100 protein-coding genes and 1 pseudogene (2 of these 101 running past the window's edge) are annotated in these 113614 nt (G+C 67.1%); 53 read left to right on the top strand and 48 right to left on the bottom strand.

Annotated elements, in window-relative coordinates; all coding sequences use genetic code 11:
* Together J3R73_RS13870 and J3R73_RS13865 are read left to right on the top strand one after the other, a co-directional pair.
* Window positions 1–620, top strand: the 3' portion of a protein-coding gene (locus J3R73_RS13870) for a protein-L-isoaspartate(D-aspartate) O-methyltransferase (protein WP_307427722.1). The gene continues 55 nt to the left of window position 1, outside the view; the window shows 620 of its 675 coding nt (coding positions 56–675); its start codon lies off the left edge, out of view; it ends in the stop codon at window positions 618–620.
* Window positions 621–1205: 585 nt separating this feature from the next.
* Window positions 1206–2885: a peptidoglycan DD-metalloendopeptidase family protein gene (locus J3R73_RS13865; protein WP_307427720.1), complete on the top strand. Its 1680-nt coding sequence runs from the start codon at window positions 1206–1208 to the stop codon at window positions 2883–2885.
* A 103-nt stretch (window positions 2886–2988) separates the two neighbouring features.
* Here the strand turns inward: J3R73_RS13865 and J3R73_RS13860 are convergent, their stop codons facing one another.
* Window positions 2989–3852 (bottom strand): ATP-binding protein, encoded by an 864-nt coding sequence (locus tag J3R73_RS13860; protein ID WP_307427718.1) that lies wholly within the window; start codon window positions 3850–3852, stop codon window positions 2989–2991.
* A 122-nt stretch (window positions 3853–3974) separates the two neighbouring features.
* On the opposite strand from J3R73_RS13860, the gene gloA2 reads away from it, so the two are divergent.
* From gloA2 to J3R73_RS13830, 6 genes are all read left to right on the top strand, one after another.
* The gene (gloA2, locus tag J3R73_RS13855) at window positions 3975–4379 is read left to right on the top strand and encodes an SMU1112c/YaeR family gloxylase I-like metalloprotein (protein WP_307427716.1); all 405 of its coding nucleotides are present in this window, start codon (window positions 3975–3977) and stop codon (window positions 4377–4379) included.
* 283 nt (window positions 4380–4662) lie between these two features.
* Window positions 4663–5010: a preprotein translocase subunit YajC gene (gene yajC, locus J3R73_RS13850; RefSeq protein ID WP_307427714.1), complete on the top strand. Its 348-nt coding sequence runs from the start codon at window positions 4663–4665 to the stop codon at window positions 5008–5010.
* Between the two features lie 121 nt (window positions 5011–5131).
* On the top strand, window positions 5132–6730 hold the full coding sequence (secD, locus tag J3R73_RS13845; protein WP_307427712.1) for a protein translocase subunit SecD: 1599 nt from the start codon (window positions 5132–5134) through the stop codon (window positions 6728–6730).
* A 21-nt stretch (window positions 6731–6751) separates the two neighbouring features.
* Window positions 6752–7681 (top strand): protein translocase subunit SecF, encoded by a 930-nt coding sequence (secF, locus tag J3R73_RS13840; protein WP_307427709.1) that lies wholly within the window; start codon window positions 6752–6754, stop codon window positions 7679–7681.
* Window positions 7682–7686: 5 nt separating this feature from the next.
* Entirely contained in the window at window positions 7687–8082 is a 396-nt protein-coding gene (locus J3R73_RS13835) for an Mth938-like domain-containing protein (RefSeq protein WP_307427707.1), read from the top strand.
* Window positions 8079–8957 (top strand): phytoene/squalene synthase family protein, encoded by an 879-nt coding sequence (locus tag J3R73_RS13830; RefSeq protein ID WP_307427705.1) that lies wholly within the window; start codon window positions 8079–8081, stop codon window positions 8955–8957. Before J3R73_RS13835 ends, J3R73_RS13830 begins: the two co-directional genes overlap by 4 nt.
* Here J3R73_RS13830 and trmFO read toward each other — a convergent pair.
* Window positions 8943–10355: a methylenetetrahydrofolate--tRNA-(uracil(54)-C(5))-methyltransferase (FADH(2)-oxidizing) TrmFO gene (gene trmFO / locus J3R73_RS13825; RefSeq protein ID WP_307427704.1), complete on the bottom strand. Its 1413-nt coding sequence runs from the start codon at window positions 10353–10355 to the stop codon at window positions 8943–8945. The genes J3R73_RS13830 and trmFO overlap by 15 nt on opposite strands.
* 152 nt (window positions 10356–10507) lie before the next feature.
* Window positions 10508–10663: a DUF1127 domain-containing protein gene (locus J3R73_RS13820; RefSeq protein ID WP_307427702.1), complete on the bottom strand. Its 156-nt coding sequence runs from the start codon at window positions 10661–10663 to the stop codon at window positions 10508–10510.
* A gap of 325 nt (window positions 10664–10988) precedes the next feature.
* On the opposite strand from J3R73_RS13820, the gene J3R73_RS13815 reads away from it, so the two are divergent.
* Window positions 10989–11513 (top strand): cupin domain-containing protein, encoded by a 525-nt coding sequence (locus J3R73_RS13815; protein WP_307427700.1) that lies wholly within the window; start codon window positions 10989–10991, stop codon window positions 11511–11513.
* Between the two features lie 89 nt (window positions 11514–11602).
* Here the strand turns inward: J3R73_RS13815 and J3R73_RS13810 are convergent, their stop codons facing one another.
* Together J3R73_RS13810 and uvrA are read right to left on the bottom strand one after the other, a co-directional pair.
* The gene (locus J3R73_RS13810; RefSeq protein WP_307427698.1) at window positions 11603–11758 is read right to left on the bottom strand and encodes a YjiS-like domain-containing protein; all 156 of its coding nucleotides are present in this window, start codon (window positions 11756–11758) and stop codon (window positions 11603–11605) included.
* Window positions 11759–11964: 206 nt separating this feature from the next.
* The gene (uvrA, locus tag J3R73_RS13805) at window positions 11965–14892 is read right to left on the bottom strand and encodes an excinuclease ABC subunit UvrA (RefSeq protein WP_370879915.1); all 2928 of its coding nucleotides are present in this window, start codon (window positions 14890–14892) and stop codon (window positions 11965–11967) included.
* A 140-nt stretch (window positions 14893–15032) separates the two neighbouring features.
* On the opposite strand from uvrA, the gene arfB reads away from it, so the two are divergent.
* Window positions 15033–15458: an alternative ribosome rescue aminoacyl-tRNA hydrolase ArfB gene (arfB, locus tag J3R73_RS13800; protein WP_307437334.1), complete on the top strand. Its 426-nt coding sequence runs from the start codon at window positions 15033–15035 to the stop codon at window positions 15456–15458.
* Between the two features lie 19 nt (window positions 15459–15477).
* Here the strand turns inward: arfB and J3R73_RS13795 are convergent, their stop codons facing one another.
* Window positions 15478–16134, bottom strand: coding sequence for an HAD family hydrolase (locus J3R73_RS13795; RefSeq protein ID WP_307427697.1), 657 nt, complete (start codon window positions 16132–16134; stop codon window positions 15478–15480).
* Between the two features lie 85 nt (window positions 16135–16219).
* A complete protein-coding gene (locus J3R73_RS13790) occupies window positions 16220–16702 on the bottom strand; it encodes a cupin domain-containing protein (protein ID WP_307427695.1) in 483 nt (160 codons plus the stop codon).
* Window positions 16703–16823: 121 nt separating this feature from the next.
* Between J3R73_RS13790 and J3R73_RS13785 the strand changes: the two genes are divergently transcribed.
* Window positions 16824–17381: a regulatory protein RecX gene (locus J3R73_RS13785; protein ID WP_307427694.1), complete on the top strand. Its 558-nt coding sequence runs from the start codon at window positions 16824–16826 to the stop codon at window positions 17379–17381.
* A 57-nt stretch (window positions 17382–17438) separates the two neighbouring features.
* Window positions 17439–17918, top strand: coding sequence for a DUF2938 domain-containing protein (locus J3R73_RS13780; protein ID WP_307427691.1), 480 nt, complete (start codon window positions 17439–17441; stop codon window positions 17916–17918).
* A gap of 27 nt (window positions 17919–17945) precedes the next feature.
* Here J3R73_RS13780 and J3R73_RS13775 read toward each other — a convergent pair whose 3' ends face one another.
* The 4 genes from J3R73_RS13775 to panS form a co-directional block, all read right to left on the bottom strand.
* A complete protein-coding gene (locus tag J3R73_RS13775; protein WP_307427689.1) occupies window positions 17946–18434 on the bottom strand; it encodes an MEKHLA domain-containing protein in 489 nt (162 codons plus the stop codon).
* A 40-nt stretch (window positions 18435–18474) separates the two neighbouring features.
* Entirely contained in the window at window positions 18475–18948 is a 474-nt protein-coding gene (locus tag J3R73_RS13770) for an SRPBCC family protein (RefSeq protein ID WP_307427688.1), read from the bottom strand.
* A gap of 3 nt (window positions 18949–18951) precedes the next feature.
* Window positions 18952–19299, bottom strand: coding sequence for an ArsR/SmtB family transcription factor (locus J3R73_RS13765; protein ID WP_307427687.1), 348 nt, complete (start codon window positions 19297–19299; stop codon window positions 18952–18954).
* Between the two features lie 81 nt (window positions 19300–19380).
* Window positions 19381–20109 (bottom strand): ketopantoate/pantoate/pantothenate transporter PanS, encoded by a 729-nt coding sequence (panS, locus tag J3R73_RS13760; RefSeq protein ID WP_307427685.1) that lies wholly within the window; start codon window positions 20107–20109, stop codon window positions 19381–19383.
* A 1035-nt stretch (window positions 20110–21144) separates the two neighbouring features.
* On the opposite strand from panS, the gene J3R73_RS31520 reads away from it, so the two are divergent.
* On the top strand, window positions 21145–21459 hold the full coding sequence (locus J3R73_RS31520; protein ID WP_370879914.1) for a con-10 family general stress protein: 315 nt from the start codon (window positions 21145–21147) through the stop codon (window positions 21457–21459).
* Between the two features lie 424 nt (window positions 21460–21883).
* A complete protein-coding gene (locus J3R73_RS13745) occupies window positions 21884–22372 on the top strand; it encodes a molybdopterin dinucleotide binding domain-containing protein (RefSeq protein ID WP_307437328.1) in 489 nt (162 codons plus the stop codon).
* 14 nt (window positions 22373–22386) lie between these two features.
* On the opposite strand, the gene J3R73_RS13740 is transcribed toward J3R73_RS13745, so the two are convergent.
* The 3 genes from J3R73_RS13740 to treZ all read right to left on the bottom strand — a co-directional run bounded on the left by J3R73_RS13740 (window position 22387) and on the right by treZ (window position 28294).
* Window positions 22387–23376, bottom strand: coding sequence for a magnesium transporter CorA family protein (locus J3R73_RS13740; protein WP_307427683.1), 990 nt, complete (start codon window positions 23374–23376; stop codon window positions 22387–22389).
* 228 nt (window positions 23377–23604) lie between these two features.
* Window positions 23605–26280 (bottom strand): malto-oligosyltrehalose synthase, encoded by a 2676-nt coding sequence (gene treY / locus J3R73_RS13735; RefSeq protein ID WP_307437325.1) that lies wholly within the window; start codon window positions 26278–26280, stop codon window positions 23605–23607.
* A gap of 184 nt (window positions 26281–26464) precedes the next feature.
* Window positions 26465–28294, bottom strand: a complete 1830-nt coding sequence (gene treZ / locus J3R73_RS13730; protein WP_307427681.1) for a malto-oligosyltrehalose trehalohydrolase — start codon at window positions 28292–28294, stop codon at window positions 26465–26467.
* A gap of 383 nt (window positions 28295–28677) precedes the next feature.
* Between treZ and glgX the strand changes: the two genes are divergently transcribed.
* The 3 genes from glgX (at window position 28678) to J3R73_RS13715 (ending at window position 33273) form a co-directional block, all read left to right on the top strand.
* The gene (glgX, locus tag J3R73_RS13725) at window positions 28678–30765 is read left to right on the top strand and encodes a glycogen debranching protein GlgX (RefSeq protein ID WP_307427679.1); all 2088 of its coding nucleotides are present in this window, start codon (window positions 28678–28680) and stop codon (window positions 30763–30765) included.
* Window positions 30766–30832: 67 nt separating this feature from the next.
* Window positions 30833–31897 (top strand): zinc-binding metallopeptidase family protein, encoded by a 1065-nt coding sequence (locus J3R73_RS13720; protein WP_307427677.1) that lies wholly within the window; start codon window positions 30833–30835, stop codon window positions 31895–31897.
* Between the two features lie 221 nt (window positions 31898–32118).
* Window positions 32119–33273 (top strand): glycosyltransferase family 2 protein, encoded by a 1155-nt coding sequence (locus tag J3R73_RS13715; protein ID WP_307427676.1) that lies wholly within the window; start codon window positions 32119–32121, stop codon window positions 33271–33273.
* Here J3R73_RS13715 and J3R73_RS13710 read toward each other — a convergent pair.
* From J3R73_RS13710 to J3R73_RS13695, 4 genes are read right to left on the bottom strand one after another with little or no spacing between them, the layout of a single operon-like run.
* Window positions 33206–33787 (bottom strand): class I SAM-dependent DNA methyltransferase, encoded by a 582-nt coding sequence (locus tag J3R73_RS13710; RefSeq protein WP_307427674.1) that lies wholly within the window; start codon window positions 33785–33787, stop codon window positions 33206–33208. The two genes, J3R73_RS13715 and J3R73_RS13710, sit on opposite strands and share 68 nt — an antisense overlap.
* Window positions 33784–34524 (bottom strand): PIG-L deacetylase family protein, encoded by a 741-nt coding sequence (locus J3R73_RS13705; protein ID WP_307427672.1) that lies wholly within the window; start codon window positions 34522–34524, stop codon window positions 33784–33786. Before J3R73_RS13705 ends, J3R73_RS13710 begins: the two co-directional genes overlap by 4 nt.
* Window positions 34521–35693: an acyl-CoA dehydrogenase family protein gene (locus J3R73_RS13700; protein ID WP_307427670.1), complete on the bottom strand. Its 1173-nt coding sequence runs from the start codon at window positions 35691–35693 to the stop codon at window positions 34521–34523. The genes J3R73_RS13705 and J3R73_RS13700 overlap by 4 nt, the downstream gene beginning before the upstream one ends.
* A gap of 43 nt (window positions 35694–35736) precedes the next feature.
* Window positions 35737–36054, bottom strand: a complete 318-nt coding sequence (locus J3R73_RS13695) for a DUF3175 domain-containing protein (RefSeq protein ID WP_307427669.1) — start codon at window positions 36052–36054, stop codon at window positions 35737–35739.
* Between the two features lie 477 nt (window positions 36055–36531).
* Between J3R73_RS13695 and J3R73_RS13690 the strand changes: the two genes are divergently transcribed.
* The 14 genes from J3R73_RS13690 (at window position 36532) to J3R73_RS13625 (ending at window position 53440) form a co-directional block, all read left to right on the top strand.
* Window positions 36532–37095 carry a (2Fe-2S)-binding protein gene (locus tag J3R73_RS13690; protein WP_307427667.1) on the top strand — a complete coding sequence of 188 codons (564 nt, stop codon included), beginning with the start codon at window positions 36532–36534 and terminating at the stop codon, window positions 37093–37095.
* A gap of 3 nt (window positions 37096–37098) precedes the next feature.
* Window positions 37099–38124, top strand: a complete 1026-nt coding sequence (locus J3R73_RS13685; RefSeq protein ID WP_307427665.1) for an FAD binding domain-containing protein — start codon at window positions 37099–37101, stop codon at window positions 38122–38124.
* A 1-nt stretch (window position 38125) separates the two neighbouring features.
* A complete protein-coding gene (locus tag J3R73_RS13680) occupies window positions 38126–40405 on the top strand; it encodes a xanthine dehydrogenase family protein molybdopterin-binding subunit (protein ID WP_307427663.1) in 2280 nt (759 codons plus the stop codon).
* A 111-nt stretch (window positions 40406–40516) separates the two neighbouring features.
* Window positions 40517–41020: a YciE/YciF ferroxidase family protein gene (locus tag J3R73_RS13675; RefSeq protein ID WP_307427661.1), complete on the top strand. Its 504-nt coding sequence runs from the start codon at window positions 40517–40519 to the stop codon at window positions 41018–41020.
* A gap of 53 nt (window positions 41021–41073) precedes the next feature.
* Entirely contained in the window at window positions 41074–41769 is a 696-nt protein-coding gene (locus tag J3R73_RS13670) for an MgtC/SapB family protein (RefSeq protein ID WP_307427660.1), read from the top strand.
* Window positions 41770–42115: 346 nt separating this feature from the next.
* Entirely contained in the window at window positions 42116–43741 is a 1626-nt protein-coding gene (locus J3R73_RS13665; protein ID WP_307427658.1) for an ABC transporter substrate-binding protein, read from the top strand.
* A gap of 7 nt (window positions 43742–43748) precedes the next feature.
* On the top strand, window positions 43749–44699 hold the full coding sequence (locus J3R73_RS13660; protein WP_307427656.1) for an ABC transporter permease: 951 nt from the start codon (window positions 43749–43751) through the stop codon (window positions 44697–44699).
* Window positions 44696–45553 carry an ABC transporter permease gene (locus J3R73_RS13655; protein ID WP_307427654.1) on the top strand — a complete coding sequence of 286 codons (858 nt, stop codon included), beginning with the start codon at window positions 44696–44698 and terminating at the stop codon, window positions 45551–45553. Before J3R73_RS13660 ends, J3R73_RS13655 begins: the two co-directional genes overlap by 4 nt.
* A complete protein-coding gene (locus tag J3R73_RS13650) occupies window positions 45550–47634 on the top strand; it encodes a dipeptide ABC transporter ATP-binding protein (protein WP_307427652.1) in 2085 nt (694 codons plus the stop codon). The genes J3R73_RS13655 and J3R73_RS13650 overlap by 4 nt, the downstream gene beginning before the upstream one ends.
* Window positions 47631–48563: a polysaccharide deacetylase family protein gene (locus tag J3R73_RS13645; RefSeq protein ID WP_307427650.1), complete on the top strand. Its 933-nt coding sequence runs from the start codon at window positions 47631–47633 to the stop codon at window positions 48561–48563. Before J3R73_RS13650 ends, J3R73_RS13645 begins: the two co-directional genes overlap by 4 nt.
* On the top strand, window positions 48560–49369 hold the full coding sequence (locus J3R73_RS13640; RefSeq protein WP_307427648.1) for a GntR family transcriptional regulator: 810 nt from the start codon (window positions 48560–48562) through the stop codon (window positions 49367–49369). The genes J3R73_RS13645 and J3R73_RS13640 overlap by 4 nt, the downstream gene beginning before the upstream one ends.
* Window positions 49369–50778 (top strand): dihydropyrimidinase, encoded by a 1410-nt coding sequence (gene hydA / locus J3R73_RS13635; RefSeq protein ID WP_307427646.1) that lies wholly within the window; start codon window positions 49369–49371, stop codon window positions 50776–50778. Before J3R73_RS13640 ends, hydA begins: the two co-directional genes overlap by 1 nt.
* A complete protein-coding gene (locus tag J3R73_RS13630) occupies window positions 50775–51803 on the top strand; it encodes an NAD-dependent epimerase/dehydratase family protein (protein WP_307427644.1) in 1029 nt (342 codons plus the stop codon). The genes hydA and J3R73_RS13630 overlap by 4 nt, the downstream gene beginning before the upstream one ends.
* Window positions 51800–53440, top strand: coding sequence for a thiamine pyrophosphate-requiring protein (locus J3R73_RS13625; RefSeq protein WP_307427642.1), 1641 nt, complete (start codon window positions 51800–51802; stop codon window positions 53438–53440). The genes J3R73_RS13630 and J3R73_RS13625 overlap by 4 nt, the downstream gene beginning before the upstream one ends.
* Window positions 53441–53468: 28 nt before the next feature.
* Here the strand turns inward: J3R73_RS13625 and dapB are convergent, their stop codons facing one another.
* The 7 genes from dapB to J3R73_RS13590 form a co-directional block, all read right to left on the bottom strand.
* Window positions 53469–54299, bottom strand: coding sequence for a 4-hydroxy-tetrahydrodipicolinate reductase (gene dapB, locus J3R73_RS13620; RefSeq protein ID WP_307427640.1), 831 nt, complete (start codon window positions 54297–54299; stop codon window positions 53469–53471).
* Window positions 54300–54379: 80 nt separating this feature from the next.
* Entirely contained in the window at window positions 54380–55180 is an 801-nt protein-coding gene (locus J3R73_RS13615; protein WP_307427638.1) for an MBL fold metallo-hydrolase, read from the bottom strand.
* A 4-nt stretch (window positions 55181–55184) separates the two neighbouring features.
* Window positions 55185–55985: a TatD family hydrolase gene (locus J3R73_RS13610; protein WP_307427637.1), complete on the bottom strand. Its 801-nt coding sequence runs from the start codon at window positions 55983–55985 to the stop codon at window positions 55185–55187.
* A 2-nt stretch (window positions 55986–55987) separates the two neighbouring features.
* On the bottom strand, window positions 55988–57547 hold the full coding sequence (gene metG, locus J3R73_RS13605) for a methionine--tRNA ligase (RefSeq protein ID WP_307427635.1): 1560 nt from the start codon (window positions 57545–57547) through the stop codon (window positions 55988–55990).
* Between the two features lie 109 nt (window positions 57548–57656).
* Complete coding sequence (locus tag J3R73_RS13600; RefSeq protein ID WP_307427633.1) at window positions 57657–58697, bottom strand: DNA polymerase III subunit delta'; 1041 nt, start codon at window positions 58695–58697, stop codon at window positions 57657–57659.
* Window positions 58694–59359 carry a dTMP kinase gene (gene tmk, locus J3R73_RS13595; protein WP_307427632.1) on the bottom strand — a complete coding sequence of 222 codons (666 nt, stop codon included), beginning with the start codon at window positions 59357–59359 and terminating at the stop codon, window positions 58694–58696. Before tmk ends, J3R73_RS13600 begins: the two co-directional genes overlap by 4 nt.
* On the bottom strand, window positions 59356–60510 hold the full coding sequence (locus tag J3R73_RS13590) for a D-alanyl-D-alanine carboxypeptidase family protein (RefSeq protein ID WP_307427631.1): 1155 nt from the start codon (window positions 60508–60510) through the stop codon (window positions 59356–59358). Before J3R73_RS13590 ends, tmk begins: the two co-directional genes overlap by 4 nt.
* 131 nt (window positions 60511–60641) lie before the next feature.
* Here J3R73_RS13590 and J3R73_RS13585 point away from each other — a divergent pair, with 131 nt between their 5' ends.
* The 3 genes from J3R73_RS13585 (at window position 60642) to hspQ (ending at window position 63244) form a co-directional block, all read left to right on the top strand.
* Complete coding sequence (locus J3R73_RS13585; protein WP_307427629.1) at window positions 60642–61826, top strand: UbiH/UbiF family hydroxylase; 1185 nt, start codon at window positions 60642–60644, stop codon at window positions 61824–61826.
* Window positions 61827–61883: 57 nt separating this feature from the next.
* Window positions 61884–62783, top strand: a complete 900-nt coding sequence (locus J3R73_RS13580) for a lysophospholipid acyltransferase family protein (RefSeq protein ID WP_307427627.1) — start codon at window positions 61884–61886, stop codon at window positions 62781–62783.
* 128 nt (window positions 62784–62911) lie between these two features.
* The gene (gene hspQ, locus J3R73_RS13575) at window positions 62912–63244 is read left to right on the top strand and encodes a heat shock protein HspQ (RefSeq protein WP_307427624.1); all 333 of its coding nucleotides are present in this window, start codon (window positions 62912–62914) and stop codon (window positions 63242–63244) included.
* 89 nt (window positions 63245–63333) lie between these two features.
* Here hspQ and J3R73_RS13570 read toward each other — a convergent pair whose 3' ends face one another.
* Together J3R73_RS13570 and J3R73_RS13565 are read right to left on the bottom strand one after the other, a co-directional pair.
* Window positions 63334–64002 (bottom strand): invasion associated locus B family protein, encoded by a 669-nt coding sequence (locus J3R73_RS13570; RefSeq protein WP_307427621.1) that lies wholly within the window; start codon window positions 64000–64002, stop codon window positions 63334–63336.
* A gap of 27 nt (window positions 64003–64029) precedes the next feature.
* Window positions 64030–64788, bottom strand: coding sequence for an invasion associated locus B family protein (locus tag J3R73_RS13565; RefSeq protein ID WP_307427618.1), 759 nt, complete (start codon window positions 64786–64788; stop codon window positions 64030–64032).
* Between the two features lie 278 nt (window positions 64789–65066).
* Here J3R73_RS13565 and J3R73_RS13560 point away from each other — a divergent pair, with 278 nt between their 5' ends.
* Together J3R73_RS13560 and J3R73_RS13555 are read left to right on the top strand one after the other, a co-directional pair.
* The gene (locus tag J3R73_RS13560) at window positions 65067–66866 is read left to right on the top strand and encodes an extracellular solute-binding protein (protein WP_307427616.1); all 1800 of its coding nucleotides are present in this window, start codon (window positions 65067–65069) and stop codon (window positions 66864–66866) included.
* A gap of 8 nt (window positions 66867–66874) precedes the next feature.
* On the top strand, window positions 66875–68272 hold the full coding sequence (locus J3R73_RS13555; protein ID WP_307427613.1) for an AMP-binding protein: 1398 nt from the start codon (window positions 66875–66877) through the stop codon (window positions 68270–68272).
* Between the two features lie 12 nt (window positions 68273–68284).
* Here J3R73_RS13555 and J3R73_RS13550 read toward each other — a convergent pair whose 3' ends face one another.
* From J3R73_RS13550 to J3R73_RS13540, 3 genes are read right to left on the bottom strand one after another with little or no spacing between them, the layout of a single operon-like run.
* Entirely contained in the window at window positions 68285–69352 is a 1068-nt protein-coding gene (locus J3R73_RS13550) for a D-TA family PLP-dependent enzyme (protein ID WP_307427611.1), read from the bottom strand.
* Between the two features lie 60 nt (window positions 69353–69412).
* Window positions 69413–72922 carry a transcription-repair coupling factor gene (gene mfd, locus J3R73_RS13545; RefSeq protein ID WP_307427609.1) on the bottom strand — a complete coding sequence of 1170 codons (3510 nt, stop codon included), beginning with the start codon at window positions 72920–72922 and terminating at the stop codon, window positions 69413–69415.
* Window positions 72919–73530 (bottom strand): FAD assembly factor SdhE, encoded by a 612-nt coding sequence (locus tag J3R73_RS13540; protein ID WP_307427606.1) that lies wholly within the window; start codon window positions 73528–73530, stop codon window positions 72919–72921. The genes mfd and J3R73_RS13540 overlap by 4 nt, the downstream gene beginning before the upstream one ends.
* On the opposite strand from J3R73_RS13540, the gene recG reads away from it, so the two are divergent.
* Together recG and J3R73_RS13530 are read left to right on the top strand one after the other, a co-directional pair.
* A complete protein-coding gene (gene recG, locus J3R73_RS13535; RefSeq protein ID WP_307427604.1) occupies window positions 73444–75486 on the top strand; it encodes an ATP-dependent DNA helicase RecG in 2043 nt (680 codons plus the stop codon). The genes J3R73_RS13540 and recG overlap by 87 nt on opposite strands.
* Window positions 75487–75729: 243 nt before the next feature.
* Window positions 75730–75966: pseudogene (locus J3R73_RS13530) on the top strand (type II toxin-antitoxin system VapC family toxin); the annotation flags it as partial.
* 285 nt (window positions 75967–76251) lie between these two features.
* Here J3R73_RS13530 and J3R73_RS13525 read toward each other — a convergent pair.
* The 5 genes from J3R73_RS13525 to J3R73_RS13505 all read right to left on the bottom strand — a co-directional run bounded on the left by J3R73_RS13525 (window position 76252) and on the right by J3R73_RS13505 (window position 80871).
* Window positions 76252–76968 carry a DUF502 domain-containing protein gene (locus tag J3R73_RS13525; RefSeq protein ID WP_370879905.1) on the bottom strand — a complete coding sequence of 239 codons (717 nt, stop codon included), beginning with the start codon at window positions 76966–76968 and terminating at the stop codon, window positions 76252–76254.
* Between the two features lie 238 nt (window positions 76969–77206).
* The gene (locus tag J3R73_RS13520) at window positions 77207–77707 is read right to left on the bottom strand and encodes a RidA family protein (RefSeq protein WP_307427602.1); all 501 of its coding nucleotides are present in this window, start codon (window positions 77705–77707) and stop codon (window positions 77207–77209) included.
* A 109-nt stretch (window positions 77708–77816) separates the two neighbouring features.
* A complete protein-coding gene (locus J3R73_RS13515) occupies window positions 77817–78692 on the bottom strand; it encodes a carbohydrate ABC transporter permease (RefSeq protein ID WP_307427599.1) in 876 nt (291 codons plus the stop codon).
* Window positions 78689–79618: a carbohydrate ABC transporter permease gene (locus J3R73_RS13510; protein ID WP_307427596.1), complete on the bottom strand. Its 930-nt coding sequence runs from the start codon at window positions 79616–79618 to the stop codon at window positions 78689–78691. Before J3R73_RS13510 ends, J3R73_RS13515 begins: the two co-directional genes overlap by 4 nt.
* Window positions 79619–79620: 2 nt before the next feature.
* On the bottom strand, window positions 79621–80871 hold the full coding sequence (locus tag J3R73_RS13505) for an extracellular solute-binding protein (protein WP_307427594.1): 1251 nt from the start codon (window positions 80869–80871) through the stop codon (window positions 79621–79623).
* 150 nt (window positions 80872–81021) lie between these two features.
* On the opposite strand from J3R73_RS13505, the gene J3R73_RS13500 reads away from it, so the two are divergent.
* Window positions 81022–81954 (top strand): BadF/BadG/BcrA/BcrD ATPase family protein, encoded by a 933-nt coding sequence (locus tag J3R73_RS13500; protein ID WP_307427592.1) that lies wholly within the window; start codon window positions 81022–81024, stop codon window positions 81952–81954.
* Window positions 81955–81982: 28 nt separating this feature from the next.
* The gene (locus J3R73_RS13495) at window positions 81983–83005 is read left to right on the top strand and encodes an SIS domain-containing protein (RefSeq protein ID WP_307427590.1); all 1023 of its coding nucleotides are present in this window, start codon (window positions 81983–81985) and stop codon (window positions 83003–83005) included.
* Window positions 83006–83011: 6 nt separating this feature from the next.
* Here the strand turns inward: J3R73_RS13495 and J3R73_RS13490 are convergent, their stop codons facing one another.
* The 8 genes from J3R73_RS13490 to J3R73_RS13455 all read right to left on the bottom strand — a co-directional run bounded on the left by J3R73_RS13490 (window position 83012) and on the right by J3R73_RS13455 (window position 92870).
* Window positions 83012–84220: an ROK family transcriptional regulator gene (locus J3R73_RS13490; protein ID WP_307427588.1), complete on the bottom strand. Its 1209-nt coding sequence runs from the start codon at window positions 84218–84220 to the stop codon at window positions 83012–83014.
* Between the two features lie 302 nt (window positions 84221–84522).
* A complete protein-coding gene (locus J3R73_RS13485) occupies window positions 84523–85968 on the bottom strand; it encodes an amidase (RefSeq protein ID WP_307427585.1) in 1446 nt (481 codons plus the stop codon).
* Window positions 85969–86004: 36 nt separating this feature from the next.
* Window positions 86005–86847: a BtpA/SgcQ family protein gene (locus J3R73_RS13480; protein ID WP_307427583.1), complete on the bottom strand. Its 843-nt coding sequence runs from the start codon at window positions 86845–86847 to the stop codon at window positions 86005–86007.
* A gap of 32 nt (window positions 86848–86879) precedes the next feature.
* The gene (locus tag J3R73_RS13475; RefSeq protein WP_307427581.1) at window positions 86880–87806 is read right to left on the bottom strand and encodes a carbohydrate kinase family protein; all 927 of its coding nucleotides are present in this window, start codon (window positions 87804–87806) and stop codon (window positions 86880–86882) included.
* The gene (locus J3R73_RS13470) at window positions 87803–89020 is read right to left on the bottom strand and encodes a hypothetical protein (RefSeq protein ID WP_307427579.1); all 1218 of its coding nucleotides are present in this window, start codon (window positions 89018–89020) and stop codon (window positions 87803–87805) included. Before J3R73_RS13470 ends, J3R73_RS13475 begins: the two co-directional genes overlap by 4 nt.
* A gap of 2 nt (window positions 89021–89022) precedes the next feature.
* Window positions 89023–89982, bottom strand: coding sequence for an ABC transporter permease (locus J3R73_RS13465; protein WP_307427577.1), 960 nt, complete (start codon window positions 89980–89982; stop codon window positions 89023–89025).
* 23 nt (window positions 89983–90005) lie between these two features.
* Entirely contained in the window at window positions 90006–91502 is a 1497-nt protein-coding gene (locus tag J3R73_RS13460; protein ID WP_307427575.1) for a sugar ABC transporter ATP-binding protein, read from the bottom strand.
* 264 nt (window positions 91503–91766) lie between these two features.
* On the bottom strand, window positions 91767–92870 hold the full coding sequence (locus J3R73_RS13455; protein WP_307427573.1) for a substrate-binding domain-containing protein: 1104 nt from the start codon (window positions 92868–92870) through the stop codon (window positions 91767–91769).
* Between the two features lie 481 nt (window positions 92871–93351).
* Here J3R73_RS13455 and J3R73_RS13450 point away from each other — a divergent pair, with 481 nt between their 5' ends.
* Together J3R73_RS13450 and J3R73_RS13445 are read left to right on the top strand one after the other, a co-directional pair.
* Window positions 93352–94104, top strand: coding sequence for a GntR family transcriptional regulator (locus J3R73_RS13450; protein ID WP_307427571.1), 753 nt, complete (start codon window positions 93352–93354; stop codon window positions 94102–94104).
* Between the two features lie 136 nt (window positions 94105–94240).
* A complete protein-coding gene (locus J3R73_RS13445) occupies window positions 94241–95158 on the top strand; it encodes a MurR/RpiR family transcriptional regulator (protein ID WP_307427569.1) in 918 nt (305 codons plus the stop codon).
* Between the two features lie 41 nt (window positions 95159–95199).
* Here the strand turns inward: J3R73_RS13445 and J3R73_RS13440 are convergent, their stop codons facing one another.
* Window positions 95200–95403 carry a hypothetical protein gene (locus J3R73_RS13440; RefSeq protein ID WP_307427567.1) on the bottom strand — a complete coding sequence of 68 codons (204 nt, stop codon included), beginning with the start codon at window positions 95401–95403 and terminating at the stop codon, window positions 95200–95202.
* Window positions 95404–95459: 56 nt separating this feature from the next.
* Here J3R73_RS13440 and J3R73_RS13435 point away from each other — a divergent pair, with 56 nt between their 5' ends.
* The 8 genes from J3R73_RS13435 to J3R73_RS13400 all read left to right on the top strand — a co-directional run bounded on the left by J3R73_RS13435 (window position 95460) and on the right by J3R73_RS13400 (window position 105889).
* Complete coding sequence (locus J3R73_RS13435) at window positions 95460–96764, top strand: ABC transporter substrate-binding protein (protein ID WP_307427565.1); 1305 nt, start codon at window positions 95460–95462, stop codon at window positions 96762–96764.
* Between the two features lie 123 nt (window positions 96765–96887).
* Window positions 96888–98804, top strand: coding sequence for an ABC transporter permease (locus J3R73_RS13430; protein ID WP_307427563.1), 1917 nt, complete (start codon window positions 96888–96890; stop codon window positions 98802–98804).
* A 21-nt stretch (window positions 98805–98825) separates the two neighbouring features.
* Window positions 98826–99842, top strand: a complete 1017-nt coding sequence (locus J3R73_RS13425; RefSeq protein ID WP_307427561.1) for an ABC transporter ATP-binding protein — start codon at window positions 98826–98828, stop codon at window positions 99840–99842.
* Between the two features lie 64 nt (window positions 99843–99906).
* Complete coding sequence (locus J3R73_RS13420; RefSeq protein WP_307427559.1) at window positions 99907–101043, top strand: amidohydrolase/deacetylase family metallohydrolase; 1137 nt, start codon at window positions 99907–99909, stop codon at window positions 101041–101043.
* A 30-nt stretch (window positions 101044–101073) separates the two neighbouring features.
* Window positions 101074–102537 (top strand): aldehyde dehydrogenase family protein, encoded by a 1464-nt coding sequence (locus J3R73_RS13415; protein ID WP_307427557.1) that lies wholly within the window; start codon window positions 101074–101076, stop codon window positions 102535–102537.
* Between the two features lie 37 nt (window positions 102538–102574).
* Window positions 102575–103141 (top strand): hypothetical protein, encoded by a 567-nt coding sequence (locus J3R73_RS13410; RefSeq protein ID WP_307427555.1) that lies wholly within the window; start codon window positions 102575–102577, stop codon window positions 103139–103141.
* The gene (locus J3R73_RS13405) at window positions 103138–104763 is read left to right on the top strand and encodes a GMC family oxidoreductase (protein WP_307427553.1); all 1626 of its coding nucleotides are present in this window, start codon (window positions 103138–103140) and stop codon (window positions 104761–104763) included. The genes J3R73_RS13410 and J3R73_RS13405 overlap by 4 nt, the downstream gene beginning before the upstream one ends.
* Window positions 104764–104782: 19 nt before the next feature.
* A complete protein-coding gene (locus J3R73_RS13400) occupies window positions 104783–105889 on the top strand; it encodes a DSD1 family PLP-dependent enzyme (RefSeq protein ID WP_307427551.1) in 1107 nt (368 codons plus the stop codon).
* A gap of 127 nt (window positions 105890–106016) precedes the next feature.
* Here J3R73_RS13400 and J3R73_RS13395 read toward each other — a convergent pair whose 3' ends face one another.
* Entirely contained in the window at window positions 106017–107558 is a 1542-nt protein-coding gene (locus J3R73_RS13395) for an acid phosphatase (protein WP_307427549.1), read from the bottom strand.
* Between the two features lie 178 nt (window positions 107559–107736).
* Between J3R73_RS13395 and J3R73_RS13390 the strand changes: the two genes are divergently transcribed.
* Together J3R73_RS13390 and J3R73_RS13385 are read left to right on the top strand one after the other, a co-directional pair.
* The gene (locus tag J3R73_RS13390; protein ID WP_307427547.1) at window positions 107737–109029 is read left to right on the top strand and encodes a cytochrome-c peroxidase; all 1293 of its coding nucleotides are present in this window, start codon (window positions 107737–107739) and stop codon (window positions 109027–109029) included.
* A gap of 143 nt (window positions 109030–109172) precedes the next feature.
* On the top strand, window positions 109173–110003 hold the full coding sequence (locus J3R73_RS13385) for an SDR family NAD(P)-dependent oxidoreductase (protein ID WP_307427545.1): 831 nt from the start codon (window positions 109173–109175) through the stop codon (window positions 110001–110003).
* 96 nt (window positions 110004–110099) lie between these two features.
* On the opposite strand, the gene galE is transcribed toward J3R73_RS13385, so the two are convergent.
* The gene (gene galE / locus J3R73_RS13380; protein WP_307427543.1) at window positions 110100–111113 is read right to left on the bottom strand and encodes a UDP-glucose 4-epimerase GalE; all 1014 of its coding nucleotides are present in this window, start codon (window positions 111111–111113) and stop codon (window positions 110100–110102) included.
* A 408-nt stretch (window positions 111114–111521) separates the two neighbouring features.
* Between galE and J3R73_RS13375 the strand changes: the two genes are divergently transcribed.
* Complete coding sequence (locus tag J3R73_RS13375) at window positions 111522–112370, top strand: oxidoreductase (RefSeq protein WP_307427541.1); 849 nt, start codon at window positions 111522–111524, stop codon at window positions 112368–112370.
* Window positions 112371–112389: 19 nt separating this feature from the next.
* Here the strand turns inward: J3R73_RS13375 and J3R73_RS13370 are convergent, their stop codons facing one another.
* Window positions 112390–113094: a glutathione S-transferase family protein gene (locus J3R73_RS13370; protein WP_307427539.1), complete on the bottom strand. Its 705-nt coding sequence runs from the start codon at window positions 113092–113094 to the stop codon at window positions 112390–112392.
* An 88-nt stretch (window positions 113095–113182) separates the two neighbouring features.
* Window positions 113183–113614, bottom strand: partial view of an aldolase gene (locus J3R73_RS13365; RefSeq protein ID WP_307427537.1) — the 3' portion only. Its footprint extends 333 nt past the window's final position; 432 of the gene's 765 nt are visible here — the last part of the coding sequence; the start codon falls outside the window, past its right edge; its stop codon occupies window positions 113183–113185.

Genomic DNA, 113614 nt, shown 5'->3' with positions numbered 1-113614 from the left:
TGGCGTTCATCCTGCGCCTGCGTCTGCGCGGCCTGACCGACCAGAAGGTGCTGAATGCGGTGTCGACGCTGCCGCGTCCGCTTTTCGTGCTGCCCGAATTCGCCGAGTTCGCCTGGCGTGATCTCAGCCTGCCCATTCAATGCGGGCAAACCATCACGCCTCCCGTGCTGGCCGCGACCATCGCCGAGCGGCTGGACGTGGAGCCGCTGCATCGCGTCCTCGAGATCGGAACCGGTTCCGGCTATCTGACCGCCGTCCTCGGCCGGCTCGCCAAGCGCGTCCTCACCCTGGATCGCTGGCGTACCCTGATCACCGAGGCCGAAGAGAGGCTGCGGGCGGTGACGATCCTCAACGTCACCATGATGGTGGCCGACGGGAGCCGCGGCTGGCGCCAGCAGGCGCCCTTCGACAGGATCGTCGCCACGGCCGCCGTGCCCGAAGTGCCGACCGAGCTGCTCGATCAGCTGGCCCTCGGCGGGCGCATGATCGTGCCGATCGGGGAGGCGGGGCAGGAGCAGAGGCTGACCCTGATCACGCGCGACGCCGACGGTTTTTCCCATACGAATCTGATGGAAGTTCGTGCCACCGCCATGATCCCGGATGTCGCGGACCGCCTCTGATCGATAGATCGAGAATCATAAGGCCGGTGGACGGGCCGATGATTCTCGTGCCTACTGCGAATCACTTTCATTCCCTTAGGGAACGCTGTGAGCCCCGCATTGATCGCCGTCGCCGGGCACGGGGGGCGAGGCGGAACACCGATGGCCGCAGGTCGATGCCGAGCCGACCCCCCTATCGTCCAATTCGCCAGCGAAACCAGCGCTTTGACGCGAGGAATAGCCTCGGTCGAGCCGTCAGGGACCGTCCCTGAGGTGAAAGCCGAGGTCCGGCGATCGTAAAACTCGGGCGGAATTGCACCGGGGTCTTAAGTCGTTGTTTACCCCAATACGCGCTTAATCATGGCGTCCCTTTCGTAGCGTGGGTGTGAGCGTCCTATGCGTTTTCCGAGCAAGCCGATCCGTTCGCGCCACTTGTCGCGCGTCGCAGTCATCGCCCTTATGGCCGGCCTCACCGCAGGTTGCGGTGACAGCACATCGCGATTTTCGTCAAATCCGTTTTCGAACCCCTTCAATCCTTCCGATACCGGATCAGGCCAGGTCGCGTATAACGACGCGCCCCGGCCGGCTTACAACAATGGCGCGCGGATGCGGCCCAACCCGGGCTACAACAACGGCGCGCGGATGCAGCCCGACCCCGGCTACGCCGTCGGCACCGTGCCGGCGTCGCGGCCGGTTGCCGCACAGCCGCTGCCTCCGGTGGGATCGGTGTCCGAGCGCAGCGTTCCGCAGACCGAGTATCGCGTCAATCGCGGCGAGCAGCCCCTGGTCACCGGCGCCATCGCAACTCCCGAACCGCAGATCGGCGGCTTCAAGGCCGGTGGCTGGAGCGCCGATGGCGGCGCGACCGTCACGGCGCGGGCCGGCGAGGACATCAATACCCTGTCGAACCGCTATGGCGTGCCGTCCGATGCGATCATGAAGGTAAACGGGCTGCGCGGCCGCGCTCTCTCGCCCGGCCAGCAGGTCATCATCCCCGTCTACAACGCCACGGCCAAGGCAGCGCCAGCCTCGGCTCCGGCCCCCGAGACCGCAGCCAGGCCGCGCCGGGTCAGCGAAGAGCAGCCCTATCCAGATGATCCCGCCGTGGAGACGGCGCGCGCGAGCGTCGGGGAAGCCAAGATCCGGCCGGTTGCGACGACGCCGGCCGGCACGCGGCCACGCGTGGCGACCGAGCCCCGTGGCATCCATGTCGTGAAGCCGGGCGAGACGCTGACCTCGATCGCCAAGGCCTATGGCACCACCCGTCCCCGCCTCGCCAAGGAAAACGGCATCGACGAGTGGATGAGCGTCAAGATCGGGCAGCAGTTGAAGGTTCCGGGCGCCGCCGTCCGGGCGGCAGCGGCCGAGGTTCCTCAGCAGGCTCCGCGCGGCCATGCCGAGCAGGCGTTCGACAACCGGCCGCCGCGGGACGTTCCCGTCGCTGCCGCCACGGAAATGGCGCCGCGGCCGGCCGTGCCGGCGCGGCCCGCCAAGCCTGTCAAGATCGAGGCCGTCCGCACCGCCGCCACGCAGGGCCATATCGCCGCCAAGCCGGTGCCGGTCCGGTCCGCGCAGATCAAGCCGGTGGCCAAGCCGGCGACGGTGCGGCCTGTGGCGACCGCCGTCGTCAAGCCGGTCCATGTCGCTGAAGCGACGCCGCTCGCTAAGGTGAAGACCAAGCCTGCCCATCTGGCCGCCGCCGCCCCCTCCGAGGCGGAAAAGAGTGCCAAACTCAAGGCCGAAAAGCTCGCTTTGGCCAAATCCAAGCCGATATCCAAGCCGGTCGCGGTCAAGACCGCACGGGTGGAAGCCGCGCCGCAGCCTGCTCCCGCCGTCACGGCGAGCATTCCGCACGAGCCCGGCGACCAGCAGGCGGCCTCCCAGACGGTGGCCGTCGATGCGGCGGCTGCCAAGCCCGCCAATCCTGAATTCCGCTGGCCGGTCAAGGGACGCGTCATCCAGGATTTCGGCCGCAACAGCGACGGCATCAATATCTCGGTTCCCGAGGGCACCGAGGTCAAGGCTGCCGAGGACGGCGTGGTCGCCTATGCCGGCAACGAGCTGAAGGGCTACGGCAACCTCATCCTCATCCGCCATGCCAACGGCTATGTCACCGCCTACGGCCATGCCAAGGATCTGGAGGTCAAGAAGGGCGATGCCGTCAGGCGGGGCCAGGTCATCGCCACGGCGGGGCAGACCGGAAACGTCACCTCGCCTCAGCTCCTCTTCGAGGTGCGCAAGGGCGCCGCTCCGGTCAACCCCCGGCAATATCTGGCAGGCAACTGATCAAAGGAATCCGTTCGTCGCGAGACCCCGAATGGATGGACCTCCCCGAGGGTGGAAGCACCCCCGGGGAGGTTCTCGTTTATGGGCCGGGCGTCCTATGCGCTCAATGGAGCGAGCGGCCGAGCCGGCCGGCGAGGTCCTGCACATATTGCCAGGCCGTGCGGCCGGAGCGGGCGCCGCGCGTCGTCGCCCATTCGAGCGCCTCGGCCTTCATCCTGCCGCGGTCGAGCTCCAGGCCGAAATGGTCCGCATAGCCGAAGACCATGTCGAGGTAATCGTCCTGGCTGCAGCGATGGAAGCCGAGCCACAGGCCGAAGCGATCGGAGAGGGAGACCTTCTCCTCCACGGCCTCGCCGGGATTGATCGCCGTCGACCGCTCGTTGTCGATCATGTCCCTCGGCATCAGGTGGCGCCGATTGGAGGTCGCATAGAAGATCAGGTTTTCCGGCCTGCCCTCGACCCCGCCTTCGAGCGCCGCCTTGAGGGATTTATAGGTGGTGTCGTCGCTGTCGAAGGAAAGATCGTCGCAGAAGACGATGAAGCGATAGGGGGCGGGGCGCGTGAGGTTCATCAGTTCGGGCAGGCTGTCGATATCCTCGCGATGGATCTCGATCAGCTTGAGGCCGCCGACCTTGGCGTCGATCTCCGCGTGGGCCGCCTTGACCAGGGAGGATTTGCCCATGCCGCGTGCGCCCCAGAGCAGGGCATTGTTGGCCGGAAGGCCGCGTGCGAAGCGCTCGGTGTTCTCGACCAGCAGGTCGCGCACGAGATCGATGCCCTTGAGGAGCGGCATCGCCACCCTGTTCACCTTGGCGACGGGCTGCAGATATTTCTCGCCGGCCTGCCAGACGAAGGCATCGGAGGCGTCGAAATCGGTCCGGTGCCGGGGAGGGGGCGCAAGCCGCTCGAGCGCCTCCGCGATCCGGACGAGCAATTGGGACAATTCGGAAGAGGAAATATCGGACATGGCAACCAGCGTATCCATCGAGGCGGGGCATCCATGTAGCGCGGGAGCACCGGCGAGGAAAGCCGCGGCATCGCCGGCGGAGGAGGCTTGAAGCGTTCCGCCGGCCGTGCCAGACCCTCGCCATGCTGCATGCCATCCACCACATCGCCGTCATCTGCTCGGACTATGCGCGCTCGCGCCGCTTCTATGCCGAGATCCTGGGCCTGCCCGTTCTCCGGGAGGTGTGGCGGGCGGAGCGGGGATCGTGGAAATGCGATCTGGGCGTCGGACCGGCGCAGATCGAGCTGTTTTCCTTTCCCTCCCCTCCGCCGCGCCCGACCACACCCGAAGCCTGCGGCCTGCGCCATCTCGCTTTCGCGGTGCCGGCGCTCGAGCCGGTGATCGCCCGTCTTACGGCCCACGATGTCGCGGTCGAGGCGGTCCGGATCGATGAGCATACCGGCCGCCGCTTCACCTTCTTCAGGGACCCCGACGGCCTGCCGCTCGAACTCTATGAGGAGCCGCCTGCCGGCCTCCCTCCTTCCTGATTCGGCGCCGCGCCGCCGCGTCTCCATCCAGGGTGCGGCGTTGCGCATGAAATTTTTGTCATCTGAGGTGCCGAAGGCGTGCGCCGGGAACGGAAGAGGGCTATTTTCGGGGTGAATAAGGGCCGGGAATCCAGGCTGTCACCACGGCTTGGCAGAAGACCGGCAAAAACGCGCTCCGGCCCGGAAAAGCCGGCCATCCGTTTGCTTTCGGTGGCCGGATCACTATAGTCCGCCCCGAATTTGCGGCGGACGGGTTCGTCCGCTTTCCCGAGAGGCCATTGTGATGTTCACGACACCTGCCTTTGCACAGGCAGCCCTAGGCGGCGATTTTCTTTCCGGTACGTTCGGCACGCTGTTGCTGCCGATCGCCATGTTCGTGATCTTCTATTTCCTCCTCATCCGTCCCCAGCAGCGGCGTGCCAAGGAACAGCAGGCCATGCTCAAGGCCGTGCGCCGCGGCGACATGATCGTACTGACCGGCGGGCTGATCGCCAAGGTGGTCAAGGCCGTCGAGGGCGATGCGGAGATCGAGGCCGAGATCGCGGACGGCGTGCGCGTGAAGGTGGTGCGCGACATGATCGCCAGCGTCCGCTCCAAGACCGAGCCGGTCAAGAAGGCCGAGACGGTCTGACGCCGGCCGCGACGCTTGCGACGCCGCCCCGACGAAACAAGACCTGGAGAAGGGCTGCGTTTGAGGTAGAACGCCGCCACGCTCCGGGAGAAGCCTGCCAAGGCTTGGAAACGTCCCCGCCATGCTGCATTTTTCCCCCGCCAAAACGGCCTCGATTCTCATAGCGCTGCTCATCGGTCTATGGCTGGCCGCCCCCAACGTCATGCCCGAGAGCTGGCGCAATGCGATGCCGTCCTGGCTCCCGCATCAGACGCTGACGCTCGGTCTCGACCTGCAGGGCGGCTCCTATTTCCTGCTGGAAATCGACCAGAACGCCGTCATCAAGGACCAGGTCACCAATCTGCGCAGCCAGGCGCGCCAGACGCTGATCGACAACAAGATCCGCAGCCAGGCGGCGCTGCAGGGCAGGGGCGTCCTCGTGACGCTGCCCAATCCGGCGGATACGGCGCGGGCACTCGAATTGCTGCAGCCCCTGGGCAATGCCGCCGACGGCAATCTGTTCGGCGTCGGAAGCCGCAGCGCCGACATCACCTCGTCCTCGCCCGGGCAGATCTCCATCGTTCTCACCGATGCGGGACTGCGTGAGCGCATGCAGCGGATCGTCGAGCGATCGATCGAGATCGTCCGCCGCCGCGTCGACGCCACGGGCGTGACCGAGCCGCTGATCCAGCGCCAGGGCGATGACCGTATCGTCGTGCAGATGCCGGGCCTGCGGGATCCGGAGCGCTTCAAGGGCCTCCTGAAGCAGACCGCCAAGCTCGAATTCCGCCTGGTCGATTTCAGCATGTCGGCCGAGCAGGCGCTGCAGACGCGCCCGCCGATCGAGTCCGAGATCCTCTATTCCCAGGATGGTCGCGTTCCCTATCTCGTGCAGGACCAGGTGATGGTGGCGGGCGAGGACCTCGTCGACGCCCAGGCGACCTTCGACCAGCAGACGCGTGAGCCGGTGGTTTCCTTCCGCTTCAACACCAACGGCGCCCGGCAGTTCGGCCGGGTGACCGAGGAGAACGTCAACAAGCCCTTCGCCATCGTCCTCGACAACAAGGTGCTGTCGGCACCGGTCATCCGCGAGCCGATCACGGGGGGCTCCGGGCAGATCTCCGGCGATTTCACCACCCAGCAGGCGCAGGATCTGGCTCTTCTTCTCCGCTCCGGCGCCTTGCCCGCCCCGATGACCGTCGTCGAGGAACGCACGGTCGGCCCCGGTCTCGGCCAGGCCGCGATCCATTCCGGCGAGATGGCCGCCCTCGTCGGATCGCTCCTCGTCGTCGCCTTCATGATCGCGAGCTACGGCCTGTTCGGCATCATCGCCTCGGTGGCGGTCGCGCTCAATGTCGGCCTCATCTTCGGCCTTCTGTCGCTGCTGGGCGCGACGCTCACCCTGCCGGGTATCGCCGGCGTGGTGCTGACCGTCGGCATCGCCGTCGACTCCAACGTGCTGATCTATGAGCGCATCCGCGAAGAGGTCCGGGCCGGCCGCACGGTGCTGATGTCGCTCGACGCCGGCTTCGCCCGCGCCCTGGCGACCATCCTGGATTCCAACATCACGACCTTCATCGCGGCAGCCGTGCTGTTCTTCGTCGGCACGGGCGCCGTCAAGGGCTTCGCCGTGACTCTCGGCATCGGCATCATCACCACGGTCTTCACCGCCTTCACGGTGACGCGTCTGCTGGTTTCCTGGTGGTATCGCGGGGTGAAGCCTCGCTCCATCCCAATTTGATAGATTGATGGAGTGAGCACGGTGCGCCATCTTCGCATTGTCCCCGACAACACCCATTTCAGCTTCATCCGCTTCCGGCGTTTCAGCTTCCCGGCCTCGGCTGTGCTTTCCATCCTGGCCCTGGTGTTCTTCTTCACCCATGGCCTGAATTACGGCATCGACTTCAAGGGCGGCATCTCGATGGAGGTCTCCGCGACCTCCGGCAAGGCGGATATCGTCGGCGCGCGCGCCAAGCTCGAACCGCTGCAGCTGGGCGAGATCCAGATGCAGGAATTCGGCAGCAACGGGCAGATGCTGATCCGCATCGCCCAGCAGCCGGGCGGCGATGCGGCCCAGCAGGTCGCGGCCGAGAAGGTCAAGGCGGCGCTGAAAGGCGACTACACCTTCGACAGCGTGCAGGTCATCGGGCCGAGCGTGTCGCAGGAGTTGGTGACCGTCGGCACCGTCGGCATCTTCGTCGCCATCGCCTGCATCCTGGTCTATCTGTGGTTCCGCTTCGACTGGGAGTTCGCCGTCGGCGCCATGATCGCCAATGTCCACGACATCGCGCTCACCATCGGCTTCCTGTCGGTCACGCAGATCGAGTTCGACCTGACGAGCGTCGCGGCCCTCCTCACCATCCTCGGCTATTCCCTCAACGATACCGTCGTGATCTATGACCGTATTCGCGAGCTGCTGCGCAAGTTCAAGAAGAAGCCGCTTCCCGAACTGCTCGACGAATCGATCAACGCCACGCTCTCGCGCTCCGTGATCACCCATGTTACGGTGGCGCTGGCCCTGCTGGCGCTGCTTCTGTTCGGCGGCCAGGCCATCCACAGCTTCACGGCCACCATGCTCTTCGGCGTCGTCCTGGTCGGCACCTACACGTCGATCTTCATCGCCTCGCCGATCCTGATCTATCTCGGCCTTCGGCCGGGCAGCCGGAGCGAGGCCGAGGACAAGCCGGAGTAGGACGGATGACGGAGCCGGAAGCGGCGGCGGGCGAGCGGCGTTTCCTGCCGCAGGTCGTTCCCATCGAAGCCTACGGTGAAGGTGGCTTCCGCTTCGGCGGCATGTCCCATCGCGGCTCGATCCTCTGCCTGCCCTCGGGCATGCATGCCTGGGCGCTGGCCGGCCCGGCCGAATTCTCGCTCGAGACGTTCCAGCCCGTCTTCGCCGAAGCGGCCGGGATCGAGATTCTGCTCGTCGGCACGGGCGGGGACGTCGCCTTCTTTCCCGAGGCGCTCCGCTGGCGATTCCGCGACCACAGGATCGGCCTCGAAGTGATGCCGACCGGCGCGGCGGCGCGCACCTGGAACGTGCTTCTGGCGGAGGACCGGCGCGTCGCCGCCGCGCTGATCGCGGTGCCATGACGGTCGAGGACAGCCCCGTCGCTCCCGCCGACCTGGCCTATTGCGAAGACCTGCTGCGCGAGCTCGACCGGGACGCCTGGCTCGCCTGCCTGTTCGCGCCCGCCGAGCATCGCGCCGGCCTGTTCGCCCTTCACGCCTTCAATTGCGAGATCGTCCGCGTCCGCGACGCCGTGTCCGCGCCCTTGCCCGGCGAGGTCAGGCTGCAATGGTGGCGGGATCTCCTGGACGATGCCGCCCGGGGAGGCGCGTCGGGCAATCCCGTCGCGGCGGCCCTGATCGCCACGATCGGACGCTACGCACTGCCGCGCGCGGCGCTGACGGCGCTCGTCGATGCCCATGTCCACGATCTCTACGACGATCTGCTTCCGACCGTGACCGATCTGGAAGGCTATTGCGGCGAGACCGCTTCGGCCCTGTTCCGGCTGGCGAGCCTCATCCTGGCGGATGGCGGCGATGCCGGCCCGGCGGATCTCGCCGGGCATGCCGGCGTCGCCCAGGGTATCGCCGGGCTCCTGAAGAACGCGGCGCGCCACGCCGCACGCGGGCAGATCTTTGTGCCGGCCGATATCGTCGCCAGGCATCAGGGCGCGCAGGACGACATCCTCAACGGCCGCGACAGCGCCGCGGCGAGGGCGGCCTTCGCGGACGTCACGGCGCTCGGCCGCAAGCATCTCGCCGCCGCGCTGGCCCTGCTTCCGAGCGCACCGGCTGCGGTCGCGCCCGCCTTCCTGCCGCTCGCCCTCATCGAACCCGTGCTGCGGCGGGTGGCAAGGCCCGGCTTCAATCTCTTCCGCGACCGGGCCGAGCCGCCGCAATGGCGCCGGCAATGGCATTTGTGGCGCTTCGGACGCCGCCTGCGCTCACTGAAGCAGTGAGGGCCGGCCGCCCGACTCGGCGATCCATGCAGCGAGATCCTGAAGGGCGCGCGCGCTCATCGCCCGTTTCTTCGCCTGCGCCTTGTCCGTGCCGCGCAGCCGCTTTCCGTCCTCGCCCTTCGGGCTGACGTCGAGCGGCGGGAACAGGCCGAAATTGACGTTCATCGGCTGGAACGAACGCGGCCCGCTTTCCTCGACGACGAGATGGCCGCCGGTGATGTGCCCGAGCAGGGCGCCGATGGCGGTGGTGGGAGGCGGGGTGAGCGGCGGGACGCCGAGCCGTTCGGCGGCGGCGAAGCGCCCGGCGAGCAGGCCGATGCTGGCGCTTTCGACATAGCCCTCGCAGCCGGTGATCTGGCCGGCGAAACGCAGCCGCGGCATCGATTTCAGCCGCAGGGAGCCGTCGAGCAGCAGGGGGGAATTGATGTAGGTGTTGCGGTGGAGCCCGCCGAGCCGCGCGAATTCGGCGCTCTCCAGGCCGGGGATCATGCGAAAGATCCGCGTCTGCTCGGCATATTTCAGCTTGGTCTGGAAGCCGACCATATTGTACAGCGTGGCGAGCGCGTTGTCCTGTCGCAGCTGCACGATGGCGTAAGGCTTGACGGTGGGATCCCTGGGGTTCGTCAGCCCGACCGGCTTCATCGGGCCGAAGCGAAGGGTTTCGCGGCCGCGCTCGGCCATCACCTCGATCGGCAGGCAGCCGTCGAAATAGGGCGTGCCCTCGAAGTCCTTGAAGCTCGTCTTGTCGCCGGCAATGACGGCGTCGAGGAACGCCTCATATTGCTCCCTGGTCATCGGACAGTTGATGTAGTCCGCGCCGCTGCCGCCGGGGCCGGGCTTGTCGTAGCGCGACTGGAACCAGGCGATGTCCATATTGATGGTATCGCGGTGAACGATCGGGGCGATCGCGTCGAAGAAGGCGAGGGACGCTTCGCCGGTCAGGCCGGCGACGACCTCGGCAAGGGCGGGCGAGGTGAGGGGGCCCGTCGCAATGATGGCATTGTCCCATTCCGGCGGCAGGGAATCGACCTGTTCGCGCCGGACCTCGACGAGGGGATGGGCCGAGAGCCTGGCCGTCACCGCCGCGGAAAACCCGTCGCGGTCGACCGCCAGCGCACCGCCGGCCGGGACCTGATGCGCGTCGCCGCATGCCATGATCAGCGAATCCAGCCGCCGCATTTCCTCATGCAGGAGGCCGACGGCATTGGTCTGCGCATCGTCGGAGCGGAAGGAGTTCGAACAGACGAGTTCGGCAAAATCGGTGGTCTTGTGCACCTGGGTGGGCTGGACCGGCCGCATCTCGTGCAGGATGACGGGGATTCCAGCCTGGGCGAGCTGCCAGGCGGCTTCGGAGCCGGCGAGACCGGCGCCGACGATATGAACGGGGGAGGATGTCATGCCCCGCTTCTAGAGCATGAGGGCCGCCGGTTGAAGCATTCATGCGCCGGCGGCGGCAAAAACCCACCCTGCCGGCTGCGCTTGCGGCGGCACTTCGGTCTCGCGGGCCCGGCGGTGAAAGCCGCAGGCGGGCCCGGACCGAAGCCTTGCCTTCAGGAGCGGGCGGCCTGGCGCGCAATCGCCCGCACGTCGGCCGGATTGATGCCGATGTCGAACAAATCGCGTTCGTTCAAGCGCCGGAGCTCAGCCAGCGTCTCGCGCTCGCGGCGCCAGATGCGGACACGCTCGATCAGAGCAGCGAACAACATGATCGGGTTCCTTCTCGTCGAACCTGTTTCGGAGCACATTCTCCGTCATGGCTGATGGACTGGAGAATGCCCCATGTTGCGCTGCGCTGGTAGATGCTGCAGCGCACAACAACCATGCATAAATGCATCGCTCTGTCATAAAAACGTGCGATTTAGACATTTTCGCCAAGTTGCATGCGAAATTGACATAGCTCATGGTTTTCGCTGGCCGCTCGATCCTTGGCATGCGGTCGAGTCGGCAGGCTGTCTCGATTCCGGAATGCCCTTGCGGTACTCTCATGAGAACGGAACGTCCCGAGGGACGCCCGGCGTCAGGGAGAAGCATGTGGGTGGCAAGATCCTGAATCTCGACGATCTCGATTTCATGGAATTCGGGCACGGCGTGGCCTATCCGGGCGCCGGGGACGCCGACGAATCGTATCAGGCGCGCATCGGCATGATCGGCACCCGCGTGGGCGCACGTCAGCTCGGCTGCAATCTCACGGTGGTACCGGCCGGAAGGCGAGCCTTCCCCTTCCACAGCCACCGCGCGAACGAGGAGATGTTCTTCGTTCTCGAAGGCCGGGGAGAGGTCACCATCGGCGACGAGAGCTTTCCGATTCGGCAGGGGGACGTCATCTCATGCCCTGCCGGTGGACCGGAAACGGCGCATCAGATCGTCAACACCTCGGACGCGGACCTCAAATATCTCGCCGTCAGCACCAAGATCTCGCCGGAAGTCTGCGACTATCCGCGGACCGGCCGCTTCGGCGTCTCGGTCGAACAGCCGCCGGGAGCGAAGGGGGAGCCCAACGCGTTCCGCTTCATGGGCCGGGCCCGCGACAGCCTTCCCTATTGGGAGGGCGAATAGGCCGGGGCCGGCGGCCACAAACAAAAAGCCGCCACCGGCGGCTTGTGTCTCGGCCCCCTATTCGGGGTCCTCAGTCTGGTCGGTAGCGATCAGGCCCGGGCGGCCTGGCGAGCGACTGCGCGAAGCTCGTCAGCATTGACGCCGATATCGGCCAGATCGCGTTCGTTCAGACGCTTGAGTGCGGTCAACGTCACGCGCTCGCGGCGCCAAGCGTAGACACGTTCAATCAAAGCAGCAAACAACATGATCCTATTCCTTCGTCCGAACGCGCTTCGAAGCCCTTGCTCCGTCGCCGTTCACCCCTGTCTTATGACGTATGCGCCAAGCGTGAGGTAGGGGTTTGATGGCGCCTCAGGCATGCATAAATGCATGTCTTCTTGAGAAAATCGTTCATAAAGGAGGAATAAGGCCGCATCTCAGATGGTGACCACCCAGACATGCATGGCTCAAGCTATTCAGCCGCCTCCGTCCGCTGCCTGCGCTGCGGACGCCGCTCCATGACATCGCGCAGGAAACGGCCGGTGTGGGAACGCGGCTCGCGGATGATCGCCTCGGGCGTGCCCTGCGCGACGACCTCGCCGCCGCCGTCTCCCCCTTCCGGTCCCATGTCGATGACCCAGTCGGCCGTCTTGATGACTTCGAGATTGTGCTCGATCACCACCACCGTATTGCCCTGTTCCACCAATTCGTGCAGCACTTCGAGCAGCTTCGCCACGTCGTGGAAATGCAGCCCGGTGGTCGGCTCGTCGAGGATGTAGAGCGTGCGCCCCGTCGAACGCCGCGCCAGTTCCTTGGAGAGCTTCACGCGCTGGGCCTCGCCGCCGGAGAGGGTGGTCGCCTGCTGGCCGACCTTGACATAGCCGAGGCCGACCCGCGCCAGCGTTTCCATGGTGTTGCGGATGGTCGGCACCGCCTTGAAGAAATCGGCTGCCTCGTCGACGGTCATGTCGAGAACATCGGCGATCGATTTGTTCTTGAAGCGGACCTCCAGCGTCTCGCGATCATAGCGCTTGCCCTTGCACACGTCGCAGGTGACGTAGACGTCGGGCAGGAAGTGCATCTCGATCTTGATCACGCCGTCGCCCTGGCACGCCTCGCAGCGGCCGCCCTTGACGTTGAACGAGAAGCGGCCCGGCTGATAGCCGCGCGCCTTGGCCTCCGGCAGGCCGGCGAACCATTCGCGGATGGGCGTGAAGGCGCCGGTATAGGTCGCGGGATTGGACCGCGGCGTGCGGCCGATCGGCGACTGGTCGATATCGATGACCTTGTCGATGAGTTCCAGGCCGTCGAGCCGGTCGAACGGGGCGGGGTGTTCCACCGCACCGTTGAGACGTCGCGCCACCGCCTTGTAGATGGTATCGATGAGCAGGGTGGACTTGCCGCCGCCCGAGACGCCGGTAACGCAGGTGAAGACGCCGAGCGGCAGCTCGACGGAGACATCCTTCAAATTGTTCCCCCGGGCGCCCGAGAGCTTCAGCGCCTTGCCCTTCTGCCGACGCCGGCGCTGCGCGGGGAGGGGGACGCCCATCTCGCCCGTCAGATATTTGCCCGTGAGGGAATTCGGATCCGCCATGATCTCGGCGGGCGTGCCCTGCGCGACGATCCGGCCGCCATGGACGCCGGCGCCGGGACCGACGTCGACGACATAGTCGGCCTGCAGGATGGCGTCCTCGTCATGCTCCACCACGATGACGGTGTTGCCGAGCTCGCGCAGCCGGCGCAGGGTTTCGAGCAGCCGCTCATTGTCGCGCTGGTGCAGGCCGATCGACGGCTCGTCCAGCACGTAGAGCACGCCGCTCAGGCCCGAGCCGATCTGCGAGGCCAGCCTGATGCGCTGGCTCTCGCCCCCCGACAGCGTGCCAGAATTGCGGGCGAGCGTCAGGTAGTCGAGGCCGACATCGACGAGGAAGCGCAGCCGCTCGCTGATCTCCTTGAGGATGCGCATCGCGATCTCGTTGCGCTTGTCGTCGAGCCGGGCGGGCAGGTCCTCGAACCACGTCCTGGCCTGGCGCACCGACAGGCCCGCGACATGCCCGATATGGCTGCCGTCGATCTTCACCGCGAGGGCTTCGGGCTTCAGGCGGAATCCGCCGCAGGCCTTGCAGGGCGTGTTCGCCATGAAGCGGGAGATCTCCTCGCGGGCCTGATCGGAATCGGTCTCCTTCCAGCGCCGCTCAAGGTTGGTGACGATGCCTTCGAAGGATTTGCGCGTCTCGTAGGACCGCAGGCCGTCGTCGAAGGAGAACAGGATCTGCTCCTCGCCCGAACCGTAGAGGAAGACCTGCTTCACGGTATCGGGCAGGTCCTTCCAGGGCGTCGTCACGCCGAACTTGAAGTGCTTGGCCAGGGCGTCCACGGTCTGGCTGTAATAGGGGCTGGTCGATTTGGCCCAGGGCGCCAGGGCGCCCCGGCGCAGCGACAGGGTGTCGTCGGGCACGATCAGCACGGGATCGACCGTCATCTCCGTGCCGAGCCCGTCGCAGGACGGGCAGGCGCCGAAGGGATTGTTGAAGGAAAACAGCCTCGGCTCGATTTCCGGAATGGTGAAGCCGGAAACCGGGCAAGCGAATTTCTGGCTGAACATCACGCGCCGCGGCGTGCCGTCCGCCTCCTTCTCGTCCGCCAGTTCGACGACGGCGATGCCGTCGGCCAGCTCCAGCGCCGTCTCGAAGGAATCGGCCAGCCGCGCGCTGATGTCGGCTCGCACGACGATGCGGTCGACGACGACGTCGATGTCGTGCTTGAATTTCTTGTCGAGCGCCGGCGCTTCGGCGATTTCGTGATAGGCGCCGTCGATCTTCACGCGCTGGAAGCCGCGCTTGAGGAAATCGGCGAGTTCCTTGCGGTATTCGCCCTTGCGGCCGCGCACGGCGGGGGCGAGCAGGAAGAGACGCGTGCCCTCCGGCATCGCCATCACCCTGTCGACCATCTGGCTCACGGTCTGGCTTTCGATCGGCAGGCCGGTCGCCGGCGAGTAGGGAATGCCGATGCGCGCCCAGAGCAGGCGCATATAGTCGTAGATCTCCGTGACGGTTGCGACCGTGGAGCGGGGATTGCGCGACGTCGTCTTCTGTTCGATCGAAATCGCCGGCGAAAGCCCGTCGATCTGGTCGACATCGGGCTTCTGCATCATTTCGAGGAACTGGCGGGCATAGGCCGACAGGCTTTCGACATAGCGCCTCTGGCCCTCGGCATAGATCGTGTCGAAAGCTAGGGACGACTTGCCGGAACCGGAGAGCCCGGTGAAGACCACGAGCTTGTCGCGCGGGATTTCGAGGTCGACATTCTTCAGATTATGCTCGCGGGCACCGCGCACCGTGATGAAGCGGCGGTCGGCAGGCGAAGGCATTGCACTGCCGGAGGTCGGGCGGCCAGACATTCGGACGATCCTGTGAGATTTCACCGGAAGATAGGTGTTCGTACCGCAAGATTGAAGCGGGGGACTGGAAAACACAAGAACAATCCATGAACCGTTCCCAGATATTTGCGGCGGCGCAGCATTCCGCGTTATGGACGGCCATGATCGAGATCACGCCCCATATCTCCATCGACGAGCGCGAGATCGAGGAAGAATTCGTGCGCGCTTCGGGACCGGGAGGCCAGAACGTCAACAAGCTGTCGACGGCGGTGCATCTGCGTTTCAATATCCGCACCTCGCCGTCGCTTCCCAACGACGTCGCCATACGCGCGCAGAAGCTGGCCGGCCGCAAGCTGACGCAGGACGGCGTCGTCGTCATCCTCGCCCAGCGCTTCCGCACGCAGGAGCGCAATCGACAGGACGCGCTCGACAGGCTGGTGGCCCTGCTGCGGGAAGCAGCGATACCGCCGCCGCCCCCTCGCAAGGCCACCCGCCCGTCGAGGGCGGCGAAGGCCCGGCGTCTCGACTCGAAGGCACGCCGCTCCAGCGTGAAGTCGATGCGGGGAGGGCGGATTTCAGACGACTGACCGGCCTGCCATGCGAGGCTCACGCGCCGATCAGGTTCCGCACTTCGGCCATCGTGTAGGCGATGTCGTCGGCGCCGGCTGCGGTGAGGGCGCTCTCGCTCGGCGGCATGTGATGGAGGCCGCCGACGAAGCCGATGGCCCGCATGCCCGCCGCCTTCGCCGCCCTGATGCCGACCACGCTGTCCTCGACGACGACGGCATCGGATGAAGCCACCCCCATCGTCTTGGCGGCGTAGAGGAAGAGGTCGGGCGCAGGCTTGCCGCGGGCGACCAGCTTCGAGCAGAAGATGTTGGGATAGAGCAATTCGTAGAGATTGGTGACGCTGAGCCCGAGCCCGAGCTTGGCCGGCGGGCTGTTGGACGCGACGCAGAAGGGAATTTCGAGGCCCTCGAGCACTTCCCGGATCCCCGGAATGGGATTGAGACGGCTGAGATAGGCCTTGCGGAGCATCTGGCTGGTCACCCAGGCATGGTCCTCCGGCAGCTTGATACCGTAATCCTTCTCGACGCGCTTTTCCATGTCGGCCTGGGTGAGGCCGAGGAACAGGCGCATCACGTCCTGTGGCGTCACCTCGGCGCCGAGGGCCTGCAGCGCTTCGGCCTCCACTTCGGCCGACAGGATTTCGCTGTCGACCAGGACGCCGTCGCAATCGAAGATGACAAGGGAAGGGGACATGCAAACCGCCTGGCTGGAAGAGCCGTGTCAGGTGCCCGGCCCGGGCATGCCTTGTCAAGCCGCTCCTCGCTGCCGGACACCGGCATCACGTCCGGTGAATCGGATCGATCCAGCGCACGGCCTCGGGCTTTTCGACCGGCTCGATGTCGAGATTGACCGCGACGGCCTCGCCGTCGCTGCGGACCAGGACACATTCGAGCACCTCGTCCGGGCTGGCATTGATCTCCTGATGCGGCACATAGGGCGGAACGTAGATGAAGTCCCCCGGCCCGGCCTCGGCGGCGAATTCGAGATGCTCGCCCCACCGCATGCGGGCGCGGCCCTTGACGACATAGATCACGCTTTCGAGGTGCCCGTGATGATGCGCGCCGGTCTTGGCGTTCGGGTGGATGGTCACGGTGCCCGCCCAGATCTTCTGGGCGCCCACACGGGCGAAATTGATCGCTGCCTTGCGGTCCATGCCCGGCGTCTGCGCGGTGTTGGGATCGAGTTCGCCGCCGGGAATGACGCGCACGCCGTCATGCTTCCACGGGTGCGCCTGCGTAGAATGTCCATCCGTGTCGGTCATTGCGGGAACCCTCTGAAAAATGAAAGGAGACGATGGCGCCGCCGGGCAATATGCGGCAAGTTTCCTTTCAAAAGGAAGGCGAATCGTACCGCGGCGTCTCGCGGTCCGGGCAGGAAGCGAGATGGCGGGCGACACATCCCTCAGCCGGGACGAGATCTGGATGCGGAAGTCGGCCATGCACTATCTCGGCCAGCGCGCCAGCAATATCGCCAGTCTCCGGCGAGTGCTGGCGCGGAGGGCGCAGCGCCGGCTCGCACCCGATGCAGACGCCGCCGCCATGATCGAGCGCACCATCGACTATTGCTCGCGCAACGGCTTCGTCGACGACGCGGCCTTCGTCGAGATGAAGATCCGCTCGGGACGCAGCCGCGGCCTTTCGGTGCGTCGGATCGAAGCCGCCCTCGGCGCCAAAGGGGTGGATCGTACGCTGGTCGCCGAGGCCCTGGACGCGGATGAGCGGCGACGACATGAAGAGGTCGCCGCCGCACGGCTGGCCCGCCGGCGCAGGATCGGCCCGTGGCGGCGCCCCGACAGGGAATTCGACCCGCACAAGGAGGTCGCCGTCATGGTGCGCGGCGGATTTTCCGCCTCCCTGGCGAGGAGGATCGTCACGGCGGCGCCCGAGGAAGCCGAATCCCTGGCCGCCGACGACGGCCGAGTTCATGAAATAACGAAGTGAAACCCTGTTTCCCTTTGATATGCCTCGTCTTTGTTTCAACCTCTGGGGGACAGCGATATGTTTGACATTTTATGGCGCGCCGTGGCGATCGGCATCGGGGCCACCGTCCTCTTGGACATCTGGGCGATCCTCCTCAACAAGGTCTTCGGGTTCGCCTTGCCGAACTGGGGCATGGTCGGCCGATGGTTCTGGCACTTGCGCCATGGCCAGGTTTTCCACGACGACATCGCCCGGTCGCCCGCCTATGCGCATGAACTCGCTCTAGGCTGGATCGGGCATTATGCCGTCGGCATCCTCTACGGCATCATCCTCGTCGCGGTGATGGGGAGCGGGTGGCTGGCCGAGCCGAGCTTCATCCCGGCCTGGATCCTGGGGATCGTGACGGTCGGGGCCGGGTGGTTTCTTCTCCAGCCGGGCCTCGGCATCGGCTGGGCCGCCTCCAAACTGCCGAATGCCATGCAGGTCCGCGCTCTGAACCTCATCGGCCACACCGTCTTCGCCATCGGACTCTACGGAACGGCGCTCATCGTCCGGTAGGACCCCGCTCCCCGCCCGTCGCGCTTCTCAGAGATCCCGCCACGAGCGGAACATGGCGGCCTGGCCGTGCCGCAGGCCGTCGGCGTCCCGCAATTCCCAGACCGTCGCCCCCTCGATCCGGAAGCGCCGTCCGGACCTGGCGACGCGTATGCCCTGATAATCGCTGATATAGCCCTGCCGAAGCACCATCTCGAGCAGGCGCTGGCGTTCGGCGCGGTCCGGCTGCTCGGCGGAAAGACGCGACGGCAGCCGGGTCAACTCCTCCCATCCATATTCAAAACATCGCTGCACAGCCATGTTTCCATAGATGAATTTTGGATCGTCGCCGGTGTCGTGAGCGAGCAGGCAGAAGGGGGCTTCGCGATAAAGCCAGGCGGCGGCCTGGGCCTCGGGGAGCGAGGCGGGAACAAGCAAGCCGCCGACGATGCGGGCGAAACTGCCGCAGAGAAGACGGCAGAAGGCCGCATCGACGGAAAGATCGGCCGATGCGGTGCCGGAAGGTGCTGTGGTGGTCATCGGGAGCCGGGGCAGGAGGGGCGCATATGCTTCCAGCCTATCACGCGGCGGGTGCATCGGCTTGGAGGGATTTCCCGAGCTTGTCGAGCAGCCAGCCCGTCCCGTGCTCCCGGCCGGCCGGATCGTCGTAGCCGTCCAGGAAAGCGCCGTGTTCGGTGAGCACCAGCCGGGTGCCCGCGCCGTCCGCCCTGATCTCGATGATGGCCAGCGATACCGATATCCTGACGCCGTCGAGGGCCATGTCATAGGTATAGATGATGCGCTCGTTCGGCACGATGTCCTGGTAGAGGCAGTTGAACGCATGCATCTGGCCGCCGACAGGGCCACCCGAACTGGTCTCGCGTCCGCCGACGCGGAAATCGAAGGTCCTCTCGCCCTTCACCCATTCATCAGGCCCGCCGAACCAGAGGGCCTTGGCCTGCGGATCGGCGAAGGCGTTGAACACGCGTGCAGGCGAGGCGGGATAGAGACGTTCCAGGGCGAAGGTCGCGTGGGTGACGGAACGCTGGGACATGGATCATTCCTTCCGGCTGGGTTCATCGGGAAGCGCAGCGAGATAATCGCCGAGCCGATCGAGACGCTGTTCCCAACGCTGCCGCCGCTCGTTCACCCATCGCTCGACGGCCTGAAGCGCTGTCGGTTCGACGCGGCAGGTACGGACGCGGCCGACCTTCTCCGAACGCACGAGGCCGCTGCTCTCCAGGATCTGCAGATGTTGCATCACCGAAGGCAGCGACATTGCAACCGGCTGCGCCAGTTCGCTCACCGATGCCGGGCCGAGGCTCAGCCTTTCGACGATGGCACGGCGCGTCGGATCGGAGAGGGCGTGAAAGACGAGATCGAGCGGCGTTTGTTGGTTAGGCATATGACTAACTATCTCGATCCCGATCGGGATGCAAGAAATAGTTTTGTATTTGCCTAACTATTTTGGCCGGAGATCGGGTGCTCAGGATAGCCGCGACGCCGCGTCGGACGCCGAAGGCCCGCGCACGGGCGGACGGGACGACCACCATCCGGCCAGCAGCGACCCCGAGAGATTGTGCCAGACCGAAAACAGGGCGCCGGGCAAAGCCGCCAGTGGCGAGAAATAAACCCGGCCCAGGGTCGCGGCCAGTCCCGAGTTCTGCATGCCGACTTCGAGGGCGAGCGTGCGGCAGACCGACTCGTCGAAGCCCAGCAGCCGGCCGCCCCAATAGCCGCCGAGCAGGCCGAGGCCGTTGTGCAGGACGACGCCGACCAGGACCACCGGGCCGACCGTGGCGATGCTGCCCTGGGCGCCTGCCACCACCGTGCCGATGATCGCGAGGATCGCCGCCATCGAGATCAGGGGCAAGGCCGGCTCGACCCGCTTGACCGCGCGATGCAGCAGGTGGTTGACGACGACGCCGAGCACGACCGGGATGGCGACGATCTGCAGGATGCTCCACAGTAGGCCGCCGATGTCGACGGCGATCTCCGCGGAGACGTAGAGCCGCGTCAGCAGGGGCGTCGCCACCACGCCGACGAAGGTCGACAGCGCGCTGATGGTCACAGACAGCGCCACGTCGCCGCCGGACAGATAAACCATGACGGTCGAGGCCGTGCCGCTGGCGACGCTGCCCACCAGGATCATCCCGGCCGACAGCTCCGGCGGCATCTGCAGCGCCTTGGCGATCAGCCACGCCGCGAGCGGCATGATCAGGTAGTGCAGGCAAGAGGCCGGCGATCACCGGCGCCGGGCGCGACAGTATCCGCCGGAAGTCCGCGAGCTGGAGCGTGACGCCCATGGCGAACATGATCAGGGCGAGCAGCCATGTCACCGCTGGCGCAATCGGCAGGAACGCCGCGGGCACGGCATAGGCGGCGATGGAAACCAGCACGGCCCACAGGGGGAAAAGACGGGTCAGCATGACGCTCTCGACATAGGCGATGAAACCGAAGCGACGGGCGATAGCGCCATGCCGCACATGCGGCAAGCCGAAAGGAGGCGAGAGCGGCGAACGCGGCGGCTGAGGCCTCGGAATCGTGCCGGAAGGGTCAAGGCTTTATTCGCATAAGATATATTATGGAATATTTTAGGCTTGCCATTGCGTGGGGCTGGAACGATCCGGGATCGGTGCCGGGCGTGTGGTCTCGAAGTGAAGTCTCCGGAAACTGTGGCTTGGCACCGCACCCTGTTGGGCCGGCGCAGCGGCATGTCCGGCTTCGACGCGCATAAGCTCCGATGTCCCGTCCTGCATCGAGCCGATGGAGAATTCGGAAACATCGACGGAGGTTTTGATTAAAAAATAGTCCGAACAATAGGTTATGCAAAAATCGCAATGCGTCGAAGCCGAATTTCTCTCGCAGGCCTCTGGGACGGCGGGTGCCGGCCCGCACGCGATTGCGGGGGTTATCCAAGCCCTCGCGCGCACCCAACCGGCCCCGCCATCGTCAAGCGTCGGTTGGCGCAAATACGGAATGGCTTACGTGCTTGAAATAATACCGAAAATCAAAAAGAGTTACTGGGTGAATATTTCATAAATACATAATGTATTTTGGTTGAAATAGCCTTATATTTCGTATATATCAAACGTATATCTCTCAAAATAACTGGATATGACTGAATTTCAGCGAAGCGTCGGCTCGGCATTTCTTGTGGTGGCCCATTTCTTACGGAACCCGGAAAGTCTCAGGTCGTTTGTCGCTCGTGCCTCGGCACATCGAGGTGAGGCGATGAAGGGAGATTGTCATGAGCACATCCAATCGCGGATTTGCGTCCATGGATGACGAAAAGCAGCGCGGTATCGCAAGCAAGGGCGGACAGAGCGTTCCGGCCGAAAAGCGCAGCTTCTCCCGGGATCCGGGCCTGGCTGCCGAAGCGGGGCGCAAGGGCGGCGAGAACGTGCCGAATGAGAGCCGGAGCTTTTCCCGCAATCCGGGGCTGGCATCCGAGGCCGGCCGCAAGGGCGGACAGGCGTCCGGCGGCAATTTCGCCAATGACCGCACCCGGGCCTCCGAAGCCGGCCGCAAGGGCGGCGAAGCGTCCCACGGCGGCAATCGCTGACGGCGGTTCGCCCGTCCTCCGCGATCCGTTCGCCGCTCCCCGAGGGCGTCCGGATCTCGGCAGCAGGGGCGGCCCTTCGGCCGCCCCTCGTCGATCAGGCGTGCCTCGATGGCCGTCATGCCCCCTCTCCCGCCCATCGGTTCGCCCTTGCCGGCTTTCAGACGGTCGCCATCCAGGCCTGAAATGTGAGGTTTGGCAAACAGTTGTCGAGCAATATGAAACCAGTGAAATGAGGCTGTAAGGCACCGCCGAGCCCCATGATGCCCCGCCCCGGGCGAAAGCCTGCAGCCGATACCCCCCTTCGCGGTCTTGCCCAGATTATAGATAGAAACGACCGCCCGGCGAGCCATCAACGGAATGAAACCGGTGTCGGAATTGTCGCCGGTAAGACATTGTTTAGTCGAGGAAATGCTATTTGGTATGGATGCGATGCCGATGGCTTTCAATCGTAGAACGATATTTCGGCGCGCGGGCAGCCGCGCGCGCCATCGTCGCCACCGGATTCGACGACGGCTGCATCCGGCCGGACTCGCTTCGCCTCATCACCCTGCGCAGCAACGACCAGTTCAATACCACCGTCTATGGCTATGACGATCGCTTCCGCGGCATCCGCGGCACGCGCGACATCTGCCTGATGAATCCTGCCGACATGGACGTATTCGGCCTTGCCGACGCCGACACGGTTTCGCGCGTCTCCGGCGCCCAGGATGGCGTCGAGCGCATCGTCCGGGGCCTGCGCGTCGTGCCCTATGCCATCCCGCGCGGATGCGTCGCGGGCTATTATCCCGAGCTCAACGCCTTGGTGCCACTCTGGCACCATGCCGAAGGCAGCAAGGTGCCGGCGTCGAAATCGGTGCCCGTTCTCGTGGTGAAGGCGTCACAGGAAACGAGCGGCCAGACGAGCGGCGCGTAAGGGCCAGGCTTGCCTCAGAGCCAGTTCTTCCAGCGGAACAGGAAATAGGGCGCGACCGCGACGATCACCATCATGCCGAGCGCCATGGGATAGCCATACTCCCATTTCAGTTCGGGCATATGTTCGAAATTCATGCCGTAGACGGACGCGACCAGCGTCGGGGGCATGAAGATCACCGCCATCACGGAGAACAGCTTGATGATGTTGTTCTGCTCGAGATTGACGAGCCCCAGTGTCGCGTCGAGCAGGAACTGGATCTTGTTGGACTGAAAGCTCGCATGCTCCTCCAGGGACTGGAGGTCGCGCAGCGTCGTCCCGATCGCTTCGCGCAGTTCCGGGGCGACGTGGTCCGCGTCGAAATTCGCCGACAGGAACAGCAGCATGCGCTCCAGCGATACGAAGCTTTCGCGCGCCTTGGAGACGAAGTCGCCATGGCGTCCCAGCAGGCGCAATGTCCGCTGCAACGAGGCGTTGCGGTCACCCGGCCTCACCGTTTCCCTGAACACCGCCTCCGAGACGGCATCGATCTGGGAGCCTGCCTCCTGCAGCATGTCGGCGGCGCGGTTGATGATGGCCTCGACCAGGCCGGCGAGGAGGGCTTCGGCCGTCCTCCCGCAGCCGCCCGGCTTGGTGGCCCGATTGAGGAACATGTCGAAGGATTTCGGCTCGCTGTATCGGACGGTGACCAGCGTATTGTCCGTCAGGATGAACGTGACCGCCGCCATCTCGGGCTCGCCGGCATCCGGCTTCACCAGCAACCGGGCGATCATGTAGCGGGCTCGATTTTCAGTCCATAGCAGCTCGGAAGGCTCCAGCCCGACCATGTCGTCGCGCGTCGGCACCGCGATGCCGAGGAGTTCCTCGACATGCCGGTCCTCTTCCCGCGTCGGCTCGAGAAGATCGATCCAGCGGGCATCGGCCGGCAATTGCTCGCCGGGCTCTATCAAATGGCGTTCGAGCTTGTCGCCGCTGCCGGCGGAGACGAGGCGTTGCACGATCATCATGGGCGTTCAGGCTCCATCGCGGTGAAGGCCGGCGTTCGCGGATCGGCCGGCCCGGATCCGGTGACGACGAGGCGACCTTGCCCCGAGGGCCGACCTCTCCACCGCCCTTCCGGATACCCGCCAGGATCTGTCCTGCGTTTTCGCGGCCGATGGGATCGAAGAGAAGATCCTGCACAACATCCTCGAAGCGCGCCCGCTTGTCGATCGCTTCATCGGCGCCGCGTTTCGTCAGGATGGCTCCGAAGGGATGGCGCCGCTCCCCATCGTCGTGAGCAGCGCCACCGGACCGGCCTGCAGCACGGCGGCGACGGAAAGGCGGGAGGCCGGATCGAAACGCCGTCCCGTCAGGACGTCGGTCAGCATGCGCTCCCGGCCCAACGCGCCAAGATCGATCACGGCTTCAGTCCATGGCGGCGTCTCTCCCCTCCCCGCGAAGCCGAAGGCGAGCCGCGGCGCGACGGATATCGCCGCTTCCTCGCCGAGGACGCGGGCAAACGCCACGACATGGCCGCTGCCGGGGCCGGTGACCTCGAGCGGAACGTAGCTGCCCGCTTCGAAGAGGGTCGGATGGGCACGGCGCAATTCCAGGCATCGCGCGATCAGATGCTGCTTGAAGCCGAGCCAAGGCTCGCCGGCGGCATGGGAAGCGTCGTCGTCGAGCCCGCGGGACAGCTCGCGGACGTCGACCGGCCGTCGGTTGTCGGGATCGACGAGGCTCAGATCCTGCATCTCGGCTCCCTGATAGATGTCGGGAATGCCGGGCGCCGTCATCTTGACCAGCGTCTGGGTGAGGCTGTTGAGCGTCCCTGCCTTTATGAAGGGGGCGAGGGCCGCCGCGAAATCCACGAGGAAAGCACGGTTCTCGTCCGAGACCAGCCGTCCGGCATAGGATTTGACCGCGTCCTCATAGACTTCGTCGACGTCCTCCCAATTCGTGCGGCGCTTGGCCTCCCGCAGCGATTTTTCGACATAGCCGATGAAACGCGCGGAGAGATCTTGTAGGGCTGCTCTGCCAGCGCTTTCGGCTCCTTCCGGCCAGACACCGGCGAGCGCCTGGTAGAGAAGCCATTCGGTCTCCGGCTCGGGCGCCGGTCCGCCCGCAAGCGCACGCACCAGCCCGGCATGCATGCCGCGCCAGCGTGCGACGGCGCCGCCCCAGGCATCCGGCGCCTCGCTGAGCGCATAGAGCCGGGCCCGTGCATCCTCGCCGCGCTTGGTGTCATGCGTCGCCGTGGTGGACATGCCCAGGGGCTGCAGGCGCGCGCGGCGGACCATCGCCTCGTGGAAGCGCTGGAGCGAGCCATAGGCTACCGCCGGATCGCATCCGACCTCATTGGCCGCGATGAAGCGGTTGCAACGGTAGAACAGCGTATCCTCGACCGCCTTTGCCGTGACCGGGCCGGTCAGCTGCTGGAAGCGGAGCCGGAACTCCGCCGCGCGGCCGGCGTCTTTGCCGGACGCCTCCCCCTTCAGAAGGCCAAGCACGAAACGCAACGCCTCGCCATCGTTCCCCTCCCCGATCGGGACGCGCCGGGCGACCTCATCGAGGAGATAGCGATCAGGCTCCGGCATGCCCGCCTCGGTGCCGTAGGTGCGGTAGACCGGAAAGGCGGCGATCAAGCCGGCGATCGCCCGAGACAGGCTGTCCGCTCCCAGCGAAATGACGTCATTCGCTGCCGCGGCGGCGGCGAGGCGGACGAGCTTCGTCATTTCGGTCTCGAAATTGCGCCCGGTCATCAGGCGTTTGGCCTGCAGCCTCTCGGCTTCCAGATCGGGCACCGCGCCGACGGCCAAGGCGTAACTTTCGTCCAGGGCCGCCTTGCGGCCGCCGTCCACGAGCAGGTCGGCCAGCGCCGCGATGAATTCATAGCCGGTCGTGCCCGCGATCGGCCATTCCGAGGGAAGGTCTTCCCCCTCCCCGAGGATCTTTTCGACGGTGAGGTAGACATCCGGCCCGATTTCCCGCCTCAGGCGCTCGAGATAGCCGGTGGGATCGGCCAGGCCGTCGACATGATCGACCCGCAGGCCATCCACGCGGCCGGAGCGCACGAGGTCGAGGATGAAACGGTGCACATCGTCGAACACCTGCGCGTCCTCGACCCGCACGCCGACGAGCCCGGTGATCTCGAAGAAGCGCCGGTAGCTCAGATGCCGGCGGGCGTCCTTCCAGAACAGGAGCCGCCAGGATTGCGCGGCATGGACGCCGTCGAGGAAGCCGGGCTCCTTCGACAGCGCCGCGAGGGCCTGTTCGAGCCGGGCCGCGGCCGGCTCGTCCGCCAGCAGCGCCCTTATGTCCCGGTGCATCCGGTGCTCGGACGCGGGCTCTGCCTGCCGGGCGCATGCCGCGATCATGGCGCCGAGCGGCTCGCCGGTCAGACGCAGGATGTCGTCATAGCTCGCGGGATCGAGCGGCAAAGCGTGGTCGAAATAGGCGAAGACAAGCCTTCCCGTGCCGCCATCCGGCCGCACGGCGAACTCGCCCCTGGCGAGGGCGTCGGCAAAGGAGGAGCCGAGGATCGGAAGGGTGAGCTTCTCGTCGCGGTCGATATCGAAATGGAAGCGATAGGGGCTTCTGCCGCCCCATTCGACGACGCTCCGCCACCAGTCGTTTTCCAGCGACGCGGCCATGTGGTTGGGTACGATATCGAGGACGAGCCCGAGGCCGGCGCGCTTGAGGGCCTCGCTCAGCCGATCGAATCCTGCCTGGCCGCCGAGAGCCGGATCGAATTCGAGATGGCTGCAGACGTCGTAGCCATGCGTGGAGCCCTGCGTCGCGGTAAAAATGGGAGAGGCATAGAGATGGCTCACCCCGAGCCGCTTCAGATAGGGCACCAGTTCGACGGCGCGGTCGAATGTCATCCCGTTGCGGAATTGGAGGCGATAGGTGGCGAGCGGCAGCGTCATGTCGGTTTCCAGCATTATCGAGATCCGGCGGCGGGGCCGGGAGGCCGCGCACCGAGCGGCGCGGCCCGCCACGCGGTGCCGGCCCGGCGAAATTACGGTTCTCTCGAACCGCAACTTTGCTCTGACTTTTTGTCTTCGAGCGATTTATCGGCTGAGATAACCCGTCACCCCTTCAGGCAACGCTCTACTCGATGGCAAGCAAGACAGAATGAGCGGGCAGCCGGTCGCGTCTGCCGAATGTGTCGCGGGCGCTTTCCGAACCCGCGAAGACGACTTCTCCGCTGGTTGGCGGCACTTCCCTCTCCTCGTCGCGCAGGTTGGCGCGCAGCTGGACGAGGGCTTCGCCCAGGGTCCAGTCCACGGCGATCACGCCGTCCGCGGCGCGCAGGAGGGTGCCGGCATGTCCCGTGCCGGCGCCCAGCAACGGCACGATGCGCCGCCTGCGCAGATCGAGAAGGGCCGTCACATAGGACAGCCACGCCTTGCCCGTCGCGCTGTTCGCGCATTCCCAATCGATCTTCGAGGCCAGGAAAGTTTCGACGGCGTTGGGGTCCGGGATGGTATCGCGCTTGCCGGCATCGGCGAACACCGCGAATTTCGTGAACTCCGCGCGACGGCCCTCCCGCACCTTCTCGGCGAGCTCGCCATGGAAATCGGTGAAGAAGCAGAACGGGCGCGTCTCGCCCCATTCGTCGCCCATGAAGATCAGGGGGACGTGCGGCGACAGGAGCAGGATCGCATACAGTCCGCTGAGAAGCTCGGGGGACGCCAGGGAAAACAGACGCTCCCCGAAGGCACGGTTGCCGATCTGGTCGTGATTCTGGAGGAAGTCGATGAAGGCGAGCGGCGGCAAATGCGCACTGGCCTTCCCGCGCGGGCTGCCGCCGGCATGGGGTGAACGCTCTCCCTGGTAGACGAAGCCTTCGGCCAGCGCCCGGCCGAGTTTTCCCCAGGGATCCTCCGCGAAGTCTTCGTAATAGCCGTCCACCTCGCCGCTGGCGACGACATGGGCGGCATTGTGGAAATCGTCGTTCCACTCGGCCGTGAAGTGCACGACCTTTTTGCCGTCGCCCCGCTCGTGCAGGGCGGTGATGTTGCGGCTGTCCTCGGTCGTCAGATGAATGTGACGGCCGGGAAATTCCGAACGGATGCGTCGGGCGATCTCGATCAGGATTTCGGTCTCCGATTCGGTATCCCGGATCTGGTCGATGGCATCGAACCGCAGCCCGTCGAGGTGGAATTCCTCAAGCCAGTAGAGCGCATTCTCGATGAAGAAATGCCGCACGGGCTGCTTTTCATAGGCGATCGCGGCACCCCACGGGGTGCTGCGTTCCGGATGGAAGAACGCGGGGGCAAGGGCCGGCAGATAGTTCCCGTCCGGTCCGAAATGATTGTAGACGACATCGAGCAGCACCATCAGGCCATGGCCATGGGCGGCATCGATGAAGGCCTTCATGTCGTCGGGCGTGCCATAGGCGCGATGCGGCGCATAGAGAAGCACGCCGTCATAGCCCCAGCCCCGCTCGCCGGAGAACTGGGCGACCGGCATGATCTCGACGGCCGTGACGCCGAGTTCGACCAGATGGGCAAGGTGTTCGATCGCCGCGCGGAATGTGCCGTCGGGGGTGAATGTCCCGATATGAAGCTCATAGATGACGGCGTCTTCCCAGGGCCGCCCCCGCCAGTCCACGTCCTGCCAGAGATAGCGCGTCGGGTCGACGACGAGGGATTGGCCGTGCACGTCGCCCGCCTGCGCCCGGGAGGCGGGATCGGGCACCGCCAGTCCGTCGGGGAGAACGAAGGCATAGGGCGCGTCGGGTTCCACGCCCGTGGCGAGAAGCTCGAACCAGCCCTCCCCCGCTTCGGACATCGGAGTATCGACGCCGCCGAGCCGGAGCGAAAGACTGTCGGTTCCGGGCGCCCATACGCGGAAACGCACCTCGCCTTCGCGAAGAAATTCAGCGCCCCAGGACTTCGGAAAGGTGCGGCGCTCTCCGGCAAAGTGCATGTTCATACGCAGGGTTCCATCGAAAGCGAGATACGATCCGCGCTCGGCTCCCGAACGAGGCTCGGCCATGGGGGAACCGAGAGGAGAAGGCCGGTGACATGATACCTTCGGCCGAAGGGTCTGAAAAGTTCCGTAGGGATCGTCACCAGCAACTCCGAATGCAGGTTCGCGGATATCCGTACACGTCTCCCGCGGGGTTCGACGACGGACCCGACAGGCGCAAGGCGCCCTGTCAACGAAGATGCCGCGCGAATGTTCCGCCTTCGCCGAGGTCGGCTCTCAATCCCGTCCCGGCACAAGTGAACATTTTGTCAGAAACGCCTGCAACAATTGTGTTCCTGCCTCGTTTTCGTTGCGGCCTTTCGAAAAAATACTCTCCAGGAATAATGATGGCGTATGAAAAATGTACTTCCCGGACGGTCGAATCCGGGTCTTCGATCAGGCTTGGGGCCAATTGGGATGGTGAAGGAACGAATTTCGCGATTTTCTCCGCACATGCCGACAGCGTCGAGCTTTGCCTGTTCGACCCGCGCAGCGGGAAGGAAACCGAGCGCATCACGCTGCCTGAATATACCGACGAGATCTGGCACGGCTATCTTCCCGGCGTTGGCCCGGGCACGCTCTACGGCTACCGCGTGCATGGCGCCTTCGAGCCCGAGAACGGCCATCGCTTCAACCCCAACAAGCTGCTGATCGATCCCTACGCCCGGGCCCTCCACGGCGAACTCGAATGGTCGTCCGCCCAGTTCGGCTATCTTTTCGATGCGGAGGAAAAGGATCTCTCCTTCAACGAGGAGGACAGTGCCGGGGGCATGCCCAAATGCATCGTCGTCGACCCCGGCGAATATGACTGGAAGGGCGATGCCAAACCCCGCATTCCCTGGACCAGGACGATCTTCTACGAGACCCATGTCCGCGGCTTCACCAAGCTTCACCCCGCCATTCCCGAGGCGCTCAGGGGGACGTTCGAGGGCATGGGCGACAAGGCGGTCGTCGACTACATCCGCAGCCTCGGCATCACATCGGTCGAGCTGATGCCCATCCACGCCTTCCCGGACGACCAGCATTTGATGGACAGGGGCCTGTCGAATTTCTGGGGCTACAACACCATGGCCTTCTTCGCCCCGGAGCAGCGCTATCTCGGCCCCAGGGGGCTCGCCGGCTTCCGCGACATGGTGCGCGCCTTCCACGAGGCCGGCATCGAGGTGATCCTCGACGTCGTCTACAACCATACGGCCGAGGGCAACGAACTGGGGCCGACCCTTTCCTTCAAGGGCATCGACAATTTCAGCTATTACCGCACCATGCCGGGCGAGCCCCGCTACTACATCAACGACACCGGTACCGGCAACACGGTCAACACCTCCCATCCGCGCGTGCTCCAGATGGTCCTGGATTCGCTGCGCTACTGGGCGACGGACATGCATGTCGACGGCTTCCGCTTCGATCTCGGCACCATCCTCGGGCGCGAGCCGGCGGGCTTCGATCAGAGGAGCGGCTTCTTCGACGCGGTCGGGCAGGACCCCGTCCTGTCCGGCGTCAAGCTGGTCGGCGAGCCCTGGGACATCGGGCCGGGCGGCTATCAGGTCGGCGGCTTTCCCCCGGGCTGGGCCGAATGGAACGACAAATATCGCGACACCGTGAAGGAATACATGAAGGGAACGCCGGGCCAGCTCAGCGAGCTGGCCGCCCGGGTCACGGGCTCCGGCGACGTCTACGACATTCGCGGCCGGCGCCCTTGGGCGAGCGTGAATTTCGTCACCGCCCATGACGGCTTCACGCTCAACGACGTCGTCTCCTACAACGACAAGCATAACGAGGCCAACGGCGAGGACAACCGGGACGGCCACAGCGACAACCGCAGCTACAATTACGGCGCCGAAGGACCGACGGACGACGAGGCCATTCGCGCCACGCGCGAGCGCCAGAAGCGGAATTTCCTGACGACCTTGCTGTTTTCGCACGGAACCCCCATGATCCTGGCCGGAGACGAATTCGGCCGGACGCAGCACGGCAACAACAACGCCTATTGCCAGGACAACGAGATCTCCTGGGTCGACTGGTCGGGCATCACGCAGGACGGCAGGGCGCTTACCGATTTCGTGCGCCGCATCGTGTCGCTGCGGCAATCCCAGCCCCTGCTCCGGCGCGCCAATTTCCGCGACGGCATGATCGTCCGCTGGCTCAATCCCGGCGGAGAGGACCAGACGCCGGAACAGTGGGAGGATCCTGCCGCCCGCTCGATCGCCGTCTATCTCTCCAACCACCCCTGGCACGAGGGCACCGAGGAATGGCAGGAGGCCATCATCGCCTTCAATGCCCATGACGGACCGGTGGTCTTCACCCTCCCCGAGCGCGAGCGGGGGCCGTGGAAGGCGGTCGTCGACACCAACCTGCCCGAGGATGCCGATCCGCGGGCGGGGGAAGACGGCAATTCGGTCGAACTCGCGGGTCGCTCGATCGTGCTGTTCGTGTGACCGCCCATTCGGCGGTGTTCATATGCCCGGCCCCTCTCGGGCCGGGCCTGTTTTTGGATTTTCGACCATGAAGCTCTTCCAATGTCAGCACTGCGGCCTCGCCGTGCATTTCGACAACACGTTCTGCGTGAACTGCCATCATCGCATCGGCTACCTGCAGGATCGCTTCGAGATGACCGCGCTGGAACCCGACGGAGACGCGTGGCGGGCGCTCGCCGACCCGGAGAAGCGCTATTTCTTCTGCGAGAACGAGAAATATGACGTGTGCAACTGGCTCGTGCCGGAGGGAGGCGAGACCTTCTGTGAATCCTGCCGCCACAACCGCACGATTCCGGATCTCTCCTTTCCCGAGAACCACCTGAAATGGCAGAAGATCGAGTTGGCGAAGCGCTATCTCTTCCGCTCGCTCATGCGCTGGCACCTGCCGACCCGCAGCCGCGCGGAGGACCCCGATTCCGGGCTCGTCTTCGATTTCGTCGCCGACGTGGTCCGCCCCGACGGAACCGTCGAACGGGTGATGACCGGCCATGACGAGGGTGTCATCACCCTCAACATCGCGGAGGCCGACGATGTCGAACGCGAAAGCCGCCGGCGGTCGATGGGCGAAAGCTACCGCACCCTGCTCGGCCATTTCCGCCACGAGGTCGGGCATTATTATTGGGACAGGCTGGTGCGGGATGGCCAGGAATTCGAATCGTTCCGGGCGGTCTTCGGAGACGAAAGGGACGATTACGGCGCTGCCCTGCAGCGATATTACGAAAGCGGTCCGCCGGCGGACTGGCAGGACTCCTTCATCAGCGCCTATGCGACCGCCCATCCGTGGGAGGACTTCGCCGAAAGCTGGGCCCACTACATCCACATGGTCGACGCCATCGAGACCGCCCTCGCCTATGGGATCGACGTGAAATCGCGCTTTGGCCCCGCGAACACGCGGAAGATCGATGCCCGCTTCGAGCCTTACGCCGCCGGGAGCGTCGACGAACTGATCAATGCCTGGGTGCCGCTCACCATCGCCATCAACGGCGTCAACCGCAGCATGGGCCAGCCGGACCTCTATCCCTTCGTGCTCTCGCATCCCGTGACGGTGAAGCTTCAATATATCCACGATCTTATTCATGGCGCAGAGCATTGATACTTTGCCGGGGCCTTCCGGTCCTGGAACTATTGGGCCTTTCCGAAAGTTGATCAGGCATCAACAGGAAAATCCCTGCAATGTCACAGATGTCGCCGCCCCCCGGGAGCAGCCCCGCCCGCATGCTGCGAGCGGGCGAGGACGGGCCCATTCCGACGCATGCCCGGCATCGCGGGCCTCCACGCCGCCTGCTGGATCGCAAGCGGCGCCGGGCGGCCGTCGTGGCGATTCCCGCATGCGACGAAGCCGAGCGCATCGAAGCCTGCCTCGCCGCGCTCGCCGGCCAGCGGGATCGATGCGGCGCGCCCCTGGCGGAGACGCTGTTCGAGATCCTCGTCTTCGCCAACAATTGCAGCGACGGAACGGCGGAACGGGTCGCCGTCCTCGCCGAAGGCATGCCCCAGACGGTGAGCGTGGTCACCGAAACCCTGTCGCCCGACCATTCGAACGCCGGCTGGGCTCGCAAGCGGGCGATGGATCTCGCCGCGGCACGCCTGATCGAACGGCGCTGCTTCGACGGCGTGATCCTGACCACCGACGCCGATAGCTGCGTCGCGCCGACCTGGGTCGCCGCATCGCTGCGAGCCGTCGGGGACGGCGCCGATTGCGTGGCGGGCTATGTCGACGGCCATCCCTCGGAGCTGCTTCGCCTGGGACCGGCCTTTCTCCGCCGCGGCCGCCTGGAAGATCGCTACCTCGCGGCGGTGGCCGAGATCTATGCGCGCTGCGATCCAAGACCCCATGACCCCTGGCCGAACCATCGCGTTTCCTCGGGCGCGAGCCTTGCCGTCACGCTTTGCGCCTACCAAGCGATCGGCGGGCTTCCGCCCGTGCCGGTCGGCGAGGACGGCGCGCTGGCTCATGCGCTGGAATGCGCCGGCTTCAAGGTCCGGCACGCGATGGATGTCACCGTGACGACGTCATGCCGTCTCGACGGGCGCGCAAAGGGCGGGGCGGCAGATACGATGAGCTTGAGGCACATCGCTCCCGACGCACCCTGCGACGAGGACATCGAGCCGGCCTTCCACGTCGCGCGGCGCGCCTTGTACAAGGGATATCTGCGCCGGCTCTTCGAGGGCACGCAACTCGCGCACGGACAATGGGCCGGGCGGCTCGGGCTGACGGACCCGCAGGCTGCGGCCCTGGCCGAGCTCTGCAATCGGCGCGGCTTCGAGGAATTCTGGCGGGAACTCGCCAAGGCCAGTCCGGTGCTTGGCGAGAGGATCGCGTTGCGCCCCTCCGATCTCCCGCGGCAGATCGAGCGCGCCGGCATGCTGCTCCGCCACCTGCGGCGCGTGCCGGCGGACGTCAGCCGGACAGCTGCTCCAGACGATATGTTCCCTCTCTCAGGATGGTTCGAGCCGGAAGCCGCATGAGCATGGTGCGGGCGAAGCGATCGCTCGCTTCGCGGCCCGGCAGGGGGTAGTCCGTCTCGCCGAGCCAATGGCAGAGCACGATTTCGCCGCCGGGCGACAGCGCGTCGGCGCATTGGGCCGCGAGCCGGTCGAGGTCGCTCTCCTGCAGGTAGTAGAGGACCTCCGAGAGCACGATCAGCTCGAAGCGCCCATCGGGGAAGCCGGCCGGAACCATTCTCGCCTCGAAGGTGACGTTGGCCCAATCCCGACAAGCTTCCCGGGCAACTCCGAGCGCGCGTTCCGAGCCGTCGATGGCGAGAAGCCTTTCGCAGCGCGGGGCCAGCATGCCGGTCAGCACGCCGATCGAGCACCCCACCTCGAGAGCGCGCCCATATCGTTTCCGGGACAGCGCCGCCAGGGTGGCCTGATATTTTTCCTTTTCATAGGGGCTCGAGCGGAAACCCCAGGGGTCCGCGTTCTCCCGATACAGCCGGTCGAAATAATCGGCCGGCAGCGTGGCAGCGGCCCTGGTCATGCGGGCACCTCGAAATAATACTCGTTCGGCTGGAGGAACGGCGCAAGGGTCCGCTCGTCGAACCGAAAGCCCCCGGGGTCGTCGTCGATGAGGTCGGTCATCTGCGATCGATGGGCCCCGATCGCCGCATGCTTGGCCGACAGCCAGGGCGAGATGTCGATCCTGTATCCCCTGGGCGGCGAAGCGGCGAGCGGCGCCTCGGGATCGAGATGCCATCCCCAGATCGGATAGAACCACAAGCGGAGGCCGGGCCGCCGGCGGCGGAGGGCGCGGGCCATCGCCGCGGCGGCCTCGTGGTCGCAATGGGGATCGCGCTCCCATGTCACGAAGACATGTCCCGCTCCGGCCCGGTCGGCGAGTTGCAGGATGCGGTCGACCGCCTGCTCGAACAGCGGCCCCGCGGACGGCGCCTGCGTGTCGGGAAGGTCGAGATGGGTGACGCGTCCGGCGGGAAGGCCGAGCTCGGCCGCCGCCCTTTCCGTCTCGGCTTTTCGCAGGGCGACCAGCCGGTCATGCGGAAAGCACCGCGAGGCGGGATGCGACCCCGCCCCGTCCGTCAGCACGACGATCTCCGCGTGCTGCCCCCTGGCGGTAGCCGATGCGATCAGCCCGCCCATGCCGAGCGATTCGTCGTCCGGATGCGGCGAGAGGACGATGAAGGGCAGGCCTCCGGTCATCGCCTCGCCGGAGCTCTCCGGCAGGGCCCGTATGGCGCCAAGATAGGACCGGACGTTCATCCGACGGGCTCCCACAGCGCACTGGTCGGCTGTTCGGACGCCAGCACGCTTCGTGCGGCATCGGCCATCGCCAGGTCAGGCACCGGCTGGCGCAGATAGGTCGCCAGGTCCCGGCTGATCCGTTCGATGGGGCTGGGCCGCATGAACGAACCCAGGCCGACGCCCCGATGGACCGCCTCCATCACGTCGAGCGCGGCCCGCTCCGTCACCATGCGCGTGAGATTGGCGAAGGCGACAATGCGGTCCGCATCGCCCTGCGGGCTGGCGAGGCCGCAGGCTGCCGCCTCGACCCAGAAACGAGCCGTCGTCACCGCCGCGACGCACTGCGCCACGCGCTGCATCTGATAGGGATCGCCCTCCCGCCTGCGGAACGTCAGGTGGTCGCGAAACAGGTCGGCGAGGCGCTCCATGGCCCCGACATGCACGGCGCAGAAGCGCCATGCCCCGCCCGAAAAATGCGGTTGCCGGGTGAAGTCCCCGGGCGAACCGATGATGCGGCCGGCGGGCAGGACGAGGCCTGAGAAATCGACCGTTCCGGTCGCGCTGGAGCGCATGCCCTGGGCCGTCCAACCCGCCGTATCCGAACGCTCGCCCGGCGACAAGTCCACCAGGCAGAGGATCTGCCCCGCCTCGCTCGTCGCAGTGACGAGAGGCTGCGTCACGAAGCCGGCACCGGAGGCGAGGATCTTGCGGCCTTCGAGGCGCCATTGGCCGCTGTCGCCGTCCTCGACCGCGCGCAAGCCCTTCGCGTCGTCGGCCCCCCATACCCCCGAAAGCGCTCCGCTCTCGACCTTCCGTGCGAGGACGCTGACCTGAGGCGCCGTTCCGTAGCGGCACACCAGGGCGACCGCGTTGACATGGCCCTCGAACAGGCGGGCGACGGAGAGGTCCGCCGCACCGATCGCGCGCAGCGTCGCGCAGAGCTGGCCGTGCCGTTCGGGTTCGTTCAGGCCTTCCCCGCCATACATCGGTGGAAAGGGTGCCATGGCGAGGCCTTGGTCATGAAGCGCCGCCATGACGTCCGGAGAGAGGAAGCCGTCGGCATCCGCCTGCTCGGCCTTCCCGGCGGCGAGCGCGGCGAAGTCCCGCACCCGTTCCGCCAGGGGCGCATGCTGCCCCTCGCCCCCCGGCTCAGACCGAGGCCGGGGGAACTCGACGATTTTCAACATCTGGACTCCGGGCAGCGCCCTGTTGTTAGCCTGTGGCGGGCAATTACTGATGCTTCAGCCGCCGCTTGGCCGCCGGCTTGCGGCCGAAGAGCTGGCGGAGCCGATCCTTCGCAGCCATCAGCGTGCGGCGGTGGCCGGCTGTGAGGTTCTTGCCCGCCCGGTTCATGTAGAAGGTCAACATCGACAGAGCGGAGCGGAAAGGGTCGGCCTTGCGGCGGTGGCTTTGCTCAGCCGAACGCTTGAGTGATTTCGCGATCGCATCGGGGCTGTCCGATTTGAAGACGCCCTTCTGAAGATCGAGCGCATCGCTGTGTTCGGTGACGTCCGCGGACCATCGTCGGGTCTTGCGCTTGGGTTGCATGGCATTCTCCTGGAATGAGACGGCGGAGGCCTCGCCATGACCTGCATGGCGGAGCCGCCCGCCGCAACCGCCGGCATCAGGAAGCGAGCGGTGACTTGCCTTCCCAACGTCTGAGATCGCCGAAAGTTCTCGCCGGCCGCGCGAAAGCCGTTCGTCCCCGGTCCCGGATCTCACCACGCACCGGCATCCCCTCGCCTTTGCCGGTCACGCTGGAGGCCGGAACAAAGGCAGGCGGATGCTGTTCTCGATAGGCAAATCCGCGCGAGAGACGCCTGCGTGCCTCTTGTCCCCATCGACGAGAGAGGTCCGCGAGGATCCCGGCACAGTCGGTCCGGTACCACGAGCTACGGATATCGGCCTGCGCGCGTCGATCCCCTGCCGTGTCCATTCGAAAGGCAAGCGATGATCAGGGACCCATCCAGCGGCTTGGCCGCTCCACCTGCCGGCGTGAGCCGGCGTCATTTCCTGGAGGCCGCGATGTCCGGCGCCGCGTTACCGCTCGCAGGCACTGTTCCTGCCGTCCCGGCGCAGGCGAAGGCTGCCTCGGCCCTACCCGACGCCTTCGGGCCGCAGAGCATGGACCTGCGCGTCAATGGGCAGCACCACCGCTTCGCGCTCGACAGTCGGACGACGCTCCTCGACGCGCTGCGCGAGCATGTCGGTCTCACCGGTACCAAGAAGGGCTGCGATCACGGCCAGTGTGGCGCCTGCACGGTCCATGTCGGCGGGCGGCGGGTGCTCTCCTGCCTCACCCTCGCCACCATGGTCGGCGACCGGCCTGTCACAACCATCGAGGGGCTGGCGAAAGGCATGGAAGGCCTCCATCCCATGCAGCAGGCCTTCATCGACAAGGATGCGCTTCAATGCGGCTATTACACGCCGGGGCAGATCATGTCCGCCGTGGCCTGCGTGCATGAGGGGCATGCCGACAATCCCGCCGACATCCGGGAATATATGAGCGGCAATCTCTGCCGCTGCGCCGCCTATCCCAACATCGTCGCCGCCATCGAACAGGCGCGGCACGCCATGAAGGGAGCGTGAGCCATGCGTCCTTTCCTCTACCATCACGCCGGCACGATGCAGGATGCGATCGCCGCTGCGGCCGCGTCGGAGACCCGGCGGAACATGCCGCCGACCGCCGCGGGCGGTCAGTTCATCGCTGGCGGAACGACGATGCTCGACCTGATGAAGCTCGATGTGATGCGTCCGCGCGATCTCGTCGACATCAACGCCGTCCCCGGCCTCGACAGCATCCGCGCGACGGAGGCCGGGCTGCATCTCGGTGCCCTGACGCGGATGGCGGAGGCCGCCTCGCACACGCTCGTCGTCAGGAACTACCCCGTCCTCGCGCAGAGCCTCACGCTGGCCGCCAGCGCGCAGTTGCGCAACATGGCCAGCCTCGGCGGCAATGTGCTGCAACGCACGCGCTGCCCCTATTTCAGGGATACGAGCTGGGATGCCTGCAACAAGCGCAATCCCGGTTCGGGCTGTGCGGCTCTGGAAGCCTTCAACCGCATGCACGCCGTGCTCGGCACCAGCGGCAGCTGCATCGCCACCTATCCCGGCGACTTCGCCAATGCGCTGGTCGCCCTCGAGGCGGAAATCGAGATCAGCGGCCGCGGCGGCAGCCGGACGCTCGCCTTCGAACGGCTCCATCGCCGCCCCGGCGATCGGCCGGACATCGAGACGGAACTGGCGCCGGACGAGATCATCACCGGCTTCCGCGTGCCGTCGGCGCCGTGGTTCCGGCGTTCGCGATACCTCAAGATACGCGACCGGGAATCCTACGAGTTCGCGCTCGCCTCGGCGGGCGTCGCGCTCGACCTCGGACCGGACGGCCGGGTGCGGGATGCCCGCATCGCCCTCGGCGGCGTCGCGACGGTGCCCTGGCGTTCACGGCCGGCCGAGGCCGTCCTGGCCGGCAGGCGGTTCGACGAAGCCTTGGCCGAAGAGGCGGCCGAGGCGGCTTTCGCAGAAGCCCGGCCGGCCGGGGACAATGCGTTCAAGGTGACGCTCGGCAAGCGCACGCTCGTGCGGGCGCTGATCGAGACGGCCGCGATGGAGATCTGACATGGACGGAGCTGTTCCCGAACGCAAAGCCAATATGGGCGATCCGATACCGCGCGTCGATGCGCGCCTGAAGGTGACCGGTGCCGCTCGCTACCCCTCCGACGTTCCTGTCGCCGATCCGGCCTATGCCTTCCTGGTGACGAGCGCGATCGCACGGGGCCGCATCCGTTCCCTCGATCTGGGAGCGGCCAAGGCGGTTCCCGGCGTCCTCGACATCCTGACCCATGAGAACGCGGGCGAGATCAGGCCGCTCAAGACGTTCTCCTCGGGCGGGCAGGCCGGCAGTTCGATCGTGCCCCTCGACTCGGCGAGGATCTGGCATGACGGCCAGATCCTCGCCATGGTCGTCGCCGAGACCTATGAAGCGGCGCGCGAAGCGGGCCACAGGATCGCCATCGCCTATGACGCTGAGAAGCCCAGCGCGACGTTCGGCTCGGCCGGCGTCGAGACCAAGCCGGTGGCGAAGGTCAGCAAGGCGCACAAGGATCCCACCTTCGGCGATGCGCCGCAGGCCTTCGCGGCATCCGCGGTGAAGGTCGAGGCCGACTATTCGACACCCGCCCAGCACCACAATCCGATGGAGCTGTTCACCACGACCTGCCTGTGGACCGATGGCCGGCTCACCGTGCACGAGCCCAGCCAGTTCGTCTACGGCATGAAGGCCGGGGTGGCGACGCAGCTCGGCATCGACCCGGCGGATGTGCATGTCGTCAGCCCCTTCGTCGGCGGCGCGTTCGGTTCGAAGGGATCGCTGACGGCGCGCACTGCGATCGTGGCCTTGGCCGCGCGGCGCCTGAGGCGGCCGGTCAAGCTGGTGGCGACCCGCGACCAGGGGTTCACCATCGCCACCTATCGCGCGGAGACCAGGCACAGCGTCAAGCTCGGCGCCGGCCGGGACGGCCGGATCGCGGCCTATCTGCACGAGGCCTGGGAATTGTCCTCCCGGCCCGACGACTACAACGTCTCGGGCACGACGAGCACGGCCGTGATGTATGACTACGGCTCCATCGCGACGCGGGTGAACGTCGTCAACGCGGACCGCAATACGCCGGGCTTCATGCGCTCGCCGCCCGAGGTCCCCTATATGTATGCGCTGGAAAGCGCCATGGACGAACTGGCGGCGGCGCTGAAGATGGACCCGGTCGCGCTGCGCCGCGTGAACGACACCATGAAGGATCCCGCTACCGGCCGGCCCTATACCAGCCGCTCGCTGATGCAATGCTACGATGCGGCGGCGCAGGCCTTCGGCTGGTCGAAACGTTCACCCGAGCCGGGCTCGATGCGCGACGGCGACTGGCTGATCGGCTGGGGCTGCGCCACCGCGACCTATCCGACCCAGATCGGACCGGCGGCGGCGCGCATCGCCCTGGCGTCCGACGGCACGGTGCGCGTGCAGATCGCGGCCCATGACGTCGGCACCGGTGCTTATACGGTGATCGGCCAGGCGGCCGCGAACCGCCTCGGCGTCGCGCCCGACCGCGTCACCGTCGAGCTCGGCGACAGCGCGTTGCCGCCTGCGCCCGTGGCCGGCGGCTCGAACACCACGGCGAGCGCGACCTCTGTGGTCCTCAAGGCGTGCGATGCCGTCCGGGCAAGGCTCTTTCGTTCCGCCATCACCTCCAATGGCGGGCCGTTCGCCGGCAAGCCGTTCGAGGCTCTCGACATTCGGGACGGCCACCTCGTCGCCGGCGACGTCTCGCAGCGCCTCGACGATGCTTTCCGGCAGCTGGGCGAGAGCGCGATCGAGGAATATGCCGAATCCTTCCCGCCCTCGCTCGGCCCCGACGCGGTCAGCAACCTCTACAAGGGCCGCATGTCGATGGTCGGCGGCCCGAAGGGCGAGAAGCTGATGTTCGCCTTCGGTGCCGAATTCGTCGAAGTGCGCATCAATGCCCGCACCCGGGAGGTGCGCGTGCCGCGCGCCGTCGGCGCCTTTGCGGCGGGCCATATCATGAATCCGCGCACGGCGCACAGCCAGCTCATGGGCGGCATGATCTGGGGCCTGAGTTCTGCCCTGCACGAGGCGACGGAGATCGACGAGAGGACGGCCCGCTACGTCAACGACAACCTGGCCGATTATCTCCTGCCGGTGAACGCCGACGTGCAGTCCATCGACGTCATCCTCGTTCCCGAAGAGGACAGCGAGGTCAACCCGATGGGCGTGAAGGGCCTCGGCGAACTCGGCAATGTCGGCACCAACGCGGCCGTCGCCAATGCCGTCTACCACGCGACCGGCCGGCGCATCCGCGATCTGCCGATCCGCATCGAGAAGCTGCTCTGACGTTGGTTCCCGCCGCTGCGCTGCAGGGGGGCGGGAACCTTGCCGGCTGCGGCGCCATTAATCCCGCGATATCTCGCGGTTCATGCCGCCGTCCAGCCGGGAAACAAGGCCATGAGTATTTTTTCCAAGGGCATCGAAACGCTCGACGATCTCTTCGTGCATCAGCTCCAGGACATCTATTATGCCGAGAAGCAGATCGCCAAGAGCCTGGCCGCCATGGTGGAGAAGGTCGGCAATCCCCAGCTCAAGCAGGATCTCGCGGGCCATCTGCAGCAGACGAAGATCCATATCGAGCGGCTCGAAAAAGTGTTCGAGATGCATGACACCCAGGTCAAGGCGGTGGATTGCCCCGCCATCGACGGGATCCTGAGGGAGGCCGACGAGGTTGCCGGCGACACTGCGGATTTCGCCGTGCTCGACGCCGCCCTCGCCGCCGCCGCCCAGGCCGTGGAGCATTATGAGATCGCGCGTTACGGGACGCTGGTCGCGTGGGCGCGGCAACTCGGCCGAAACGACTGCGCCGCGATCCTGCGCCAGACCCTGGAAGACGAGAAGGCGATGGACAGGAGGCTTACGGAGGTGGCGGAGACGCAGCTCAATTATCACGCGGCCTGACGGCCCGCTGGCGCCTTGCTGCCACGGAGGGCCCGTAGAAGGCGAAATCCCTCATGCCTCTTGTTCTCGACTGGTCCGACATCGCCCTGCGTCTCGGCCTCACCTTCCTGGCCGGGGCGCTGTTCGGGCTCGACCGTGGCGTACACGGCCATATTGCCGGACTGCGGACGACGATCCTGGTGGCGCTCGCCGCCGCGCTGGCGATGATCCAAGCGAACCTTCTCCTGGCGACGGCCGGCAAGGACCCCTCCTCCTTCATCACGCTCGACGTCATGCGACTGCCGCTCGGCATCCTCTCGGGCATGGGCTTCATCGGGGGCGGCGCGATCCTGCGGCGCGACAACATCGTGGTCGGCGTCACCACGGCGGCGACGCTTTGGTTCGTCACGGTGATCGGGCTGTGCTTCGGCGGCGGCCAGCTCGGATTGGGTCTGTGCGGCCTCAGCCTCGGGCTGATCGTGCTGCGCCTCTTCAAGCTGCTCGAATACCGCCTCGTGCAGGAACAGCTGGCCGAATTGACCGTCACCTGGACAGGAACGACGCTTTCGGCTTCCTCGATGCGAGCGAGGCTGCGGGAAGCGGGCATGCATGTCGCCAAATCGCGGATCGTCCATGATGTCGGAGCGGACGAGCAGACGGTGACCTTCCAGCTGATGCGCCACGCCAAGCCGGGGGAGCATCAGTCCCCGCCGCTGGTCGCCGATCTCGCCGCCACCCAAGGGGTGCGCAAGATCGACTGGCAATCCTGAACGGCCCGCCGTTCGGAACCGCGACAGCCGTTTCGGATTGCCTCGGCTCGGATCGCCTCGTGCAGGCGCCCGATCGCCCCGGTTGGACGTCGGCATGACATCGATCGAATGCCGTTCCGATGCCGTATATTTGAGCAGCCGCCTCCACAATCATCCTTTCTCATGCGGCATGCCGCCCTCCCCGGCAGGGCGTAGCCCGCACCGGCGGGGGGGCGTCCGCCATCCATGGGTCCTTGGATCCAAGAATCCACAATTGGCACGCCGCTTGCTCTTGCCAAGCCGCAGCCCATGCGCGTAATTTTGGATCCAAGGATACAGCGGCTGCTTTCCTCGTGGAGATGATGCCATGCTTTTGAAAGGCCCCGTCCACTCGTCGAGTCGGCCGCCCCTGTTCAGCCGGCGGACCTTCCTGCATGGCAGCGCCGGCATCGGTGCCGGCGTGCTCGCCATGATGTGCGGCTTTGCCCCCACGCTGCGTCCCGCGCGGGCCTGGGGCGCCGCAATGCCCAAGCGCGGCGGCACCATCCGCTATGCCAACACCGATACGCTCAAGCCACTGGTCGACCCGGCGACGGTCGACGCGCTCGGCCCCTCGGATGCGGTGCGCGGCTGCGCCGAGTTCCTGACCGAGGTCGACGAGCACAACCTGCCCCATCCTCACCTCCTGGAAACGCTGACCTCCTCGGAGGATCTCAAGACCTGGACGCTGGTGGTCCGGAAGGGACCCGTCTTCAACACGCCGACGCCGCGGGCGCTCGACGCCGACGACGTCGTGTTCAACTTCAAGCGCTGGCTCGATCCCAAGCTCGGCTCGTCGATGAATGGACTGCTCAGTCCATATCTGGATGCCAGCGGCGTCGAGAAGATCGACGACCACACGGTCCGCCTGCACCTGAAGGCGCCCAGCAGCACCCTCGCCTATGACCTCTATCATTATGCCGGTGCCGTCGTGCCCCGCGAATTCGAGGGCGATTTCCTCAAGCAGCCCTGGGGAACGGGGCCGTTCGAACTGGTCGAATATGTTCCGAACCAGTCCTTCACGCTCAAGGCCCGCAAGGATTACTGGCGCGACGGGGCCGACGGCCAGAAGCTGCCCTATCTCGACCAGGTGGTCTGCATCGACGTGCGCAGCCAGGCTTCCGCGCAGGTGGCGGGCCTGACGAGCGGCCAGTTCGACCTCGCGCTGGGCATCGACTATGCCGCCTACAAGGCACTCGCCGCCGAGCCTGATCTCGTCATGAGCCGCATCAAGAGCGCCGGCACCGTGCTGTTCCGCGCCCGCGTCGATCAGAAGCCGTTCGACGATCCGCGCGTGCGCCTCGCGCTCCGCCTGGTCCAGGACCGCAACCAGATCACCCAGCTCTCGCTCGGCGACACAGGCTTCGTCGGCAATGACGATCTGGTCGCGCCGGATGTCGATCCGGCCTATGCGCCGCTGGACACGCCGAAGCGGGATGTCGAGCGGGCCAAGGCGCTTCTCGCCGAGGCCGGGCTCGGGCAGGGCTTCCGTACGGAATTCCGCTATCCCACCTCCCCCGACTTCATCGCCACGGCGGCGCAGGTCTACGCCCAGCAATGCCGGGACATCGGCGTCCAGCTCGATCTCGTGCCGATGCCGCCCGACTCCTACTGGGCCAAATGGACGGACTGGACCTTCGCGGCGCCGCAATGGAGCCACCGCCCGCTCGCCACGATGACGATGGGACTGTGCCTGCGCCCCGGCGCCGCCTGGAACGAGACGCGCTACGCCGATCCGACCTTCGAATCCCTGCTCGACGAGGTCAATGGCATCGTCGAGGTCGAGGCGCGCCGCAAGGTCTATGCGAAGATACAGGCCCGCCTGCGCGAGGACGGCCCCTTCGCCGATCCGCTCTTCATGTACGCGCTGGCGGCGCAGAGCCCCAAGGTGAAAGGTTTCGTGCCGACGGCCTTCCGCTACGGGACGTTCAGCGACACCTGGCTCGACGCCTGATCCGTCGATGCTGCGCCTCGCCCTCCTTCGCCTTCCGTTCTTCGCGCTGACCATCGTGGTGAGTTCCGTGCTGATCTTCCTCGCGAGCGAGGTCCTGCCGATCAATGTCGGCAGGAACATGCTCGGCACGTTCGCGCCGCAGGCGGCCGTCGACGCGCTCAATCACCAGCTTGGCACCGACCTGCCGATGGTCGAGCGCTATGGGCGATGGGTCGGCAAGGCCGTCACCGGCGATTTCGGCAATTCGACTTCCCAGCACCTGCCGGTCGGCCCGCTCATCCTCCGGCGGGCCGCCAATTCCGCCGTGCTCGCCCTTGCCGGCCTGGTCCTCATCCTGCCGATCGCCCTCGTCCTCGGCACCATCGCCGGTCTCACCGCCGGCAAGGCCACGGACAGGGTGATCTCGGTGGTGAGCCTGATCCTGACCTCGACGCCGGAATTCGTGGTCGGCGTGCTGCTGCTCCTCGTCTTCGCGGTGCATTGGCGGCTGCTGCCGGGCTCCAGCGCGCTGATCGGCGCGGCATCGCCGCTGGCCGCGCCGCTGAAGCTCGTGCTTCCGGCGGTGACCCTCGCCCTCGTCGATGTCGGCTATATCGCCCGCATGATGCGCGCGAGCATGATCGAGGTCATGGCCTCGCCCTATATCCGCGCGGCGCGGCTGCGCGGCTTCTCCCCGGCCCGCATCGTGTTCCGCCATGCCCTGCGCAACGCCATGGTGACCCCGATCACCGTCATCATGATCCATATCAACTGGCTCATCGGCGGCATCGTGGTGATCGAGGCGATCTACGGCTATCCCGGGCTCGGCCAGCTGATGCTGTCGGCGGCCTCGGCCAAGGACGTGCCGGTGCTCGAAGCCGGGGCGCTGCTCTTCGCCCTCGTCGCCGCCGCCACCCAGCTTCTCGCCGACCTCCTCCAGGCCTGGCTGCAGCCGCGGCTGAGGAGCGCCTCGGCATGAGCGCGATCGAACACCGCAGCAAGGGAGCGGTCCCGCTGCTGCCGGCGATCTTCCGGCGTCTCGGCCGCAGCAAGGCCGGCCTGTTCGGCAGCGCGATCGTGCTGTTCTGGATCGCGATCGCGGTCTTCGCGCCCCTGATCGCGCCCTACCCGCCCAACGATCTCGTCGGCCCGGCGACGCAGGGCCCCACGGCGCAATTCTGGCTGGGCACCGACGATCTCGGACGCGACGTGCTCTCCCGCCTGGTCTGTGGCACGCGCAGCGTGCTGGTCCTCGCCCCGATCGCCGTCCTGCTCGCCGAGGCCGTGGGCGCGGCCATCGGCCTGGCGTCGGGCTATCTCGGCGGCGTGTTCGACCAGGTCGTGATGCGGCTGAACGATGCGCTGATCGCCTTCCCGACCATCCTTCTTTACCTCCTGATCATCGCCGCGCTCGGTCCCTCCCGGGTCAACGTCGTTCTGGCCATCGCCGCCGCGTCGGTCCCCGGCATCGCGCGCATCGTCAGGGGCGTCGTGGTCGGCCTGCGCTCGCGCGGCTTCATCCTCTCGGCCCAGATGCGGGGGGAAAGGCTCTGGTACGTGCTGCTGGTCGAATTGCTGCCCAATGCCCGGCGGCCCCTGCTGGTCGACACGCTCCTGCGCCTCGGCTACGCGACCTTCTCGATCGGCACGCTCGGCTTCCTCGGCCTCGGTGCGCCTCCCCCCGATCCCGACTGGGGCGGCATGGTGAACAGCGGCGTGCGCTGGCTCTCGGTGTCGGCGTGGATGACGGCCGTGCCGGCGCTCGCCCTCGCCTCGCTGGTGATCGGTATCAACCTGATCGCCGAGGCCTTCGAAGAGAGGGCTCCCCGGTGACGTCGGTGCTGGTCGACATCCAGGGCCTCACGGTCGCCTATCCGACCGGAGACGGCCTGCTCCACGCTTTGCGCGGCGTTTCGCTCGGCATCGTGCCCGGCGAGATCCTCGGCATCGTCGGCGAGAGCGGCTGCGGCAAGACCACGCTCGCCTATACGCTCCTCGGCGATCTCGGCGGCAATGCCGAGGTCGCCGGCACCGCCCTCTTCGGCGGACGGGACATCCTGCGGATGGACGAAGCCGAACTGCGGACCATGCGCGGCCGGCACGTCGCCATGGTGCCGCAGAATCCCGGCGAGGCCCTCAATCCCGCACGGCGGGTGGGCGAACAGCTTCGAGAGGTCCTCGCCGTGCATGCGAGCCTGTCCGGCAGGGACGCCACGGCGCGCATCGTCGCGCTGCTGGAGAAGGTCCACCTGCCCGATCCCGAAGGCATCATGCGCCGCTGGCCGCATGAATTGTCCGGCGGCCAGCAGCAGCGCCTCGTCATCGCCATGGCCCTGCTCGGCGGCCCGGAACTGCTTGTGCTCGACGAGCCGACGACGGGGCTGGATGTGACGGTGGAGGCCGCGGTGCTGGACCTCCTGGCCGAGCTGCGCCGCGACCTCGGCGTGACCATCGTGCTGATCTCGCACAACCTGCTGACGATCGCCCGCGCCTGCGACCGCGTCGTCGTGATGTATGCGGGTCTCGTGGCGGAGACGGGGCCGGCGGCAGCAATCTTCGCCCAACCCAGACACCCCTATACCCGCGCGCTGCTCGACTGCATTCCGCGCATCGACCGGCCGCGCGGTGCCGCCGAGCCGGCGCCGATCCCCGGCAGCCTGCCGAGCCCGTTCGAGGCGCTCGCCGGCTGCTCCTTCGCCAATCGCTGTCCCTACGCAATGCCGGCCTGCATTCAGGCCCCGCCGCCGCTGCTGCGGGTTTCGGACCGTCATGCCGCCGCCTGCATCCGCTGGCCGGAAATCCCGCGGGAGCCGTCAGCGGCGGAAGCGACGGCGAGCCCGGCTTTGGCCGTCGACGGCGGTGAGGTGCTGCGCGTCGACAAGCTCGGAGTCACCTACCACCTGCGCAGGGCGAAGGGCGCGAGCGGCACGCTGAAAGCCGTCGATGCGGTCTCGCTCGAGCTCGGCGCCGGCCGGATCACCGCCATCGTCGGCGAAAGCGGCAGCGGCAAGAGCAGCCTCGCCGGCGCCATTGCCGGGCTGAGGCCGGCGGACGCCGGCTCCATCCATCTCGGCGGCAAGTCCGTTCCCCGGCTCCTGCGCCGGCGCCCGGGCTGGACGCGGCGCTTCCTGCAGATGGTATTCCAGGACCACACCTCGACGCTCAATCCCGAACTGCGGGCGGGGCGCAGCATCGACCGGGCGGTGCGCCTGCTCGACGGAACGATATCCTCGCCCGTCGGCGACCGCACCGCCGCCCTCATGCGGCAGGTCGGCCTCGATCCCTCGACGGCGTTCCGGCGCCCGGCCGAGCTGAGCGGCGGCCAGCGCCAGCGCATCGCCATCGCCAGGGCGTTCGCGGGCCGGCCGCGCCTCGTCATCTGCGACGAGATCACCTCGGCCCTCGACGTCTCCATCCAGGCCCAGGTGATCGCCTTCCTGCGGGAGCTGCAGCGTGCCAACGGCACCAGCCTGCTGTTCATCACCCACGACCTCGGTGTCGTCCGCCAGATCGCCGACGAGATCGTGGTGATGTATCTCGGAACCATCTGCGAGCGCGGCCCGGCCGATGCCGTCTTCTCCGGGCCCAACCATCCCTATACCGCGGCGCTGCTCGAAACGGTGGCGGCCGAGGATCCGAACGCAGCGCGACGGCGAACGCCGCTCGCCGGGGCCTTGCCCGATCCGGCCGAGCGTCGTATCGGCTGTCCGTTCAAGACACGTTGCCCGCGCCGGCTCGGTCCGGTCTGCGATACCGTCGAGCCACCATGGCGCAGCGCGGGCGACCGACATGGCATCCGCTGCCACATCCCGGCAGCGGAGCTCGCCAGAAATTCCGTCCGTGCCTCCGGGCCGGACTCAACCGCCCGCCCGGATCTCCGGCTGGGCGATGCGCCAGGAGTGGTCCTGCAATGAATTCACAATCTCGTCTCGGTCCGCCACGCGATTTCGTCGGCTATGGCCGCCGGCCGCCGCGGGTCACATGGCCGGGCGGCCGCCTCGTCGCGGTCAACCTCGTCGTCTGCTACGAGGAAGGGTCGGAATATTCACTCTACGAAGGCGATTCCCGCAGCGACGGATGGGGCGAATATGCGCTCTCCGCACCCGCGGGCGTCCGCGATCTCGGCACCGAGACCCATTTCGAATATGGCAGCCGCATCGGCATCTGGCGCATCGCGCGCCTGCTGGAGCGGCATGGCGTCGACGCCACCATTTCGGGCTGCGCGGAAGCGCTGCGGCGCAATCCCGAAGTCGCGGCCTGGCTGCGCGAATCGGATCACGACCTTCTCGGGCACGGGCTGCGCTGGACCGAACAATGGACGCAGAGCCGCGAGGAGGAACGCGACCATATCGGCCGCGCCGTAGCCCTGTTCCAGGACCTGCTCGGCGAGCGTCCCATCGGCTGGAACAGCCGCTCCTTCCCGAGCGTCAATACCCGCGACCTCCTGGTCGAGGAAGGCGGCTTCGTCTACGATTCGGATCCCTGCAACGACGACCTGCCCTATTTCGTGCCGACGAAAGCGGGCTCCCTGCTGGTGGTGCCCTACTCCAAAACCCTGAACGACAGCCGCTATCTGGTCAGCCCGGGCTATGTCACGCCGCAGGATTTCGTCGACAATGTGCGCAGTTATCTCGACTTCCTGATCCGTGAGGCGAAGGAGGAAGGCGGCCGCATGATGACGATCGCCGTCCATGTCCGCTGGAGCGGGCAGCCGAACCGGGCCGCGGCCCTCGAAGGCGTCCTCGAGACCGTGCTCTCGCGGCCGGAAGCCGCCTTCATGCGCCGCAACGACATCGCCCGCTACTGGCTTTCGCTGTTTCCGACCGAAGGGTTGCCGTCATGACGCGCCGCGTCCCACGCCCCTCGGAGGAGCCGCTTGCCCGCGCCCGGGCGCCCCGCAAGACGGCGCGCGTCGAGGCGCCCGTCGAGGAAGCGCCGCTTGAGACCACCAGCCTCGCCGACGAGATCGCCTTCCGGCTGCAGGCCGCGATCGTCGCCCGGACGCTGCGTCCGGGCGAGCGCCTGCGCCAGGAGGAATTGTGCAGGCGCTTCAACGTCAGCCGCACACCGGTGCGCGAAGCGCTGCGCAAGCTCCAGGCGCTGCAGCTGGTCACCATGGTGCCCAACCGCGGCACCATCGTCCGCGTTCCGACGCGGCACGAGATCGTCGAGGTCTACGATCTGCGGGCCGAGCTCGAGGGCTATGCGGCCCGCTGCGCCTGCGCGCGCGCTTCGACCGAGACGGACCGGGCCCTGGCGGCGGCGATGGGCACGCTGCGCCGCCGGCGCGGCTCCCGCAAGGATGCGCCGCCCGCCAGCGATCCCGGGCTCAGCATCGACGTTTCGGTCGCGGTCCGCGGCTTCCATCACATCATCCAGGACTGTGCCGGCAACGAACGTCTCGTCCGCATGATCCGGGACCTCGAGACCTCCTTCCCGGGCAATTATTGCTGCCACGAGATCGACCTCTCGGGCGAGGCCAAGGTCGTGCAGGTCGACGAGCATGACGCCATCCGTGCCGCGATACGGGCGCGCGACGGTGCGGCCGCCCAGCAATTGATGCGCGACCACATCCTGCATTCCAAGCAATTGCTGCTCGCCCATATGGATGAGCATGGCGTCTGGTTCGCCGAGGACGGAGAAGCCTGATGACGACCGGCGCCCGTTTCGATCTCGTGGTGCGCGACGCCCTCGTCGCCACCGGCAACGCCGTCTCGACGGTGGATCTCGGTATTCGTGACGGCTGCATCCAGGCCATCGCCGAACGGCTGGAAGACACCGCGCAGATGGTGGACGCTCGCGGCCGCCTCGTGCTGCCGGGCGGCGTCGACGCCCATTGCCACATGGACCAGCCGGTCTACGGCGCCGTATGCGCCGACGACTTCCGAAGCGGCACGCTCTCGGCCGCCTGCGGCGGCAACACCACCATCGTGCCGTTCGCGATGGCGGGGCCCTCCGATCCCCTCGCGGCGACCGTGGCAGCCTATCGCCTGCGGGCCCAGGGCCAGGCGATGATCGATTATGCGATCCATCCCACCATCCAGGCGGCCAGCGCCCAGACGCTCGACCAGGACCTGCCGGGCCTCATTCGCGCCGGCTATGCCTCCCTCAAGATCTTCACGACCTATGAGGGTTTCAGGTTGGGCGACGGCGAGATCCTCGACATCCTGCAGGTGGCGGCACGGCACGGCGCCCTCGTCATGGTGCATGCGGAGAATGACGCCATCATCGCGATGCTCACGCGGGACCTCGTCGAGCGCGGTCGCCACGCTCCCCGCTTCCATGCCGAGGCCAGGCCGGTGCTCGCCGAAAGGGAGGCCATCCATCGCATCGCCTCCTTCGCGGAGGCGACCGGCGCCGAAGTGCTGATCGTCCATGTGTCGAGCCGCGAAGGGCTGGAGGAAGTCACCCGGGCGCAGCGGCGCGGCGTTCGCATCCACGCCGAAACCTGCCCGCAATATCTGCTCTTCACCGAGGAGGATCTCGACCGCGAGGGCCTGGAGGGCGCAAAATTCATGTGCAGCCCGCCGATGCGCACTACGGCCGACCAGGACGCGCTGTGGGACGGCATGGCGCAGGGCAGCCTCGCGGTCTATTCCTCCGATCATTCGCCCTACCGCTTCGCCGGGCCCGACGGCAAGCTGCGTCACGGAAGCGGCGCGCGTTTCGATCAGATCGCCAACGGCCTGCCCGGGCTGGAGCTGCGCCTGCCGCTTCTGTTCAGCGAGGGATATCTGCAGGGCCGCATCAGCCTCGCCCAGTTCATCGCCGTCTCCTCCACCAACGCCGCCGAACTGCACGGCCTCGCGCCGCGCAAGGGATCGATCGTGATCGGCGGCGACGCCGATCTCGTGATCTGGGACCAGGACCGCGAGATCACGGTCACCCACGCCCTGCTCCATGACGGCGTCGACTACACGCCCTATGAAGGCATGCGCATCCGCGGCTGGCCGGTGACGACGATCTCGCGCGGCGAGGTGATCGTCGATGACGGCCGCATCCTCGGCATGCCCGGGCGCGGACGCTTCGTCCCCTCGAAGGCGAGGCCGCTGCCGTGAGCCTGCTGGTCACCGGCGGCCACGGCTTCGTCATGAGCAATCTCGCGCGCCTCTGGCTCGATCGCCATCCGCAGGAGCGGGTGACGATCCTCGACCGCGACCGCCCGGACGAGGCGGCGCGCCGCTTCTTCGCCGGCGTCGAGGACCGCATCCGCTGGATCGCCGCCGACATCCTCGATCCCGGCGCCTGGCACGACGAAGCGCGCCGGCACGGCATCGACCGCATCGTCCATGGCGCGGCGCTCACGCCGTTTCCCTGGATCGACGAGGCAAGGAAGGAACACGACCCCGAACGCGAGGCGCCGGGCCGGGTCCTCGACGTCAATCTCGGCGGCACGCTCGGCGTGCTCGAATTCGCCCGCGGCCTGCCGGCCTGCCGGCGCCTGCTGATCATCGGCACGGGCGCCGTCTATGGCGAAGCGCCGCGCGCGGGCGAGCCGATCGCCGAGGACGGTCCGGCCGCGCCGCGGTCGCTCTATGCCATCTCCAAGCATGCGGCCGAACTGACGGCCCGGCGCTTCGCCGAACTCTACGGGCTCCCCGTGGTGGTGGCGCGCCTGGCGGCCGTCTATGGCCCGATGGACCGCATGCTGGCGTCGCGGCACATCGTCTGCGCGCCCAACAAGGTGACGGCGCTGGCTCTCGCCGGCGAGGCGATCCGGCTCGGCAGCGCCGAGGGCGTCGGCGACTGGATCAGCGTGTCGGATGTGGCGGCGGCCCTCCTCATGCTGCTCGACGCCGAGGCGCTGCGCCATGACGCCTACAACATCGCCTCCGGCCGGGCCGAGACGCTGGCCCGGCTGGCGGCGCTGACGGCCGACCTGGTGCCGGGCACGGCATGGTCGGTCGATCCGGCCGAAGCCAATGTGCTGCCCGATGCCGGGCGGGAGGCCGGCCGCTGGGGCGGCTACCACATCGGCCGGATGCAGGAGGAGTTCGGCTGGACGCCGCTGCCCCTCGCGGTCCGCCTGGCCGAATACATCGATTGGCGTAGAGACAACGAGTTGAGGGGAGGCCCGGCATGAACGGCGCAGAAGTCGTAGCAGCAATCCTGAAGCGGGAGGGCGTCGAACGGATCATCGGCTTTCCGCACAGCGAGCTGATCGAGACCACCGCCGCGCTCGGCATGCCGCCGCTGATCACCCGCACGGAACGCATCGCGGTCAACATCGCGGACGGCTTCACCCGGGTCAGCGGCGCCAGGCGCCTCGCCGCCGTCACGGTGCAATATGGGCCGGGCGCCGAATGCGCCTTCGGTGCCGTCGCCCAGGCCTATAGCGACAACACGCCCCTGCTCTTCCTGCCGACCGGCCATCCGCTCGGACGCAATGCCGTTCCGCAGAATTTCGAGGCGCTGCGCAGCTTCGCCCATGTGACCGGCTGGTCCGTCCGCAGCGAGCGGGGCGATGCCCTGCCCCAGCTCTTCCAGAACGCCTTCGCCCGTGCCCGCAACGGCACGCCGGGCCCCCTGATGATCGAACTGCCGACCGACATCCTGCAGGCGCCGGCGCCCTGGAATCCGGACGCCTATGTCCCCCCTCGGCGTTCCTCGCCCTGCGCCGACCCCGTCGACATCAGGCGCATGCTCGATGCGCTGCTCGCCGCCGAATGTCCCCTCCTGCTCGCCGGCCAGGGCGTGCTCTATGCCGACGGATGCGAAGAGCTTCTTGCCCTTGCCGAGCTCCTGCAGATCCCGGTGGTCACCACGCTGAACGGCAAGAGCGCCTTCCCGGAGGATCATCCCTTGTCGCTCGGAACGGGCGGCAAATCCTACGCTTCCGCCATCGGCGCGTTCTACGGCAAGGCCGATTTCATCCTCGGCGTCGGCACGAGCTTCACGCGTTCGCTCTACATCACGCCCCTGCCGGCCGCCTGCCGTCTGGCGCAGGTGACGCTCGCCCCCGCCGACATCGGCAAGGACTATCCGGTCGACATGGCGGTCGTCGCCGACGCCAAGGCGGTGCTTGGCCAGTTGCTGGAGGAAGCGCGCAGCCGGCGGGGCCTCGCCGAGGAGCGGGCGCAAAGCCCGGTCGCGGCGGAAATCGCCGCCCTCCACCACGCCTTTGCCGCGAAATGGGCACCGCTGGTCGACGACGACGCCAGCCCGATGTCGCCCTATCGCGTGCTGCGCGACCTTTCCCGCACCGTCGACCTGAGGAAGACCATCGCCACCCACGACGCCGGCCATCCTCGCGACCAGATGCTGCCGTTCTGGAAGACGCCGATCCCGCACGGCTATGTCGGCTGGGGCAAGAGCACGCAGCTCGGCTCGGGTCTCGGCCTGATGATCGGCGCGAGGCTGGCGCGGCCCGACCACCTCTGCATCGCCGTCATGGGAGAGGCGGCCTTCGGCATGGTCGGCATGGACTTCGAGACGGCGACGCGCCACCAGTTGCCGATCATGGTGGTGCTGTTCCGCAACGGCATCATGGGCGGATATGGCCAATATCTGCCGCAGGCCTCCGAACGCTTCGGCGTCGATCGGCTGACGGGCGATTATGTCGGCGTGGCGCGGGCGCTCGGCGGCCACGCCGAACGGGTCGAGGCCCCGCGCGACCTCGTGCCGGCCTTCCGGCGCGCCATCGCCGCCATCGAGGAAGGGCGTCCGGCCCTGGTCGAATGCGTAACGCGCGAGGAAAGGCGCATCCCGGGCCTGGTGTGAACAAGCGCCGTGCTCCTCCCGCCCTCTCTCAGACGGCGGAAGGAGGAACCGCGCCGGGGGGAACGGATCCCGCCGGCCGACCGGCCTCGCCGGCGAAGCCCAGCACGTCCTGCATGTCGTATTCGCCGGGTGCACGATCGGCCACCCAGCGCGCGGCCGCGGCCGCTCCCCGGGCGAACATGCCCCGGTCCCGCGCCGAATGCGAAAGGGTGAGGATCTCCTCCTCGGCGGCGAAGACGACGCTGTGCTCGCCGACAATGCCGCCGCCGCGCAGCACGGAGAAGCCGATCTCTCCCGTCGGGCGCTCACCGGTGATGCCGTCGCGGGTGCGGCGTTCGACGGCGGCGAGCGAAACGCCCCGGCCTCTCGCGGCCGCATCGCCCAGCATCAGGGCGGTGCCGGACGGCGCGTCCACCTTCCGGCGGTGATGGGCTTCGGCGATCTCGATATCCCAGGCCGCGGCTGGAAGGGCCCGGGCTGCGCGGGCGACCAATCCGACCAGCATGTTGATGCCCAGCGAGAAATTTCCCGAACGCACGATCGCGATCCGCCGGGCGGCTTCGGCGATGCCGGCGAGGTCGTCAGCCTCGAATCCGGTCGCGCCGATCACCAGGGCAGGACCGCCGCGGGCTGCGCAGCGCCGCGCCAGCGCGGAGGAGGCCCGCCCGGTGGTGAAATCGATGATGACGTCGGCACTGGCCAGCGCCGTATCGATACGAACCAGCCCGTCCACCTCGGCATCCGCGCGTCCGACACGGGCGACGAGGGTGAAGGCGGGGTCGGCGGCGATTGTCTCGGCGACCGCTCGGCCCATGCGGCCCTGCGCTCCGGCAATGGCGATCCTGATCGGCGCCGTCATGCGAGGCTCTCCCGTATCGCGGCACGGTGAGGCCTGCCGGGCCGTGCGTGATGACCGATGGTGTGGGCAGACGCCGCCCGCTATTCGGCGATGCCGATGCGCATGCCGTCGAAGCCGGGCTCGACGCCGGGTGGCAGCGTGCGCGTCAATGTCCGGTAGTCCATGTCGGTGTGCATGTTGGTCAGGATCGCACGTTTCGGCTTGAGCTTGGCGATCCAGTGCAGCGCGTCCGTCAGGGACCAGTGGCTGGGATGGGGCTGCGGACGCAGGGCGTCGACGACCCAGACGTCGAGGCCCTGCAGCATCGCTTCACTTTCTTTCGGCAAGCCATTGATATCGCTCGAATAGGCGAAGTTTCCGACTCGAAAGCCAAGCGAATGGATGTCGCCGTGGTCCTGATCGAAGGGCAGGGCCGCGACCGGGCCGCCGGCACCGTCGATGACGGTCTCGATGCCGATGTCGATCGTGTGCATAGTGAGGATGGGCGGATAGTTGGAGCCCTTCGGCGTCTCGAAGCAATAGCTGAAGCGGCTGCGCAGCAGCGCCGCCGTCTGCGGATCGGCATGGACGTCGACGCGCCGCCGCCGATTGATGGCCAGCACGCGCAGATCGTCGATGCCGTGGGTATGGTCCGCGTGCTCATGGGTGTAGAGCACGCCGTCGACCCAGTCGACCTCGGCGTCCAGCAATTGCTGGCGCATGTCGGGACCGGTATCGATCAACACGGTGGTGCGGCCGGACGCGCCTTCGCGCTCGATGAGCAGCGAGCAGCGCCGGCGCCGGTTGCGCGGCTCGGCCGGGTCGCAGTCGCCCCAGCCGAAGCCGATGCGGGGGACGCCGCCCGAGGAACCGCAGCCCAGCAATGTCGCGGTGAGCGTCATACCGTCACGCCGCCGCAGCGAGGCCGTCGGGACGCGGCATCTTGGAGAACAGACGGAAGGCGTTCGCGGTGGTGATAGTGCCGATCTCGCTTGCGCTGACGCCGATCGTCTCCGCCAGCACCCTGGCGGTGTCGACCACATAGGCCGGCTCGTTGCGCTTGCCCCGGAACGGCACCGGCGCCAGGTAGGGCGCATCGGTCTCGACCAGCAGGCGATCATGCGGCACGAAGCGCGCGACCTCGCGGATCTCCTCGGCCGTCTTGAAGGTCAGGATGCCGGAGAAGGAGACATAGAAGCCGAGCGCCAGGCCGCGCCGCGCCAGCCCGCCCCCCGAGGAGAAGCAATGGAGGACGGCGGTGAAGGCGCCCTTCCCCATCTCCTCCTCCAGGATGGAGGCGATATCGTCATCGGCCTGGCGGGCATGGATCACCAGCGGCAGGCCGGTCTGGCGCGCCGCGGCGATATGCTTGCGGAAGCCCCGCGCCTGCACGTCGCGCGGGGAATGATCGTAGTGATAGTCCAGGCCCGCTTCGCCGATCGCCACGACCTTGGGATGGCTCGCCAGCGACAGGATCGTCTCCAGCGGCACGTCATCTTCCTCCGCCGCATGCAGGCAATGCGTGCCGACCGAACCGTAGACGTCGTCGAAACGCTCGATCAACGCCCGGATCTTCTCGAACTGGCGTATCCGCGTGGAGATGGTGATCATGCGCGCCACGCCCGCGGATCGCGCGCGGGCGACGACGTCCTCGATCTCGCTCTCGAAATCCGGGAAATCGAGATGGCAGTGGCTGTCGATCACCATGGTCAGGCCGGCTCGCTCGCCGCTTCCACATATTTCGGGAATACGGGCTGGGGCGGCGGAAGCTCGGTGTCGGGAGACAGGCGTCCGTCGGCGCCCAGATAGGAGAAGTCGCGCGCTTCCGGGGGCACCGCGAGGAGGTCGAGGATCCGGCCCGCGCCCTCGGGGATCACCGGCTGCGCCAGGATGGCGACCTGGCGGATGATCTCGGCGGTGACGTAGAGCACCGTCTCCATGCGCGCCGGGTCGCTCGTCTTGAGCGTCCAGGGCGCCTCGGCCTGGAAGTAGCGATTCGCCTCCGCGACGACGCCCCAGATGTCGGCGAGGATGATGTGCAGCGCGAAAGTGTAGATGGAATCGCGCGCCTTCCAGACGAGACCGTCGGCCGCCTGCAGGAGATCGGCATCCGAGGGAAGCAGGTCGCCGGGACTCGGGATCCTGCCGCCGCAATTGCGCGCGATCATCGACAGCGAGCGCTGGGCGAGATTGCCGAAATCATTGGCGAGGTCGGCATTGATGCGGTTGACGATCGCCTCGTGCGAATAATTGCCGTCCTGTCCGAAGGGGACCTCGCGCAGGAAGAAATAGCGCAGCTGGTCGACGCCGTAATGGGCGGCGAGCGTGAAGGGGTCGATGACGTTGCCGACCGATTTCGACATCTTCTCGCCGCGGTTGAACAGGAAGCCGTGGCCGAAGACGTGGCGTGGCAGCGGCAGGCCCGCCGACATCAGGAACGCCGGCCAGTAGACGGTGTGGAACCGCACGATGTCCTTGCCGATGATATGGGCGTTGGCCGGCCAGAACTCCGAGCGCTCGGTGTCGATGTCGGGAAAGCCCGTCGCCGTGAGATAGTTCGTCAGGGCATCGACCCACACATACATCACGTGCTTGGGATCGCCCGGCACCGGAATGCCCCAGTCGAAGGTCGTGCGGCTGACCGACAGGTCGCGCAGCCCCGAGCGCACGAAGCTGAGGATCTCGTTGCGGCGCTCGGCCGGCCCGATGAAATCCGGGTGGTCCTCGTAGAATTTCAGCAGGCGGTCCTGGAAGGAAGACAGCCTGAAGAAATAGCTCTCCTCCTCCACCCATTCGACCTTGGTGCCCGTCTCGATCACCGTGCGCGAGCCGTCGGAATTGAGAGCCAGGTCCTTGTCGTCGTAATAGGCCTCGTCGCGAACCGAATACCATCCGGCATATTTCGACAGATAGATGTCGCCGGCCGCTTCCATCCGCCTCCAGATCTCCTGGCAGGCGCGATAATGGCGCTCCTCGGTGGTGCGGATGAAATCGTCGTTGGAGGCGTTGAGCGCCTGCGCCATCTCGCGAAAATACTGGGAATTCCTGTCGGCGAGCGCCTGGGCCGTCAGGCCCTCTCTCGCTGCCGTCTGCAGCATCTTCTGGCCATGCTCGTCCGTTCCGGTGAGGAAGAACACTTCATGGCCGTCGAGCCGCTTGAAGCGCGCGATGGCGTCGGTCGCGATCAATTCATAGGCGTGGCCGATATGCGGCCTGCCATTGGGATAGGAGATCGCAGTCGTGACGTAATAGGTATCTTTGTCGGCCATCGATGAATGCTTTTCCTTCGGGTGGCGGCCACGGCGGTCTGCCGGGTTCCGTCACCAGATCAGTGGCTTGTGGTCCGTCCCTCGACCGCAGACAAGGCCCGGCTCGGCGTCATGCGACCGACGCTTCCGCGAGCATGGAAAGGGTTGAGAGCACGAATGGCTTGCGGTCGAGGTTGTAGGCCTCGACGTCGCGCGCCGCATCCCGTGCTTTTTCCCATACCTCCGCCCAGCGTGCAAGGCGACGCAGGGATTGAGATCGCTCGGCCAGCAGGCGTTCGTGCAGCCATTCATCGAGGAAGTCCAGCAACAGGGCGAAGTTCTCCTCGCCCGCCTTGTTGGCGCAGCGGTCCGCCAGGGCATGGGCCGCGGCGACGTCGATCTGCGGCAGCCGCGAGAGCAGACCCTGCAAGGCGCCGTGCAGCGCCACGCCCTCGCCGTCGGCGAGCACGAGCGCGCGGCGAACGCTTCCGCGGGCGAGCGAGGCGCCCGCCTCCAGCGCGCCGGCCGGCAGGTCCGGCCGCGCCGCCCGGGCCGCCGCCACGACGTCGCTCCCGCTCAGCGTGGCGAGGGGGAGCAGGCGGCAGCGGGAACGGATCGTCGGCAGCAGGCGGGCGGGCTGGTGGGAGACGATCAGGAACAGCGTGCGGAGCGGCGGCTCCTCCAGCACCTTGAGCAGGGCGTTGGCGCCCTCCCGCGCCAGGTCCTCGGCACTGTCGATGATCGCGATGCGCCATCCGCCGGCGCCGGCCGTCGAACCGAGGAAGCGCACGACGTCGCGGACGTCGTCGACCCGGATATTGCTGAAGAAACCCTTGGTCTTGTCGTTGGGAAGACGCCGGAGCACGGTGAGGTCGACATGGGAGCGCGAGACGATCTGGCGAACGGCCGGCAGGTCCGGCGCCGTGGCGAGGTCGCGCGCCGCCAGCGTCAGGTGGGGATCGGGATTGGCGAGCACGAATTTCGCCATGCGGTAGGCGAGCGTCGCCTTGCCGATGCCTTCGGGGCCGCCGAGGATCCAGGCATGGTGGATGCGGCCCGACTGGTAGGCGCCGAGCAAGGCCTGTTCCGCTTGGTGCTGGCCGACGAGAATCGCGGTCTCCCGCGGATGCGGCGCATCGGCGAGCTGGTCGCTTTCCAGGCGCTCGCTCATGCCGGCACCTCGGTGCCGGCCAGGCCGAGACGGGAGCGCACCGCCGCGAACACGGCGGCGGCGACGTCGTCCGGGCGGCCGTCGGCGTCGATCACCACGCAGCGGTCCGGCTCGACGTCGGCGATGGCGAGGAAGGCCTCGCGCAGCCTCTCATGGAAGTCGAGGCTCTCGCCTTCGAAACGGTCGGGCGCCTCGCCGCGATTCGCCGCGGCATTGCGCGCCCGGGCCCGCGCCAGGCCGCTCGCGGCGGGCATGTCGAGGATCACGGTCAGATCCGGCCACGTCTCGCCGACGATGACCCGCTCCATCGAACGGATGATGTCCGGCCCGACCTCGCCGAGCACGCCCTGATAGGCCCGCGTCGAATCGACGAAGCGGTCGCAGAGCACCCAGCGCCCGGCGGCGAGCGCCGGACGGATCGTGACCTCGAGATGGTCGTCGCGGGCGGCGTTGAAGAGAATGGTTTCCGCCAGGGGACCGAACTGCCGCGCGCCGCCAGACAGCAGCACCTCCCGAAGCATCTCGGCATGGGGCGAGCCGCCGGGCTCGCGGGTGATGAGCGCATCGACGCCGGCACCGGCGAGATTCTCCGCGAGGCGGCGGATCTGGGTGGACTTGCCGACCCCCTCCCCGCCCTCGAACGTGATAAAGCGCCCTCTCATCGCTTCCTTGGTTCACCCCGTACCAGACCAACTCCAAGTTCGTAGATAGCACCGAATGCGCGCCTGGGAAGACTTCCGATCGGCACATCGGCGGCGGCATGCAGCGGCACCTCCTGCGACACCTGCCCGTCACGCGTGATCTGCAGATGCGCGACGACGTCGCCCTTCCGGATGGGAGCCTCCACCGGTCCGTCATAGACGACTTGCGCCGCCAGGCGTTCGTCCGCCTCCTTGCGGGCGAGGACGCTGACGTCGCGGTCGGCGACCAGCGGCACCTCGGCCGTGTTGCCCCCATACACGGAAGCATGGGCGACGACGACATCTTTCGCGAAGGCGATCTTCGGTTCGAACGAGCCCTCCGCCCATTCGAGGAGCCGCCTGGCCTCCTCGGCCCGCTCGCGGACCGATTGCAGCCCGTGCAGGACCAGGACGAAATGCTGGTTGCCGTGCATGGCGGACACCACCAATCCGTATCCGGCGCCGTCCGAGGCCCCGGTCGAGCCGCCGTCGACGCCGAGCCCCTCGGTGAGCAGGGGATTGCGGTTGGTCTGGCGGATCTTGTTCCAGGTGAACTCCTTCTCGCCATAGATCGCATAGATCGCCGGCTCGTTGTCGCGCAGCCAGGCGAGCAGCGTCGCGAGGTCCCGGGCCGTCGTGGTCTGCTGGGGATCCGAAAAGCCGGTGACGTTGCGAAAGACCGTGTGGCTGAGGCCGATCTCGGCGGCGAGGTCGTTCATGCGCGGCACGAGCCCGTCCAGCTTGCCGGTCATGCCCTCGGAGAGGGCATAGCAGGCGTCGTTGGCGGCCTGCACGATGGCGCCGCGCAGGAGGTCGGAGACCGCGATCCGGCTCTTGACCGGCGCGAACATGGTGGCGCTTCCCGACGGCGCGCCGCCCTTGCGCCAGGTCTCGACCGAAATCGGATAGACGGTGTCGAGCGCGATCTCGTTGCGGCCGAGCGCCCGGCCGACGACGGCCATGGTCATGAGCTTCGCCATGGCGGCGGGTTCGACCGGCCGGTCGGCATTCTTGCTCAGGATGACGCTGCCGCTGGTCTCGTCGATCAGGAAGGCGACGGGCGCCTTGGTGGCGAAAGGCTCGGCGAGGCCGATGGCCGGCGAGAGGAGGACGAAACAGAGCGCGAGCGCCATGCGCCGGGCCGATGTCCGGGGAGGACGATATCGGGCGGGGGGCCTCGTCATCGGCCGCTTGCTCCATTCGGGGCATTCCGGAACATCGCATGCGAAAAAAGGTGACGCGCTCGCGACGGCGGGATAATTCGATGGGCATCATGCCACCGAAACGTAAACCAAATCATCGTTCCATCGTCATCGTCGGGGCAGGTCTGGCCGGGCTCGCCTGTGCGCTCGCCCTGAGGTCACGGGGATGCCGCGTGACCCTCATCGGTCATCCCGGCAATCCCGGCGATACGCGGACCACGGCGCTGCTCGACGGCAGCATCGACGCCCTGGCGAGACTGGGCATCGACATCCCCGACCACGAGGCGGCGGCGCCCCTGCGCGTCATGGCCATCGTCGATGCAACGCAGCGTCTCCTGCGCGCCCGGCCCATCCGGTTCGAGGCGCGCGAGATCGGGCTCGACGCCTTCGGCTGGAACATCCCCAACGGCGCGCTGGCGCAGGCGCTGACGGCGGCTCTCGCCGCCACCGATATCGACCATATCGCCGGCCGGCTCGCGGGCGTCGAGCCCGGCGACGAGGAGGTCGGCCTCACCCTGGATGGCGGCGAGGCCCTGACCGCGGACCTCGTGATCGCCGCCGACGGCCGCAACTCGATCGTGCGCGAGGCCGCCGGCATCGCGACCACGCGCCACGACTACCCGCAGACCGCGCTTGCGGTGAACCTGCGCATCGGCCGCGATCATCGAGAGGTCTCCACGGAATTCCACACCGAGGCCGGCCCCTTCACCCTCGTTCCCCTCCCCGGCCGGCGCGCGAGCCTGGTCTGGGTGATGGCGCCCGATAAGGCCGAAGCCCTCGAGCGGATGACGGACGAAGAGCTCGCCTCGGCCATCGAACGGCAGAGCCACGCTTTGCTCGGCCGGATCGAGATCGACTCGCCGCGCTCGTTCTGGCCGATGACGAGCATCATGGCCGACAGCTATGCCCGCCGCCGTATCGCACTCGTCGGGGAGGCGGCCCATGTGTTTCCTCCCATCGGCGCCCAGGGCTTCAATCTGACGCTGCGTGACATCTCGGCGCTCGCCGATGCCGTCGCCGGTCGGGCCGATCCCGGCTCGGCGCCGGCGCTGGACGCCTATGCCCGCGCCCGATCCTTCGATGCGAGCTCCCGGCGCTCCATGGTCGATCTCCTCAACCGCTCCCTGCTTTCCGGCCAGGTTCCGCTGCAGGGATTGCGGGGCCTCGGCCTCTACGCCCTCGAACGCATCGGGCCGTTGCGCCGGGCGATGATGCGCCAGGGCCTCGCCCGCTCTGTCGAGCATTGAAAACAGCGCCGGCTTGGTGTCAAAGGCGGGCCGGACCCTTTAGCGATGGAAGAGAGCGTGGCTGGCGGCGCAGACGAGACCTCATCGGGACGCCGCTGGCGCTGGCTGAAATACACGGCCGAATACGGAGCGCTGCGCGCCCTCATCGGCTTGCTTCATCTCATGCCGCTCGATTTCGCCTCCTGGCTGATGGGCGTGGTCTGGCGCTCGGTCGCTCCGCGCCTCAAGCGCCATGAGAGGGCGCTGCGCCACCTCGCCATGGCCTATCCCGAAAAGAGCCCGGCCGAGATCGAGGCGATCGCCCGCGAGATGTGGATGCAGCTCGGCCGGACCTTCGCCGAGAACCTGATGCTCAAGCGGCTCTATCGCGCCGGCAGGATCGACGATCGCACCGGCCCCGTGCTCGACTCGCTCAAGGGGGCCGGCAAGGGGATCGTCTTCGTGTCCCTGCATATCGGCAATTGGGAACTGGTGATCACGCCGGCGGCGGCGCGCGGCATCAAGGCCGCCGGCATCTATCAGCGGATCAAGAATCCCAAGGTCGACGATTATGTCTCGCGGGCCCGGCGCGACCGTTATCCGCGCGGCCTCTATCCCAAAGGCGCCGACGTCGCCCGCAAGCTGATGCGCGTGGCCCGCGAGGGCGGCGCCGTGGCCATCCTGGCCGACCTGCGCGACCGGCGCGGCATTTCAGTGCCGTTCTTCGGGCACCCCGCACCCTCTACCAGCTTCCCGGCCCTGCTGTGCCGCAGCAGCGAGGCCATCCTCGTCGCCGCCCGCACGGTCCGTACCGGCGGGGTGCATTTCATGATCGAGGCGCAGGAGATCAAGGTGCCGCGCACCGCGGACCGGGATGCCGACATCGCCGAAGCGACTCGCCGCATCCACGCCTTGTTCGAGCAGTGGGTGCGCGAGCATCCGGAGCAGTGGATGTGGGCCCACCGCCGCTGGGGTTAGGATGTTTTGCTCGAGCGTGCCGCACGGGAATTCGCATTTGTCCGAAAGAAGCTGGTACGCATTTTGCTTCGAATTGTTATATATCGGCCCGAGATGGGCATATGGCCCGGCCGCATTGAAGATTGCCGATGAACAAGCCACGCGAAGCGAAATTCACGATCGGACAGGTTGTCCGGCACCGCATCTACCCGTTCCGTGGCGTTATCTTCGATGTCGATCCGGAATTCGCCAATACCGAGGAATGGTGGCAGTCGATCCCCGAGGACGTCCGCCCGTCCAAGGACCAGCCCTTCTATCACCTGTTCGCCGAGAACGCCGAAACGGAATATGTGGCCTATGTCTCGGAGCAGAACCTGGTGGTGGACGACAGCGGCAAGCCGGTGAGCAACGCGCAGATCGAGCTGATGTTCGACCGCGACAAGAACGGCGTATACAGGCCGAAGCCGGCCGTGCGGCATTAGGCAGCGGGGCGTCGGTCCGCCGCCGCCATCTTCGCTCATGTTTTACCCTGTGCCGGCCTATGGACCGGCACAGGGGTTGACGATCCCGATCAGTTGGCGGGAGCGGCCGGAGCGCTCGGCGCGGCGGGAGCCTGCTGCCCGGCTGCCTTCTCGGCCGCCTGGAAGATGTCCTGGAGCTTCTTCTCATAGGCCTGCTGATTGGCCTGGTAGGTCTGGGCGTCGATGCCCTGGCCGTCGAACACCTTGTCGAAGCCATCGAGGCTGACGGGGAACGCCAGCGCCTGCCCCTGGATGCTGACCACCTGCACGATCAGCTTCTTGCCCTTCTTCATCGCCGCGATATTGCCGTCGGTGAGCGGCATTTCAGCCGCGCAGAATGTGCCGTAGCAGATCTTGTACTTGGCGGTGTCCAGCGTCTGGTCGTCGACGCGAACGCGCGCCCCGACCTGCAGCACCATGCCCGGCAGAACCGAGACGGTAAGGCTGGGCTTGTCGCCCTTCACCTGGTTGAGCTGCACCGTCAGCACCGGCTGGCCATTGGGAGCCCTGAGGTCCCGCAGAGTCTGGCAACCCTGCTTGCCGCTCGGCAGCTGCGCACAGACCTTCGTCCAGTCGGGCTGCGGAAAGGGCGGCGGAGGCGGCTGATTGGTGCCCTGGGCTGCGCCGGGAGCCGCCGCAGGTTGATCCTGGGCGAGCGCCGATGTCGCTCCCGATGCCATCAACGCCGCCGTCAGGCCCGCGATCAGATAATTTCGCATTGTCGGAGTTCCTGTTCCTGAGCGCATCTATTGAGCGGGCTTGGCCGGCGCCGGAGCCGAAGAATTGAGATCGGAGCGAGCCTTTTCGGCCGCCTTCTGCAACTCCTCCTGCAACTTCTTCTGTTCGTCGACCACCGACTGCGGATTGAGCGGCGGGTTGTCGAGAGCCTTGGCGAGCCCGTCGACGCTCAGCGGCAGCACGACCTGCTGGTTCGGAGTCTTCAGGGCGACCGACATCGTATGCGCCTTGCGCAGAGCCGCCAGCTCGGCGTCGCTCAGCTCGATCTGGACGAGGCAACCTTCCGGCGTGCAGACGAGGAACTTGCCGGACAGATAGTGGGCATTGTCGAGGAAGATGCCGGCACCGTTGGGGATCAGCACGCCGACGGGCAGGATCATACGCAGGATCTGCTTCTTGTCGCTGGTCAGCTGGACCACGACGGCGGTCATCAGGGTCTGGCCGGTTTCGGAGCGCAAGGCGCGATTGGTCAGGCAGACTTCCTTCTTGGTCTGCTGGTCGTTCTGGCAGACCTTGATCCACTCCGGCTGCGAGCTGGACAAAGGCGGCGTTATGGCCCCGGCGAGCTGCGGCTCCTCTTCGCCGGCGTCAGGGGCGCGGGCCGCCGATTCGGGCTGCTTGGCCGGCGCCGCCGGCTTGACCGGCGGCTTCTGCTTCTGCTTCGTGGTTGCAGCCGGCTTGGCGGGCTTATCTTGAGCCAGAGCAGGCGTTGCCGCCAGGCAGAGCGCCGCGACGGCGGCAGTCGCAAAGAGGCGAAACGACATCATGCAAGATCCTTGAATCCTTGGTTCCCCAACCCGACAGCGCTGGTAGGCGGCATCTGGCGGCGCTCCGGTGAAGGCCAAATGCCCCCTGCCGCCGAAACCGGCGGCACGAGACAATTTCGGAAAGGTCCATAGCCGAAGCGGCCGCGGGTTTCCAGCCTCGAAAGCGACGTATCGCGTCCATGAGGCCCTGCTGCCGTGCTAAATTCGAATGACGGTTGATTCGATGGTGGGACATGGAATCCCCGAGGAGAAACGAGCAGGTGTCCGTGGCTGTCCGAATGGCCCTGCTGAGTATGGCCGCGCTGGCGGTGCCGGCCGCCCGTGCCGATCCCGTGCCGGCCATCGCGATGCACGGCGCCCCCGCGCTGCCGTCCGGTTTCCAGGCGTTTCCCTATGTCGACGCCGATGCGCCCAAGGGCGGCAGCGTGGCCTATGCGATGCTGGGCACGTTCGACAGCGTCAATCCGTTCATCGTCAACGGCGCACCGTCGCCGAGCACGACGCCTCTGGTCGTCGAGACGCTGATGGCACGTTCGGCGGACGAGCCGTTCACCTTCTACCCTCTCATCGCCACCACGATCGACACCCCGCCGGACCGGTCATGGGCGGAGTTCTCGCTCGATCCGCGCGCGAGGTTCTCGGACGGCGAGCCGATCACCGCGGAGGACCTGAAATTCACGGTGGAACTGCTGACGGCCAAGGGGCGGCCGGGCGCCCGGGCGAATTACGGGCAGATCACGAAGATCGAGATCAAGGACCCGCACCGCATCCGGTTCATCTTCAAGGATGCCGCCAACCGTGAGCTGCCGCTTCTCCTGGCCGGCATGCCCGTCCTGCCGAAACACGCGATCGACCCCGGCACCTTCGACCAGACCACGCTCAAGCCGATGATAGGGTCCGGTCCCTATATGTTCGACGGCATCGATCCCGGCCGCAGCATTTCCTTCCGCAAGGATCCGAACTGGTGGGGCAAGGACCTGCCGTCGAATCGCGGCTTCTTCAATTTCGATCGCATCCGCTACGAATATTATCGCGATCCCTTCACCATGTTCGAGGCCTTCAAGACCCATCAATATGACGTGCGGGCCGAAGGCGAAGCCTCGCGATGGGCGCAGGACTATAATTTTCCGCCGGCGCGGGACGGACGGGTGCTCCGGCAGGAAATCGGCAACGGGCTGCCCAAGCCGATGAATGCCTTCGTGTTCAACACCCGCCGGCCGCTGCTCCGGGATCCGCGCGTGCGCGAGGCCCTCGCCATGCTGTTCGACTTCCAATGGGTCAATCCCAATCTCTATTTGGGGCTGTACAGGCGGCCCTGCGGCTATTTCGACGGATCGATGCTTTCATCCTGCGGCCGGCCGGCGGACGACCGGGAAAAGGCCCTCCTCGCCCCGTTTCCCGATGCCGTGCGGCCGGACGTCATGGCCGGACAGTGGCGCCCTCCGGCCAGCGACGGGACCGGGCGCGACCGCTTCGTCGCCCGCAAGGCGCTCGCTTTGCTCAACGAGGCAGGCTGGCACATCGCCGGCGGTCTCATGCGCAAGGACGGGAGGCCCCTGCGCTTCGAGATCATGGTGCCCGACAAGGCGACCGAGCGCCTCGCCCTCATCTACGCGGACAGCGCGCAGCAGCTCGGCATCGGCGTCAGCGTCCGGCTCGTCGACGATGCGCAATACCAGCAGCGCAAGCAGGTCTATAATTTCGACCTGATGCAGGTCGTCTGGCAAAACTCGCTGTCGCCAGGCTCGGAGCAGTCCTTTCGCTGGGGCTCCTCCAACGTGGACCAGCCGGGAAGTTTCAATTTCGCCGGTGCGGACAGTCCTGCCATCGATGCGATGATCAGCGCTCTGCTGGCGGCCCGAGGCCAGGAGGATTTCGTCGCGGCGGTGCGCGCGCTCGACCGCGTCCTCATTTCCGGCAGCTATGTCATTCCGCTCTTTTATGCACCGAAGATGTGGATTGCGCGGTGGAACGATACCACCCGGCCCGACAAACCGGCTATGGCTGTAGGGGCGTATGGCGATACGCTCGCTTCCGACCCGATTCTCGCTCACGCCAGAGCCCCCGTGACGCCATGATCCCGAACATGCTCCCGCGCACAGGCTCCAAGCGGACTCTCGACCAGATGGTGCGGCACAACGCCCATCGCATCGGGGATAGCCTCGCTTTGGTCGATGCGCCGGATCGCCCGCTCTGGGCCGACGGACCTCCGCGCCGCATGACCTGGCTCCAGGTCGACGCAGCGGTCTCCGCCGTCGCGAGCCGGTTCGTGGAGATGGGCTTGCCGAACGACGCCATCGTCTGCGTGCAGGGCCTCAACAGCACCGATACGCTGATCGGCATTCTCGGCTGCATACGCGCCGGCATGGTGCCGGCGGTCATGCCGGTGACGTTCGAAGCGGATGCGGTGGTCGCCGTGGCCGGGCGGCTCGACGCCAAGGCGATATTGAGCGCGCGCAAGCTCGGCCAGGACCAGCCTCTGCGCATGTTGTGGCACCTTTCCAGGGAATCGCCCGCCGATATCCGCTTCGTCGGGGCTTTCGGGCCGAACCTGCCGAGCGGCATCGTCTCTTTCGAGGATTGCCTCTCCTTCCCGCGCAGCGGGTCGATCACCCGTCTCGCCCGGCTCGACGCGCCCGAGGACGATCTGGCCATCATCACCTTCGACCCCGGTCCGGATTGCACTTTCGCGGTGGCGCGCAGCCATACCGAATGGATCGTGGCCGCCTCCCTCTTCGTCGACGGGCTGGGGCTGTCGCGGAACGCAAGGCTGCTGTCGACGATGATGCCGGTGAGCCTCGCCGGGCTGGCGAGCGGCATGGTGCCCTGGCTTGTCAGCGGATGCCGGCTCGTCCTGCACCAGCCCTTCGATGCGATCGTCCTCGGCGTCCAGATGGCTCGGCACGACATCACCCATGTCGTCCTGCCGGACCCGGTCCTGCAGGCTGCCCTCGCCGATCGGCTCCTCGACGAGAGCACGCTGCAGGCGGTCGCCGGCCTCACGCGGGAACCGCACCGCGCGGTCGTGCTGCCAAGGATGGCGTATACGCCGCGCTACTTCGCGGCGATCGGGGAGATCGGCATCGTGCCGCTCGGCCTGAATCCCGACGGCCGCATGAAGCTGCCCGCGTTCTTCCCCTCGGCCATGAAGGATTCCGCCTTGTCGGACAGCGGCCCCCTGGTCGAAGCCCGCGTGGGCCAGGATGGCCATCTCGGCTTGCGCGGCACGCAGATACCGCCGGCCGCCATCGACATGAGTGTCGGCAACGTGCCCTTCCCGATCTCCGCCGACGGCTGGGTGATGACGCATTATCCGGCCGTGCCGACCGATGACGGCCTGCTCATCACCGGGGAGCGCTTCGCGGCGTCCTCCGCTTCCCGGCGCCCCTCCGCCGAACCGCCCGAAACGATCGGCGGGACGCTGGCCGGTCCCAGGCAGCGCCGCGAATTCGCGCATGAGGAAGCCCTGGCGGGAGCCGCCTGACCTCCGCTTCCCTCACCAGACCTTGCCCCGAGCCGCCACCGGCTCCTTGCCGATCACCGCTTCGCCCCGCACCAGAACGACCTCGTCGAGCATATTCGAGACCACGCAGGCGTGATTCGGCACGATGCGGACCTTGTCGCCCACGGCGAAGCCGACCGGACGCTCGCTGACCAGCCGGCCATGCTCCTCGGAAAGCTGGTCGACGGCGATGTCGGGCCTGCCCAGCACATGGCCGTGCCCGTGCAGGCCGAGCAGGTCGGACGTCAGCACCTTCGAGCCGGCGTCGATGATGGCGCGATGCGGGTCGGGAACCGAAACCACGGTGGCGAGCACGCTCAAGGCGCAGTCGTCGAAGCCGCAAATGCCGCGTTCGACCAGCGAACGGTCGTTATAGACATAGGTGCCGGGCCTGTATTCGGTGACCACGGGCGCCTCATGCGCGCGCCACATGTCGGGCGAACCGCCGCTGGTGATGGTCTCGACCGCCAGGCCCAGCGATTCGATCAGCGATTTGGCCCTGGTCATGAAGGCCTGCACGGCGCCGGTGCCGCCGACGGGCGGATAGGTCATCAGGCCGCCGAAACGCAGGCCCGGCGCCCCGTCGATGCGCAAGGCGAGCTCGGCCGCCGCTTCCGGCGTGGCGACGCCGCAGCGATGCGCTCCGGTGTCGCATTCGACCAGCACCGTCAGCGGCTGGCGCCCGTCCCGCATGGCGGCGGAAAGGCCTTCGACGACCGCCCCGCTGTCGGCGACGACGCTGAGCTTGATCCTTTCCGCGAGGGCCCGCAGATGCGCGTGCTTGGCCGGTCCGACGATGTCATAGGTCAGCAGGACGTCGTCGATCGGCGTGCCCGCCGTCATCGCATCGGCTTCCGACAGCTTCTGGCAGGTGATTCCGACGGCACCGGCGGAAAGCTGGAGGCCGGCCATGCGGGGCAGCTTGTGGGTCTTGATATGCGGGCGGAGCCTGATCCCGTGTTCGTCGCAATAGGCCTGGTAGCGGGCGATGTTGCGGGCGGCGATGTCGAGATCGACCAGGACGGCGGGGGTCTCGACGGAGGGAAAATCGGTGGTTTCCATTGATATTTGCTTTCGTCACAACCGGATGGGCGTCGTGCCGGCGGACCGGACGCGCCCGGTTCAAGCCGCCTTCTTGCTTTCGGCGATCCGCGCCAGGTTCTTCAGGATCACGCCCGTGCCCTTCAGGCGATCGTCGGCGTTCTCGAAGTCGCGCTGGAACATGATGCGCATGTCGGGCCGGACCTTGGCGAAGGAGCCCTGCTCGGCGATATAGCGCACCAGACCGTTCGGATTGGCGAAGCTGTTCTCGCGGAAGGAAATGACGACCCCCTTGGGCCCGGCGTCGACCTTCTCGACATTGGCGCGTCGGCACAGCGCCTTGATCGACATCAGCCGCAGCAACTGGTCGACTTCCGGCGGCCGCTCGCCGAAACGGTCGACGAGTTCGGCACCGAAGGCGCCGATCTCGCTGTCCGTGTCCAGGGAGGAGAGCTGGCGGTAGAGGTTCAGCCGCAGCTGCAGGTCCGGCACATAGTCCTCCGGGATCATCACCGGCGTGCCGATGGTGATCTGCGGCGACCATTGTTCCTCGACCTCGGCTTCGACGCCGCCATCCTTCAGCGCCGCGACGGCTTCCTCCAGCATCTGCTGGTAGAGCTCGTAGCCCACTTCCTTGATATGGCCCGACTGCTCGTCGCCGAGCAGGTTGCCCGCGCCGCGGATGTCGAGATCATGGGAGGCGAGCTGGAAGCCGGCTCCGAGCGTGTCGAGCGACTGCAGCACCTTGAGCCGCCGCTCGGCGCCGGGGGTGACGGTGCGGTTCGCCGGCAGCGTGAACAGGGCATAGGCCCGCGTCTTCGACCGCCCCACCCGCCCGCGCAGCTGGTAGAGCTGGGCGAGGCCGAACATGTCGGCCCGCCAGACGATCAGCGTGTTGGCCGTGGGAATGTCGAGGCCGGATTCGACGATCGTGGTCGAGAGCAGGATGTCATATTTGCCCTCGTAGAAGGCGGTCATCACGTCTTCGAGCTGCCCGGCCGCCATCTGACCGTGGCCGATCACCACCTTGGCCTCGGGGGCATATTCGTTGAGGAAGGCCTTGGCGTCGGCGATGTCCTCGATGCGCGGCACCACGAAGAAGCTCTGGCCGCCGCGATAACGCTCCCGCATCAGCGCTTCGCGCAGCACCACCGGATCGAAGGGCGTGATGAAGGTGCGCACGGCGAGGCGGTCGACCGGCGGCGTGGCGATGATGGAAAGCTCGCGCACGCCGGTGAGCGCCAGCTGCAGCGTGCGCGGGATCGGCGTCGCCGATAGCGTCAGCACATGCACCTCCGCCCGCAACTGCTTCAGCCGCTCCTTGTGGCCGACGCCGAAATGCTGCTCCTCGTCGATGATCAGCAGGCCGAGATCGCGGAAGGAGATGGTCTTGGCCAGAAGCGCATGGGTGCCCACGACGATGTCGATATCGCCCGAGGTGAGGCCGGCCTTGGTCGCCCGGGCCTGGTCGGCCGGCACGAAACGCGACAATTGCGCGACCTTGACCGGCAGGCCCTTGAAGCGGTCGGCAAAGGTCTTGGTATGCTGGCGTGCGAGCAGCGTCGTCGGCACGATCACGGCCACCTGCCGTCCCGACAGGGCGCAGGCGAAGGCGGCGCGCAGGGCCACCTCGGTCTTGCCGAAGCCGACATCGCCGCAGACGAGCCGGTCCATCGGCCGGCCCGACGCCATGTCCTCCAGGACGGCATCGATCGCCATCTGCTGGTCTTCGGTCTCGGTATAGGGGAATCTCGCCGCGAATTCGTCATAGATGCCCTGGGGAGGCACCAGCCGGGGGGCCTCGCGCATGGCGCGCGCCGCGGCAACCTTGATCAGCTCACCCGCCATCTCGCGGATGCGCTTCTTCATGCGCGCCTTGCGTTCCTGCCAGCCGCGGCCGCCGAGCCGGTCGAGCTGCGCCTCGGTCTCCTCCGAGCCGTAGCGCGACAGCAGCTCGAGATTCTCGACCGGCAGAAACAGCTTGTCGCCGCCGGCGTAATGGATCTCGAGACAATCATGCGGCGCGCCGACGGCGGTGACCGTCTGCAGGCCGACGAAGCGGCCGATGCCGTGCTCGACATGCACGACCACGTCGCCGGGCGAGAGCGTGGCGATCTCGCTCAGGAAATCCTGCGCCCGCTTGCGCTTGGCGGACCGGCGGACGAGCCGGTCGCCCAGGATGTCCTGTTCGGACACGATGGCGATGGTGCCGGTCTCGAAGCCCGTTTCGAGCGGCAGGATGCCGAGAGCGACCTCGTTCTTCGGCAGAGCGAGAGCGCGGGCGTAATCCGGCACCGGCTTGGCCTGGGTCAGGCCATGGTCCGCGAGCACGGCCCCGAGCCGCTCGCGCGAGCCGTCGGTCCAGCCGGCGACGATCACCCGCAGGCCGGCGGCCTGCCTGTCGCGGATATGGCGCACGACGGCGTCGAACACGTTGGTGTCCTCGGCGGCTCGCTCCGCCGCGAAGCTGCGTCCCTGCCTGCCGCCGCAATCGACGATGTCGCGTCCCTGCGCGTCGGGCAGGGCGAAGGGCGAGAAGCGCACCACCGCCCCCTCATCGAGGCGGCGCCGCCATTCGGCGGGGGCGACATACAGCCTGTCCGGGGCAAGAGGTTTGTAGGGAACGCCCTCCCCCGTCTTGCCCAGGCCCTCGCGCCGCGCGTCGTAGTAATCCTTGATCTGCGCCAGCCTCTCGCCCGCGGCATCCTCGGCAAGCGCGTCGAGCGCGACCGGGACCTCGGGCAGATAGTCGAACAGCGTGTCGAGCTTGGTATGAAAGAGCGGCAGCCAGTGCTCGAACCCGGGATAGCGGCGCCCTTCGGAGATCGCCTCGTAAAGGGGATCGCCGCGGGTCTGCGCGCCGAACTCGATGAGATAGGCCTGCCGGAAGCGCTTGATCGTCTCGGTGGTGAGCTGGACCTCGCTCATCGGAACGAGGTCGAGGACGCGCAGCTGCGCCGAGGAACGCTGGGTTTCCGGGTCGAAGGCGCGGATCGATTCGAGCGTATCGCCGAAGAAATCGAGGCGCACCGGCTGGCCCAGCCCCGGCGGATAGAGATCGAGGATGCCGCCGCGCACCGCGTATTCGCCGGTCTCCCTCACGGTGGAGGATCGCAGATAGCCGTTGTTCTCCAGCCAGGCCGCCAGCCTGTCCATGTTGACGGCGTTGCCGGGCGCGGCCGAAAGCGACTGGGCGGCGACGAGGTCGCGCGCGGGAATGCGCTGCAGGACGGCATTGACCGTGGTGAGCACGATGCGCGGGCGATCGCCGCCGCGGGTGGTCGCCAGCCGCGACAGCGCCGTCACCCGCCGCGCGATCACCGCCCCGTTGGGCGAGACGCGGTCATAAGGCTGGCAATCCCAGGCCGGAAAGGTCAGGACGTCGATTTCGGGCGCGAAGAAATGCAGGGCCGCTTCCAGGCTGGCGGAACGCGCGCCGTCGCGCGCCACGTGCAGCACCGTGGCGGGCCGATCGCGCGTCTGACGCGCCAATCCGCGCGCGAGATCGGCGAGTACCAGTCCATCGAGGCCGTCCGCGCAGTTGGAAAAGGTAATTTGGCCGCCCTGGGCGAGCCGGTCGGCGGCTTTCATGCAAACATCGGCTTCATGGACGAGTGGAAATCGCGCAGCTTCCGGAACAGCGGCATGTCGAACTCGGCGCTGACCGGCTCCGCGCCGGTGATCCAGCTATAGAGATCGTGATCCTGCGCATCAATCAGCATTTCGAAGGCATCGAGATCGCTGTCGGGGAGGTCGACGATCACCGCGTCGCAGAACCGGCCCATGATCAGGTCCATCTCGCGGAAGCCGCGATGCCACGCCCTGTAGACGATCCGCCGCCGCCGCGCGTCGAGTTCATCCGATGTTCGTATCGTTCCGGACATGGTCCTGCATCCTGCCGCGCCGTTGTATAGAATTTTCATCGGGCGGAGGAAACCGCTTTTGCGGCCTATCTGCGCCTCGCCGCTCGCCGCCTCGCCCTGGGGCAGGCTGCGGCACCGTCGTTCCGGTGGTTGCATGCGGCCGCGCAGCCGGACAAGACTGCCTTCGAGGTTTTCATGCGTCCGGCGATTCTGACTCCCCTCTTCGCGTCCGTCTCGTCCCTGTCGGGGGTGGGGCCGAAACTGGTCAAGGTGCTGACCCGTCTTCTCGGCGGCGCCGAGCCCATGGGCGCGCGCGTGCTCGACGTGCTCTTCCATGTCCCGGCCGGCGTGCTCGACAGGCGCCGGCGCCCCAAGCTCGCCGAGGCACCGCTCGACGTGCTGGTGATGGTCGAGGTCACGGTCGAGCGGCATCGCGCCAGCGGCGGCAAGGGTCCCTATCGCGTCTACTGCTTCGACGACACCGGCGACATCACGCTCGCCTTCTTCGCGCCGCAGACGACCTGGATCGAACGCGCGCTGCCGGTGGGCGAGAAACGCTGGGTCAGCGGCAAGATCGAATTGTTCGACGGCATGCGCCAGATGGTGCATCCCGACCGCATCGTCGACGAGGAGGGCCTCGCGATCCTGCCGCTCGTCGAGCCGGTCTATCCGCTCACCGAAGGGCTGTTTCCCCGGCAGATCCAGAAGGTCGCGCAGGCCGCCGTCGCCAAGCTTCCAGACCTGCCGGAGTGGCAGGACGCCGCCTGGCTCAAGGCGCAGTCCTGGCCGGGCTTCCGCCAGGCGCTCACCGACCTCCATACCCCGGAGACGCCGGAAGCCGTCGCGCTCGATGCGCCGGCCAGACAGCGCCTCGCCTATGACGAGCTTCTCGCTTCCCAACTCGCGCTCGGCATGATCCGCGCCCGGAACAGGGCCATGCCCGGCCTCGCCGTGGCCGGCACGGGCGCCGTGTCGGCAAAGATCGAAGCCGCCCTGCCCTTCAGCCTCACGGCGAGCCAGGCGGCCGCCCTGGCGGAGATCAGGGCGGACATTGCGAGCCCCAACCGCATGCTGCGCCTGCTCCAGGGCGATGTCGGCTCCGGCAAGACGGTGGTCGCCCTGCTGGCCATGGCGACCATGGTCGAAGGGGGGCGGCAGGCCGCCCTGATGGCGCCGACCGAGATCCTGGCGCGTCAGCATCTGGCCAGCATCGAACCGCTGGCCGCCGCCGCGGGCCTGCGTGTCGGCCTGATCACCGGCAAGGACAAGCCGCGCGAACGGGCACGCCTGCAGGCCGAGCTCAAGGAGGGGCGCATCGACATCGTCGTCGGTACGCATGCCCTGTTCCAGGACGAGGTGGAATTTCACGACCTGGGCCTCGCCATCGTCGACGAGCAGCATCGTTTCGGCGTGCACCAGCGCCTGGCCCTCAGCCGCAAGAACGCCGCCGTCGACGTCCTGGTGATGACGGCGACGCCGATCCCGCGCAGCCTGGTGCTGACCTATTTCGGCGACATGGATGCCTCCTCGCTGCGCGAGAAGCCGCCCGGGCGCAAGCCCGTCGACACACGGCTCGTCTCGCTGGAACGGATCGGCGAAGTGGTCGGCGCGGTCGGCCGTCTCCTGCAGTCGGGCGCCCAGGCCTATTGGGTCTGCCCGCTGATCGCCGAATCCGAGACGCTCGACGTCGCCGCGGCGGAAGACCGCTTCCGCGATCTCGCCGGCATGTTCGGCGACCGGGTCGGCCTCCTGCACGGGCAGATGAAGAGCGCCGACAAGGATGCCGTGATGGCCCGCTTCGTTGCGGGCGACATCCGCGTGCTGGTGGCGACCACGGTGATCGAGGTTGGCGTCAACGTGCCCGCCGCCACCGTGATGGTCGTCGAGCACGCCGAGCGCTTCGGCCTTGCCCAGTTGCACCAGCTGCGCGGCCGCATCGGCCGCGGCTCCGAAAAATCGGTCTGCCTGCTGCTCTACAAGGGGCCGCTGGGCGAGGTCGCCAGGAAGCGCCTCGAAATCATGCGCGAGACGGAGGACGGCTTCCGCATCGCCGAGGAGGACCTCAGGCTGCGCGGCGAGGGCGACCTGCTGGGCACGCGCCAATCGGGCCTTCCGGGGTTCCGCATCGCCGATTTCGAGCCCCATGGCCACCTGCTGCCGGCTGCCCATGACGATGCGAGGCTGATCCTGGCGCGCGATGCCGGCCTGACGAGCCCGCGCGGCGAGGCCCTGCGCACCCTGCTCTATCTGTTCGAACGCGACGAAGCCGTGCGCCTCCTGCGTTCGGGCTAAGCGGAATTTTCGGGTCCATCCAACGGATGGAGCCTAAAATGCTGCGTCCTTCAGGAGTCTTGCAGAGAGTCACCGGCGTTCTCGCCCGTGACTCTCAGCTTGGCATTGCGGTTGGTGTTTGTTCTTGAGATGGGCTTGATGGAAACGCGCCTTCTTATCGCTCCTGAGCCGCTGAGATTTCCTGATCGAGAAACGCCGTCCGCTTCTGCTCCGGCGTGCGTGGCGCCATGACAGAACGCCTTGGCAGCACTCGCGATGTTCAACAGGCTGGTCGCCGAGAGCTTTACCGTGCTCGCCGTGAGAGGCGGGCCGTCCCAGGCAGCGGCAAAATTTGCCGATCAACATAGGCTTGGGCTTCGGGCTGGAGACGCGCTGCACCTCGCTATCGCATCAGAGCATGGCGCCACGGTGCACACGCTGGACCAGCGGCTCGCCGAGGTCGGTCCGGCGCTCGGCGTGCCGACACAGTTGCTGGCATGAGCCGGGCCGCCTCCTTCTCCACGAAGCGCCGCCGGCGGCTCCATGTCGGGTGACCGGACCGACGAGCAGAACGATGCGATCGTCGCGGCGAATGGCGGCCTCCGTTGGAGGCGCATGTCTGCCTGACGTGCCCCAGCGACCAGGCAAGCTTCTTATAGTGGCAGTGGCCCCGCAGCGGTCCTTCGTGCATCCCGGACACGTCCCGAAAGCTGCTGCTCCCGACGAGAAGTCGGGACAGTCACGACCGGCGGCCTGACTTTCCACCGGCTGGCCACCTCTTTTCCGTCAGACCGCAACACGCTCCGAGGCCTCCTTGATCGTCGGCTTGGCGGATTCCGGCTGGATCAGCCCGGCCGAGATCACCAGCTTCGTCGCTTCCTCGATGCTGATCGACAATTCGATCACCTTCGACTTCGGCAGCAGGAAGAAGAAACCGGTGGTCGGGTTCGGTGCGCATGGCATGAAGACCGAGACCCATCCCTCCCTGTCGCTGCCCGGCAGCCTTTCCTCGATCACCGGGCTCGGCTCGGAGGAAATGAAGACGATCGACCAGGCGCCCGCGGGGAACTCCACCAGGCCGGCCTTGCGGAACGAGGTGCCCGACTGGGAGAAGATCGTGGAGAAGACCTGTTTCAGGGCTTTGTAGATGCCCCGTACCACAGGCGTGCGGTCGAGCAGGTTCTCGCCGAAGCGCACCAGCGTGCGGCCGACGAGATTGGCGGTGAAGAAGCCGACCAGCGTCAGGCCGACAAAGGCGACGACGAGACCGAAGCCCGGAATCTGGAAGGGAAGATAGGTCTCGGGCAAATAGCGGGCGGGGATGAAGGGCGTCACCCAGCCGTCGACCCATTTGACGAATGTCCAGGTCAGATAGACCGTGATCGCGACGGGGCCCGCCACCACGAGGCCGGTGAGGAAATAATGATGCAGGCCGCCCAGCCGGCTCGTGCGCTGCGGCGGGCCGGCCGGCATGATGGCAGGGGATGTCGTCTCTCGCACCATGCCGGATATCTAGCATGGAGCATGCCGGTCCTGTCGATGCAAATTTAGGCACGCGGCGCTCAAACGAGAGTCATATTCCTCATATGAAAGATAAATTATATCTTATATATATTTGAAATATATAGATTATTTAATTTTCTATATCAAAGGCGGGGCGGCAAACGGCATCGTACCGCCGCCGGATCCGGCGCTTCGGTCCCGAATGGAGACGAAGGTGCCTGCCGTTTCCTGCGCCGCCTCAGGAAAGGACGCGAATCTGCGGCTTCAGCGCCAGTTCCGCCGCGATGACCACCGGACAATTGAGCGGGGTCGCCGCGACGCCCATGGCGGTTCGAGCGTGCCGGCCGCGGTCTTCCCCGAAGAGCTCGACGATGAGCCTCGACGCTCCGTTGACCACATTGGTGGTGCGGTCGAAGCCGGGGGCCGCGAGGACGTAGCCCTCCACCCGCAGCCATGCCGCAATGCGGTCGAGATCGCCGATCGCCCGCCGGAGGCTGCCGAGCACGGACAGGGTGGCGAGGCGGGCCGCGTCGGCCGCCTGTTCCGGACTGACCTCGTCGCCGACCTTGCCGAAGGGACCGACGACGCTGCCGTCCGGCGCCTGCGGCCCATGCCCGGACACGTAGACCCGATCGCCGAACACGCGCACCCACGCGAAATCGAGCACGATGCCGAAGGGTACCTTCGCCGTCTCCGGCAGGATCAGGCCGAGTTCTTCGATGCGCTTTTCGATCTGCATGATGCCGTTTCTCCGCGGTTGCCGCCGTTCCGTCCCAGACGGCGATATGGCCGATCGGTCGCCGCCTGTCGAGCCAGCCCGCGGGCAAGGATCAGCGTCGAGGTCCGGCCTACTTCACCGCGCCCTGGGTGATGCCAGCGATGAAGTGGCGCGACAGGGCGATATAGACCAGGGTGATCGGCAGCGCGGCCAGCGAGAGGCCGGTGAACAGGACGCCCCAATTGGTCGTGAATTCGCCCATGAAGACGGTGAGGCCCTGCGGCAGGGTCTTGCGATCGTCGGAGGTGATCAGGATCAGCGGGAAGAAGAAATCGTTCCAGATCGGCACGGCGTTCTGGATGGCGACGATCACCAGGGCCGGCCGGGCCAAAGGCAGCATGACGTACAGCATGATGCGCCACTCGCTGGCGCCGTCGAGCCGGGCGGATTCCTCCAGCTCGCGCGGCAGGGAGCGCAGGAATCCGGTCATGATGAAGATGGCCGAAGGGATTCCCATCGCCACATAGACCAGCACCAGCCCGGCATAGGTGTCGATGAGGTGGAGCGTATCGAGCTGGATGAACAGCGGGATGATGGCAAGCTTCAGCGGCACGGTCATGCCGCTGAGGAAGAACATCAGCACCGCCCCGCTGAAGCGGAACTCGTAGCGGGCGATGGCATAGGCCGCCATCGTGCCGACCACCACGATCACGGCGATCGAGGCGACCGTCACGCCCACCGAATTGGCGAGATAGCGCACGAAATTGGTTTCGTTCCAGACCTTTTCGATATTGGCGGGCGACAAGCTCCTCGGCAGGGCGAAGGGCGAGGTGAAGATCTCGGCGTTGGTCTTGAACGAGGACATCAGCATCACGAACAGCGGGTAGAGCATGATGAACGCATTCAGCACGAGCACGGCCTGGATGGCGCCGTCGCCGAGCGAGAAGCCCCGCTTCCTGGCCGAAGGCGGGCCGTGCGTGGCCGCGTCGCGGTCGGCGAGCGTCATAGGTCCGCCTCCCGGCGCCGCAGAATGCGCAGCGCCATCCAGGTCACGCCCGCGATCAGGATGAACATCAGCACGGCGAGCGCGCTGCCCTGGCCGAAATCCTGGATGCCGGTCGTCGTGCTGCCGAAGGCGGTGCGGTAGAAATAGAGCCCCAGCACGTCGGTCGACCCTCCCGGCGAACCGGTGAGGCCCGCCATGATGTAGGGCAGCTCGAACCAGTTGAAGCTGCCGATGAAGGTCAGGATGTAGATGATCGTCACGCTCGGGGCGATCAGCGGCCAGATGATCTGCGTCAGCAGCTTGAAATCGCCGGCGCCGTCGAGGCGCGCCGCCTCCAGCACTTCCTTGTCGATGCGCTGCATGCCGGCCAGGAGCACGAGCGTCGGAAAGCCGAGCCAGTGCCAGATATTGGCGAGGATGATGCTGCCGAGCGCCGTCGATTCATCGCCGAGCCAGGCATGCGCACCGATGCCGACCAGCGCCAGGCTCTGGTTGACGAGCCCGAACAGCGGATGGAGCAGCAATTTCCACAGGAAGCCGACGACCACGGCGGAAAGCACCACGGGCAGGAACACGATGACCTGGTGGACGCGGTGGCCCGGAAGCGCTTTCAGGAGGGCGAATGCCAGCAGGAAGGCGGTGCCGTTCTCGAACACCATCAGCGCCAGGAAGACGACGACGTTGTGGAACAGGGCGTTGTAGGTCCAATCGCTGAAGGGATGCTCAATCAGCACCTGGCGGAAATTCTCCAGTCCGGCGAAGCCCGCCGGCCGCAGGCCGTTGAAGCTGTAGAAGGACAGCCGCAGCGCCGACAGCAGCGGCCAGACGACGAAGGCGGTCATGATCAAGGCTGCCGGCGCCAGCAGGAAGGCGATCCACAGCGTGCGCCGCCGCGGCAGGAATGAGCGGCGGCGGCGGGACGGCATCGTCACTTGCCCTGGAACGGCGCGTACCATTTGGCGATGCCGGCCGTGAGGTCGGCGGCAAGCTGGTCGGGCGTGATGGCACCGGCCATCATCCTCGTGATGTCGCCCTGCAGGAGTTCCGAGCCCGTCGGCTTCTGGAAGCGGAAATAGACGACGTTGATATGCGGCATGGCCGTGCGGTTCAGCGCCGCCACCTCGGCCAGCATCGGATCCTTGATCTCGACGCCCTTGATCGGCGAGATGTCGCCCAGCAGGGCCGAAAGCTTGTCGCCGAACGCCTTGGTGCCCATGTAGTTCACGAGTTTCAGTGCGGCTTCCCTGTTGGGTGATGCGGCGTTCACGGCATAGCCGCCGTCATAGAATTTCGTGACATAGGCCGGCGCTCCGGCCTTCGGGGCCGGCGGGGCGACGAAGGCCATGTCGATGCCGGGATCCTCCGACCTGTAGGTCGAGATGTCGAAGCTGCCGCCCGCCAGCATCGCCGCCCGGCCGGTGAGGAAGAGCTGGCCGGCGGTGTCGTAGTCCACGCCCTCATAGCCTGTCGGCATGTCGTCGCGCAGTTCGAGCAGCTTGCCGAGCGCCGCGACGTAACGCGGATCCTTGAAGGTGGTCTTGCCCGAGGTGAGGTCGCCGACGAAGTCCGGCCCGAGGAAGGGATTGGTGAAGATGGCGACGAACATCTCATTGAACCAGCTCGTGCCGAGCCCGTTCGCAAGGGGGATGATGCCCTTGTCCTTCAGCGCCTTGCCGACGGCGAGGAACTCGTCCCATGTCTTCGGGGGCGTCAGGCCGGCCTTGGCGAAGACGTCCTTGTTGATGAACAGACCGAGGGTCTGCGAGGCGAAGGGCAGCGAATAGAGCCTGCCGTCGGCGCGGTAGGTCCCCGCGACCAGGGCATCGGCCGGCATGTTGTCGATGGACGGCACGCTGGCCCTGTCGAGCGGCACGAAATAGCCGGCCTTGGCGAACTGCTCCAGCCAGCCATAGGCATGGGTATGGATGACGTCGCCGCCACGGCCGGCCGCCAGCGCGGTGGAGACGATGGTCGGGTAGTTCTCGTCGGGAAAGGACTCGAACTTGACGGTGATGTCCGGGTTCAGCTTGGTGAAATCGGAGAAGATCTCCGTATAGGCGGCCTTGTCCTCCTGGCGCCAGGTCCAGAAGGAAATCTCGGTCGCCAGCGCGACCGACGCGGCCAATCCCCAGGCGGCGATCGCCGACCCGATCGTCAATCCGATGCGTCTGGTGTTCATCCCGGTCATCCCCTCGCACGCGTTGGTGCTTATTGGTGAGGCGAGCAAATCATAGTTCTTGCCCTCTGGCTAGATAGTTCGTAAATCTTCCTAACTAAATTGGGGCGAAGGGCGGGCGGCCTCTTCGCTCGTGGAACGATGGGCGGATCCGTGCGTCAGGAACTCATTGCCGGTATCGATATCGGCGGCACCAAAACCAGCATCATGCTCGCCCGCGGCGCTCCGGTCGCCGAACTGACCCTGCCGACGGATTCATGGCGCATCCGCAAGGTCGATCCCGATGCAAGGGCGCTCGCCGATGTCGTGAGGAAGTTCTGTGCGGATGAAGGGCTGGACGCGGCCACCCTCGCCGCCCTGGTGGTCGGCGCCCATGGCTGCGATACCGACGAGCAGTGCCGGACGTTCCAGGCGAAACTGTCGGGCCATCTTCCCGGCGTCATCCGGGTGGTCAACGATTCCGAACTGATGGCGCCCGCCGCCGGCCGTTTCGGCGGCATCGGCGTGGTCGCCGGCACGGGCTCGATCGCGGTCGCCCGCACGGCGGAGGGCCGGATGCTCGTCGCCGGCGGCTGGGGCTGGATCCTCGGCGACGAAGGCAGCGCCCCTGCCCTCGTCCGCGACGCCGCCAAGGCGATCCGCGGCGCATTGGACGCCGGCGAAAGGCCGGATCCTCTCGCCGATGCCCTGATGCAGGAACTCGGGACCGATGATCCCACCATGCTCGGCCGGCTCCTGAACGATACGCGCAGCGCCGTGATCTGGGGCCGCTACGCCAATGCCGTGTTCGCGGCGGCGGATGCCGGATCGACCCTGGCGCGGAAGGTCGTCGCGGATGGCGGGGCCGCGCTGGCCGCCCTGGTGGGCGTGCTGATCCGGCGCGGCGCGGATGCGTCGGACGTCGTCGCGGGAGGCGGCGTCATCGTCGAGCAGCCCAGGCTGATGGACGAGTTCAGGGCGGCGATGACCATCGTTTCGCCCGCCAGCCGGGTCTTCCTTCTGCAGGCGCCGCCCGTCACCGGCGCCCTCGCTCTGGCCGAACGGGCCCTGCGCCTGCCGCAGCCTGCCGACGCCGGGCGGCCTTGACCCCGGGATTTTTGACAGGAGACCCGCCATGAAGAGGATCGGTTATCGCCAGGCCGTGGCCCGGCAGCCGGAGAGCATCGAAACCACCCGCCTCGAGGTCCTGCAGGCCCTGGACACGCTGGATCTCGGCGCTTTTCGCGGCAGGGCGATCGGCTTTGCCGGCATTGGGGCGAGCTACCAGGCCGCGCTTGCCGGCGCGGCCTTCCTGCGCGCCAGGGGGTGCCGGGCCTATGCCTATTGCTCGACCGACCTCTACGACGCCGTCGACAGCGCCGCCGACGCCTTCGTCGCCCTGTCGGCGTCCGGTCAGAGCCGTGAGATCGCCGACGTCATGCAGATGCGGCCGAACCTGCCGAGGCTGGCGATCTGCCGCGCCACCGACAATCCGCTGGCGAAGCTCACCGGTCTCGCCATCGGCACGCAATCCGGCGCGGACAATGGCGCGAGTTCGACCGGCTACACCAGCATGTTGCTGGCGATCGGCTTGTTCGGCGACCATCTCCTCGGCAAGGCGACGGTGGCCTGGGAGCGCCTGCCGGATGCGGTGGCGGCTCTCCTGTCTTCCGCCGCCGGCCCGGCGAAGCAGGCAGCGGCCCTCCTCGCCGGGCGCACAGGCATCGACATCGTCGGCGCCGGCGCGGGCTTCGCGACGGCCGGCGAAGCCGCCATGCTGATCCGCGAGGCCGTGCGCGTGCCGGCCGCCGGATGGGACACGCTGAACTATCTCCACGGGCCGATGGAATCGCAGGATTCGCGCACCGGCCTCATCGCCTTCGGCAAGGGGCGCGAGGCGAAGATCGCCGAGGACGTCGCGGCGTTCGGCTGCCCCTCGGTGCTCGTCACCAGCCGGACGGACAGGGCCTCCGGCGAAAATCTCGTGGTGATACAGGTTCCCGATCTCGACAACGAGATCGCCGATGCCATCCTGCAGATCGTCGCCGCGCAGCTTGTCGTCGGCGAGATGCAGGATGCGGCCGGGCTGACCGACATCACCTTCCGCTACCGGCAGACCGACACCAAGCTCAAGCCCTGGTCTCCCACAGAGTTGTGAGCGCCGTCAGGCCTGCGCGCCGGCGTCGCCGTGCCCGAGCGGCGGAAGTATGACGGCAGGATGCCGGCTCTCGCCGAGGATCGAGCCGAGCGCGAAATCGGCTGCGAGGCGCATCGCGCCCAGCGCCGAGCCGTTGGCGCCGAGGGCGCTGACGGCGATCTCGGTCGACCAGGTCAGTTCCCTGGCGACGCGCTGCACCTCCTCGACGACGAGCGGGTTCTGCCCCACGCCGCCGCCGAGCACGATCAGGCCGGGGTCGAGCATGCCGATGCAGGCGGCGACCAGGCGGCCGATGTCCGCGGCATGGCGCCGAACCCATGTCAGCGCGTGTTCGGAGCCGGCCTCCGCCCGCGCGAACAATTCCTTCGCCGAACTCGGCGGAGGTCCCTCCTCCGCGGGCCACCCGATGGCGCAGCGCTGGATCAGCGCCTCCGACCCCAGATAATGCTCCAGGCCTTCGCGGAACGGCACCTCCGTGGGCGACCAGGGGAAGGGAAGCCTGCCGATCTCGCCGGCGGCGCCGTTCGCTCCGCGCAGGAGAGTGCCGTCGACGACGATGCCGAGCCCGATGCGCACCCCCACCTGAAGGTAGGAAAACAATCCGTGTTTCCTGGCGGCGCCGTAATGGTGCTCGGCGATGGCGGCGCAGTTCACGTTGTTTTCGAGGATGACGGGCGCCTCCGCCCCCATCCTCAACCGGCGAAGCGCCGCCTCCGGCCCCTTCCGCTTGCCCTGTCCGAGGCGATGCACCGAGACGATGCGCGGCACCGCCACGGCGATCGCCCGCAGCTTCCTTTCCTTCTGGCCGACGGCGAGGATGGTCGCCCGGGCCACCGAGTCGACGACCTCGCCGACCTCGTCGGTCGAGGCCTTGCCCTTGCGGGGAATGCGCTCCTCGATGGTCGCCAGCGCCATGTCGTCCAGCGTGCGCGCGACGGCGCGGACCTGCGCCTCGCCGACGTCGATGCCGATGACGTAGCCGGCGGCCGGCCCAAGGCCGTAGATCGTCGCCGTGCGGCCGGTCGCGCCCTTGTGCGATCCGAAGGCGGTGACCAGGCCGGCCTCGCTCAATTCGGCGACCGCCGCCGACATCGTCGGCTTGGAGAGTTCGAGGATGGCGCCGAGCTTGGGACGCGTGATCGGCCCTTGCGCCGCCAGCACGCGCAGGACGGCGCGGGAACTCTCCGTCAGCGACGGTATGCTCGGATAGGCCATGGCTCGTTCCGGATAGGGGCAGTCTGCGCTGCGCAAGTGAACCGTCCAACCGGTACATCAAATCCCGGAGCGCGGACATCCTGTCCATGGGCGCCGGGACAAGAGGAGAAGGCACAATCCTTGTCCTGCCTGGGCCTGTCCCGGGTATCCGGACTTCGTGCGGCATGACGGCTTGCGGCCCGGCTGGATTGCCGGGACGAGCCCGGCAATGACAAATTCTGAACCGCTCTAGGCCTATGGAGCCTGCCCGCCGCATTGCGCGACGCTTGCAGAAAAGGCGGACCGGGCGTCGGCGCTCCCGCTCAGATTGCCGCGATGGCAGGGCGACGCCTGTCCCAGGCGAGGACGTCCTGCATCTGCTGCGCCAGCCGCAGGAGGGTGGCCTCGTCGCCATGGCGGCCGACGAGCTGCATGCCGATGGGGCTGTTCGTCTGCGTGACCTCGACCGGCACCGATAGGGCCGGCAGGCCGGAGAGATTGAAGGCGAACATGTAGGCGGCGTCGGACCAGCGCGCGAGATAGCGCTCCCTGTCGCCGTCCTCCATCGACCAGTAGCCGAGCGGACGCGGGGTCTGCGTGAGCGTCGGGGTCAGGAACACGTCGAAGGGGGCGAGGTCGACGGCGATGGCTTGGCTCGCCTTGCGGACGGCGGCGATGCTCTCCGAATAGTGGACGGCGGAAAGCGAGCGCCCATAGTGCGCGAGGGACCAGTTGAAGGGCGCGAGGTCCTCCTCCACCATCGGCCGTCCGACGCTCGCCGCGAGCCGGTCGAAATCGGCGGCGGTCTCGACGGCATTGATGTCGTTGTAGCGCCACCACGCCTGTTCGAGATCGACGCCGAGCCGGTGCTCCTCGACGCGATGGCCGAGGCTTTCGAGCAGCCGCAGCGTCTCCTCCAGCGCCGCCGTCACCTCCGGCGCGAAGGGCGGCCCCCAGGGCGCCTCCCGCGTATAGCCGATGCGCAGCTGCTGCGGAGCCCTGGCGAGTTGCGCCAGCCAGCCCTCGGCGGGCGCCGGCGCGACATAGGGATCGCCGGTCATCGGTCCGGCCACCGCGTCGAGATAGGCGGCGGTGTCGCGGACGGTGCGGGTGACGCAGAGGATGGCGATGCTGCCGAACCACAGGTCGACGGTGTCGGGCCCGTAGGTGATGCGGCCGCGCGAGGGCTTGAGGCCGACCAGGCCGCAGCACGAGGCGGGCACGCGGATCGATCCGCCGCCATCCGAGGCTTCCGCCAGCGGCACCATCCGCGCCGCAACCGCCGCGGCGGCCCCGCCGCTCGACCCGCCCGGCGTGATGGCGGTGTTCCAGGGATTGAGCGTCGGCCCGTACAGCCTCGGCTCGGTGCCGATCGACCAGCCGCATTCGGGCGTGTTGGTCCGGCCGAGCAGCAGGAACCCCGCGGCCTTGATGCGCCGGACCATCTCGGAATCGTCGGCGCAGACGAAATCCTTCATGAATCCGAGGCCGTTGGTCAGCGGCGTCCCCTTCCAGGTCGAAGCGATGTTCTTGAGGAGGAAGGGCACGCCGCCGAAGGGGCCTTCCGGCGGCGTGCGCGCCGCCTCGCGGGCGAGATCGAACAGGCGGATCACCACCGCGTTGAGCTTGGGGTCCAGGGCCTCGATCAGGCTGATGGCGGTCTCGACGAGGTCGCCGGGCGAGACCTGCCGGGTCCGCACCAGTTCCGCCAGCGCGAGGGCGTCGCTTTCGGCATAGAGCCGCACAAGATCGGAAGTGACCGTCGTCATCGCTTTTCCCATTCCTTGCTTTGTTGTCGTGTGGGCTCAGGGCCGGTCGCGCAGGGGCTTCATCCGCTCGACGAGCGCCCGCACCCGGGCGATCTCGACCGCATTCCACCAGACGCCGTCGACTTTGAGGCTGGAGCCGACGATCGCGCCGTCGAGCAGCGGCATGATCTCCGCCGCGTTGCCGGGCGTGATGCCGCTGCCGGCGATGACCGGCAGCCTCGTGCCGGCGCGTATCGCGGCGATCTCGGCGGGCGGAACCGCATCGCCCGTGCGGTTGCCGGTCGCGATGGCGGTGTCGGCGTCGTAGAATTCGACGTCGCGCGCCTGCTCGCTCACCGAGCGGTCGTCGACGATCGCATGCGAGCCGTGCTTGACATGGACGTCGGCGAAGATGGCGACGTCCTGCGCGTCGATCTGCCGGCGGTAGCGCAGGGCCCGTGCGCTCTCGCCTTCGACGAGGCCCTCATTGCTGACATAGGCATTGACCCACTGGTTGACGCGGATGAACCGCGCCCCGCTCGCCTTGGCGACGGCCAGCGCGCCGATCGCCCCGTTGGCGAGGAGGTTGACGCCGACCGGCACCCCGACGCTGTCCGCCACGGCCGCCGCGATCCTCGCCATCGCCGCGATGATCTCGGGGCCGATCTCGTCGGGCTTCAGGAAGGGAATGTCGCCGTGATTCTCCACCATGACGCCATCCATGCCGCCTTCGCCGAAGGCTTCCGCATCGGCCAGCGCCCGGTCGATGATGGCACGCATCGGCTCGCCGCGGTAGCGCGGCGTCCCCGGCAGCGGCAGCAGGTGAATATCGCCGATGAGAGGCTTGGCGACACCGAAGAGGGTGTCGAGCGGGGAGGATTTCGTCGCGCTTATGAGCATGGAACGTCCGGTCCGGATCGAAGGGGAGCCTGTCAGGCAGGGAGCACGCGAGCCGCCGCCTCGGCGCGGCGGAGGCGGTCGGCGCGTTCGTCGGGGTCGGGGTTGGCGGTCGCCAGCGCGCCGCAGGCCTCCACGCAATAGGAGGCCGAAACGGTGCCCATCGCCGCGCAGGTCGCGAGCGGCCGGCCGGCGACCAGGCCGGCCAGAAAGCCGCCGCAATAGCTGTCGCCGGCCCCCGTCGTGTCGAGCACCCCGACGGCGAGAGCCGGCACATGGATGAGCCTTCCGGTCGAGGCTTCGCACACCAGCGATCCCCTTTCGCCGAGCTTGGCGACCATGTGGCAGCCGAAACGGACGGCGTTCTCGCGCAGCCAGGGCTCGATCTCGGCCTGGCCCCAGATGCGGTGGATCTCGGCCTCGCTCGGCATGAAGGCCGTGACGCAGGACAGGAAGGCGAGATCGCGATAGGCGCCCGCGTCGATGAAGCCGTCCGAGAGGATATCCATGGTGACGACCGGCTGCGGGGCAAGCGCCGACAGGGCACGGGCATTGGCGAGGGAGCTCGCCGGCCCCTGCGGCGCGATATGGAAGCCGCGCGCCTGCCGATAGGACGGCGGCAGCGGGCCGCGCTCGCCGTCGAGGCCGACGGCGTCGGACGACGACAATTTCGGCACCTGCTGCTTGTGGACCTCGCTCTCGTGCAGGAGCCAGAGTTCGAGGCCGTTCCCCTCGCTGCGGCCGATGCCGCCGATGTCGATGCCCCGCGCCGCGATCTGCTGGCAGGTCTCGTCGAAATAAGGCCGGCCGGCAACCGAATGGATGCCGACGGCGTCGTTCCACAGGCGGGCCCCGACGGCCGAATAGAGGACGCCGCCGCCGCGCACGCCCTGGCGATAGAGGCCGCTGGTCAGGACGATGTCGTCCACCGTCAGCCACCCGATCGTCGCGATGTCGGTCATAATCCCCCTCCGCCGGCGTTGAAGGCCCTGGCGATCGGCTGCAGCAGCGATGTGTAGACCAGGGCCTTCGAGAGGTCGACGATATCGGACAGAGCCGCCCGCGGCACCGCGCTGTCGAAATGCCGGTCGAAGCCGGGAAATCCGAGCAGCAGGATGTTGGGCGTCTTCAGGATCACGCTGACGTCGTCGCTGCGCGAGGTATAGGCGTTGTTCGATTCCTGCACCTTCACGCCGGCCGCGGGCAGCAGGCCGGCCAGATGGCGCGCCAGCGCATAGAGGGCCGGCGGCGTGACCGCGCCGCGTGCCAGGCTGGAGAACTCGCTGAGCACGGCCCCCTCGCCGAGCCGCGTGCTGTTCTCCGGCCCCGGCAGCGGATTTTCCGCCCCCGTGCCGCCGCCCGCCTGCTGCATGTCCGCGACCACGGCGAGGTCCGGCGCCGGCAGGAGGCTGACGATGCGCGAGCCGCCGCGACCCATCACCTGGCTGCCGGTTCCCGTCGGCCCCTCCTCCTCGTCGGGAAAGGCCAGGAGGGCGTCGACCCCGGCCTGCGCCAGCACCGGCGCGGCGACCGCCAGAGCCGCGACCGCGCCGGCATTGTCGAAATGGCCGGTCCATTGGCCCCCGGGGCCGGGCCGGCATTCGGCCACCAGCACCACCCGGTCGCCGGCCTGCAGGGCGGGCGACCCGTCCGCGGGCCGGAAGAACGGCATCTGGTCCTCCGATTCGAGCAGCCCTTCGGCGATCGCGACGTGGCGGCCCTCTCGGAGGTCGAAACGATAGACGCGCGCCGCCCGGCTGCCGCTCCTGACGAGATGGTAGCAGAACGGCACCAGCGGAAAGCGGCTGCCGTCGAAGGGAAGCAGCAGGTAGCTGATCGTGTCGAGATGGGCGAAGTACCACAGCGGCTTGGCCGCCCGGCCCGGACCGGTGAGGATGACGGTGCTGGCGGTGTTCGCGAAATTCGGGTCGAGGATCAGCCCCTCCCCCGGGCGCACGCCATCGGCGCGAAGCAGCTCCCGCAGGACGGGCACCCGCATGGCGCTCGCCGCGGTCGAGGGCGCCGGCGTCTCGGCGATGGCGACGAGATAGCGCGCGACCCGCTCGGCGGTGATGTGGGCGTCGACGGCCGGCCGGATCGCCTCGATCCGCGCTGCGAGTCCGTCGACATGCCGCCCGTCGGGGGGCGCCGCGAACGGCGAATGGATCGGCACCATGTTCAACGGTCCGAGCGCGACATGATGTAGACGGCGACGACGATGAGGGCGCCCTTGAAAAGCTGCTGCACGAAGGGATCGACTCCCGTGAGGTTGAGGATGTTGGCGAGCACGCCGATGATCAGCGTGCCGAGGAAGGTGCCGGCGACCGAGCCCCGTCCGCCGAACAGGGAGGTGCCGCCGACGACCACGGCGGCGATGGCGTCGAGTTCGTAGCCCTGCCCCGCGATCGGCGTGCCGATGCTTAGCTGCGAGGCGTAGACCAGCCCCGCCAGGCCCGAGACCGCACCGGAGATGACGTAGACAAGGGTGGTGTAGAGCTTGACCGGCACGCCCGAGAGCCGGGCCGCCTCCTCGTTCGAGCCGATGGCGTAGAGGCTGCGGCCGAAGGCGGTGAGCGACAGCACGACGGCGCTCACCGCCAGCAGGGCGAGCAGGATCAGCGAGGGGATCGGCACGCCGAGGAGATAATCATTGCCGAGATCGTAGAAGGATTCGTTGAGGATCGGGATCGGCGTGCCGCCGGTATAGATGAAGGCCAGCCCGCGGGCGAAGGACAGCATGCCCAGCGTCATGATGAAGGGCGGAATGCCGGCGAAGGCGACGCCGATGCCGTTGACGAGGCCCGCCAGCATCGCCGCCGCCAGGCCGAGCGGGATGGCGACGGCCATGCCGTGGTCCTGCAGGAAGCCGGCATAGAGCACGACGGAGATGCCGAGAATGGAGCCGACCGACAGGTCGATGCCGCGCGTCAGGATGACGAAGGTCATGCCGATGGCGAGGATTCCGACGATCGCCACCTGCCGGAGCACGTTGAGGAGGTTGGGCAGCGTCAGGAAGCGGTCGGACAGGAAGGAGGCGGCGATCACCAGGAGGATGAGCGCCGCGAGAACGCCGACGCGCCGCCAGGTGTTGGCCAGCGACGCCAGGCCGGGGCGGAATTGTGAAGGGGAGAGCGACATGGTGGCGACGTTCCGGATCTTTCTCAACCCGCCAGGGCGGCGGCTCTCATGATGGTGGTTTCGCTCGCTTCCTCGCGCGACAGCGTCGCGGCGACCCGGCCGCGGCGCAGCACGACGACCCGGTCGGCGAGCCGCAGGATCTCCTCCATCTCCGAGGAGATCAGCACGACGCACATGCCCGCGGCGACCAGTTCCTCGATGAAGGCGTAGATCTCGCTCTTGGCGCCGATGTCGACGCCGCGCGTCGGCTCGTCGAAGATCAGGATGCGCGGCTCGACGGCGAGCGCCCGGCCGATCAGCACCTTCTGCTGGTTGCCGCCGCTGAGCGTCCTGATCTCGACCTCCATGCCCGAGAGCCGGACGTCGAGCTTGCCGATGATGCCGCGCACATAGGCGCGCTCGCGCGCCAGGTTCAGCAGGCCGAGGCTGCGGAAGCGGGCGAGGTTGGAGATGGTGGCGTTCTCGCGCACCGGCCGGTTCGGCAGCAGGCCGAGCGCTTTGCGGTCCTCGCTGACATAGGCGATACTCAGGCGCGCCGCCGCATTGGGGCTGCGCACGCGCACGGGCTTGCCGAACACCTTGACCACGCCCGACGTCGGCCGCGTGATGCCGACGATGGCCTGCGCCACCTCGGTGCGTCCGGCGCCGACCAGGCCGGCGAGGCCGACGATCTCGCCCTGCCGGGCGGTGAAGGAGACATTCTCGAAACGGCCGGCAAGGGTGAGGTTCTCGACCTCCAGCGCCGGCGCGCCGGATTTGCGGGCGCGGGCGAGGTGGGCGGGAAAGTCGCGGCCGATCATCCGGGAAACCAGCCAATCCTGATCGATGCCGGCGACCCGGCTCACCCCGGTGCGGACCCCGTCACGCAGCACGGTGACCGTATCGGCGATGCGGAAGATCTCTTCGAGGTGATGGGAGATGAAGACGATGCCGAGGCCGTCGGCCTTCAGCTTGGCGATGAGGGCGAACAGGGTGGCGACCATGTCCTCGTCGAGGACCGCGGTCGGCTCGTCGAGGATCAGCACCTTGGCCTTGAACGATATGGCCTTGGCGATCTCCACCATCTGCTGCTGCGCGATGCTGAGCTCGCTGACCCGCCTTTGCGGATCGATGATGATGGAAAGGCGCCCGAGGAGTTCGCGCGTATCGGCACGGATCTTCGCCCGGTCGACGAATCCGAGCCGCGTATGGGGGAAATGGCCGAGGAAGATGTTCTCCTCGACGCTGAGATGGGGCGCCAGCGACAATTCCTGGTGGATGACGACCACGCCCTGGGCGATGGCGTCGCGCGGCGACCGCAGCGTCGTCTCGATGCCGTCGATGAGCAGAGAGCCGCTGTCGGGACGGTGCACGCCGCCGAGCGTCTTGATCAGCGTCGATTTGCCGGCGCCGTTCTCGCCGACGATGGCATGGACCTCGCCGGCGTGAAGGGTGAGATCGACGCCGGAAAGCACGACATTGCCGCCGAAGCTCTTCGTCAGCCCCCGCACGTCCAGAAGAATATCGCCTGCTGTCGCCATCGGAGCGCCATCAATTCAGGATGCGTGATTTTTCGGCATGGGACCGATTTCAATGACGGGCGTCCTGCCCATCGGCGTCAGTTTAAATCCGGGGAACCGGATGCTGAAGCCCCTCCCTCTTGTGGGGAAGGGTATGGGTCGGGGGCATCGCAATCCTGCTCAAATCGAGCAGGTTGTCTCGACCCCCCGCCCCTCTATCCCTTCCCCGCGAGCGGGAGAGATGGCGCCTTCGCGCGTCCGAGCCTCAGAAGGCCGCGGAAGCCGTCACTTGCAGGGATCGGGCGTCGGCTCGAACGTGCCCCAGCCGCGACCGATCCACTGGTCGGCGTTCTCGGGCACGACGGTCGGCGAGTCCGGCAGGAGGAGCCGCTGGCCGGGCATGTCATAGGCATGCTGGCCGGCGATATCCTTGCCCATCAGCTTGTAGAGCGCCGCCCGCAGGCCGATGTCGGCGATGAAGGGCGTGTAGTTGCCGTCGGCGCTGAAGGTCCCGGCCTTCACGGCCTTGAAGCCGGCATTCGAGCCGTCGAACGTATATTGGCGGATCTTGTCGCCGCAGCGCTTGGCCCGGGCGATGGCGAGCTGGGCCCCCCAGGACGATTCCTCCGCATGCGAGAAGACGGCGTCGATATGGGGGTGCGCGGTGAGGAAGTCCTCCATGATCGGCACCGCCGGCTCGCGGATCCACTGTCCGTCGCCGACGGCGAGGACCTTGATGCCGGGATATTTGGCGAGCACGTTCTTCATGCCCTTGTCGCGGTCGACGGCCGGCGACGAGCCTTTCAGGCCGGTGATGACGACGATGTCGCCCTTGCCGCCGAGATCTTTGGCCATGCGCTCGGCCACCTGCTCGGCCATGGTGACGTTGCTCTGGCCGATGAACAGCGTCTTGTCGGTGGGAACGTCGCGATCCATGACGATCAGCGGAATGCCCGACCCCATCACCGCCCGGGCGGCGGGCACCAGGGCGGCCGATTCGACCGGGCTGAGCAGCACGGCGTCGACGCCGCGGGCCATGAGGTCGCGCACGTCGTTGCTCTGCTTGGCGACGTCGACATTGCCGTCGAGCACGACGAGCTTGATGTTGGAATGCCGGCACGCTTCGGCCTGCAGCGATTCCAGCATCGAGATGCGCCAGGGATGGTTGAAGGCGGTCTGCGAGAAGCCGATGGTCAGCGGCTTGACCTTGCCGCCGATGGCGATCGGCCCCTCGTCGAGCGGCAGGATGTTGGTGAACGGCAGCTGCTTGTACTCGGCGGCGAGCTGCGTGCAGGTCTTTTGCGAGATGGGCTGCTTGTCCTCGGCGAGGGCCGGGACCGCAGGCAGCAGCGCCGTGACGGACAGTGCGAACAGAAGACGTCTCAGCATCGTGGTTCCCCTTGTTCTATCGAACGGAATGGATGGATCGGATTTCTTCTTCTTGGACGGGAGCGGCCTCGCCGCTGCCCGCCGGCCGCCGTGGATGAAGGAAGCTTGCCCTCCACGGCGAATGGCTGCGGCGGATGATGGTTCCGCCGCCGATATCTCACCGGGCCGCGCCAGCCCCGGGGGGGATGGCGATGGCCCTGCGTCGGCCGTGCTACGATGCGATCCCGGCCGAATCGCAGCCCTTCGACAGGTTGCTCCGCGACGCCGAGGTGCCGACGACGAGGAGCGTGATGGAAACAGCCGGAAATGCCGCCCTTCATCCCTCGCTTCCGGCCGGCGCGGCTGCCCTTGCGCGGCCTTTCCACCGCCGGCGACGGCCGGCCCGGCCATCGCTCACGGGGTTGGAGACCTGTTTGCGGACAGACACGGCGGCGCCGGAAGACCGTTGCAATTGTCATGACGTTCGTACGATATAACAGAAATGTGGAACGATCCGCTTCCAAAGTCCAGCCCCCTTCCGCTCTGGTTTCAAATCGCCGAGCGATTGAGGGACGCGATAGCCCAAGGCGTCTTCCCGCCGGGTGACGTCGTGCCCTCCGAGGCGAAGCTGAACGAGATCTTCGGCATCAGCCGCGCCACGTCGCGGGCGGCGCTCGACCGCCTCGAGCAGGAGGGCCTGATCAACCGGCGCTCCGGCAAGGGCTCGGTCGTGCTCAGCCCCAAGGTCAGCCAACCGGCCGCCGAAATGTTCGGCTTCTCCGACGACATGCGGCGCCGGGGCCTGCAGCCCTCGCACGAGACGCTCTTCGCCGGCCGGGTCCGGGCCACGGCGGAGGCGGCCGAGGCCCTCGGCACCCCCGTCAATACCCCCCTCTTCCAGTCGCGCCGTCTGCTCAAGGCCGACGGCGTGCCGATCTGCATCGCCGTCTCCTGGCTGTCGCCGGACCTCTTCCGTTCGGTCGCACCGCCGACCGCCGCCGAGCTGAGCGAAGGCTCGCTCTATGCCTGGCTCGGCCGCAAATGCGACGTCACCCTCACCGGCGCCCGGGAATTCATCGAGGCGGCGATCGTCGGGGACGAGATGGCGGGGGAACTGCAGATCGCCAAAGGCTCGGCCGTGCTGATCGTCCGCCGCCGCTCGCATGCGCGGGGCGGAGCGCCGATGGAATATGCCGTGCTGCATTTCCGGGCGGACCGCTACCGCCTCCAGCTCGAAACCGGCGAGCCCGCCTGACGCCGCCGCGATGCGCGGGCCCCGCGGCCCGCGCAGAATTTCGATTTTGATCGGAAAATGAAATTTTCATGGACCTCGCGTCGCGATCTGGCGCAAGATTCGTCGTGGGCATGCATGGGGAAAGCGCACGACGAACATGGCCAAGGTCACCACCAGCAGCGAGCAGCCCGACGAAGCCGGCTTTCCGGCCCATGACGTCATCGGCTTCATTCTCGACCACGAGCGGGAATTCTCGCGCTCCCACCGCAAGATCGCACGCGCCATCCTCGAACACCCGACCACTTTCGTCGAAAAGCCGATCGAGGACCTCGTCACCTGGCTGGAAGTGTCGGCCCCCACCATCACCCGCTTCAGCCGGATGACGGGCTGCGACGGCCTGCGCGACCTCAAGCTCAAGATCATGAGCGGCATGCGGGTCGGCACGCGCTATTTCGAGCCGGGCACGCCGCCGGGCTCCCTGAAGGAAGTGGGCGAGCGCATCGTCATGCGTGCGCAGCGGGCGATCATGGAGGCGCAGCGCACCGTCGATTTCGCCATGCTCGAACGCGCCATCGATCTCGTCAGCCACAGCCGGATGATCTATGCCTTCGGCGGCGGCGGCGTTTCGAGCTGGCTGGTGGATGAAATCCACAACCGCCTGTTCAGGCTGGGGCTGCGGATCAGCACCAGCAGCGACCATCAGATGCAGATGATGCTGGCCGCCACCGTCGAGCGCGGCGACGTCGTCATCTGCTCCTCGCTCAGCGGCAACAATCAGGAACTCATCAAGGCCGCGCGCATCGCGGCCGATTACGGCGCGTCGACGATCGCCCTCACCGTGGCCGGCACCCCGCTCGTGCGCGCCTGCCACGTGCCGCTGGCGCCGGCGGTCGTCGACGACGGCGACGTGCTGGGGCCGACATGCCTGCGCTACGCCTTCCTTTCGATCATCGACCTCGTGGCCTACGGCACCGCGGTCCGGTGCCGTCCCCTGGCCCAGGAGAAGCTGCGCCGCATCAAGCAGCAATTCACCACCTATCGCGACGTGGACGACAGCCAACCGGTCTCAGACTGAGGCTTTCCAGGCCGCCATGCGGCAAAAATTTGCTTTTCCAATCATATTTTACCTTTTGGAACAATTATCGGCGCCATTCCTGACCAAAATGACAATAAAATGAAAATTCCGCTTGTCAGTTCGCGCAAGCCCGGTCCATGATCCCCCTCGTCGCCCGGCGGGACATGATGGCTGATACGGCCAGCCAGCCCCGGCCCGGCGTTATCGGTCGTCACCGAACCGGTCGGTTCCGTGATCGCCGCCATCATTCGAGCGCCAGGGAATGGCGTCGGAATTCCAGAGCCGTGACGGGAACGCATAGATGGACAAATCACTGGAACGCTATCTGTTGTCGCGCCGCAGCGTCCTGAAGGGAGCGGCGGCCCTTTCGGCGAGCACCATGCTCGGCCGGTCGGCCATGGCGGCGCCTTCGGCCCCCCTCACCTTCATCGGATGGCAATACCAGCCGCAGATCGTCGAGGAGAACGTCGATATCTTCAAGAAGCTCTACGACGAGAACGTCACCTACGAACTCGTCAGCGGCGACTACCATCCCGTCGTCGAGACGAAGCTCACCGGCGGCCAGCATATCGACATGCTCTATGCCGAGGAGGACCATATCGCCCGCTGGCATGCGGCGGACTGGACGCGCGATCTCGAAGGCCTTCCCGACATCGACGCCATCAAGGCGGGCATGTTCCCCGTCAGCGTCGAATCCATGTCGCTGCCCGACGGCAAGCTCGCCGGCCTACCCTATTACGCGGGCCACAACGCCTTCATCTACAATGAGGAGCATCTGCAGAAGGCCGGCATCGCCGCGCCGCCCGACAGCTGGGATTCCCTCATCGACGCCTGCCGGAAACTGAAGAAGGACGGCATTTCGGATGCGCCCTACAACAGCGCCTGGGGCCAGAAATGGCCGGAGCTGTCGTGGAGTCTCTTCTCCTGCTGGTATGCCGAAGGTGCGCCGGTCTTCGACGACAAGAACGACTTCGTCGCCGACGAGGCGCTCCGCAAGGTGCTGGAGACGCATCGCACGCTCTACAAGGAGCAGCTCGTCACGCCGGATATCATGACGCTGCCGAACGAGGGCGTGCCGAGCTACGCCACCGGCCGCCACACCTTCATGATCCTGCATGATTACGACCAGAAGGTCGCCAACGATCCCAAGTTCTCCAAGGCGGCCGGCAAGGTGAAGAACGCGCTGATGCCGGGCAAGACGCATTCGACCTTCGCCTGGACGGCCGTCTACATGATGGGCGCGCAGCCCGTCGACGTCGACCGGGTATGGCAGCTCCTGCGCTTCTTCGGCGGCAAGTCGAAGGACGGGCAGTATCATGTCATCAAGCGCTGGGCGCTCGAATTCGGCCTCGGCTCCGCCTACAAGGAGGTGATGGCCGATCCGGAAATCGCCAGCAGCTTCTCGAAGTGGCGCGACATCGACATCACCAAGAAGCAGCTCGAGCTCGGGACCTCGCGCAAGGTCGCCAAGAACATCTGGTTCCCCGAATGGGACCTGTTCATGATGCAGAATGTGCAGGAATACATCCGCGGCAATGGATCGACGGACCAGCTGATCGAGCAGCTCAGCAGCAAGGTCGCCGACCTCAAGAAACAGTACCAGTAATCCGGTTGCAGCATCCGAGGGGAGTTCGGCACCGCGCTCCCCCGCGATTCTCGATTGCCGCCCGGCCGCCTCCGCGCCGGCCGGGTGGCTCCGTCGCAGATCCCCTTGCCGGGAGGCCGCCCCTTGTCGATCATCACCTCGCAGATCCAGCCTGTCGCGCAGCCCCGGAAGAGGCAGGTCGCCCGCGTTCCCTTCTTCGCCTATGCCTCGGTGGCGCCGACCCTCCTGATCGTGCTGGCGGTGGTGGGCATGCCGCTGGCCTACAGCTTCTATCTCAGCCTCAATCGCACCAACCCGATCACCAAGCGCTGGATCTTCGTCGGGTTCGACAATTACACCTCGATTCTCGGCGGCAGCGAGCTCTGGTCCGCCTTCGGGCGGACGGTCTATTTCGCCGGCTTCTCGGTGGTGGGCACCACCCTCCTCGGCATGGCGATGGCCCTCATCCTCAACAGGGCCTTCCCGGGGCGCGGCTTCCTGCGCAGCGTCGTCCTGGTGCCCTGGGCCATGGCGCCGGTGTCGGTCGGCGTGCTCTGGTCCTTCGTCTATGCCGGCAATTACGGGGCGCTGACCGGGCTGCTCAACGATCTCGGCCTCGGTTCCCTCGCCTTGCCCTGGCTCGGCGACGGCTTCCGCGCCCTCAACCTCGTCGCACTCACCAATGTCTGGAACCAGGCGCCCCTCACCGCGCTGATGCTGCTGGCCGGCCTGCAATCCATGCCGAACAACCTGCACAAGGCGGCGATGCTGGACGGCGCCGGCCCGGTGGCGCGCTTCTTCGCCATCACCCTGCCCTGGCTCAAGCCGAACCTGCTGTTCATATCCATCATCGCGACCATCAACTCCCTGATGGCCTTCGACATCCTGTGGATCATGACGCGCGGCGGACCCGGCACCGCCACCACCGTATTCGCCTGGCTCGGCTATCTCTATTCGTTCCAGTTCCTCAAATTCGGCGAAGGCGCCGCCATCCTCTATTGCCTCACCGTCGTCAGCTTCCTCCTCGCCATCTTCTACTTCTTCGTGCTCGGGCCGCGGCGCTCCCGGGCCGCGGCGGAGACCGGCGGGACCTCCGCCGCGGCCTATGGCCCGGTGCTCGCCTCGGCCGGACGCGGCCATGCCATGGCGGTGCTGCCGGCGCTGCGCCTGCGCAGGGGGCTGCCGCGCCCGGTCCGGACCGCGCTGGCGCGCATCGGCTTCGCCGCCGCCGCCATCCTGATCTTCCTGTGGTCGGCCCTGCCCGTGCTCGCTCTCATCCTGATGAGCGTGACGCCGGCGACGGACCTCATCCGCACGCCGCCGACCATGATCCCGAGCGCCTTCACGCTGCAGAACTTCCAGACCGTGCTGATGCCGAGCACCTCCAGCGGCTTCTCGACCAGCGTGCAGGCCCAGCGTGTGCCGCTGTCGCTGCTCAACAGCTTCCTGGTCGGCGCGGCCGTCGCCATCATCAGCGTCGTCCTCGGCACCTTCGCCGGTTACGCCTTCGCCCGGCACGGCAAGAACCGCTTCTTCAGCGCCAGCCTGTGGGGCCTGCTGCTGACGCGCATGACCCCGGGGCTGACCATCGTCCTGCCCTTCTTCATGATCTTCCGCGGCCTGGGCCTGATCGACACGCGGACGGGGCTGATCATCTCCTATTGTAGCTTCCTGCTGCCGCTCAGCGCCTGGATGATGAAGAGCTATTTCGAGGGCGTCCCCGTCAGCCTGGACCGCGCAGCGCTGATCGACGGCTGCTCGCGCCTCAAGATGATGTGGAAGATCCTCCTGCCCGTCGTCCGCCCGGGCGTGATCGCGGCCGGCATCTTCTGCTTCCTCGCGAGCTGGAACGAATTCCTGTTCGCCCTGATCCTGACGTCGACCCCGAAGGCGCAGACCATTCCGGTGGTGCTTTCGGGCTTCCTGAGCCAGGCGCAATTCTACGAATACGGCCCGATGTTCGCGGCGAGCGTGCTGTCGATCACGCCGCCCGTCATCGTCGCCTTCCTTTTCCAACGCTATCTCATCCAGGGGGCCCTTTCGGGCGCCGTCAAGGGCTGAACAGGCGCCTCGGAGTTCCGCATGACGTCGATCAACATCCAGAACGTCTCCAAGAGCTACATCAACTACCCCGTGCTCCAGGGACTGAACCTCGATATCCGGGACGGGGAGTTCATCTCCTTCCTCGGCCCGTCCGGCTGCGGCAAGAGCACGCTGCTGTTCTGCATCGCCGGCCTCGAGGACATCACCTCCGGAAGCATCCTGTTCGATGGCCGCGACATCAGCGGATTGTCGGCGCGCGACCGCAACATCGCGCTCGTGTTCCAGGACTACGCGCTCTACCCGCATATGTCGGTGCGCGACAACCTCGCCTTCCCGCTGCGCCAGCAGAAGATCCCGGAAGAGACGATCCGCAAGCAGGTCGCCTGGGCGGCGGAGCTGCTCGGCCTCGACCAGCTGCTGGACCGCTCGCCGGCCGAACTGTCGGGCGGCCAGCGCCAGCGCGTCGCCGTCGGGCGGGCGATCGTGCGCAACCCGGCTGCATTGCTGATGGACGAGCCCCTCTCCAATCTCGATGCGGGCCTGCGCGTGCGCACCCGCACCGAGATCAAGCGGCTGCAGCGCCAGCTCAAGATGACCGTCATCTTCGTCACCCACGACCAGGAAGAGGCGATGGTGCTGTCGGACCGCATCGCGGTGATGAACGCCGGCATCGTCCAGCAATTCGCCGAGCCGATGACGATCTACCGCGAGCCCGCCAACCAGTTCGTCGCCGCCTTCATCGGCAGCCCGCAGATGAACTTCCTGCCGGGATCGGCGGCGCCCGGCGGGCATGGCGACGACCGCCTGATCGGCGTCCGGCCGCACGACCTCACGCCTGCCGCCACGGCCGCGCCCGAGGGGTTCTCCCTGACGGGGGAACTCGCCCTGATCGAGCCCGCCGGTCCCGTCCATTATCTCGACGTGCTCGTCGGCGACCACATCATCAAGGCGACCTGCGCCGATCCCTCCGGCTTGGCGCCCGGCGCGAGCATGACGCTGACCGCGCCGGCCCAGTCCGTCTATCTCTTCGACAAGGAGACCGGCAAGCGCCTGTAAGCACGCGGTATTTCATCAAATCCGCTCGTCGAGCGGGCTTCATCCGAAACAAAGAAGTCTTTTCATGTCTTTCGATCTCATCCTCAAGAACGGCCGGGTCATCGATCCCTCCCAGTCCCTCGACCGCGTCACCGACGTCGCCTTCGCGAACGGCAAGGTCGCCGCGGTCGGCGACCATCTCGACGGGGCGGGCGCCGAAATCCGCGACGTCGCCGGGCGGATCGTCACGCCCGGCCTCATCGATCTCCACACCCATGTCTATTGGGGCGGCACGTCGCTCGGCATCGACGCCGAGGAGTTCGCGAGGACGAGCGGCGTCACCACCTGCGTCGACACCGGCAGCGCCGGCCCCGGCAATTTCCCCGGCTTCCGAAAGCATGTCATCGATCCCTGCCAGGTGCGGATCCTCGCTTATCTCCACGTCTCCTTTGCCGGCATCTACGGCTTCTCCAGCCGGGTCATGGTCGGCGAGGGCCATGACATGCGCCTTCTCGCCGCGCGGGATGCCGTCGAGGTCACCAACGCCAACCGCGACGTCGTCATCGGCATCAAGGTGCGCATCGGCAAGACGGCGAGCGGCCCCTCGGGCATCGCCCCGCTCGACGTCGCCCTGCAGGTGGCGGACGAGACCGGCCTGCCGCTGATGGTGCATATCGACGAGCCGCCGCCGTCCTACGAAGCGGTGGTCGAGCGCCTGCGCCCCGGCGACGTGCTGACCCATTGCTTCCGTCCGTTCCCCAACGCCCCCGTCGACGGCAAGGGGCAGGTCAAGCCGGAAGTGCTCGCCGCCCGCCAGCGCGGTGTCTTCTTCGACATCGGACACGGCATGGGTTCGTTCGGATGGAAAACGGCGCGCGCCATGCTCGCCGCCGGCTTCAAGCCGGACACCATCTCCTCCGACGTCCATTCGCTGTGCATCAAGGGCCCGGCCTACGACCAGGTGACGACGCTCTCCAAGTTCCTGGCGCTCGGCATGCCGCTCGACGAGGTCATCGCCGCCTCCACGGTCAACGCCGCCAGGGCCTTGCAGCGCCCGGAACTGGGCAGCCTGAAGCCGGGCAGCGCCGGCGACGCCAGCATCCTGTCGATCGACGAGGGATCCTTCCCGCTCGAGGACGTGCGCGGCGAGATCGTCACCGCCGACAAGCGCATCTTCGCCCGGGGCGTCGTCGTCGCCGGGCGCTGGTGGCATCCGGCCTGAAGCGTCGGACAGGTCACAGGGAGCAAGCTCATGGAAAAGAGCCAGGTCGAGATCCTGCATAATTTCATCGACGGCGCATGGGAGGCCGAGGCCGACCGCATGCCGGCGATCAATCCCGCCACGGGCGAGACCATCGCCTGGCTGCCCCGAAGCAGCCGCGACACCGCACGCCGCGCCGTGGCGGCGGCCAAGCGCGCCAAGGCCGGCTGGGCCGCGCGGTCCGCTTTCGAGCGCGCCGCGATGTGCATGGCGATCGCCGCCAGGATCGACGAGCGGCGCGATCGCATCGCCCGCGTGTTGAGCACCGAACAGGGCAAGCCCCTCGCCCAGGCCACCGGCGAAGTCGCCAAGGCCGCCGACGGCTTCCGTCTCGCCGCCGAACTCGTCAAGCAGCTCGGCGGCGAGACGCCGCCGGCCGAGGATCCGAGCAAGCTCGTCATCACCATCCGGCAGCCGCGCGGCGTCTATGCGGTGATCACGCCCTGGAACTACCCCGTCAACATCCCCACCGAATATCTCGCGCCCGGCATCGCGACCGGCAACACCATCGCCTGGGTGCCCGCGCCGACGACGTCGATGGCGGCGATCGAGCTGATGCGGGCGATCGAGGAGGCCGGCCTGCCCAAGGGGGTCGTCAATCTCGTCATCGGCGAGGGGGCGGTGGTCGGCGACGAGATCGTCGTCCATCCCGACACCAACGGCATCGGCTTCACCGGCAGCGCCGCGACCGGCCGGCGCATCGCCGAGCGCGGCGCCGGCAAGCCGCTGCTGCTGGAACTCGGCGGCAACGGCCCGGTGCTCGTCTTCGACGACGCCGACCTCGACAGCGCCGCGGACGCCGCCGCCGGCGGCGCCTTCTCCAATGCCGGCCAGATCTGCGCGGCGACGGGCCGTGTCCTCGCCCATCGCAGCATCGTCGCTCCTCTGGCCGAGAAGCTGGTGCAGCGGGCGCAGGCCTATGTCCTGGGCGATCCGCTCCAGCAGGGCACGACCATGGGGCCGCTCAACAATCCCAACGTCGCGGCCAAGGTCCGCGAGCACGTCGAGGATGCCGCGGCCCACGGGGCCAGCGTGCTGACCGGCGGCAAGCCGCGCCCCGACCTCGGCAGCCCCCTCTTCTTCGAGCCGACAGTGATCACCGGCGTGACGCGCGACATGCGCATCAACCGGGAGGAGACCTTCGGCCCCGTGATCCCGCTGATCGCCTTCGACGACGACGAGGAGGCCCTCGATCTCGCCCTCGACAGCGAATACGGCCTGAGCGTCGGCATCTTCACCGAGAATATCGGCCGGGCGCTGCGGTTCGGAGAGGCGATTCCCGCCGGCATCGTCAACATCAACGCCGGCAGCACCTATTGGGAGATCCACCTTCCCTTCGGCGGCGGGTCCGGCACCAAGAGCGGTATCGGCCGCCTCGGCGGCCGCCTGACGCTGGAGGCGATGACGGAGATCAAGATGATCACCATCACCCGCAAGCGAGGCGGCGCCCAATGACGATCCTCCGCCGCTTCCTGCTGGAGACCCTGCAGCCATGACCATCGATATTCATCCTACCGCCGAGACGCCGCCGGACGGCCCCGCCAAGCCGGGCCCCGCCGAGGCCGCCTCGCTTCTCGCCGACTTCGTGAGCGTGCTCATCCCCGGCGACGGCGACTGGCCGTCCGCCGCCGATGTCGGCGTGCAGGCCGTGCTCGCCACCCGGCTCTTCGAGGATCTCGGCCGCGGCCAGTTTGCCCGCCTCGCCGCCGCGCTCCTCGCCGCCGGCGGCCCCCTGCGGGGCCGCGGCGAGGACGAGCAGGTCGCGATCGTCCGGCGTTTCGAGGCCGCCGAGCCCGCCCTCTTCGGCTGGGTCCGGGATGCGGCCTATATCGCCTATTACGAGAATCCCTTCGTCGCCGCAGCCATCAATGCGCAGGGCCATCCCTACGACCTGCGCCCGCACATCAAGGGGTATCCGGTCATGCCCTTCGATCTCGAACGCCAGACGCCGCGCCACGGGCGCGGCCGCTACATCGCGACGCCGGACGTGCGCCGCGTCGACACCTCCACCCTCGACCTCGACAGCGAGCGCACGCAAGCATGGGGACTGAAACGATGACCAAGAACGAGCCCTGCGACGTCCTCATCATCGGGGCGGGCGCCACCGGTTCCCTGTCGGCGACCGTGCTCGCGCGCGCCGGCCTCGACGTCGTCTGCCTCGAGCAGGGCGACTGGGTCGAGGCGGGCGATCACCCCCATTACAGCGCCGACTGGACCTGGCAGCGCCGCACCAACTGGAACTCGGACGTCAACAAGCGCCATCATCCCGACGACTACCCGGTGGTGACCGACAGCTCCCAGGTGCTGATGTGGAACGGCGTCGGCGGCTCGACCAATGTCTATGGGGCGATCTGGCCGCGCTACCGCCCTTCGGACTTCCGCAAGTTCGATGAGCACGGACTGCAGCCGAACTGGCCGATCAGCTATGAGGACGTCGCCCCCTTCTACGAGGCGGCGGACCGCATGATCGGCGTCAGCGGCCTGGCCGGCGACGCCGCCATGCCGCCGAGAGACAAGCCGCCGACGCGGCCTCTGCCCTTCACCAAGGCTGCCGGCCGCCTCGCCCAGGCCTTCGACCAGCTCGACTGGCACTGGTGGCCGGCGGAAGCCGGCGTCATCTCGGAGAATTACGACGGCCGGCCGGCCTGCAACGGCTGCGGCGTCTGCAATGGCTGCCCGCGCGGCTCCATGAGCAAATATTCGCTGTCGATCTGGCCGAAGGCGCTGGCGGCCGGCGCGAAGCTGAGGACCCATGCCCGGGTGCTGCGCATCGAGAAGGGGCTCGACGGCCGCGCGACGGGCGCCCTGTTCATCGACCGGAATACCGGCATCACCGAATTCCAGCCGGCCCGGCTCGTCATCGTCGCGGCCAACGGCGTCGGCACGCCGCGGCTGCTTCTGGCTTCCGACAACCTCGCCAACCAGTCCGACCAGGTCGGCCGCAACCTCCTGCACCATACGCTCGTCAGCTCGGAAATGTGGGTGGAGGAACCGATCGAGAGCCATATGGGCTATGTCGCCTCGCTGATCTCCCGCGAGTTCGCCGAGACCGATACGAGCCGCGGCTTCGTCAACGGCTTCAACTTCAACTGCCTGACGAGCACGTCCTCGGCCGGCGAGGTCGCTGCCGGCTGGATCACGGACACCAAGGCGCCGTGGGGCCGGGACCATCATCGCTGGTTCGAGCGGCATTTCGGCCGCTGCATCGGCATCCACGCCATCGGCGACGACCTGCCCAATCCGGACAACCGCGTCTCGATCGATCCTTCCGTCTGCGACAAGGACGGCGTTCCCGTCGCCACGCTGCATTACCAGCCCGGCGAGAACGACAGGCGCATGATGAACTACATGCTCGACCGCCTCGTCGACATCGCCAAGGCCGCCGGCGCGTTCGAATATGCGCTGCAGGACTATCGCGACAAGGACGGCGTCTACCGCACTCCGGCCTGGCATATGATCGGCACCTGCCGGATGGGCGAGGACCCCGAGACATCGGTCGTCAACAAATGGAACCAGAGCTGGGACGTGCCCAACCTCTTCATCGTCGACGGCAGCGTCCTCGCCACGGGCGGCGTGGTCAACCCGACGCCGACGATCTCCGCCCTTGCATTGCGCGCCGCCACCTATATCCGTGACAATTTCCGCGAGCTGAGCGGAACGACGCGGTCCGCTGCCGCCTGACCGGATTGGAATGCCTGCGATGTATCGCCCTCCCGCCGAACCGGGGATGCCGATCGACGAGATCGACACCCCGGCCCTCATCCTCGACCTCGATGCTTTCGAGGCCAATCTCGACCACATGGCGAGCGCCGCCAAGGCGGCGGGCGTGCGCGTGCGGCCGCATGCCAAGACGCATAAATCGCCGGTCGTCGCCCATCTGCAGATGGCGCGCGGTGCCGTCGGCCAATGCGTGCAGAAGGTGGCCGAGGCCGAGATCCTCGCCTGGGGCGGCGTTCCCGACATCCTCGTCAGCAACGAGGTGGTGAGCCCCGCCAAGCTGGCGCGCCTCGCCGCCCTCGCCCGGATCGCGCGCGTGGCGCTGTGCGCCGACCATGCGCTCGGCGTCGATGCCATCGAGGCTGCGGCGCAGGACGCCGGCGTCCGCCTGCCCGTGCTCGTCGAGATCGACGTCGGGGCGGCCCGCTGCGGCCTCGTGCCGGGGCCGGAGGTGCTCGCCTTGGCGCGCCGGATCGCGTCGAGCCGCCACCTCTCCTTCGGCGGCCTGCAGGCCTATCAGGGCCGGGCGCAGCACCAGCGCACGCTCGACGAAAGGACGGCGAGCATCGCCTCGGCCGCCGAGATGACCGGCCGCATGGTCGAGGACCTCCGGACGATCGGCCTCGACTGCCCCATCGTCGGAGGCGCCGGCACCGGCACCTTCGCCCTGGAGGCGGCGACCGGCGTCTTCAACGAGCTGCAGGTCGGTTCCTATGTCTTCATGGATGCCGATTACGGGCGCAACCATCCCGCCCCGCCGTTCCGCCAGTCGCTCTTCGTGCTCAGCACGGTCATGAGCACGCCGAATGCGGAGGTCGCCGTGGTCGATGCCGGGCTGAAGGCCCTGGCGGTGGACAGCGGCCTGCCGCTCGTCTGGCAGCGCGAGGGCGTCACCTATGCCGGCGCCTCCGACGAGCACGGCAAACTCACCCTCGCGCCGGGATCATCGCCCCTGAAGCTCGACGAGAGGGTCATGCTGGTGCCCGGCCATTGCGACCCGACGGTCGACCGCTACGACTGGTATGTCGGCGTGCGCAACGGCCGCGTCGAATGCCTGTGGCCGATTTCGGCCCGCGGCGCGATGAACTGAGAGCACGTGCGCAAGCGGCCGGGATCTGCTTCTCCCGACACGGCAGAAGGCGCCTCGACAGGAGGCAGCCGGCGGGCTGCCATCTCCGACATCGCGGAGATGGCTTTTGGCGTCAAGTCCTTCCGCCTCACTTCTGGACGAAGTTCAGCGCGCTGGTGAGATCGCCGAGCGCCGGCTCGCCATGGGCGGCGAGCGCCGCGTCGCGGTCGGAGATGCCCTTCAGGACCGGCAGTTCGAACCGCTTTGTGATGAAGCGCAGGATCGAGGTGGTGTCGTTGGGCGTATGGTCGACGAAGCCGCGCTTGGCGAAGGGCGAGATGACGATCGCCGGAATGCGCGTGCCCGGACCCCAGCGATCCGCCTTGGGCGGGGCGACATGGTCCCAGAGGCCGCCATTCTCGTCATAGGTCAGGATGACGAGCATATGGGGCCATTGCGGGCTGTGCTCGAGATGGTTGATCAGGGTTTCGACATGGCCGTCGCCCGAGGCGATATCGGCATAGCCGGAATGTTCGTTGAGATTGCCCTGCGGCTTGTAGAAGGCGACCTGCGGCAGCTTGCCCTCGTCGATGTCGCGGATGAAGGCGAGGCCGCTCAGGCCGCCGTCGCGCAGGTGCTCGTCACGGGCCGGCGTCCCCGGCGCGAAATTCGCGAAATAATTGAACGGCTGGTGATGATACTGGAAGGCGGGCGTCGGCGCGGAATTGCCGTGGTCCAGCACGCTCTGCCAGGCGCCGGCATACCAGGCCCAGCTCACGCCCTTGGCGCTGAGGAGATCGCCGATCGTGGTCTGCGTCTGCGGCGGCAGCGTCGTCGGCTGCGCCGGGTCGGCGAGGCGCGGATCGCCGTCCTTCGCCGGCTTGTTGGCGCTCGGCTGATAGGGCGGCTGCATGGTGTTCACCGCATGGAAATCCGGCGTCAGATTGCCGTCCGCCACGAATTTCGGCACGCCGTCGAGCGCCGATTTCGGTGAATTGTCCGCCAGCTTCAGCGTCACCCCGTCAGCCTCGACGGCGGCGATCGACGGCTTGGCCGGGCTCTTGTCGGCGTCCGGATAGGTCGCGACGCAGGCGCAGGCGAGCCAGATATGGTTCATGAACGAACCGCCGAAGGCGCCCATGAAGAAATCGTCCTCCAGCGTATAGCGCTGGGCGATGCGCCAGGCCGCCATCGACGATCCGTCCCAGGTCGACATGACCATGGCGCCCGCATCGGCCCAGGCGACGAACTTGTCGTTCTTGCCGCCGTCGATCTGCATCTGGTTCTGGTAGAAGCGGTGCCACAGATCCTGCGTCGCGGTCGCCGGCGACAGGTTGAAGCCATCCTTGGCATCCACGGCGAAGGGCGCGTTGGGCAGATGCGCCGTTTCGGCTTCCGTCACCGCCGGCTTCACGCCCTTGGCGGTCATCCCGCCCCAGACGGGCGGCAATTCCTTGAGCACCGATCCGTCGCGGTCGAGCTGTGTCCGGCTGGCCTGGCCGGCATTCGCCAAGCCGTCGGCGCCGGGAAAGGACCCGAAGAGATTGTCGAAGCTGCGGTTCTCCGCATAGATCACCACGACCGTCTGGATGCCGTCCAGGCCGACGAGGGCATTGTCTGCCGCCCGCCCCGCCGCGGGCAGGGCCGTGAGGGCGAGCGCCGTCGCGCCCAGCAAAATCCGCTTCTTCATATCCGGTTCTCCGCAGTTGTATTCTCGCCCGTCCGCGGGCAGGAAGGTCCCGGCCTCACCGCCGCCTCATCCGCCGAATCCGGCACGAGGCTCTTCGGACCAGGTCCGCCCTGCCGAAAGTCACTAGCCTGACACCGTTGACGGGATAATGACGTCGAGGTCCCTTCGGAGCGAGCCGATGAACATCCCGCGCATCCCGGCCATGTCGGCAGCCGCCGTCGCCGTCCTTTTCTTCATGATCGGCCCGCGCCTGTCCGCCGCAAGCGGTACGGCCGGCGACACCATCGTGCTTTCCGCACCGGGTGGCCTCAGCCGGGCCGAAGTCCGCCGCCGCACCCGGGCGCTGACGGCTCTCGGGCGGGACATGTTTTCGGATCCCTCGCTGTCGGCGTCCGGCAAGCTCGCCTGCGCCAGCTGCCATGCGCCCGACCACGCGCTCGGTCCGGCCAATGCCCTGTCGGTCCAGTTCGGCGGCGCCGACATGCGTCAGCCCGGCCTGCGCGCGGTGCCGTCGCTCAAATATGTGCAGATCGTTCCCCAGTTCTCCGAGCACTTCTACGATTCGGAGGACGATTCCGACGAAAGCGTCGACAACGGGCCGACCGGCGGCCTGACATGGGACGGGCGCGCCGACCGCGGCGCCGACCAGGCGCGCATCCCCCTGCTCTCCCCCTTTGAAATGGGGAACGAAAGTGCCGGCAACGTCGTCGACCGCGCGCTCCGGGCGGGTTACGGCGAACGCCTGCGCACCATTTACGGCGCCGACATCCTGGGCGATCGCAAGGCTCTCTTCGACGGCATCCTCGAGGCTTTCGAGGTCTATGAGCAGGACGAGGCCACCTTCTATCCCTACAGCAGCAAATATGACGCCTATCTCGCCGGCAAGGCCACGTTGAGCCCCGCCGAGGCGCATGGGCTCGAGCTGTTCAACGATCCCGGCAAGGGCAATTGCGCCGAATGCCATATCAGCCAGCGCGGCAATGACGGCACGCCGCCGCAATTCACCGATTACGGCCTGATCGCCCTCGGCGTGCCGCGCAACCTCGACATCCCCGCCAATCGCGATCCCGCCTATTTCGACCTCGGCCTGTGCGGCCCGCTTCGCACCGACTTCCGCGGCCGCACGGATTATTGCGGCCTGTTCCGCACGCCGAGCCTGCGCAATGTCGCCACGCGCCAGACCTTCTTCCACAACGGCGCCTTCCATTCGCTGAAGAAGGCGGTGGAATTCTATGCCCGGCGCGACACCAATCCGGAGCAATGGTATCCGCGCCGGGCCGACGGAACGGTCGACAAGTTCGACGACCTGCCGGCGGCATACCAAGCGAACATCAACACCGATCCGCCGTTCGACCGCCATGCCGGCGACAGGCCGGCGCTGGACGACAAGGAGATCGACGACATCGTCGCCTTCCTGCAGACGCTGAACGACGGCTACGTGGCCGAACAGGGGACGGCCCGCCTGCCCTGAGCGGAATTTCCGACCCCTTCAACGGATGGACCGAGAGCGCTCGCCTCGGCGACCTTTCTTCCACTTGCGGCGTTTTGATGCGAGAAGGGCCTGATCGGCAAAGCCGGCATCAGGTCAATGGAAGCGGCGGGAAGGAAGCAGGCATGGACATGGAAGAGCTGTTGCCCGAGAGGGAATCGGCGCCGCAGGAAGCAGCAGGCGCGGTGAGCCTGTCGGGGATTTTCGGGCTCGACGGACTGGTGGCCGCCGTCACCGGCGGCGGCAGCGGCATCGGCCTTGCGGCAGCGCAGGCGCTGGCGGCCGCCGGCGCGAGCGTCGTCATCCTCGATCGCGCCGAGGTCGCCGACGAAATCCTGATGGCGATCAAGGGGGCTGTGCCGGTCACGGCGCTGGTCGCCGACGTCTGCGACGAAGCGGCTGTCGACGCCGCCTTCGACAAGATCGCGCACCGCTATGGGCATGTCGACATCCTCGTCAACAATGCCGGCCTCGCCATCCGCGACGCGGCGGTCAACCTCAGCCTCGAGGCGTGGAACAAGGTGGTCGCCGTCAACATGACCGGCGTGTTCCTCTGCGCGCGGTCCGCGGCCCGGCACATGATCGCATCGAAGCGTGGCGGGGCGATCATCAACACCGCCTCGATCATGGCGCTGTCCGGCGGCGGGCTCTATCCCAACATCTCCTACCAGACGACCAAGGGTGCCCTCGTCAACATGACCCGGGCCCTCGCGGTGGAATGGGCGCCCCACGCCATCCGCGTCAATGCGATCGCGCCGACCTATGTCCGCACGCCCTTCATCGCGCCGCTGCTGGCCCAGCCCGAACTGATGCGCCGCATCGAGGACATGACGCCGCTGCGCCGCATCGCCGAGCCGCACGAGATCTCGCCGGCCATCGTCTTCCTCGCCGGTCCGGGAGCGAGCATGATCACCGGCCACACGCTGCCGATCGACGGCGGCTTCCTCGCCCAGTAGGCCAGCGGGCTCCGCGCCCCCCTCGCCTTCGTCTTCTCCCGTACGTCGGGGGAAGCACGGGACGAGGGGCGGCGCAACCCGACGAGCGATCGCCGGCTACCCGGCATAGCCGGCGGGATGGGAGGACTGCCAGCGCCAGGTGTCGCGACACATGTCGTCGAGGGTCCGCTCCGCGCGCCAGTTGAGCTGCTCGGCCGCCTTGGTGGTCTCCGCCCAGACCTGTGCGATGTCGCCCGGCCGGCGGGGTACGATGCGGCTCGCCAGGTTCTTGCCGCAGGCGTGGCTGAAGGCGGTGAGCATCTCGAAGACGCTGTGCCCGCGGCCGGTGCCGAGATTGTAGACATGCACGCCCGGCTTGCCGGTGCGGGCCTGCAGGGCGGCGATATGGCCTGCGGCGAGGTCGACGACATGGATATAGTCGCGCACGCCGGTGCCGTCGGGGGTGGGATAGTCGTCGCCATAGATCGAGAGGAAATCGCGCCGCCCGACGGCCACCTGCGCGATATAGGGCATGAGATTGTTCGGCACGCCGCGCGGATCCTCGCCCATCTTGCCGCTCGGGTGGGCGCCGACCGGGTTGAAATAGCGCAGGATCGTCGCCGACCATTCGGGCTCGGCCCGCACGAGATCCTCCAGGATGTGCTCGATGATCAGCTTGGTGCGGCCATAGGGATTGGTCGCGGAGCGCGCGCTGTCCTCGGTTACCGGTACGGTCTGCGGGTCGCCATAGACCGTTGCGGAGGAGCTGAAGATGAAGTTGCGGACGCCGGCCTCCCGCATGGCGCCGAGGAGCCGGAGCGTGCCGACCACGTTGGTGGCGTAGTAATCCAGAGGCTTGGCGACCGACTCGCCGACCGCCTTCAGGCCGGCGAAATGAATGACTGCATCGATGCCGTTCTCGGTCAGCACCGAGGTGACGAGGGCCGTGTCGGCGATGTCGCCGACGGCGAAGCGCGGCTTGACCCCGCTGACCTGCTCGATGGCATCGATGGCTGCGGGGCTGCTATTGGCGAAATTGTCGAGAATGACGGGCGTATGCCCAGCCTCGATCAGAGAGACGCAGGTCAGGCTCCCGATATAGCCAGCGCCGCCGGTGACCAGAACTTTCAAGATCATTCTCCTTCTGAAATGGACGAAGACAGTCGAGCAGGCTCATTCCGCATGCAGGTTGAGAAAAATCGTGGAAAGAGCCCCTATTATGCCGCTCCCAGGCCGGATCTTCCGCGTTGAAAACACGCCGAGATATGGGCCTTCCCATGCAATACATAGGCGCACCGACGATAGATGAAAGTCTGTTGAAGAACTCAGCCTTATTCGGCCTGCCTGTAGGGACCTATGGACGCAGGGGCAGGTCGCTTTGTATCGATCGGCGGCGCCCCGGCGGCGTCCCCTGCGGCATCGTCCGTCGAAATCTCGACTCCACGGCGCGGCCCCCGCCCCGTTATACTCCGTCCTGCCAGCCGGACGATGGGGCGCCCCTTCGCTGCCGGCGGCGGCCACTCTGGAACGGAATGCATCATGACCGAACGGACGATTCCGACCTGGTTCATCAGCGGGTGCTCGACCGGGCTCGGACGGGAACTTGCACGCCTCGTGCTGGCGCGCGGCTGGCGCGCCGTCGTCACCGCCCGCGATGCCGCCCGCGTCGCCGACCTCGTGCGCGGAGCGGAAGACCGGGCCCTCGCCCTGGCGCTCGACGTGACCAGGCCCGAGCAGATCGCGGCGGCAGTCGCCGAGGCCGAGAAGCGTTTCGGCGGCATCGACGTGCTCGTCAACAATGCGGGCTATGGCTACCAGTCTCCCGTCGAGGAAGGCGAGGACAGCGAGATCAGGGCCCAGTTCGAGGCCAACGTCTTCGGCCTCTTCGCCTTGACGCGGGCGGTCCTGCCCGGCATGCGGGCGCGCCGCAAGGGCCACATCGTCAACATCACCTCGGTCGCCGGCTTCATCGGCTTTGCCGGCGGAGGCTATTATGCCGCCTCCAAACATGCGGTCGAAGGCTTTTCCGACGCGCTGGCCGCCGAGACCGCCCCTCTCGGCATCAAGGTCACCTGCGTGGAGCCGGGGCCGTTCCGCACCGACTGGGCCGGCCGCTCCCTGCGGCAGACCACGAGCCGGATCGCCGACTATGCGGATACGGCGGCGGCCAGGATGAAGGCGACCGCCGGCCTCAGCGGCGCCCAGCCCGGTGATCCCGTCCGCGCCGGCGAAGCCATGATCCGCATGGTCGAGGATCCCGATCCGCCGCGCCACCTCGTGCTCGGCGCCATCGGCTATGAGAACGTTACCAAGAAGCTCGCCGAGCGCCTGAACCAGATCGAACGCTGGCGCGACACGAGCCTCTCGGCCGACTATCCCAAGGATTGACGCGACCGCCCCGGGCTGGTCACGCCGGCTTGGGGATGTCCAGCCCGCGCTGGACGGCGGGGCGGGCAAGGCCGCGCTCCAGCCACGCCGGAACATGCTTCAGCCGGTCGAATTCGACGAGATCGCGCGCCCCGTAGAAGCCGATCAGGTTGCGCACCCAGCCGAGCATGGAGATGTCGGCGATGGTGTATTCGTCGCCCATGATCCATTCGCGCCCGTCCAAGCGGGTCTCGATGACGCCCAGCAGGCGCTTGGATTCGTCGCGATAGCGCTGGAGCGGCCGCTTGTCTTCGATGTCCTTGCCGGCGAATTTGTAGAAGAAGCCGACCTGGCCGAACATCGGGCCGATGGCCGCCATCTGGAAGAAGACCCATTGGATTGTCTCATAGCGGCCGGCGGGGTCGGCCGGCATGAGCTTTCCGGTCTTCTCGGCGAGATAGAGCAGGATGGCGCCGGACTCGAACAGCCCGAGCGGCTTGCCGCCCGGTCCGTCCGGGTCGATGATCGCCGGGATCTTGCCGTTCGGATTCAGCGACAGGAATTCGGGCGTCCAGCTTTCGTTCTTGCCGATATCGACCCTGTGGGGCTCATAGGGCAGCCCGATCTCCTCCAAGGCGATCGAGACCTTGACGCCGTTGGGCGTCGGGAAGGAGTAGAGCTGGAGACGGTCGGGATGCGAGGCGGGCCAGCGTGCGGCGATCGGAAAAGCGGAAAGGTCCGGCATTCGGGGTTCCAATATTGCTGGGGACGGGAGGAGTCGGCCGGCCGCAGGCAGGATCGAAGCGGCCGGCCCGGGGCCGGAGCGGTGGGGCCTACAGCCCGTTGACGCGCATCAGCGCCTGGAAATGCAGCGTCGCCTGATGGTCGAGGACGTTCATCCACTCGCGCGCGGTGCTCTCGACCATCTGCTGCGGAATGATCTTCAGCGGCCTGCCCGTCGACATGGCGAGGACCTGCTGGCGGCAGGCGCGCTCGAGAAAATAGAGGTCGTCGAAGGCGATGGCGACCGAGGGGCCGCCGACGATGACGCCGTGCTGGGCGAGAAAGACCACATCGGCCCTCTGATCGGACCTGGCGGTGCTGGCGATGCGCTCGCCCTCGTCCTTGCCGGACGCGAAGCCGCCGAACTCGTCATTATAGGCGATGCGGCCGTGGAAGCGGGCAGCCGTCTGGTGCGCCATTTCCAGCCGTCCCCCCTCGACCATGGTCAGGCTGGTCGCCCAGGGCATGTGGGTGTGCAGCAG

It is taken from the genome of Labrys monachus, assembly GCF_030814655.1.
GTDB lineage: Bacteria > Pseudomonadota > Alphaproteobacteria > Rhizobiales > Labraceae > Labrys > Labrys monacha.
Note: the sequence above shows the minus strand (reverse complement) of the source record. Positions and strands in the feature narration are given on the sequence as shown.

Coding starts and splice junctions, on each gene's coding strand:
- J3R73_RS13865 (WP_307427720.1), top strand. CDS start 1,206: ATGCGGCCCAACCCGGGCTACAACAACGGCGCGCGGATGCAGCCCGAC.
- J3R73_RS13860 (WP_307427718.1), bottom strand. CDS start 3,852: ATGTCCGATATTTCCTCTTCCGAATTGTCCCAATTGCTCGTCCGGATC.
- gloA2 (WP_307427716.1), top strand. CDS start 3,975: ATGCTGCATGCCATCCACCACATCGCCGTCATCTGCTCGGACTATGCG.
- yajC (WP_307427714.1), top strand. CDS start 4,663: ATGTTCACGACACCTGCCTTTGCACAGGCAGCCCTAGGCGGCGATTTT.
- secD (WP_307427712.1), top strand. CDS start 5,132: ATGCTGCATTTTTCCCCCGCCAAAACGGCCTCGATTCTCATAGCGCTG.
- J3R73_RS13835 (WP_307427707.1), top strand. CDS start 7,687: ATGACGGAGCCGGAAGCGGCGGCGGGCGAGCGGCGTTTCCTGCCGCAG.
- J3R73_RS13830 (WP_307427705.1), top strand. CDS start 8,079: ATGACGGTCGAGGACAGCCCCGTCGCTCCCGCCGACCTGGCCTATTGC.
- trmFO (WP_307427704.1), bottom strand. CDS start 10,355: ATGACATCCTCCCCCGTTCATATCGTCGGCGCCGGTCTCGCCGGCTCC.
- J3R73_RS13820 (WP_307427702.1), bottom strand. CDS start 10,663: ATGTTGTTCGCTGCTCTGATCGAGCGTGTCCGCATCTGGCGCCGCGAG.
- J3R73_RS13810 (WP_307427698.1), bottom strand. CDS start 11,758: ATGTTGTTTGCTGCTTTGATTGAACGTGTCTACGCTTGGCGCCGCGAG.
- uvrA (WP_370879915.1), bottom strand. CDS start 14,892: ATGTCTGGCCGCCCGACCTCCGGCAGTGCAATGCCTTCGCCTGCCGAC.
- arfB (WP_307437334.1), top strand. CDS start 15,033: ATGATCGAGATCACGCCCCATATCTCCATCGACGAGCGCGAGATCGAG.
- J3R73_RS13795 (WP_307427697.1), bottom strand. CDS start 16,134: ATGTCCCCTTCCCTTGTCATCTTCGATTGCGACGGCGTCCTGGTCGAC.
- J3R73_RS13790 (WP_307427695.1), bottom strand. CDS start 16,702: ATGACCGACACGGATGGACATTCTACGCAGGCGCACCCGTGGAAGCAT.
- J3R73_RS13785 (WP_307427694.1), top strand. CDS start 16,824: ATGGCGGGCGACACATCCCTCAGCCGGGACGAGATCTGGATGCGGAAG.
- J3R73_RS13780 (WP_307427691.1), top strand. CDS start 17,439: ATGTTTGACATTTTATGGCGCGCCGTGGCGATCGGCATCGGGGCCACC.
- J3R73_RS13775 (WP_307427689.1), bottom strand. CDS start 18,434: ATGACCACCACAGCACCTTCCGGCACCGCATCGGCCGATCTTTCCGTC.
- J3R73_RS13770 (WP_307427688.1), bottom strand. CDS start 18,948: ATGTCCCAGCGTTCCGTCACCCACGCGACCTTCGCCCTGGAACGTCTC.
- J3R73_RS13765 (WP_307427687.1), bottom strand. CDS start 19,299: ATGCCTAACCAACAAACGCCGCTCGATCTCGTCTTTCACGCCCTCTCC.
- panS (WP_307427685.1), bottom strand. CDS start 20,109: ATGCCGCTCGCGGCGTGGCTGATCGCCAAGGCGCTGCAGATGCCGCCG.
- J3R73_RS31520 (WP_370879914.1), top strand. CDS start 21,145: ATGAGCACATCCAATCGCGGATTTGCGTCCATGGATGACGAAAAGCAG.
- J3R73_RS13745 (WP_307437328.1), top strand. CDS start 21,884: ATGCGATGCCGATGGCTTTCAATCGTAGAACGATATTTCGGCGCGCGG.
- J3R73_RS13740 (WP_307427683.1), bottom strand. CDS start 23,376: ATGATGATCGTGCAACGCCTCGTCTCCGCCGGCAGCGGCGACAAGCTC.
- treY (WP_307437325.1), bottom strand. CDS start 26,280: ATGACGCTGCCGCTCGCCACCTATCGCCTCCAATTCCGCAACGGGATG.
- treZ (WP_307427681.1), bottom strand. CDS start 28,294: ATGAACATGCACTTTGCCGGAGAGCGCCGCACCTTTCCGAAGTCCTGG.
- glgX (WP_307427679.1), top strand. CDS start 28,678: ATGGCGTATGAAAAATGTACTTCCCGGACGGTCGAATCCGGGTCTTCG.
- J3R73_RS13720 (WP_307427677.1), top strand. CDS start 30,833: ATGAAGCTCTTCCAATGTCAGCACTGCGGCCTCGCCGTGCATTTCGAC.
- J3R73_RS13710 (WP_307427674.1), bottom strand. CDS start 33,787: ATGACCAGGGCCGCTGCCACGCTGCCGGCCGATTATTTCGACCGGCTG.
- J3R73_RS13705 (WP_307427672.1), bottom strand. CDS start 34,524: ATGAACGTCCGGTCCTATCTTGGCGCCATACGGGCCCTGCCGGAGAGC.
- J3R73_RS13700 (WP_307427670.1), bottom strand. CDS start 35,693: ATGTTGAAAATCGTCGAGTTCCCCCGGCCTCGGTCTGAGCCGGGGGGC.
- J3R73_RS13695 (WP_307427669.1), bottom strand. CDS start 36,054: ATGCAACCCAAGCGCAAGACCCGACGATGGTCCGCGGACGTCACCGAA.
- J3R73_RS13690 (WP_307427667.1), top strand. CDS start 36,532: ATGTCCGGCGCCGCGTTACCGCTCGCAGGCACTGTTCCTGCCGTCCCG.
- J3R73_RS13685 (WP_307427665.1), top strand. CDS start 37,099: ATGCGTCCTTTCCTCTACCATCACGCCGGCACGATGCAGGATGCGATC.
- J3R73_RS13680 (WP_307427663.1), top strand. CDS start 38,126: ATGGACGGAGCTGTTCCCGAACGCAAAGCCAATATGGGCGATCCGATA.
- J3R73_RS13675 (WP_307427661.1), top strand. CDS start 40,517: ATGAGTATTTTTTCCAAGGGCATCGAAACGCTCGACGATCTCTTCGTG.
- J3R73_RS13670 (WP_307427660.1), top strand. CDS start 41,074: ATGCCTCTTGTTCTCGACTGGTCCGACATCGCCCTGCGTCTCGGCCTC.
- J3R73_RS13665 (WP_307427658.1), top strand. CDS start 42,116: ATGCTTTTGAAAGGCCCCGTCCACTCGTCGAGTCGGCCGCCCCTGTTC.
- J3R73_RS13660 (WP_307427656.1), top strand. CDS start 43,749: ATGCTGCGCCTCGCCCTCCTTCGCCTTCCGTTCTTCGCGCTGACCATC.
- J3R73_RS13655 (WP_307427654.1), top strand. CDS start 44,696: ATGAGCGCGATCGAACACCGCAGCAAGGGAGCGGTCCCGCTGCTGCCG.
- J3R73_RS13645 (WP_307427650.1), top strand. CDS start 47,631: ATGAATTCACAATCTCGTCTCGGTCCGCCACGCGATTTCGTCGGCTAT.
- J3R73_RS13640 (WP_307427648.1), top strand. CDS start 48,560: ATGACGCGCCGCGTCCCACGCCCCTCGGAGGAGCCGCTTGCCCGCGCC.
- hydA (WP_307427646.1), top strand. CDS start 49,369: ATGACGACCGGCGCCCGTTTCGATCTCGTGGTGCGCGACGCCCTCGTC.
- J3R73_RS13625 (WP_307427642.1), top strand. CDS start 51,800: ATGAACGGCGCAGAAGTCGTAGCAGCAATCCTGAAGCGGGAGGGCGTC.
- dapB (WP_307427640.1), bottom strand. CDS start 54,299: ATGACGGCGCCGATCAGGATCGCCATTGCCGGAGCGCAGGGCCGCATG.
- J3R73_RS13615 (WP_307427638.1), bottom strand. CDS start 55,180: ATGACGCTCACCGCGACATTGCTGGGCTGCGGTTCCTCGGGCGGCGTC.
- J3R73_RS13610 (WP_307427637.1), bottom strand. CDS start 55,985: ATGGTGATCGACAGCCACTGCCATCTCGATTTCCCGGATTTCGAGAGC.
- metG (WP_307427635.1), bottom strand. CDS start 57,547: ATGGCCGACAAAGATACCTATTACGTCACGACTGCGATCTCCTATCCC.
- J3R73_RS13600 (WP_307427633.1), bottom strand. CDS start 58,697: ATGAGCGAGCGCCTGGAAAGCGACCAGCTCGCCGATGCGCCGCATCCG.
- tmk (WP_307427632.1), bottom strand. CDS start 59,359: ATGAGAGGGCGCTTTATCACGTTCGAGGGCGGGGAGGGGGTCGGCAAG.
- J3R73_RS13590 (WP_307427631.1), bottom strand. CDS start 60,510: ATGGCGCTCGCGCTCTGTTTCGTCCTCCTCTCGCCGGCCATCGGCCTC.
- J3R73_RS13585 (WP_307427629.1), top strand. CDS start 60,642: ATGGGCATCATGCCACCGAAACGTAAACCAAATCATCGTTCCATCGTC.
- hspQ (WP_307427624.1), top strand. CDS start 62,912: ATGAACAAGCCACGCGAAGCGAAATTCACGATCGGACAGGTTGTCCGG.
- J3R73_RS13570 (WP_307427621.1), bottom strand. CDS start 64,002: ATGCGAAATTATCTGATCGCGGGCCTGACGGCGGCGTTGATGGCATCG.
- J3R73_RS13565 (WP_307427618.1), bottom strand. CDS start 64,788: ATGATGTCGTTTCGCCTCTTTGCGACTGCCGCCGTCGCGGCGCTCTGC.
- J3R73_RS13560 (WP_307427616.1), top strand. CDS start 65,067: ATGGCCCTGCTGAGTATGGCCGCGCTGGCGGTGCCGGCCGCCCGTGCC.
- J3R73_RS13555 (WP_307427613.1), top strand. CDS start 66,875: ATGCTCCCGCGCACAGGCTCCAAGCGGACTCTCGACCAGATGGTGCGG.
- J3R73_RS13550 (WP_307427611.1), bottom strand. CDS start 69,352: ATGGAAACCACCGATTTTCCCTCCGTCGAGACCCCCGCCGTCCTGGTC.
- mfd (WP_307427609.1), bottom strand. CDS start 72,922: ATGAAAGCCGCCGACCGGCTCGCCCAGGGCGGCCAAATTACCTTTTCC.
- J3R73_RS13540 (WP_307427606.1), bottom strand. CDS start 73,530: ATGGAAGAGCACGTCGAGCACGCGCGCGCCCATGGGCTCGGCGCCGCC.
- J3R73_RS13525 (WP_370879905.1), bottom strand. CDS start 76,968: ATGGTGCGAGAGACGACATCCCCTGCCATCATGCCGGCCGGCCCGCCG.
- J3R73_RS13520 (WP_307427602.1), bottom strand. CDS start 77,707: ATGCAGATCGAAAAGCGCATCGAAGAACTCGGCCTGATCCTGCCGGAG.
- J3R73_RS13515 (WP_307427599.1), bottom strand. CDS start 78,692: ATGACGCTCGCCGACCGCGACGCGGCCACGCACGGCCCGCCTTCGGCC.
- J3R73_RS13510 (WP_307427596.1), bottom strand. CDS start 79,618: ATGCCGTCCCGCCGCCGCCGCTCATTCCTGCCGCGGCGGCGCACGCTG.
- J3R73_RS13505 (WP_307427594.1), bottom strand. CDS start 80,871: ATGAACACCAGACGCATCGGATTGACGATCGGGTCGGCGATCGCCGCC.
- J3R73_RS13495 (WP_307427590.1), top strand. CDS start 81,983: ATGAAGAGGATCGGTTATCGCCAGGCCGTGGCCCGGCAGCCGGAGAGC.
- J3R73_RS13490 (WP_307427588.1), bottom strand. CDS start 84,220: ATGGCCTATCCGAGCATACCGTCGCTGACGGAGAGTTCCCGCGCCGTC.
- J3R73_RS13485 (WP_307427585.1), bottom strand. CDS start 85,968: ATGACGACGGTCACTTCCGATCTTGTGCGGCTCTATGCCGAAAGCGAC.
- J3R73_RS13480 (WP_307427583.1), bottom strand. CDS start 86,847: ATGCTCATAAGCGCGACGAAATCCTCCCCGCTCGACACCCTCTTCGGT.
- J3R73_RS13475 (WP_307427581.1), bottom strand. CDS start 87,806: ATGACCGACATCGCGACGATCGGGTGGCTGACGGTGGACGACATCGTC.
- J3R73_RS13470 (WP_307427579.1), bottom strand. CDS start 89,020: ATGGTGCCGATCCATTCGCCGTTCGCGGCGCCCCCCGACGGGCGGCAT.
- J3R73_RS13465 (WP_307427577.1), bottom strand. CDS start 89,982: ATGTCGCTCTCCCCTTCACAATTCCGCCCCGGCCTGGCGTCGCTGGCC.
- J3R73_RS13460 (WP_307427575.1), bottom strand. CDS start 91,502: ATGGCGACAGCAGGCGATATTCTTCTGGACGTGCGGGGGCTGACGAAG.
- J3R73_RS13455 (WP_307427573.1), bottom strand. CDS start 92,870: ATGCTGAGACGTCTTCTGTTCGCACTGTCCGTCACGGCGCTGCTGCCT.
- J3R73_RS13450 (WP_307427571.1), top strand. CDS start 93,352: ATGTGGAACGATCCGCTTCCAAAGTCCAGCCCCCTTCCGCTCTGGTTT.
- J3R73_RS13445 (WP_307427569.1), top strand. CDS start 94,241: ATGGCCAAGGTCACCACCAGCAGCGAGCAGCCCGACGAAGCCGGCTTT.
- J3R73_RS13440 (WP_307427567.1), bottom strand. CDS start 95,403: ATGGCGGCGATCACGGAACCGACCGGTTCGGTGACGACCGATAACGCC.
- J3R73_RS13435 (WP_307427565.1), top strand. CDS start 95,460: ATGGACAAATCACTGGAACGCTATCTGTTGTCGCGCCGCAGCGTCCTG.
- J3R73_RS13425 (WP_307427561.1), top strand. CDS start 98,826: ATGACGTCGATCAACATCCAGAACGTCTCCAAGAGCTACATCAACTAC.
- J3R73_RS13420 (WP_307427559.1), top strand. CDS start 99,907: ATGTCTTTCGATCTCATCCTCAAGAACGGCCGGGTCATCGATCCCTCC.
- J3R73_RS13415 (WP_307427557.1), top strand. CDS start 101,074: ATGGAAAAGAGCCAGGTCGAGATCCTGCATAATTTCATCGACGGCGCA.
- J3R73_RS13410 (WP_307427555.1), top strand. CDS start 102,575: ATGACCATCGATATTCATCCTACCGCCGAGACGCCGCCGGACGGCCCC.
- J3R73_RS13405 (WP_307427553.1), top strand. CDS start 103,138: ATGACCAAGAACGAGCCCTGCGACGTCCTCATCATCGGGGCGGGCGCC.
- J3R73_RS13400 (WP_307427551.1), top strand. CDS start 104,783: ATGTATCGCCCTCCCGCCGAACCGGGGATGCCGATCGACGAGATCGAC.
- J3R73_RS13395 (WP_307427549.1), bottom strand. CDS start 107,558: ATGAAGAAGCGGATTTTGCTGGGCGCGACGGCGCTCGCCCTCACGGCC.
- J3R73_RS13390 (WP_307427547.1), top strand. CDS start 107,737: ATGAACATCCCGCGCATCCCGGCCATGTCGGCAGCCGCCGTCGCCGTC.
- J3R73_RS13385 (WP_307427545.1), top strand. CDS start 109,173: ATGGACATGGAAGAGCTGTTGCCCGAGAGGGAATCGGCGCCGCAGGAA.
- J3R73_RS13375 (WP_307427541.1), top strand. CDS start 111,522: ATGACCGAACGGACGATTCCGACCTGGTTCATCAGCGGGTGCTCGACC.
- J3R73_RS13370 (WP_307427539.1), bottom strand. CDS start 113,094: ATGCCGGACCTTTCCGCTTTTCCGATCGCCGCACGCTGGCCCGCCTCG.